Source organism: Microbacterium sp. NPDC058389, from assembly GCF_042722305.1.
In the GTDB taxonomy this organism is placed as follows: Bacteria; Actinomycetota; Actinomycetes; order Actinomycetales; family Microbacteriaceae; genus Microbacterium.
Genome location: NZ_JBHXJQ010000004.1, coordinates 1 through 113,394, shown reverse-complemented (window position 1 = coordinate 113,394; position 113,394 = coordinate 1). Strand labels below are relative to the sequence as shown.

The 113,394-nt window shown below is 69.7% G+C and carries 108 protein-coding genes, 2 tRNA genes and 1 pseudogene (1 of these 111 only partly in view); 63 read left to right on the top strand and 48 right to left on the bottom strand.

Annotated features, from left to right (window positions below):
• The 17 genes from ACFWJ8_RS07375 to ACFWJ8_RS07295 form a co-directional block, all read left to right on the top strand.
• Positions 1-573, top strand: partial view of a protoporphyrinogen/coproporphyrinogen oxidase gene (locus ACFWJ8_RS07375; protein ID WP_378810256.1) — the 3' end only. Its footprint begins 645 nt before the window's first position; only the last 573 of its 1,218 coding nucleotides appear in the window; the start codon falls outside the window, past its left edge; its stop codon occupies positions 571-573.
• 86 nt (positions 574-659) lie between these two features.
• Positions 660-1,343, top strand: a complete 684-nt coding sequence (hemQ, locus tag ACFWJ8_RS07370; RefSeq protein WP_378810255.1) for a hydrogen peroxide-dependent heme synthase — start codon at positions 660-662, stop codon at positions 1,341-1,343.
• Entirely contained in the window at positions 1,340-2,251 is a 912-nt protein-coding gene (hemC, locus tag ACFWJ8_RS07365; RefSeq protein ID WP_378810253.1) for a hydroxymethylbilane synthase, read from the top strand. The genes hemQ and hemC overlap by 4 nt, the downstream gene beginning before the upstream one ends.
• A 35-nt stretch (positions 2,252-2,286) precedes the next feature.
• Entirely contained in the window at positions 2,287-3,213 is a 927-nt protein-coding gene (hemB, locus tag ACFWJ8_RS07360) for a porphobilinogen synthase (RefSeq protein ID WP_378810251.1), read from the top strand.
• Positions 3,210-4,523, top strand: coding sequence for a glutamate-1-semialdehyde 2,1-aminomutase (gene hemL, locus ACFWJ8_RS07355; RefSeq protein WP_378810249.1), 1,314 nt, complete (start codon positions 3,210-3,212; stop codon positions 4,521-4,523). Before hemB ends, hemL begins: the two co-directional genes overlap by 4 nt.
• Positions 4,524-4,692: 169 nt before the next feature.
• The gene (locus tag ACFWJ8_RS07350; protein WP_378810247.1) at positions 4,693-5,391 is read left to right on the top strand and encodes an ABC transporter ATP-binding protein; all 699 of its coding nucleotides are present in this window, start codon (positions 4,693-4,695) and stop codon (positions 5,389-5,391) included.
• A complete protein-coding gene (locus ACFWJ8_RS07345; protein WP_378810245.1) occupies positions 5,388-6,713 on the top strand; it encodes an FtsX-like permease family protein in 1,326 nt (441 codons plus the stop codon). Before ACFWJ8_RS07350 ends, ACFWJ8_RS07345 begins: the two co-directional genes overlap by 4 nt.
• Positions 6,714-6,863: 150 nt before the next feature.
• Entirely contained in the window at positions 6,864-7,595 is a 732-nt protein-coding gene (locus tag ACFWJ8_RS07340; RefSeq protein WP_378810244.1) for an ABC transporter substrate-binding protein, read from the top strand.
• Positions 7,489-8,550 carry an ABC transporter substrate-binding protein gene (locus tag ACFWJ8_RS07335; protein ID WP_378810242.1) on the top strand — a complete coding sequence of 354 codons (1,062 nt, stop codon included), beginning with the start codon at positions 7,489-7,491 and terminating at the stop codon, positions 8,548-8,550. Before ACFWJ8_RS07340 ends, ACFWJ8_RS07335 begins: the two co-directional genes overlap by 107 nt.
• Positions 8,551-8,563: 13 nt before the next feature.
• The gene (locus ACFWJ8_RS07330) at positions 8,564-9,541 is read left to right on the top strand and encodes an ABC transporter permease (RefSeq protein WP_378810240.1); all 978 of its coding nucleotides are present in this window, start codon (positions 8,564-8,566) and stop codon (positions 9,539-9,541) included.
• A complete protein-coding gene (locus ACFWJ8_RS07325; RefSeq protein WP_378810238.1) occupies positions 9,538-10,479 on the top strand; it encodes an ABC transporter permease in 942 nt (313 codons plus the stop codon). The genes ACFWJ8_RS07330 and ACFWJ8_RS07325 overlap by 4 nt, the downstream gene beginning before the upstream one ends.
• The gene (locus ACFWJ8_RS07320; RefSeq protein WP_378810237.1) at positions 10,466-11,305 is read left to right on the top strand and encodes an ABC transporter ATP-binding protein; all 840 of its coding nucleotides are present in this window, start codon (positions 10,466-10,468) and stop codon (positions 11,303-11,305) included. The genes ACFWJ8_RS07325 and ACFWJ8_RS07320 overlap by 14 nt, the downstream gene beginning before the upstream one ends.
• Positions 11,302-12,333, top strand: coding sequence for an ABC transporter ATP-binding protein (locus ACFWJ8_RS07315; protein WP_378810235.1), 1,032 nt, complete (start codon positions 11,302-11,304; stop codon positions 12,331-12,333). Before ACFWJ8_RS07320 ends, ACFWJ8_RS07315 begins: the two co-directional genes overlap by 4 nt.
• Positions 12,330-13,394 (top strand): sugar phosphate isomerase/epimerase family protein, encoded by a 1,065-nt coding sequence (locus tag ACFWJ8_RS07310; RefSeq protein ID WP_378810233.1) that lies wholly within the window; start codon positions 12,330-12,332, stop codon positions 13,392-13,394. Before ACFWJ8_RS07315 ends, ACFWJ8_RS07310 begins: the two co-directional genes overlap by 4 nt.
• The gene (locus tag ACFWJ8_RS07305; RefSeq protein ID WP_378810232.1) at positions 13,391-14,557 is read left to right on the top strand and encodes an ROK family protein; all 1,167 of its coding nucleotides are present in this window, start codon (positions 13,391-13,393) and stop codon (positions 14,555-14,557) included. Before ACFWJ8_RS07310 ends, ACFWJ8_RS07305 begins: the two co-directional genes overlap by 4 nt.
• Before the next feature lie 65 nt (positions 14,558-14,622).
• A complete protein-coding gene (locus tag ACFWJ8_RS07300; RefSeq protein ID WP_378810230.1) occupies positions 14,623-15,450 on the top strand; it encodes a PIG-L deacetylase family protein in 828 nt (275 codons plus the stop codon).
• Positions 15,451-15,559: 109 nt separating this feature from the next.
• The gene (locus ACFWJ8_RS07295) at positions 15,560-16,519 is read left to right on the top strand and encodes a magnesium transporter CorA family protein (protein WP_378810228.1); all 960 of its coding nucleotides are present in this window, start codon (positions 15,560-15,562) and stop codon (positions 16,517-16,519) included.
• A gap of 31 nt (positions 16,520-16,550) precedes the next feature.
• Here the strand turns inward: ACFWJ8_RS07295 and ACFWJ8_RS07290 are convergent, their stop codons facing one another.
• The gene (locus tag ACFWJ8_RS07290; protein ID WP_378810226.1) at positions 16,551-17,774 is read right to left on the bottom strand and encodes an MFS transporter; all 1,224 of its coding nucleotides are present in this window, start codon (positions 17,772-17,774) and stop codon (positions 16,551-16,553) included.
• 72 nt (positions 17,775-17,846) lie between these two features.
• On the opposite strand from ACFWJ8_RS07290, the gene ACFWJ8_RS07285 reads away from it, so the two are divergent.
• On the top strand, positions 17,847-18,548 hold the full coding sequence (locus ACFWJ8_RS07285) for a GntR family transcriptional regulator (RefSeq protein ID WP_378810224.1): 702 nt from the start codon (positions 17,847-17,849) through the stop codon (positions 18,546-18,548).
• 43 nt (positions 18,549-18,591) lie between these two features.
• Here ACFWJ8_RS07285 and ACFWJ8_RS07280 read toward each other — a convergent pair.
• The 4 genes from ACFWJ8_RS07280 to galU form a co-directional block, all read right to left on the bottom strand.
• A tRNA-Ala gene (locus ACFWJ8_RS07280) sits at positions 18,592-18,667 on the bottom strand.
• Positions 18,668-18,734: 67 nt separating this feature from the next.
• The gene (locus tag ACFWJ8_RS07275; protein WP_378810222.1) at positions 18,735-19,706 is read right to left on the bottom strand and encodes a large exoprotein; all 972 of its coding nucleotides are present in this window, start codon (positions 19,704-19,706) and stop codon (positions 18,735-18,737) included.
• Positions 19,707-19,791: 85 nt separating this feature from the next.
• Positions 19,792-20,421 (bottom strand): GNAT family N-acetyltransferase, encoded by a 630-nt coding sequence (locus tag ACFWJ8_RS07270; protein ID WP_378810221.1) that lies wholly within the window; start codon positions 20,419-20,421, stop codon positions 19,792-19,794.
• A 23-nt stretch (positions 20,422-20,444) separates the two neighbouring features.
• Positions 20,445-21,332 carry a UTP--glucose-1-phosphate uridylyltransferase GalU gene (gene galU / locus ACFWJ8_RS07265; RefSeq protein ID WP_378810219.1) on the bottom strand — a complete coding sequence of 296 codons (888 nt, stop codon included), beginning with the start codon at positions 21,330-21,332 and terminating at the stop codon, positions 20,445-20,447.
• Between the two features lie 82 nt (positions 21,333-21,414).
• Between galU and ACFWJ8_RS07260 the strand changes: the two genes are divergently transcribed.
• Genes ACFWJ8_RS07260 through mscL form a run of 3 tightly spaced genes read left to right on the top strand, consistent with a single transcriptional unit; the run spans position 21,415 to position 22,767 of the window.
• On the top strand, positions 21,415-22,011 hold the full coding sequence (locus tag ACFWJ8_RS07260; RefSeq protein WP_378810217.1) for a 5-formyltetrahydrofolate cyclo-ligase: 597 nt from the start codon (positions 21,415-21,417) through the stop codon (positions 22,009-22,011).
• A 23-nt stretch (positions 22,012-22,034) separates the two neighbouring features.
• The gene (locus tag ACFWJ8_RS07255) at positions 22,035-22,316 is read left to right on the top strand and encodes an FmdB family zinc ribbon protein (protein WP_378810216.1); all 282 of its coding nucleotides are present in this window, start codon (positions 22,035-22,037) and stop codon (positions 22,314-22,316) included.
• Positions 22,317-22,359: 43 nt separating this feature from the next.
• On the top strand, positions 22,360-22,767 hold the full coding sequence (mscL, locus tag ACFWJ8_RS07250) for a large conductance mechanosensitive channel protein MscL (protein WP_378810214.1): 408 nt from the start codon (positions 22,360-22,362) through the stop codon (positions 22,765-22,767).
• Here the strand turns inward: mscL and ACFWJ8_RS07245 are convergent.
• Both ACFWJ8_RS07245 and ACFWJ8_RS07240 read right to left on the bottom strand, forming a co-directional pair.
• Positions 22,764-22,961, bottom strand: a complete 198-nt coding sequence (locus ACFWJ8_RS07245; RefSeq protein ID WP_378810212.1) for a hypothetical protein — start codon at positions 22,959-22,961, stop codon at positions 22,764-22,766. The genes mscL and ACFWJ8_RS07245 overlap by 4 nt on opposite strands.
• Positions 22,948-26,670: an AAA family ATPase gene (locus ACFWJ8_RS07240; protein WP_378810587.1), complete on the bottom strand. Its 3,723-nt coding sequence runs from the start codon at positions 26,668-26,670 to the stop codon at positions 22,948-22,950. Before ACFWJ8_RS07240 ends, ACFWJ8_RS07245 begins: the two co-directional genes overlap by 14 nt.
• Positions 26,671-26,880: 210 nt before the next feature.
• Between ACFWJ8_RS07240 and ACFWJ8_RS07235 the strand changes: the two genes are divergently transcribed.
• The 3 genes from ACFWJ8_RS07235 to ACFWJ8_RS07225 all read left to right on the top strand — a co-directional run bounded on the left by ACFWJ8_RS07235 (position 26,881) and on the right by ACFWJ8_RS07225 (position 28,981).
• The gene (locus tag ACFWJ8_RS07235) at positions 26,881-27,492 is read left to right on the top strand and encodes a methylated-DNA--[protein]-cysteine S-methyltransferase (RefSeq protein ID WP_378810210.1); all 612 of its coding nucleotides are present in this window, start codon (positions 26,881-26,883) and stop codon (positions 27,490-27,492) included.
• A gap of 136 nt (positions 27,493-27,628) precedes the next feature.
• The gene (locus ACFWJ8_RS07230) at positions 27,629-28,549 is read left to right on the top strand and encodes a response regulator transcription factor (RefSeq protein ID WP_378810209.1); all 921 of its coding nucleotides are present in this window, start codon (positions 27,629-27,631) and stop codon (positions 28,547-28,549) included.
• 78 nt (positions 28,550-28,627) lie between these two features.
• On the top strand, positions 28,628-28,981 hold the full coding sequence (locus tag ACFWJ8_RS07225) for an Lsr2 family protein (protein WP_378810207.1): 354 nt from the start codon (positions 28,628-28,630) through the stop codon (positions 28,979-28,981).
• Positions 28,982-29,045: 64 nt separating this feature from the next.
• Here ACFWJ8_RS07225 and pntB read toward each other — a convergent pair whose 3' ends face one another.
• A complete protein-coding gene (gene pntB / locus ACFWJ8_RS07220; protein WP_378810206.1) occupies positions 29,046-30,467 on the bottom strand; it encodes a Re/Si-specific NAD(P)(+) transhydrogenase subunit beta in 1,422 nt (473 codons plus the stop codon).
• Positions 30,464-32,014, bottom strand: coding sequence for a Re/Si-specific NAD(P)(+) transhydrogenase subunit alpha (locus tag ACFWJ8_RS07215; protein WP_378810205.1), 1,551 nt, complete (start codon positions 32,012-32,014; stop codon positions 30,464-30,466). The genes pntB and ACFWJ8_RS07215 overlap by 4 nt, the downstream gene beginning before the upstream one ends.
• A 159-nt stretch (positions 32,015-32,173) precedes the next feature.
• Here ACFWJ8_RS07215 and ACFWJ8_RS07210 point away from each other — a divergent pair, with 159 nt between their 5' ends.
• The 6 genes from ACFWJ8_RS07210 to ACFWJ8_RS07185 all read left to right on the top strand — a co-directional run bounded on the left by ACFWJ8_RS07210 (position 32,174) and on the right by ACFWJ8_RS07185 (position 37,881).
• On the top strand, positions 32,174-33,202 hold the full coding sequence (locus ACFWJ8_RS07210; protein ID WP_378810204.1) for a phosphodiester glycosidase family protein: 1,029 nt from the start codon (positions 32,174-32,176) through the stop codon (positions 33,200-33,202).
• A gap of 4 nt (positions 33,203-33,206) precedes the next feature.
• Entirely contained in the window at positions 33,207-34,355 is a 1,149-nt protein-coding gene (locus tag ACFWJ8_RS07205) for a GtrA family protein (RefSeq protein WP_378810203.1), read from the top strand.
• Positions 34,352-34,945, top strand: a complete 594-nt coding sequence (locus ACFWJ8_RS07200; protein ID WP_378810202.1) for a DUF4956 domain-containing protein — start codon at positions 34,352-34,354, stop codon at positions 34,943-34,945. The genes ACFWJ8_RS07205 and ACFWJ8_RS07200 overlap by 4 nt, the downstream gene beginning before the upstream one ends.
• Complete coding sequence (locus tag ACFWJ8_RS07195) at positions 34,942-35,775, top strand: polyphosphate polymerase domain-containing protein (RefSeq protein WP_378810201.1); 834 nt, start codon at positions 34,942-34,944, stop codon at positions 35,773-35,775. The genes ACFWJ8_RS07200 and ACFWJ8_RS07195 overlap by 4 nt, the downstream gene beginning before the upstream one ends.
• Positions 35,745-37,466, top strand: coding sequence for a carbohydrate-binding domain-containing protein (locus ACFWJ8_RS07190; RefSeq protein ID WP_378810200.1), 1,722 nt, complete (start codon positions 35,745-35,747; stop codon positions 37,464-37,466). Before ACFWJ8_RS07195 ends, ACFWJ8_RS07190 begins: the two co-directional genes overlap by 31 nt.
• A gap of 133 nt (positions 37,467-37,599) precedes the next feature.
• A complete protein-coding gene (locus ACFWJ8_RS07185; RefSeq protein ID WP_378810198.1) occupies positions 37,600-37,881 on the top strand; it encodes a Fe-S cluster assembly protein HesB in 282 nt (93 codons plus the stop codon).
• Between the two features lie 64 nt (positions 37,882-37,945).
• On the opposite strand, the gene ACFWJ8_RS07180 is transcribed toward ACFWJ8_RS07185, so the two are convergent.
• A complete protein-coding gene (locus tag ACFWJ8_RS07180; RefSeq protein WP_378810197.1) occupies positions 37,946-38,788 on the bottom strand; it encodes an endo alpha-1,4 polygalactosaminidase in 843 nt (280 codons plus the stop codon).
• 52 nt (positions 38,789-38,840) lie between these two features.
• Between ACFWJ8_RS07180 and ACFWJ8_RS07175 the strand changes: the two genes are divergently transcribed.
• A tRNA-Arg gene (locus ACFWJ8_RS07175) sits at positions 38,841-38,912 on the top strand.
• Positions 38,913-39,121: 209 nt separating this feature from the next.
• On the opposite strand, the gene ACFWJ8_RS07170 is transcribed toward ACFWJ8_RS07175, so the two are convergent.
• The 3 genes from ACFWJ8_RS07170 to ACFWJ8_RS07160 form a co-directional block, all read right to left on the bottom strand.
• On the bottom strand, positions 39,122-40,252 hold the full coding sequence (locus ACFWJ8_RS07170; RefSeq protein ID WP_378810196.1) for a tyrosine-type recombinase/integrase: 1,131 nt from the start codon (positions 40,250-40,252) through the stop codon (positions 39,122-39,124).
• Positions 40,253-40,681: 429 nt separating this feature from the next.
• A complete protein-coding gene (locus ACFWJ8_RS07165) occupies positions 40,682-41,920 on the bottom strand; it encodes a hypothetical protein (protein ID WP_378810194.1) in 1,239 nt (412 codons plus the stop codon).
• Positions 41,917-43,446, bottom strand: coding sequence for an McrB family protein (locus ACFWJ8_RS07160; RefSeq protein ID WP_378810193.1), 1,530 nt, complete (start codon positions 43,444-43,446; stop codon positions 41,917-41,919). Before ACFWJ8_RS07160 ends, ACFWJ8_RS07165 begins: the two co-directional genes overlap by 4 nt.
• A gap of 370 nt (positions 43,447-43,816) precedes the next feature.
• Here ACFWJ8_RS07160 and ACFWJ8_RS07155 point away from each other — a divergent pair, with 370 nt between their 5' ends.
• Positions 43,817-45,442, top strand: a complete 1,626-nt coding sequence (locus ACFWJ8_RS07155) for an exonuclease domain-containing protein (RefSeq protein ID WP_378810191.1) — start codon at positions 43,817-43,819, stop codon at positions 45,440-45,442.
• A 356-nt stretch (positions 45,443-45,798) separates the two neighbouring features.
• On the opposite strand, the gene ACFWJ8_RS07150 is transcribed toward ACFWJ8_RS07155, so the two are convergent.
• The 4 genes from ACFWJ8_RS07150 to ACFWJ8_RS07135 form a co-directional block, all read right to left on the bottom strand.
• On the bottom strand, positions 45,799-46,158 hold the full coding sequence (locus ACFWJ8_RS07150; protein WP_378810189.1) for a hypothetical protein: 360 nt from the start codon (positions 46,156-46,158) through the stop codon (positions 45,799-45,801).
• Positions 46,159-46,161: 3 nt separating this feature from the next.
• Complete coding sequence (locus ACFWJ8_RS07145) at positions 46,162-46,695, bottom strand: hypothetical protein (protein WP_378810188.1); 534 nt, start codon at positions 46,693-46,695, stop codon at positions 46,162-46,164.
• Positions 46,696-46,875: 180 nt separating this feature from the next.
• Positions 46,876-47,031 carry a TIGR02391 family protein gene (locus ACFWJ8_RS07140; protein WP_378810186.1) on the bottom strand — a complete coding sequence of 52 codons (156 nt, stop codon included), beginning with the start codon at positions 47,029-47,031 and terminating at the stop codon, positions 46,876-46,878.
• Positions 47,032-47,036: 5 nt separating this feature from the next.
• Positions 47,037-47,615: a TIGR02391 family protein gene (locus ACFWJ8_RS07135; protein ID WP_378810184.1), complete on the bottom strand. Its 579-nt coding sequence runs from the start codon at positions 47,613-47,615 to the stop codon at positions 47,037-47,039.
• Positions 47,616-48,096: 481 nt separating this feature from the next.
• On the opposite strand from ACFWJ8_RS07135, the gene ACFWJ8_RS07130 reads away from it, so the two are divergent.
• From ACFWJ8_RS07130 to ACFWJ8_RS07115, 4 genes are all read left to right on the top strand, one after another.
• On the top strand, positions 48,097-49,464 hold the full coding sequence (locus tag ACFWJ8_RS07130) for a hypothetical protein (protein ID WP_378810182.1): 1,368 nt from the start codon (positions 48,097-48,099) through the stop codon (positions 49,462-49,464).
• Positions 49,465-49,573: 109 nt separating this feature from the next.
• Positions 49,574-50,221: a hypothetical protein gene (locus ACFWJ8_RS07125; RefSeq protein WP_378810181.1), complete on the top strand. Its 648-nt coding sequence runs from the start codon at positions 49,574-49,576 to the stop codon at positions 50,219-50,221.
• Between the two features lie 307 nt (positions 50,222-50,528).
• The gene (locus ACFWJ8_RS07120) at positions 50,529-53,264 is read left to right on the top strand and encodes an AAA family ATPase (RefSeq protein WP_378810179.1); all 2,736 of its coding nucleotides are present in this window, start codon (positions 50,529-50,531) and stop codon (positions 53,262-53,264) included.
• Positions 53,155-54,042, top strand: a complete 888-nt coding sequence (locus tag ACFWJ8_RS07115; protein WP_378810178.1) for a sce7726 family protein — start codon at positions 53,155-53,157, stop codon at positions 54,040-54,042. Before ACFWJ8_RS07120 ends, ACFWJ8_RS07115 begins: the two co-directional genes overlap by 110 nt.
• On the opposite strand, the gene ACFWJ8_RS07110 is transcribed toward ACFWJ8_RS07115, so the two are convergent.
• Positions 53,996-55,072: a hypothetical protein gene (locus ACFWJ8_RS07110; RefSeq protein ID WP_378810177.1), complete on the bottom strand. Its 1,077-nt coding sequence runs from the start codon at positions 55,070-55,072 to the stop codon at positions 53,996-53,998. The two genes, ACFWJ8_RS07115 and ACFWJ8_RS07110, sit on opposite strands and share 47 nt — an antisense overlap.
• 692 nt (positions 55,073-55,764) lie before the next feature.
• Here ACFWJ8_RS07110 and ACFWJ8_RS07105 point away from each other — a divergent pair.
• From ACFWJ8_RS07105 to ACFWJ8_RS07090, 4 genes are all read left to right on the top strand, one after another.
• Positions 55,765-57,348 (top strand): hypothetical protein, encoded by a 1,584-nt coding sequence (locus ACFWJ8_RS07105; RefSeq protein ID WP_378810176.1) that lies wholly within the window; start codon positions 55,765-55,767, stop codon positions 57,346-57,348.
• Between the two features lie 121 nt (positions 57,349-57,469).
• On the top strand, positions 57,470-58,105 hold the full coding sequence (locus ACFWJ8_RS07100; RefSeq protein ID WP_378810174.1) for a Fic family protein: 636 nt from the start codon (positions 57,470-57,472) through the stop codon (positions 58,103-58,105).
• Entirely contained in the window at positions 58,069-59,013 is a 945-nt protein-coding gene (locus tag ACFWJ8_RS07095) for a hypothetical protein (protein WP_378810172.1), read from the top strand. The genes ACFWJ8_RS07100 and ACFWJ8_RS07095 overlap by 37 nt, the downstream gene beginning before the upstream one ends.
• 57 nt (positions 59,014-59,070) lie before the next feature.
• Complete coding sequence (locus ACFWJ8_RS07090) at positions 59,071-59,631, top strand: hypothetical protein (protein ID WP_378810170.1); 561 nt, start codon at positions 59,071-59,073, stop codon at positions 59,629-59,631.
• Positions 59,632-59,697: 66 nt separating this feature from the next.
• On the opposite strand, the gene ACFWJ8_RS07085 is transcribed toward ACFWJ8_RS07090, so the two are convergent.
• Positions 59,698-59,877, bottom strand: coding sequence for a helix-turn-helix domain-containing protein (locus ACFWJ8_RS07085; RefSeq protein WP_378810169.1), 180 nt, complete (start codon positions 59,875-59,877; stop codon positions 59,698-59,700).
• A gap of 203 nt (positions 59,878-60,080) precedes the next feature.
• Here ACFWJ8_RS07085 and ACFWJ8_RS07080 point away from each other — a divergent pair, with 203 nt between their 5' ends.
• Positions 60,081-60,608, top strand: a complete 528-nt coding sequence (locus ACFWJ8_RS07080) for a hypothetical protein (RefSeq protein WP_378810168.1) — start codon at positions 60,081-60,083, stop codon at positions 60,606-60,608.
• Positions 60,609-61,044: 436 nt separating this feature from the next.
• Here the strand turns inward: ACFWJ8_RS07080 and ACFWJ8_RS07075 are convergent, their stop codons facing one another.
• The 3 genes from ACFWJ8_RS07075 to ACFWJ8_RS07065 form a co-directional block, all read right to left on the bottom strand.
• On the bottom strand, positions 61,045-62,832 hold the full coding sequence (locus ACFWJ8_RS07075; RefSeq protein ID WP_378810167.1) for a threonine/serine exporter ThrE family protein: 1,788 nt from the start codon (positions 62,830-62,832) through the stop codon (positions 61,045-61,047).
• A 263-nt stretch (positions 62,833-63,095) separates the two neighbouring features.
• Positions 63,096-64,394, bottom strand: a complete 1,299-nt coding sequence (locus ACFWJ8_RS07070) for an alpha/beta hydrolase (RefSeq protein WP_378810166.1) — start codon at positions 64,392-64,394, stop codon at positions 63,096-63,098.
• A gap of 167 nt (positions 64,395-64,561) precedes the next feature.
• Positions 64,562-65,524: a helix-turn-helix transcriptional regulator gene (locus ACFWJ8_RS07065; RefSeq protein ID WP_378810165.1), complete on the bottom strand. Its 963-nt coding sequence runs from the start codon at positions 65,522-65,524 to the stop codon at positions 64,562-64,564.
• 62 nt (positions 65,525-65,586) lie between these two features.
• On the opposite strand from ACFWJ8_RS07065, the gene ACFWJ8_RS07060 reads away from it, so the two are divergent.
• Entirely contained in the window at positions 65,587-66,762 is a 1,176-nt protein-coding gene (locus ACFWJ8_RS07060; protein WP_378810164.1) for an epoxide hydrolase family protein, read from the top strand.
• Positions 66,763-66,789: 27 nt separating this feature from the next.
• On the opposite strand, the gene ACFWJ8_RS07055 is transcribed toward ACFWJ8_RS07060, so the two are convergent.
• The 5 genes from ACFWJ8_RS07055 to ACFWJ8_RS07035 form a co-directional block, all read right to left on the bottom strand.
• Positions 66,790-67,110, bottom strand: a complete 321-nt coding sequence (locus ACFWJ8_RS07055; RefSeq protein WP_378810162.1) for a hypothetical protein — start codon at positions 67,108-67,110, stop codon at positions 66,790-66,792.
• A 75-nt stretch (positions 67,111-67,185) separates the two neighbouring features.
• Positions 67,186-67,401 carry a three-helix bundle dimerization domain-containing protein gene (locus ACFWJ8_RS07050; RefSeq protein WP_378810161.1) on the bottom strand — a complete coding sequence of 72 codons (216 nt, stop codon included), beginning with the start codon at positions 67,399-67,401 and terminating at the stop codon, positions 67,186-67,188.
• Between the two features lie 102 nt (positions 67,402-67,503).
• A complete protein-coding gene (locus ACFWJ8_RS07045; protein WP_378810160.1) occupies positions 67,504-67,722 on the bottom strand; it encodes a three-helix bundle dimerization domain-containing protein in 219 nt (72 codons plus the stop codon).
• Positions 67,723-67,830: 108 nt separating this feature from the next.
• On the bottom strand, positions 67,831-68,196 hold the full coding sequence (locus ACFWJ8_RS07040) for a cupin domain-containing protein (protein ID WP_378810159.1): 366 nt from the start codon (positions 68,194-68,196) through the stop codon (positions 67,831-67,833).
• Between the two features lie 35 nt (positions 68,197-68,231).
• A complete protein-coding gene (locus ACFWJ8_RS07035) occupies positions 68,232-68,696 on the bottom strand; it encodes a hypothetical protein (RefSeq protein WP_378810158.1) in 465 nt (154 codons plus the stop codon).
• 183 nt (positions 68,697-68,879) lie between these two features.
• Here ACFWJ8_RS07035 and ACFWJ8_RS07030 point away from each other — a divergent pair, with 183 nt between their 5' ends.
• Positions 68,880-69,875: an epimerase gene (locus ACFWJ8_RS07030; protein WP_378810156.1), complete on the top strand. Its 996-nt coding sequence runs from the start codon at positions 68,880-68,882 to the stop codon at positions 69,873-69,875.
• Between the two features lie 11 nt (positions 69,876-69,886).
• On the opposite strand, the gene ACFWJ8_RS07025 is transcribed toward ACFWJ8_RS07030, so the two are convergent.
• Positions 69,887-70,384, bottom strand: coding sequence for a GNAT family N-acetyltransferase (locus ACFWJ8_RS07025; protein WP_378810155.1), 498 nt, complete (start codon positions 70,382-70,384; stop codon positions 69,887-69,889).
• A gap of 17 nt (positions 70,385-70,401) precedes the next feature.
• Here ACFWJ8_RS07025 and ACFWJ8_RS07020 point away from each other — a divergent pair, with 17 nt between their 5' ends.
• Positions 70,402-70,968 carry a helix-turn-helix domain-containing protein gene (locus ACFWJ8_RS07020; protein ID WP_378810154.1) on the top strand — a complete coding sequence of 189 codons (567 nt, stop codon included), beginning with the start codon at positions 70,402-70,404 and terminating at the stop codon, positions 70,966-70,968.
• Between the two features lie 66 nt (positions 70,969-71,034).
• On the opposite strand, the gene ACFWJ8_RS07015 is transcribed toward ACFWJ8_RS07020, so the two are convergent.
• Genes ACFWJ8_RS07015 through ACFWJ8_RS07005 form a run of 3 tightly spaced genes read right to left on the bottom strand, consistent with a single transcriptional unit; the run spans position 71,035 to position 77,143 of the window.
• A complete protein-coding gene (locus tag ACFWJ8_RS07015) occupies positions 71,035-74,538 on the bottom strand; it encodes an error-prone DNA polymerase (protein WP_378810153.1) in 3,504 nt (1,167 codons plus the stop codon).
• A 54-nt stretch (positions 74,539-74,592) separates the two neighbouring features.
• Entirely contained in the window at positions 74,593-76,326 is a 1,734-nt protein-coding gene (locus tag ACFWJ8_RS07010) for a DNA polymerase Y family protein (protein ID WP_378810152.1), read from the bottom strand.
• 1 nt (position 76,327) lies between these two features.
• Entirely contained in the window at positions 76,328-77,143 is an 816-nt protein-coding gene (locus ACFWJ8_RS07005; RefSeq protein ID WP_378810150.1) for a hypothetical protein, read from the bottom strand.
• 127 nt (positions 77,144-77,270) lie between these two features.
• Here ACFWJ8_RS07005 and ppk2 point away from each other — a divergent pair, with 127 nt between their 5' ends.
• A complete protein-coding gene (gene ppk2 / locus ACFWJ8_RS07000; protein ID WP_378810149.1) occupies positions 77,271-78,083 on the top strand; it encodes a polyphosphate kinase 2 in 813 nt (270 codons plus the stop codon).
• Positions 78,084-78,107: 24 nt separating this feature from the next.
• Here ppk2 and ACFWJ8_RS06995 read toward each other — a convergent pair whose 3' ends face one another.
• The 3 genes from ACFWJ8_RS06995 to ACFWJ8_RS06985 form a co-directional block, all read right to left on the bottom strand.
• Positions 78,108-78,605, bottom strand: a complete 498-nt coding sequence (locus ACFWJ8_RS06995) for an HNH endonuclease (protein ID WP_378810148.1) — start codon at positions 78,603-78,605, stop codon at positions 78,108-78,110.
• Positions 78,606-79,001: 396 nt separating this feature from the next.
• A complete protein-coding gene (locus tag ACFWJ8_RS06990) occupies positions 79,002-79,907 on the bottom strand; it encodes a M23 family metallopeptidase (RefSeq protein ID WP_378810147.1) in 906 nt (301 codons plus the stop codon).
• 246 nt (positions 79,908-80,153) lie between these two features.
• On the bottom strand, positions 80,154-80,855 hold the full coding sequence (locus ACFWJ8_RS06985) for a metal-dependent transcriptional regulator (protein WP_378810145.1): 702 nt from the start codon (positions 80,853-80,855) through the stop codon (positions 80,154-80,156).
• A 142-nt stretch (positions 80,856-80,997) separates the two neighbouring features.
• Here ACFWJ8_RS06985 and serC point away from each other — a divergent pair, with 142 nt between their 5' ends.
• A complete protein-coding gene (gene serC, locus ACFWJ8_RS06980; RefSeq protein WP_378810144.1) occupies positions 80,998-82,113 on the top strand; it encodes a phosphoserine transaminase in 1,116 nt (371 codons plus the stop codon).
• Between the two features lie 79 nt (positions 82,114-82,192).
• On the opposite strand, the pseudogene ACFWJ8_RS06975 reads toward serC, so the two are convergent.
• Positions 82,193-82,816: pseudogene (locus tag ACFWJ8_RS06975) on the bottom strand (TetR/AcrR family transcriptional regulator); the annotation flags it as partial.
• 224 nt (positions 82,817-83,040) lie between these two features.
• On the opposite strand from ACFWJ8_RS06975, the gene ACFWJ8_RS06970 reads away from it, so the two are divergent.
• The 6 genes from ACFWJ8_RS06970 to ACFWJ8_RS06945 all read left to right on the top strand — a co-directional run bounded on the left by ACFWJ8_RS06970 (position 83,041) and on the right by ACFWJ8_RS06945 (position 91,063).
• On the top strand, positions 83,041-84,702 hold the full coding sequence (locus tag ACFWJ8_RS06970) for an ABC transporter substrate-binding protein (RefSeq protein ID WP_378810142.1): 1,662 nt from the start codon (positions 83,041-83,043) through the stop codon (positions 84,700-84,702).
• 111 nt (positions 84,703-84,813) lie between these two features.
• On the top strand, positions 84,814-85,728 hold the full coding sequence (locus ACFWJ8_RS06965; RefSeq protein WP_378810140.1) for an ABC transporter ATP-binding protein: 915 nt from the start codon (positions 84,814-84,816) through the stop codon (positions 85,726-85,728).
• On the top strand, positions 85,725-86,543 hold the full coding sequence (locus ACFWJ8_RS06960; RefSeq protein WP_378810138.1) for an ABC transporter ATP-binding protein: 819 nt from the start codon (positions 85,725-85,727) through the stop codon (positions 86,541-86,543). Before ACFWJ8_RS06965 ends, ACFWJ8_RS06960 begins: the two co-directional genes overlap by 4 nt.
• A complete protein-coding gene (locus tag ACFWJ8_RS06955) occupies positions 86,540-87,523 on the top strand; it encodes an ABC transporter permease (RefSeq protein ID WP_378810136.1) in 984 nt (327 codons plus the stop codon). The genes ACFWJ8_RS06960 and ACFWJ8_RS06955 overlap by 4 nt, the downstream gene beginning before the upstream one ends.
• 1 nt (position 87,524) lies before the next feature.
• On the top strand, positions 87,525-88,592 hold the full coding sequence (locus ACFWJ8_RS06950; protein WP_378810134.1) for an ABC transporter permease: 1,068 nt from the start codon (positions 87,525-87,527) through the stop codon (positions 88,590-88,592).
• Between the two features lie 146 nt (positions 88,593-88,738).
• Positions 88,739-91,063: a glycoside hydrolase family 3 N-terminal domain-containing protein gene (locus ACFWJ8_RS06945; RefSeq protein WP_378810133.1), complete on the top strand. Its 2,325-nt coding sequence runs from the start codon at positions 88,739-88,741 to the stop codon at positions 91,061-91,063.
• Between the two features lie 384 nt (positions 91,064-91,447).
• Here the strand turns inward: ACFWJ8_RS06945 and ACFWJ8_RS06940 are convergent, their stop codons facing one another.
• Both ACFWJ8_RS06940 and ACFWJ8_RS06935 read right to left on the bottom strand, forming a co-directional pair.
• Positions 91,448-92,269: a DUF3027 domain-containing protein gene (locus tag ACFWJ8_RS06940; protein ID WP_378810131.1), complete on the bottom strand. Its 822-nt coding sequence runs from the start codon at positions 92,267-92,269 to the stop codon at positions 91,448-91,450.
• Positions 92,253-92,636, bottom strand: a complete 384-nt coding sequence (locus tag ACFWJ8_RS06935) for a cold-shock protein (protein ID WP_378810129.1) — start codon at positions 92,634-92,636, stop codon at positions 92,253-92,255. Before ACFWJ8_RS06935 ends, ACFWJ8_RS06940 begins: the two co-directional genes overlap by 17 nt.
• Before the next feature lie 189 nt (positions 92,637-92,825).
• Here ACFWJ8_RS06935 and ACFWJ8_RS06930 point away from each other — a divergent pair, with 189 nt between their 5' ends.
• From ACFWJ8_RS06930 to ACFWJ8_RS06915, 4 genes are all read left to right on the top strand, one after another.
• Positions 92,826-93,089, top strand: coding sequence for a multidrug ABC transporter ATPase (locus tag ACFWJ8_RS06930; RefSeq protein WP_378810127.1), 264 nt, complete (start codon positions 92,826-92,828; stop codon positions 93,087-93,089).
• Positions 93,090-93,093: 4 nt separating this feature from the next.
• On the top strand, positions 93,094-94,818 hold the full coding sequence (locus ACFWJ8_RS06925) for a helicase-associated domain-containing protein (protein ID WP_378810125.1): 1,725 nt from the start codon (positions 93,094-93,096) through the stop codon (positions 94,816-94,818).
• A gap of 75 nt (positions 94,819-94,893) precedes the next feature.
• On the top strand, positions 94,894-96,552 hold the full coding sequence (locus ACFWJ8_RS06920) for a DNA repair helicase XPB (protein WP_378810124.1): 1,659 nt from the start codon (positions 94,894-94,896) through the stop codon (positions 96,550-96,552).
• Between the two features lie 60 nt (positions 96,553-96,612).
• Positions 96,613-96,981 (top strand): VOC family protein, encoded by a 369-nt coding sequence (locus ACFWJ8_RS06915; RefSeq protein WP_378810122.1) that lies wholly within the window; start codon positions 96,613-96,615, stop codon positions 96,979-96,981.
• Positions 96,982-97,029: 48 nt separating this feature from the next.
• On the opposite strand, the gene ACFWJ8_RS06910 is transcribed toward ACFWJ8_RS06915, so the two are convergent.
• Positions 97,030-97,446 carry a hypothetical protein gene (locus tag ACFWJ8_RS06910; protein WP_378810120.1) on the bottom strand — a complete coding sequence of 139 codons (417 nt, stop codon included), beginning with the start codon at positions 97,444-97,446 and terminating at the stop codon, positions 97,030-97,032.
• Between the two features lie 62 nt (positions 97,447-97,508).
• Between ACFWJ8_RS06910 and ACFWJ8_RS06905 the strand changes: the two genes are divergently transcribed.
• The gene (locus ACFWJ8_RS06905; protein ID WP_378810118.1) at positions 97,509-98,057 is read left to right on the top strand and encodes a TetR/AcrR family transcriptional regulator; all 549 of its coding nucleotides are present in this window, start codon (positions 97,509-97,511) and stop codon (positions 98,055-98,057) included.
• A 30-nt stretch (positions 98,058-98,087) separates the two neighbouring features.
• Here the strand turns inward: ACFWJ8_RS06905 and ACFWJ8_RS06900 are convergent, their stop codons facing one another.
• The 4 genes from ACFWJ8_RS06900 to folE are packed head-to-tail and all read right to left on the bottom strand — an operon-like array spanning position 98,088 to position 101,559.
• Entirely contained in the window at positions 98,088-98,795 is a 708-nt protein-coding gene (locus tag ACFWJ8_RS06900) for a pyrimidine reductase family protein (RefSeq protein WP_378810117.1), read from the bottom strand.
• A 1-nt stretch (position 98,796) separates the two neighbouring features.
• Positions 98,797-99,699, bottom strand: a complete 903-nt coding sequence (folP, locus tag ACFWJ8_RS06895; RefSeq protein ID WP_378810115.1) for a dihydropteroate synthase — start codon at positions 99,697-99,699, stop codon at positions 98,797-98,799.
• Positions 99,696-100,934, bottom strand: coding sequence for an NAD(P)/FAD-dependent oxidoreductase (locus ACFWJ8_RS06890; RefSeq protein WP_378810113.1), 1,239 nt, complete (start codon positions 100,932-100,934; stop codon positions 99,696-99,698). Before ACFWJ8_RS06890 ends, folP begins: the two co-directional genes overlap by 4 nt.
• A gap of 34 nt (positions 100,935-100,968) precedes the next feature.
• Positions 100,969-101,559 (bottom strand): GTP cyclohydrolase I, encoded by a 591-nt coding sequence (gene folE, locus ACFWJ8_RS06885; RefSeq protein WP_378810111.1) that lies wholly within the window; start codon positions 101,557-101,559, stop codon positions 100,969-100,971.
• A gap of 100 nt (positions 101,560-101,659) precedes the next feature.
• Here folE and ACFWJ8_RS06880 point away from each other — a divergent pair, with 100 nt between their 5' ends.
• The 4 genes from ACFWJ8_RS06880 (at position 101,660) to ACFWJ8_RS06865 (ending at position 105,335) form a co-directional block, all read left to right on the top strand.
• Complete coding sequence (locus ACFWJ8_RS06880) at positions 101,660-102,346, top strand: helix-turn-helix transcriptional regulator (protein ID WP_378810110.1); 687 nt, start codon at positions 101,660-101,662, stop codon at positions 102,344-102,346.
• Positions 102,347-102,410: 64 nt separating this feature from the next.
• Positions 102,411-103,103, top strand: coding sequence for a response regulator transcription factor (locus ACFWJ8_RS06875; protein ID WP_018172550.1), 693 nt, complete (start codon positions 102,411-102,413; stop codon positions 103,101-103,103).
• 150 nt (positions 103,104-103,253) lie between these two features.
• On the top strand, positions 103,254-104,891 hold the full coding sequence (locus tag ACFWJ8_RS06870) for a sensor histidine kinase (RefSeq protein WP_378810109.1): 1,638 nt from the start codon (positions 103,254-103,256) through the stop codon (positions 104,889-104,891).
• Between the two features lie 156 nt (positions 104,892-105,047).
• The gene (locus ACFWJ8_RS06865; RefSeq protein ID WP_378810107.1) at positions 105,048-105,335 is read left to right on the top strand and encodes a WXG100 family type VII secretion target; all 288 of its coding nucleotides are present in this window, start codon (positions 105,048-105,050) and stop codon (positions 105,333-105,335) included.
• An 84-nt stretch (positions 105,336-105,419) separates the two neighbouring features.
• Here the strand turns inward: ACFWJ8_RS06865 and groL are convergent, their stop codons facing one another.
• The 5 genes from groL to ACFWJ8_RS06840 all read right to left on the bottom strand — a co-directional run bounded on the left by groL (position 105,420) and on the right by ACFWJ8_RS06840 (position 109,472).
• A complete protein-coding gene (groL, locus tag ACFWJ8_RS06860) occupies positions 105,420-107,039 on the bottom strand; it encodes a chaperonin GroEL (RefSeq protein ID WP_378810106.1) in 1,620 nt (539 codons plus the stop codon).
• 185 nt (positions 107,040-107,224) lie between these two features.
• A complete protein-coding gene (locus ACFWJ8_RS06855; protein WP_045298154.1) occupies positions 107,225-107,425 on the bottom strand; it encodes a cold-shock protein in 201 nt (66 codons plus the stop codon).
• Positions 107,426-107,554: 129 nt separating this feature from the next.
• Entirely contained in the window at positions 107,555-108,124 is a 570-nt protein-coding gene (locus tag ACFWJ8_RS06850; protein ID WP_378810105.1) for a LytR C-terminal domain-containing protein, read from the bottom strand.
• 76 nt (positions 108,125-108,200) lie between these two features.
• Positions 108,201-108,443 (bottom strand): DUF3263 domain-containing protein, encoded by a 243-nt coding sequence (locus ACFWJ8_RS06845; protein WP_378810104.1) that lies wholly within the window; start codon positions 108,441-108,443, stop codon positions 108,201-108,203.
• Positions 108,444-108,452: 9 nt separating this feature from the next.
• Complete coding sequence (locus tag ACFWJ8_RS06840; protein WP_378810102.1) at positions 108,453-109,472, bottom strand: DUF2332 domain-containing protein; 1,020 nt, start codon at positions 109,470-109,472, stop codon at positions 108,453-108,455.
• Positions 109,473-109,681: 209 nt separating this feature from the next.
• Between ACFWJ8_RS06840 and msrB the strand changes: the two genes are divergently transcribed.
• The gene (msrB, locus tag ACFWJ8_RS06835; protein ID WP_378810100.1) at positions 109,682-110,086 is read left to right on the top strand and encodes a peptide-methionine (R)-S-oxide reductase MsrB; all 405 of its coding nucleotides are present in this window, start codon (positions 109,682-109,684) and stop codon (positions 110,084-110,086) included.
• The gene (locus tag ACFWJ8_RS06830) at positions 110,086-110,622 is read left to right on the top strand and encodes a nitroreductase family protein (RefSeq protein ID WP_378810098.1); all 537 of its coding nucleotides are present in this window, start codon (positions 110,086-110,088) and stop codon (positions 110,620-110,622) included. The genes msrB and ACFWJ8_RS06830 overlap by 1 nt, the downstream gene beginning before the upstream one ends.
• 18 nt (positions 110,623-110,640) lie before the next feature.
• Here the strand turns inward: ACFWJ8_RS06830 and aceE are convergent, their stop codons facing one another.
• Entirely contained in the window at positions 110,641-113,376 is a 2,736-nt protein-coding gene (aceE, locus tag ACFWJ8_RS06825; protein ID WP_378810097.1) for a pyruvate dehydrogenase (acetyl-transferring), homodimeric type, read from the bottom strand.
• Positions 113,377-113,394: the final 18 nt, after the last annotated feature.

The following is a 113,394-nucleotide window of genomic DNA, read 5'->3' as shown; positions in this document are numbered from 1 at the left end:
ATCCGCGGCGGCGTCCACCGCGTCGTCCCCGCGCTCGCGGACGACCTGGGCCGCCTCGGCGGCGAGGTGCGCCTCACCGCGCGCGTCGACGACCCGTCCCGCCTGGAGGGCACGGTGATCATCGCTGCGCCCGGCATCGCGGCGCCCGCCGCCCCCGGGCGTCGCATCGACCTCGTCACCCTCGTGGTGGAGCAGGACGAGCTGGATGCCGCCCCCCGCGGCACCGGGCTGCTCGTGGCCGCAGGGGCGCCGGTGGGCGCCCGGGCGCTCACGCACGCGACGGCGAAATGGGCCTGGCTGCGCGAGGCCGCCGCCGGGCGCCACGTGGTCCGGCTGTCGTACGACCAGACCCCGGGCGACCCGGTCGCCGCAGCGGTCGCCGACGCGGAGACGCTCCTCGGGGTGCGGCTGCCGGTCGTGGTCGGCGCGGCGCACGTGTGGTGGATGCGGCCGGCCGCGGCATCCACTCCCTCCGGTGACGTCGTGGTCGTCGGCGAGACGGTCGCCGGCTCGGGGCTCGCGGGCATCGTCGCGCACGCCGAGCGCACCGCGGCCGACCTGCTCGCCCGCTGACCCGCCCGCTCCGGCCGCCCGACGCCGACCGTGCTCGGCAGACCGTGCGGGGAGGACCCCTGCGGCAGGAGTGGGAGAATGGAGGCATGACGGATGCCCCGGCCCAGACCTCCCCTGACACTCTCGGCTACACCCTGTGGGCCGTGTTCCGGCGGGACCCCGCACGCCCGGCGACGGCGGGCGATCTGACCGCTGCGGTCGCCGAGGTCGAGGCATCCGGAGTCGTCGTCCGCGGGTTCTACGACGTGTCGGGACTGCGCGCCGATGCCGACCTCATGATCTGGCTCACCGGCGTCGGGGTCGCCCCCGAGGTGCTGCAGTCCGCGCTGCGCACGCTGCGCCGCGCCGAGCCGCTCGCGAGCCTGCTGCCGGTCTGGAACGCGATGGGCGTGCACCGCGACGCCGAGTTCACCGCCAGCCACCTGCCGGCGTTCATGCGCGACAAGGACCCGGAGGCCTGGCTCACGGTCTACCCGTTCGTGCGGTCGTACGACTGGTACATCCTCCCCGACGACGAGCGTCGTCAGATGCTCGCCGACCACGGTCGCAAGGGCGCCGCGCACCGCTCGGTGCTGAGCAACACCGTCGCTTCGTTCGCCCTCGGCGACTACGAGTGGATCCTGGCGCTGGAGGCCCCCGAGCTCGTCGAGCTCGTCGACCTCATGCGCGACCTCCGCCAGACCGAGGCCCGCCGCCACGTGCGCGAGGAGGTGCCGTTCTTCACCGGGCGCCGGGTCGGCCTCGACGAGATCGCCGAGGTGCTCGCGTGAGCAGCCTGCGGATCGGCACGCGCGGCAGCACGCTCGCGCTCGCCCAGACCGGGATGTTCGCCGACGACCTCGCCGACGCGACCGGAGCGACCACCGAGATCGTCACGATCACGACCGATGGCGACCGCTCGAACGAGCCCCTGTCGCGCGCGGGCGGCACCGGCCTGTTCACCGGCGCGCTGCGCGACGCCCTCGAGGCCGACGAGTGCGACATCATCGTGCACTCGCTGAAGGACCTGCCCACCGCACCGCACGAGCGCCTCGTGATCGCCGCGATCCCCGCCCGTGAGGACCCGCGCGACGCCCTCGTCGCCCGCGACGGGCTCACGCTCGAGCAGCTCCCCGCCGGCGCGCACGTCGGCACCGGGTCGCCGCGCCGCATGGCTCAGCTGCGGGCACGGCGCCCCGACCTCGAGGTCGTCGACATCCGCGGCAACGTCGACACGCGGCTCGGCAAAGTGACGAGCGGGGAGCTGGATGCCGTCATCCTCGCCGCCGCCGGCCTGCGGCGCATCGGCCGCGCCGACGTCGTGACGGAGTTCCTCGACGCCGACGCGTGGCCCACGGCGCCCGGTCAGGGGGCCTTGGCCGTCGAGGTGCGGCGCGGCGACGAGGACCTCGTCCGCGCCCTGGACCACGCCGAGACCCGCGCGGCCGTCGAAGCCGAGCGCGAGGTGCTCGCACTGCTGGAGGCGGGCTGCTCCGCACCGGTCGGCGCACGCGCCGTCGTCGACGCGGGCCTCCTGCTGCTGTCGGCGAGCGTCTACAGCCTCGACGGCACCACCATCCTCACCTCGTCGCACGCCGCGGTCTGGCCCGATCAAGAGGCCTCGCGCGACGTCGCGGCCGCCGTCGCACGCGAGCTGCTCGCGGCCGGTGCCGCCGACCTGACCGGAGAACGCCCGTGATCGATCGTCCCCGTCGCCTTCGCGCGACGCCCGCCATGCGACGTCTCGTCGCCGAGACCCGTCTGCACCCCGCCGAGCTGATCCTCCCCGTCTTCGTGCGAGAGGGCGCCGGTGCGCCGGTGCCGATCTCGTCCATGCCCGGCGTCGTCCAGCACACGACCGACTCGCTCAAGGGCGTCGTCGCGGATGCCGCGGCCGCCGGCATCGGCGGCATCATGCTGTTCGGCGTGCCCGAGCGCAAGGACGCCGTGGGATCCGGTGCGACCGACCCGGACGGCATCCTCAACGTCGCCACACGCGTCGCGGTCGCCGAGGCCGGCGATGCGCTCGTCGTGCAGACCGACCTGTGCCTCGACGAGTTCACCGACCACGGCCACTGCGGCGTGCTCGACGCGAACGGGTACGTCGACAACGACGCCACGCTCGAGCGCTACCGCGAGATGGGTGTCGCGCAGGCCGAGGCGGGCTCCCAGCTGCTCGGGCTGTCGGGCATGATGGACGGCCAGGTCGCCGCCGTGCGCGACGCGCTCGACGAGGCGGGCCACGCGAACACGCCGATCCTCGCCTACGCCGCGAAGTACGCGTCCGCGTTCTACGGCCCGTTCCGCGAGGCCGTGCAGTCCTCGCTCGAGGGCGACCGCCGCACCTATCAGCAGGACCCCGCGAACCGCCGCGAGGGCGCCCGCGAGCTCGACCTCGACATCGCCGAGGGCGCCGACATCGTCATGGTCAAGCCGGCGATGAGCTACCTCGACGTGCTGGCGGATGCCGCGGCATCCAGCCCCGTCCCGGTGTGGGCCTACCAGGTCTCGGGCGAGTACGCCATGATCGAGGCGGCCGCCGCCCACGGCTGGATCGACCGCCGCCGCGCGATCGAGGAGTCGGTGGTCGGTATCCGCCGCGCCGGCGCCGACGCGGTGCTGACCTACTGGGCCCTCGAGCTCGCGGAGTGGATCCGATGACGACGAACGCACAGGAGTTCGACCGCGCCCGCGGCGCCATGCCGGGCGGCGTGAACTCGCCCGTGCGCGCCTTCGGCTCGGTCGCCGAGACGCCCCGGTTCTTCGTGTCGGCGTCGGGACCGTACGTCACCGACGTCGAAGGACGCGAGTACGTGGACCTCGTGGGCTCGTGGGGGCCGGCGATCCTCGGGCACGCGCACCCCGCCGTCGTGAAGGCCGTCCAGGACGCCGCCGCCCACGGACTGGGCTTCGGCGCGTCGACCCCGGGCGAGACCGAGCTCGCCGAGCTCATCGCGGCCCGCGTCACGCGTGACGGCGCGCACCCGGTCGAGCGCGTGCGACTCGTGTCGACCGGCACCGAGGCCACGATGACCGCCATCCGCCTCGCGCGCGGCGCGACCGGGCGCGACCTCGTCGTGAAGTTCGCCGGCCACTACCACGGGCACTCCGACGGCCTGCTGGCCGAGGCCGGATCCGGCGTCGCGACGCTCGCGATGCCCGGGTCGGCGGGCGTGCCGGCGGCCATCGCGGCGCAGACCCTCGTCATTCCCTACAACGACCTCGACGCGGTGCGCGAGGTGTTCACGGCCCGCGGCGACGAGATCGCCACGGTGATCGTCGAGGCCGCGCCCGCCAACATGGGCATCGTGCCGCCCGCGCACGGCTTCAACGCCGCGCTCGCCGACATCGTCCACGCCCACGGCGCGCTGCTGATCCTCGACGAGGTGCTCACCGGCTTCCGCGTCGGTCCCGCCGGCTGGTACGGCATCGACCCGGTGCCCTTCACCCCCGACCTGATCACGTTCGGCAAGGTCGTCGGCGGCGGCCTGCCGCTCGCCGCGATCGGCGGCCCGGCGGCGCTCATGGAGCTGCTGGCGCCCCTCGGGCCCGTCTATCAGGCGGGCACGCTGAGCGGCAATCCGCTCGCCGTGGCCGCCGGGCGTGCGACGCTCGACCACCTCGACGAGGCCGCCTACGCCCGCATCGACGCCGCCGCGACCACGATCGCCGAGGCAGCGGCATCCGCCCTCACGGACGCCGGCGTCACGCACGTGCTGCAGCGCTCGGGCAACCTCTTCTCGATCCAGTTCGCCCCCCAGGCGCCGACCGACTACGACACCGTGAAGGCCCAGGAGGCGTTCCGCTACCCGCCGTTCTTCCGCACCATGCTCGCGCAGGGGGTGTCGCTGCCGCCGTCGGTGTTCGAGGCGTGGTTCGTGTCGGCATCCCACGACGACGCCGCCGTCGCGCGCATCCTCGCGGCACTCCCGGCGGCCGCCCGCGCGGCCGCCGAGGCGACGCCCGCCTGATCACCCGCCACGACGAAGGCCCGATCCCCCGGATCGGGCCTTCGTCGTCTGGCCGCGCGCGCCCGGGACCATGGGCCTCCTGCGGATCATCCGCGAGGATGACGGCGGGCGCGGCAGATCACTCTCCGGCCCGACGCGCCGTGCCCGCGACGCGCGGCACCGTGTAGGCATGAGTTCTTTCGTGATCGAGGCCACCGGCCTCGAGAAGTCCTTCGCCACGACCCGGGCACTGGCGGGGGTGACGCTCGGGGTGCGCGCCGGCGAGTCGCTCGCCATCATGGGCGCCTCCGGCTCGGGCAAGACGACGCTGCTGCACTGTCTGGCCGGCATCACCCTCCCCGACGCCGGGGCAGTCGCGTTCCACGGCCGCACAGGACGCGTGGGCGTGAACACGCTGAACGAGCGCGGCCGCTCGCAGCTGCGCCGCGAGGAGTTCGGGTTCGTGTTCCAGCAGGGTCTGCTGATCCCCGAGCTCACCGCCATCGAGAACGTCGCCCTCGCACTCATGCTGAACGGCATGCCGCGCCGCGAGGCGACGTCGCACGCCGCGGGCTGGCTCGCCGCCCTGGGCCTCGCCGGCATGGAGGATCGCCGCATCGGACAGCTCTCCGGCGGTCAGGCGCAGCGCGTGGCCATCGCCCGCGCGCAGGTCACCGGGGCGGCCGTCGTGTTCGCCGACGAGCCGACCGGCGCACTGGACTCGACGACCTCGGCCGACGTCATCGGCGCACTGCTGCACTCGACGACGGGACAGGGCCGCACCCTCGTCATGGTCACGCACGACGCCGACGTCGCCGCCCGCTGCTCGCGCATCGTCGAGGTGCGCGACGGCCGCATCGTCGGCGAGCGCGTCGGAGCCGCGGCATGATCGCGCGCGTCGCGTGGCTGCTCGCCCGGCCGGGCGCCGCGGGCACGGCGACGCTCGTGCTCCCCGTCACCGCGTTCGCGATCGTGACGACGCTGCTGCTCACGGTGCTCGGCGGCGCACAGTCGTTCTGGACCTGGACCGACGACATCGCGTTCAGCTATCAGCTGCTCGCCGTCATCGCGCTCGTGCTGCTGGTCGTGCCGCTGGCATCGCTCGGCGGAGCCGCGGCTCGGCTGTCGGCGCGGCGTCGCGACGACCGCCTCGCGACCCTGCGCCTGCTCGGCGCCACACCGGCCACCGTCTCGGCGCTGGCCGTGCTCGAGTCGACCGTGCTCGCGCTGGCCGGGGCGGTCGCCGGCGTCGCGGGCTACTTCGCGATCGTCCCCGCGCTCGCCCTCGTGCCGTTCCGCGGCGATCCGCTCGGCATCGGCGGCGTCGTGCTCGGCCTGCCCGTGATCGCGGGGACCGTGCTCGGGATCGCCGTGCTCGCGGCCGTCAGCGCAGTGCTCGGCCTGCGGCAGGTCGTCATCTCGCCGCTCGGCGTGCGCACCCGGCAGGATGCGCCGAAGCTGTCGTGGGTGCGCGCGGGCATCGCCGCGGCCGTGGTCGTCGTGTCGTTCGGGCTGATGAGCGTGCTGCAGGTCGCCGGCAGCGCGATGGTGATCATCGCGTTCCTCGCGGCCGCGTTCGGCGGAACCCTCGCGGTCCTCAACCTGGTCGGGCCGTGGGTCATCCGCCTCGTCGCGCAGCGCCAGGCACGACGGGCGAGCCGCCCCGCCAGGCTGCTGGCCGCGCGCACCGTCCTGGAGTCCCCGAAGGCCGCGTGGCGTCAGGTGTCGGGAGTCGCCATGACGAGCTTCATGGCGGTGTTCGCCGGCGTCGGCGTCGCGCTCGTCGACCTCACGGCCGGAGACGCGGGCATGGACGCCGCGTCGGCGCAGCTGTTCGCCGACATCCGCACCGGCATCCTCCTCACCGTGATCGGCTCGTTCCTGATGGTCGCCTGTTCGGTGGGCGTCAACCAGGCGGCCGGCATCCTCGACCGTCGCGACCTGTACCGCTCGCTCGACATGCTCGGGATGCCCGAGCGGACGATGGATGCCGCGCGCCGCCGCGCGGTCATGTCACCGCTGCGGCTGACCGCGGCCGGATCCGCCGTGGTCGCCGCCGTGGTGATGCTCCCCCTGACCGGAGTCACGCTGCTCGTCCAGCCCCTCGCGCTGATCGTCATCGCCGCGGTGCTGGCGGCGGGGATCGGCGTGGTGGCGCTGGGTCTCGTCGCGACCAGGCCGCTGCTGCGCCGTGCGGCGACGGAAGGCTGATCCGCGACGCCGCACACGCCGTGAAGTGGGCTCGTCCTGAGGGGCGGGCCCACTTTCTCGACCCCACCTCTGGTGCCGGACGACGCATTCGACTACTGTCTCAAACGTTCCGAGACAGTAATCCACAGCTCCAAGGAAGAAGGCGTCCCCATGACCAAGACACAGCGGTCCGGCCTGGCTCGTCGCAGCCTCGCCGGAGTCCTCGCCCTCAGCGCGGCGGTCGCGATGACCACAGCATGCGCACCGGCCGGCGGCAGCGAAGGCAAGTCGGCCACCACAGCGCTCTCGCTCGTCGCCGAGCCGCCCGGCGGGATGACGCGCACGTTCAACCCCTTCTCGCCCACCGCGCGGTGGGCGGCGAAGAGCGCGATGTACGAGCCGCTGATGATCGCCAACCCCGCCACCGGCAAGGACGAGCCCTGGCTCGCCACCGACGCGACATGGGATGCCGCCGGCACCGCGCTCACCGTCACGCTGCGCGACGACGTCACATGGTCCGACGGCGAGCCGTTCACCGCGGCGGACGTCGCGTTCACCTTCCAGCTGATGATCGACAACGAGGGCCTCGTCGGACCGGCCGACGAAGTGCTCGGACGACTCTCCGGCGTCGAGGCGACCGACGACAGCACCGTCGTACTCACCTTCGGCGAGCCGTTCGCGCCGGCACGCGATGCCGTCCTCGCCCAGTTCATCGTGCCCGAGCACACGTGGTCCGACGTCGCCGACCCGACGACGTTCCCCGACGAGAACCCCGTCGCGACCGGCCCCTACACGGGTGATCGAGAACTTCAGCGCCCAGATGTACACGCTGGGGCGCAACCCGAACTACTGGCAGAAGCTCGAGGTCCCCGAGCTGTCGCTGCGGTCCTACTCCGGCAATGACCAGATCAGCGCCGAGGTCGCGGCCGGCAACATCGACTGGGGCGGGCTCGTTCCCGACCCCGACAAGACCTTCGTCCCGCGCGACCCCGAGCACAACCACTACTGGTGGCCGCAGACCCGCTCCGTGAGCCTGCAGGTCAACACCACGAAGGGCGCGCTCGGCGACGCCGGCGTGCGCCGCGCGCTCTCGATGGCGGTCGACCGCGAGCGCATCATCGACCAGGCGGTGTGGGGCAAGTCCGACCCCGCCAACGCCACCGCGCTGCCCGAGGGCGGCTTCTCGACCTGGCTGGACGCAGACGTCGTCGACGAGTACGCCGACGCCGTCACGCTCGATGTCGATGCCGCCGCCGCGCTGCTCGACGACCTCGGGTACGCAGCGGATTCCGATGGCGTCCGCCACGCCCCCGACGGGACCGCGCTGGAGTACTCCATCGTGATCCCCACGGGCTGGAGCGACTGGATCACGGCCGCCCAGGTGGTGGCGCAGGATCTCACCGCGGTCGGCGTGAAGGTGGAGCTCCAGACGATCGCGTACGACTCGTGGGCCGACGAGGTCTACAACGGCGAGTTCGACATGACCCTGTACGGCATGCCGTCCTCCCCCAACCCGTACTCGTTCTACCTCGGCGCGATGTCGCAGGAGACGCTGGCGCCGATCGGCACGCAGTCCGTCGTCAACGCCCACCGGTTCGCCGACCCCGAGGCGACGCAGCTGCTGCAGGACTACACGGCGATCACCGACCCCGATGCGCAGGTCGCGGCGATGGCCGGCATCGAGGCGCGGTTCGCCGAGCTGCTGCCGCTCATCCCGCTGTACAACGCCCCCGACTTCGGGCTCTACACGACGACCCGCTTCGACGGGTTCCCGAACGAGGACGACCCGTACGCGCCGCTGTCGCTGCAGCTGCCGCAGAAGTCGCTGCTGGTGTTCCCGCACCTGCGGACGGTCTGACCGGCGGCATCCCTTGCTCCTCCTTCTCCGCCGACTGGGGTTCTACGCGATCGCCCTCCTCATCGCGATCGCCGTGAACTTCTTCGTGCCTCGGCTGGCACCCGGAGACCCTGCGTCCGCTCTCGTCGCCAAGCTCGGCACGGGAGCGGACCAGGCCTCCCTCGAATCCCTGCGCACGGCCTACGGCCTGACCGACGACCCGCTCGGCGTGCAGTTCCTGCAGTACCTGGGCAACCTGGCGACCGGTGACTTCGGCCTCTCGATCTCGCGGTTCCCGAGCCCGGTCACCGAGGTCATCAGCGGCAGCCTGGGGTGGACGGTGCTCCTCGGCAGCGTCTCGCTGATCATCGCCTACCTGCTGGGATCGACACTCGGCATCATCGCGGCCTGGTACCGCGGATCGTGGTTCGACCGCACCGTGCCGCCCGTGCTGATCTTCATCGGGTCCTTCCCGTACTTCTTTCTGGCGCTCCTGCTCGTGTACGTGTTCGCCGTCGGCCTCGGGTGGTTCCCGATCGGCCAGGCGTACTCGACTCCTCCGGAGTGGAGCTGGGAGTTCGTGGGCGACGTGCTGTGGCACATGGCCCTCCCCGTGACCACCGTGGTGCTCGTCACCGCCGGAACCTGGACGCTCAACATGCGCAACGCGATGATGTCGGTGACCAGCGAGGACTACCTCGCGCTCGCCGAGGCGAAAGGCCTCTCGGTCCGTGCGGTGGTGTTCCGCCACGGCGCCCGCAACGCCCTGCTGCCGTCCGTCACGCTCCTCGGCGGCATGATCGGGGCGGTCGTGGGCGGTCAGGTGATGGTCGAGATCGTGTTCTCCTACCCGGGCGTCGGCATGATCCTCATGAACGCGGTGAGCGCGCACGACTACCCCCTCATCCAGACGCTGTTCCTCATCATCACGGTGACCGTGCTGGCGGCGAACTTCATCGTCGACATCGTGTACGTCCTGCTCGACCCGCGCACCCGGGAGGTGACCGCATGACCGCCACGCTCGTCACGGTCCGCCGCGCGGGGACTCGCCGGCGGCGCATCCCGGTGATCGCGATCGTGGGCCTGGCCGTCCTCGCCGCGGCCTGCCTCGCTGCGCTGCTCGCACCCTGGCTCGCCCCGTATCCGCCGGACGTGCCGGCCGGTGCCGGCAGCCAGCCGCCGAGCCTGGAGCACCCGCTCGGAACCACCACGCAGGGCTTCGACGTCCTGTCCCAGCTCCTCTACGGCGCCCGGACCTCGCTCGGCGTCGGACTCGCGGTGGCCGGGATCACCACCGTCATGGGGCTCGTCATCGGCGTGATCGCCGCCTACCGCGGCGGCTGGACCGACTCGGTGCTGTCGCTGCTGACGAACGTGTTCCTCGTGCTGCCGGGGCTGCCCCTCATCGTGGTGCTCGCCGCGTTCCTGCCGCCAGGACCCAGCACGATCATCCTCGTGCTGTCGATCACCGGCTGGGCCTTCGGCGCACGCCTGTTCCGCTCTCAAGCCCTCAGCCTGCGCACGCGGGAGTTCGTGGCGGCCGCCGAGACGGCCGGCATGGGCCGGCTGCGGGTGATGGGCACGCAGATCGTGCCGAACATGGCCTCGATCATCGCCGCGTTCGTGGTGAACCAGGTGGTGTTCGCCATCACCGCCGAGGCATCCCTCGAGTTCCTCGGTCTCGGCGATCCGACCACCATCTCGTGGGGCACCATGCTGTTCTGGGCGCAGACCGGGTCGGCGCTGCTCCTCGGCAACTGGTGGGAGTTCGTCTTCCCCGGACTCGCCATCGCCCTCACCGCATCGATGCTGACGTTCGTCAACTACGCCGTCGACGAGACCAGCAGCCCGCGCCTTCAGGCCCGCGAGCTGGTGCACCGGTTCCTCGGGACGGGCACGCGCAGCTCTTCGCTCATCACCCCCGTGAGGAGGACGGATGCCTCGTCCTGACGTGTCCCCCGCGACACCGGCCGCAGCGGCCGACGTGCTCCGCATCGACGCACTCGAAGTCGGCTACGTCGTCGCCGACGGCGTCGCGCCGGCGGTGCGCGGCGTCGACCTGACCGTCCGCTCCGGAGAGCTGGTGGCCCTCGCCGGCGAGTCCGGCTGCGGCAAGTCGACCATCGCCCAGTCCGTCCTGCGGATCCTGCGACCGCCGGGGGTGATCACCGGCGGCCGGATCCTGCTGGAGGGCGAGGACGTCCTCGCGATGTCGCCCGCGCGACTGCGGCGCGTCCGCTGGGCACGGGCTGCGATCGTGATGCAGAACTCGCTGACGGCGCTCGACCCCGTCCACCGCGTCGGCGATCAGATCGACGAGGTGGTGCGCGCGCATCGCCGCGACCGCGGCGGCGGGCGCCACCGGACGACCGGCGAACTGCTGGAGATGGTCGGCATCGACGCACGCCGCGGCAGGGACTACCCGCACGAGCTGTCCGGCGGCATGCGGCAGCGCGCCGCGATCGCGATGGCCCTCGCCCTCTCGCCGTCGCTGATCGTGATGGACGAGCCCACGACGGCGCTCGACGTCGTCGTCCAGCGCGAGATCCTCGCGATGGTGACGGCGCTGCAGCACGAGCTCGGCTTCGGCGTGCTGCTGATCAGCCACGATCTACCGCTGCTCACCCGCTATGCCGACCGCATCGCGGTGATGAAGGACGGCCTCGTCGTCGAAGAGACCACACCTGCCGAGCTCGCGGTCACCGGGGGCCTCGACAGCTACACCCGCCGGCTGGTCGCCTCCGTGCCGCGACCGGGAACCTGGGAGGCCGCATGAACACCGTCGACATCTCATCGCCACCCGCGGCGGGGCCCGTCGTCGCACTCACCGACGTGACCAAGCGCTACCGCCGCCACGCGATCCCCGCCGTGTCGGACGTGGACCTCACGGTCGGCGCACGGCGCATCGTCGCGCTGGTCGGCGAGTCGGGCAGCGGCAAGTCCACTCTCGGACGCATGGTCGTGGGCCTGCTCGACCCGACATCCGGCGACGTGCGCGTCGACGCGGAGCCGGTCGTACCGGTCAAACGGCGGCGCCGCGCCCGGCCTCGCCGCGCGCAGATGGTGTTCCAGGACGTCTACGGCTCCCTCAACCCGTCGCAGGACATCGGGCGCCAGATCGAGGAGGCCTTCCTCTCGTCGCATCCCGGCTCGAGCCGCGGCGCGGCACGTGCACGCACGGCTGTCCTGCTGGCGCGCGTGGGGTTGAACCCCGACCTGTACGCCGCTCGACGCCCCGACGACCTGTCGGGCGGCCAGCGGCAGCGCGTCGGCATCGCACGGGCGCTCGCCGGAGACCCGTCGGTGGTGATCGCCGACGAGCCGATCAGCATGCTCGACGTCTCGATCCGCCGCGATGTGCTCGACCTCCTCGTCGGCCTGCGCGACGACGAAGGGGTCAGCGTGCTGTACATCACCCACGACCTGCTCAGCGCGGGGTACGTGGCCGACGACATCGTGGTGCTCTTCCGCGGCATGGTCGTCGAGCAGGGACCCGCACGGGAGGTGCTCGCCCGTCCGCGGCATCCGTACTCCCGACTGCTCGCCGGCTCGTCGCCAGGCCTCGGTCAGGAGGAGCGCGCCCGGGTGTTCCTCGAGGCCCCCCGGCCGCGGACGCCGTGGAACGGCGAGGGCTGCCCGTTCGCGCCGCGCTGCCCGTTCGCGCAGGAGCTGTGCCGCACCACCCTGCCCCCGCTCACCGTGACGGGTCGCGCGGGCGACGCCGCGACCACGGCCGCACGCTGCCACCGCCTGGAAGAACTGGACGCCCTCGTGGCGGCCCGAGAGGAAGAAGCCGACCGATGACGATCGACACCACCGTCCGCGTGGGACTGTGCGGACGCAAGTTCCCGGATGCCGCCGAGCTGGGTCCGCTGCGCCTGCTGCGCCGAGGCGCCGAGGCCGGACTCGCGGGGGTCTTCTTCCGCACCGTGCTCGATGTCACGCCGACCCTGGACCCCGGCGTTCTGCGCGACGTGCGAGCGCTCGCCGACGAACTCGGGATGTACCTGGAGATGGGGCTCGGCAAGATCAACCCGTACAACACCGCGGAGGATCCGTCGGTGCGCGCCGTCGGTGACGGCGACTACCTGCTCGGGATGACCCGCATGATCGAGGCGACGACCGAGATCGGCTGCGTCGATCTGTGGGCCGACACCGCGAACTACCAGCGCCACGAGTGGGGCGTGTTCGCGATCGACCGGTTCCGCACCGACACGACCTGGCCGGAGCAGCTGCGGGCCACCACGGCGTTCGCGCAGCGCCTCGTGCCCGTGCTGGAGGAACGGGACGCGCATCTGGCCGTCGAGACGCACGAGGAGCTCACCACCGATGAGCTGGTGCGCATGGGCGACGAGGTCGGCGAGCGGTTCGGGGTGACCCTGGATCTCGCGAACGTCGTCGTCCGCGGCGAGGACCCGGTCGCGGCGACACGTCGCGTCGCACCGCTCGTGCGCCAGACGCACATGCGCGACGTCGCGCTGTTCGCGACCCCGCAGGGCATCCGTCGCCAGATCCGCGCGTGCGGCGACGGCGTCATCGACTGGGTGGCGGTGCTCGGCGCGCTGCAGGCCGCGGGCAGGAACGTGAACCTCACCGTCGAGAACGCCACCGGGCGCGACCACAACGACATCCCCTTCTTCCTCCCGCAGTGGCAGGAGCAGCACCCGGATCTGCGGGTCGGCGAGGTCCTCGAGCTCGTGCGCCTGGCGCAGCGGTTCGAAGAGCTCGTGCGGGCCGGCGAGCGTCCGGGGAGCGACGACTACTACACCGATCCGTATCCTGCCGAGGCGCAGCTCGGTTTCGTGCAACGCTGTCGGGAAACGCTGACCGCGGACTGGCGGACGGCGGCCGAGGAGGCATCGTGAAGTACGGACCCCCGAGTGCTCTGCGCACCCTGAACGAAGGCGCGGTCCTGCACGCACTGTTCGAGCGCGGCGCCCTCACCCGCCCCGAGATCGAGGAGATCACCGGCCTGAGCAAGCCCGCCGCCGCACGGCTGCTGCTGCGGGTCGAAGAGGCGGGCATCGTGCGCCGGGCCGGCGAGAAGGCGAGCAAGCACGGCCCGGCCGCGGTGCTGTGGGACATCGTCGCCGACGCGAGCCTGGTCGCCGGCATCTCGGTGCGCGCCGAGCAGCTCTGGACCGACATCGCCGACCTGCGCGGCACGGTCGTCGCGAGCGCCGCCGTGCCGAACGAGGTCCGAGGCCCCGACGAGGTGGGACCGCAGGTGCGCCACGCCGTCGAGGCAGCGCTGTCGGGCACCGGCATCGCACACGATCGCGTGGCCGACATCACCCTCGGGCTCCCCGGCGTCGTCGAGCCCGTCGGCGGCCGGCTGACGCACGGCGCCCAGCTGCCGGCCTGGGTCGACGTCGACATCATCGGTGCCGTGCGGGCCGAGATGCCGCACGTCGACGTCTTCACGTCGAACGACGTGGCGCTGGTCGCGGTCGCGGCGCACGAGGTGGGCGAGTCCGCCGGGGCCGAGGACTTCGCTCTCCTGTGGCTCGACCGCGGCATCCGCGCCGTGTACGTGCGGCGCGGTGAGGTCCTGCTCGGCGCACACGGCTCCAGCGGCGAGATCGGCGCGCTGCCTGTCCCCGCAGGCATCCCCGGCGCCGCCGACCTGCCTCTCGCCGCCGTCCCGGGCACGCGGCTCGAAGAGCTGCTCTCTCCGGCGGCGGTCGCGGGGCTCGGCGACGACGTCGATGCGATCGCCGCACGTGTCGCCCTGGCGGGCGCGGTCGTCCTGGCCGCGTACGACCCCGACCTGATCCTGCTGGCGGGTTCGGTCGCGGACCGGTACGAGGGTCTGGCCACGGCGGTCCGCTCGGAGCTCACGTTCATGCCCAACGCCATCCCGCCCGTCGCCCACGCCCCGGGGGGAGCCCGTGCGGTGGCCACGGGCGCGATCCGGCTGAGCCTGCGCAACGCCCGCGCCCGCGCCCTCGGACAGGGCAGCTCGGCCGCCGCAGACGATGCGCCGCTGCAGCGCACCTACGGCCAGGCGCTGGCGGGACGCCGATGAGCACGGCAGCCGTCCTCGCCCGCAGGGCGACAGAAGTCCGACAAGAGAAAGCAGAGGAAGACATCGTGCAACGCCGCTCCCGCATCCTGGTGGTCGTCGCCCATCCCGACGAGGCCGAAGAGTACGCGTCGGGAACGATCGCGGGGCTGGCCGACCGCGGCCACCACGTGAAGGTGCTGTGCGCCACCAACGGCGACGCCGGTCACGCCACGATGCGCCGCAAGCCGCTCGCGAAGCGGCGCCTGCGCGAGGCGTACGCCGCCGCCGACATCCTCGGGATCGCCGAGTACGAGGTGTGGGATGTGCACGACGGCGATCTCGTCGCGTCGGTCGAGCTGCGCAAGCGGATGATCCGCGCGATCCGCAGCTGGCGGGCCGACGTGGTGATCACGTTCGCGGACGAAGGCGGCGGCCACCCCGACAACCGCGCCGCGGCCCAACTCGCGCGCGCGGCGGCGGGGCTGGTGACCCTGCCCAACCAGGTGCCCGACGTCCCGCCGCTGGAGGTGGCGCCGGTGGTGGTGCGGATGATCGACTTCGGCTCGATCGACCAGCACCGCGTCGACGTCGTCGTCGACACGACACCGCACATCGAGCGCAAGCTGGCCGCGTGCGCCGCGCATGCCTCGCAGTTCCTGGAGTTCGCCCCGCACGAGCGCGGGCTCACCGACCTGGTGCCGACCGACGCGTCCGACGTCGACGCGTTCATCCTGGAGCACTGGTCCGAGTTCCTCTACACGCAGCCGCCGGCACGCGAGCGCCTGCACGCGACGGGTCACCCCGACCCCGACGCGGTCGTCTACGCCGAGACGTTCGAGCTCGCCCCGTACGGCCGCGCCGCATCGGCCGACGCCGTCCAGGCCCTGTTCGACGGTCGCGCCCTGACCGTCTGACGACTGCCGCGCACGCCTCGACGGGAGTGGATGCCGGCGCCCGGCATCCGCTCCCGTCGTCGTGTGCGGCGGTCGCGGGTGGCGTGCGCGCACGTCCTAGGGTGAAGCCATGCGCATCCTCGATTCCATCGACGACGAGCTCATCGGGCAGCTGCGTCGCGACCACGAGTTCTTCTGGCTGGATGCCACGGACCTGCCCGTCGACGAGATCAAGCGTCTCGGCACCCTGCTCGACCTGCATCCCCTCGCCGTCGAGGACAGCATCACGTTCGGCCAGCGACCCAAGCTCGACACGTACGGCGACACGGCGCTGCTCGTGCTCCGCGGAGCGGTGCGGTCGCAGCCCGAGGACCGCAACGAGCATCCGCTCGAAGAGATCCACTGCCATCTGAGCGGCGACTTCATCGTGACGCTGCACCGGCGCCCGTATCCCGATCTGCAGCGCGTCACACCGCTGTTCTCGCACGCCAAGACGGCCAAGAGCGAGCAGTACCACGTGTACAAGATCATCGACGTGATCGTCGACAGCTACTTCCCGATGCTCGCCGACCTCGACGAGCAGATCAACGACCTCGAGGACGCGATCGCCTCGCACGGCGGACGGAGCGAACTCGAAGAGACGTTCCGGCTGAAACGCCTGCTGCTGCGGCTGCGCAAGGCCGTCGTGCCGATGCGCGACGTCTTCGCCCGCGAGGTCGAGGTGATCGTCGACCTCGCGGGACTCGAAGCCGACAGCCACGACTACTTCCGGGACATCTACGACCACCTCATCCGCATCACCGACGAGCTCGATTCGTACCACGAGCTGGTCAGCGGCTGCACCGACCTCTACCTGTCGACCGTCGCGAACCGCCAGGGAGAGACATCGAAGCAGCTCGCGATCATCGCGTCGATCTTCCTCCCGCTGAGCTTCCTCACCGGGTTCTTCGGCATGAACTTCGGATGGGCCGTCACCCACGTGTTCGATGGGCCGTGGGCGTTCGCCGTGGGATGCGCGCTGATGGCCGCCGCGGCGGGCGCCATGTGGCTGTTCTTCCGCCGCAGGGGCTGGACCGGCTCCGACGGCTGATCGGGCCGACGGAGCGGCATCCCGCCCGCGCCTAACCCGTGGCCTGGTCGTCCGCGTGCCGATCCCGGGCCGGAAGGAGCCCGAGCGAGATCAGCGGCGTGAGCGCCACCAGACCGAAGGCGAGCGGATAGCCGACCACGGTGATGAGCGCGCCGACGACCGGCCCGACGGCGGAGGCGCTGAGGAACTGCCCGGTGTTCTGGATGCCCAGCGCGCGTCCCGACCACCGGGATCCGGCGGCCTCGGCCACCGACGTGTACGCGAGCCCGTTGTCGGCGACGCTGATGGTGGCGGCGATCACGAACACCACCGCGGCGACGACGTCCCAGTGCGCCCAGCCGGTCGCGCCGAGCACGACCATCGCGATCACGCCCGCGATCGCCACGTGGCGCAGCACGCCGACGCGGGTGCCGACGCGGTCGCTGACGTGTCCGATCACGATCCTGCCGAGGGCGCCGACGAACTGCGAGGCGGCCACCAGGATGCCGGCGGCCGTGGGCTCCCATCCCATTCCCGAGGTGAGCCACACCAGGCCGAACGTCGACAGGGTGAACTGCGGGAAGACCAGGAGGGCCGAGACGAGGTGGATGCGCAGCAGGAAGCGGTCGCGGGCGTACGGATTCGCCGTGGCACCGGCGGTCGCGCCCGCAGGAGCACCGGGGCGGGGAGGATTGCGGATCCCCCACGCGCACAGCGCCGCGAGGACGAGGGCGGCCGCGCCCGAGAGAAGGAACGGCGCTGTGACGCCGAACTCGGACGCCAGCCCGGGAACCGTCAGCGCCGCGACGGCCACCCCCAGTGGCTGCGACATCTGGCGGATGCCCATCGCGAGGCCCCTGCGCTCGCGGGGGAACCAGCCGACGACGACGCGGCCGCTCGCGGCATTGGTGCTGGCGGCTGCGGCGCCGCCGAGCATGAGCACGAGCGCGAGCCCGATGTATCCGTCGACCGGCACGGCCGCGAACGCGAAGACCGCGGTCAGCGCGAGGCCGCCGGCGATGATCCAGCGCTCCCCGAACCGGTCGGCCAGCGCGCCCCAGACGACGAGGGTGAGGACCATGCCGAACGTGGGGGCGGCGGCCAGAAGGCCCGCCTGCGCGAGCGGCATCCCCTGCTCGGTGTGCAGCATCGGGATGAGGTAGGCGGGCGTCGAGACGAGCATCGTTCCCGCGGCCTGGGCGGCCACTCCGAGGGCCAGCATCACCCACGCCTTCGTCGGCGTCCGCACCGCCTGCGTCACCACCCGGTTCGACATGTGCCCCTTCTTCCGTCCACGACCATCGAGTACCATAACGGTATACCAATTCGGTGAACCAGAAGGGACGCCATGAACGCTGCCAGCGACGGCGGTCTGTACGAGAGGCTTCGCACGGCGATCCTCTCCCTCGAGCTCACGCCCGGAGAGGGCTTGAGCGAGCGCGGCCTGGAGTCCCTGCTCGGGGCGTCGCGCACCCCGATCCGCGCCGCACTGATGCGGCTGGAGAACGAGGGGCTCACGCAGCGCGAGGGGCGCGGCTGGCAGGTGGCGCCGATCGACCTGAGCGAGATCCGAGCGGTCATGGAGTATCGGGAGGCCGTCGAGGCCGCCGTCGTCGAGCACGTCGTCGAACGCGCCGACGACGCCGAGCTGGCCGCCCTCGCCGCACTCGCCCACGCCCACCAGCGTCACGACGACGAAGAGATCGGTCTGCGCGACGGCAGCGACTTCCACCTCGCGTTGGCCGGCCTGTCCCGCAATCCGTTCCTCGCCGAGGCGATGGCCAACGCGCTGACCCGCCTGAGCCGCACCCGCTGGCTCGAAGTGCGCACCCCCGAGTCGCGGGCGCAGGCGCGGGCCGAGCACATGCAGATCGCCGCCGCGGTGGCCGACCGCGACGCGGCCTCGGCGCGACGGCTCGTCGTCGCGCACAGCCGCGGCACGCGCGATCGGCTGCTCGCGTCGCTCGAAGAGGAACGCCGGCGACTGCGCGGACGAGGCGTCGCCATCATCGAGTCCTCGACGGCGCCGCCTCCGCTGAAAGCTGTCTGAAACGGCGAAGAGCCCGCCGGATCCGGCGGGCTCTTCGGTGTTCTGGTGGACCTGAGGGGAATCGAACCCCTGACCTCCTCGATGCGAACGAGGCGCGCTACCAACTGCGCTACAGGCCCGTGAACCTCGAAAACACTATCACGGCTCGAGGCGTGCTCCGAATCAGTGCGGGGCCCCGGGCGCGCCTCACGCGCCGGCCGCGCGACGCGTCAGCAGATCGCGAACGTGCGCCTCGATCTCGGCGTCGTCGACGTAGCCCATGCGTGCGTAGTCGGCGCCGGACGACGCGGTCCGCGCGGTGCGGGCCACCTCGATCGACGGCGGCCGCTGCTCCTCCGCACGCGCCCGCATCGCCTCTTCCAGCGCCGCCTGGCGCAGCGCGGCACGGGCCGCCTGCGCGTCCAGGACGGCGGCGGCGCGCGAGCCCGCCGACGCCGTGAGCGGCTGCGGCAGCGTGCGCGGCTCCCACGCCCGCTCCTGAGCCTCGAGCTCGACGTCCTGCACCGCCGCGACACGACGCGGTGCGGCATCCACCGCGGAGGCCACGGCACGCGCCGCGACGCGCGACAGCCGGTGGAGGATGAGAAGGGATGCCGTGGCCAGCCCCACGCCGGTCCACAGCAGCGTCTGCACACCGGCGGTGACCGTCTCGAACACGCCCCAGGCGACGAGCCCCAGTCCGACGACGCCGACGAACGTGGCCGCGAGACGGAAGCGACGCCGGGCACGGGCACGGCGCGCGGCGGGAACGGATCGTGCGGCTGCGACCTCAGCGCGCGCGGTGGCCTCGGCCGACGCACGCGCGGCCCGGCTGCGCTCCAGGTCGACGCGTGCGGCCGCCTCGGCGGCGACCCGCTCGGTGCGGGCGATCTCGAGGTCGGCCTTCGCGCCTTCGAGCGCCGCCTGCTCGCGCTCGGCGAGTGCGCGCTTGGCGAGCTTCTGCTGGGCCGCGGCCGTGCGTGCGTTGAGCTCCAGCCGCACCTCTTCGGGCGTCTCGCTGGTCTCGGCGAGCACCCGCAGCGCCTGGTTGAGGCGCACCGCATTGCGCTCGGCGGCGTCGTACTGACGCCTGCTGTGCCACGTCGGAAGCAGATAGACCAGCCACAATGCCGCAGCGACGAGGACGATGACTCCCCCGCCCAGTACCTGCCCGCCCATGCAGACCACGGTAACGCGACCGGATGGCCCGGACACTCGCATCCGCTCGCGTGTCGCGCGATGCGCGGACGCCGGTGTCCGGCCCCTACGCGTGCAGGCGGTCTGCGGGAGGGACCGTCGCGGCGTCCTGCGGGGCCCGACCGGACACCCACCGCTGCAGCACGCCCTCTGGCACGTCTTCGCGCACGAGCGCGAACGCGTAGTGGTCGCGCCAGTCGCCGTCGATGTGGATGAAACGCCGGCGCAGCCCCTCGTAGCGGAAGCCGAGCTTCTCGACCACGCGCAGGCTGGCCCGGTTCTCGGGCCGGATGCAGATCTCCATGCGGTGCAGCCGCATCTCGGAGAAGCAGATGTCGGTCGCGAGCGCCACTGCCGTCGGCGTGATGCCCCGTCCGGCGAACCGCTCGCTCACCCAGTAGCCGATCGTCGCCGACGCGAGCGACCCGCGCGCGACGCCCCACACGTTGAGCTGACCCGCGATCTCGCCGTCGTGCTCCATGACGAACGGCACGCCGACACCGTCACGGTACTGCTGCAGCAGCCGCCGCACCCCCACCCGCATGTCGAACGACACGGGGCCGTCGGGGCTCGTCGCCTCCCACGGCCGCAGCCAACCGCGGTTGGCGAGCAGCTCGTTCTGGAGCACACGCGCGTCGCGCTGCTTCACGAGCCGGATCGCCACCGGTCCATGGCTGCGGGGAGCCGTCAGATCCACGAGACTCCCTCGAACGAGCGGCGTCAGAGGTTCGCCGCGAACTCCTTGAACCAGGGACGCAGATCGGGACCGAGGTCTTCGCGATCGACCGCGAGCTGCACGATGGCCTTGATGTAGTCCACCCTATCGCCGGTGTCGTAGCGACGGCCACGGAAGACGACGCCGTACACGCCGGGCCCGTCGGGGTCCGCGGCGAGCTCCTGCAGCGCGTCGGTGAGCTGGATCTCGCCGCCCTTGCCGGGCTCGGTGCGCTCGAGGATGTCGAACACCGCGGGGCTGAGCACGTAGCGGCCGATGACCGCGAGGTTCGAGGGGGCGTCCTCGGCGCTGGGCTTCTCGACGAGCCCGTTGACCTTGACGATGCCGTCGTCGTCGGTACGCTCCGCAGAGGCGACGCCGTAGAGGTGGATGTGCGACGGATCGACCTCCATCAGCGCGATGACGGCGGCGCCGGTGCGCTGGTGCTCCGCGATCATCGTCGTCAGCAGCTCGTCACGCTCGTCGATGAGGTCGTCGCCCAGCATGACCGCGAACGACGAGTCGCCCACGTGCGCCTTGGCGCGCAGGACCGCGTGGCCGAGGCCTTTGGGCTCGCCCTGACGCACGAAGTGGATGTCTGCGAGGTCACTCGACTCGAGCACGCGGTGCAGACGATCGATGTCGCCCTTGTCCTTCAGCTTCTCCTCGAGCTCAGGCACCGAGTCGAAGTGGTTGGAGATCGCGTTCTTGTTGCGCCCGATGATCACGAGGATGTCGTCGATGCCGGCCTGCGCGGCCTCCTCGACGACGTACTGGATCGCCGGCTTGTCGACGACGGGCAGCATCTCCTTCGGCATCGCCTTCGTCGCCGGGAGGAAGCGGGTACCGAGACCGGCGGCCGGGATCACGGCCTTGATCGGGTGATGAGGCATTGTCCGAGTCTATGCCGCGTCAGCGGCGTGCCCCTACACCGGATCGGACGCCGTGTGAGAACCGCACCGTAGAATCGACGGCATGTCCGACGCGATCGCCGATGCCAAGCGCGCCCTGCGCGCGGAGCTGCGCGAGCGCCGTCAGCTGCTCTCGGCGGCCGCGCGCGAGAACGCCGAGGCCGGCATCCACGCCCAGCTCGACGCCCTCGTGGCCGAGCACGGCGCCCGTTCGATCTCCTGCTTCCTGTCGACCATGACCGAACCGGGCACGCGTTCCTTCGTGACGGATGCCGCGGCCCGCGGCGTCCGCGTCCTGCTTCCGGTCACCCGCACCGACGGCCTGCTGGACTGGGCCGTCGCCACGCCCGACGGCGACATCGCCGAGGGGCTGTTCGGACTCCCCGAGCCCGTCGGCGAACTGCTCGGCCCGATCGCGCTCAACGACGTCGACCTGCTCGTCGTCCCGGCGGCGGCGGTCGACCGCACCGGGATGCGACTCGGCTGGGGGCGCGGCTTCTACGACAAGACGCTCGGATCGATGGAGCGCTGTCCGCCCGTGTACGCGGTCGTGTACGACTCGGAGTTCGTCGAAGAGGTGCCGAGCGACATCCACGACCAGCGCGTGACCGGGGTCGTCACCCCCACGCAGACCATCACCCTCGCGCCCACGCGGCGCTGACATCCGAACCCGCGAGAGAATCCATGCCCACCTACGCCTACGCCTGCAAGCAGTGCGGCCACCGCTTCGACGCGGTCCAGTCCTTCGCCGACCCCACCCTCACGGAGTGCCCTGAGTGCGGCGGACCGTTGCGCAAGGAGTACGGCTCGATCGGCGTGACGTTCAACGGATCGGGCTTCTACCGCACCGACTCGCGCGCGGGCGCGAAGAGCTCGGGATCGGATGCCTCGGGTGGCGCCTCCTCGCCGACTTCGACATCATCGAAGTCCGAGGCGAAGGCCTCGCCCGCGTCCTCCGGAGCCTGAACCGGAGCCCCATCGGCGCGGGACGACACCAGGGGGGTTACCCGTGATCAAGGGCTTCAAGGAATTCATCGTCCGCGGCAACGTCATCGATCTGGCGGTCGCGGTCGTCATCGGCACCGCGTTCACGGCGATCGTCACCGCGATCGTCAACGGCCTCATCAATCCGCTGATCGCATTGGTGTTCCAGGCCGACACGCTGTCCGACATCGTGGTGGCGATCCCCAACGTCCGGGGCGGGACCACAGACTTCGGCATCGGTCTCATCCTCGCCGCGGTCATCAACTTCCTGGCCGTTGCCGTCGTGGTGTACTTCGTCTTCGTGCACCCGATGAACGTGCTCAAGGAGCGCGCCGCCGCCAAGCAGGGCGTGACCGAGGAGCCCGAGGCGCTGCCGAGCGAGGCCGAGCTGCTGGTGCAGATCCGCGACCTGCTGGGGAAGCAGAAGTCCTAGTAGTGCGGGGGCACGTCGCGGCGCATGCGCTCGTCGTTCGGCCCCGGATCGGCGGATGCCGCGGCCTGCTCGGTCGCGGCATCCGCCGTCTCGTCGGCAGGGATCGGCTCGGCCGTCGTGCCGGGGGCGGGCGTCAGCTTCGCCCGGCGTGACCCCGTGACCCGCTCGATGCGCTGACGGTCACTCGACGACATCGATGGGCTGCGTCTCGTTGTCCACCCGGGGGGCGTCAGGCGGCACGCCGAGCATCGCGGCGATCCGCTGCGCCACATCGGCCGGGTCGCGGTACAGATCGAACGAGTGCACGCGGACGTAGTGCCAGCCGAGCCGGCGCAGCACCTGAGGCCGCAGCCGCAGCGACTCGCGCAGCGACTCGCCGACCGTCTCGGGGTCGCTCTCGACGATGACCGCCTTGCCGTCGTACTGGGCGACCAGGGGCAGCAGGCCCCGGTAGTCCACGTCGACCGACAGCCCGGCGCGCCGGAGCTCGCGGGCGAGCGCGCGCGTCAGCGGATCGGCGAGGTCTTCGAGCCGCGCCTCGCGCGAGCGGGCGGCGATGCCGCCGAGGATCGACATCAAGGTGGCGGCCCCGTACTCCAGGCGCCCGTCGTCGAACGCCGACGGGCGGATGGACGACACGATCACCATCGACCGGCGGGCGCGCGTCATGCCGACCGTGAGCAGCCGCTCGCCGTCGGGCGTCGACAGGTCGCCGAAGTCGCTCAGCACGCGGCCGTGCTTCGTCAGTCCGAACCCCAGCGAGAAGACCACCCGGTCGCGGCTCTCGGCTACCGACTCCTCGAGCGTGAGCACGGCGAACGGCTCCGCCGTGTCGCGCGAGACGAAGTCGGCCACGTCGGAGCGCCCCACGAACGCGGCCTCCACCGCCGCGCGGATGCGCTCGGCGTGCCGCGTGCTGGCGGTGACGACCATGAGCGATTCCGTGCCGCGGTTCACGGCGTGCTCCACGACGAGGGTCACGACACGGGCCACCTCGGAGTCTGGGCTCTCGACGGCACCCGTCACCGGGTCGGGCGCGCCGTGGCCGCCCTCGACGTAGTCCACCGCGAGGCTGCCGCGACCGAGGTACGACCCCGCCCACGGCAGCGACACGAGCTCGCCCCCGTAGAACGCGTCGTTGACGAGCGCCGCCAGGTCCTCGCCTCCCGCGCGATAGCTGCGGGTCAGGGTCTCGACGGGGAACAGCTCGGCGAGCCGCTCGAACACGCTGGTGTCGTCGAACGGAGGCTCGTCGTCCTGCGCGTCCTCGCCCGTCGGCGCAGCCGGCGGGGCGGGGGTTCCGGCGGCCACGACGAACGGCGTCGGCTTCTGCGTCACAGGGTCGCCGAACGCGACGACCTGGGTGGCCCGGCGCAATGCGGGGGCGGCCTCCGCGAGGCACAGCGCCGCGGCATCCGCGAGCACGACGACGTCGAAGGCGGCCTTCTCGGGGATCCGCGGGACCTCGTACGGCGAGGCGAGCCACACCGGCGCGAGCGTGCGCGACAGGGTCGGCGCCACGGCGACGAGCTCGGCGGGCGTCACCGCACCGCGCTTGAGCGCCTGCTTGAGCGCGCCCGCCTCGTCGGCGTGGTCGACGATGCCGATGCGCCACTGCGTGGCCAGCTGCGCCGCCAGCAGTGGGCCGGATGCCGCCGCGTGCGCCTCGTCGACGAGGCGGAAATCCCGCTCCAGACGATCGACGACGGCCGTGTTGGCCCCGAGCACGGCACGGTCGGTGCGCAGCACCAGCTCGAGCGCCGACTGCCACCAGGCGAACTCGAGTTCGGCCGCGACCCGCTCCTCGGGCACATGACGCACCGAGAGCTCGAGCAGCAGCGGTTCGAGGCCGAGGGTCGCCAGCTCGGTGCGCAGCGTCGCGCGCTCCTTGAGGTTGTCGAAGACGTCGGAGTCCGCGGCGAGGCCGGCGAGCGTGCGCACGAGGTGCTTCACGGGCAGCGAGCCGAGGCGATCGGCCCCTGTGCGGCCGAGGACGGCGTCGAGCTCGCCGAGTTCGGATTCGACACGGTGCCAGGCGACCTGCACGTCGCCGAGTCCCAGCGGCACCTCGGGCGTCACGCCTGCCTCGACGTGGCGCTGCCACTCCGTCCGCTGCTGCTGGATGCGCACGAGCGCCTCGTACATGTCGGGCACGTGGACGCCGGGGCGCAGGTACTCCCGCGAGAGCCGCCGCAGCCGGCGACGGTTGGCGCCGGTCATGTCGGGAGAGTCGCGGCGGGCGGCGTGCGCCTGGATGAGCTCGCCGAGCGGCCGCTCGAACACCGTCATGCTGAACTTGTCGAGCGAGTCCCGGATGCCCTGCATGAGGCGCAGGTACACGCCAAGCTCGTCGACGGTCTGGAACGGGCGCATGCGCGTCTGGCCGACGAGCTCGTAGCCGCGCTCCAGGAGGGTCGGGAGGTCGCTGCGCTGCAGCTTGCCCGCCAGGGCGTGCGCGGCGCGTGCCTGCTCGACGGTCGAGAACGTGACGCCGTACCACGGCGAGTCGTCGGGGCCGAACCGGAACTCCCCCAGCCGTGCGGCCGCCGCGAGCTTCGCGGCCGCCTCCGCGCGAGTGGTCGCCAGGCTCTCCAGGGCGTCCTCGTCGAAGCGCGCCTCGGTTGCCGGCGCATCGCCCGAGTCGGCGAGCGTCGCGAGAGCGCGCAGGATGTCGAGCACCGAGACCCCGAGGGAGGGATGCCGGTCGGTCACGGCCGCGCGGTAGTCGCCGAGCACCCCGCGCAGGCGCACGAGCGCGTCGTCGATGTCGGCGACCTTGGGTGTGTCCGCCTTCTCGTTGCGTCCGATCGCGCGGATGAGGTCACGCTGCAGGCGATCCGGCGACACCGCGAGCCCCGGGAGGCCGATGCCGGCGAGACGGTGCCGCACGCCGTCGAGGGTCGAGCGCCGCGCGCTCACCACGAGCACGTTCTTGCCCGCCCGGACGAGCTGGCCGATCGTGTTGATGACGGTCTGCGTGCCGCCCGTGCCGGGGAGCGTGTGCACCACGATCGACTGGCCGTCGGCGATGCGCGCGAGCACCCGCTCCTGCTCGGAGTCCGCGTCCAGCAGCAGCGTGTCCGACGCCGGCGGACGGTGGTCGGGGCTCGTCGGCACGGGTCCGTCGCGGCGGATCGTGAGCGCTTCGCGATCCGAGACGTGTCCCGCGAGCGCGTTGAGCACCGGGTGGTCCAGGTCCGAGGCATCCGCCGCCATGCGTCCGCCCACGTCGGCGAAGCTGGACACGAGCAGGCGCGGCTTGACGACGTAGCTGTCGATCGACGCGGTGAGCGCACGCAGGTGGTCGATGACCGGCTGCGGCTTGAACAGGCCGCCCTCGTACGCGAGAGCCGCGAGCCCGCCCGCGTCGATCGCGATGCCGAAGTGCTGCCGCATCGCGCGCACCAGCTCGGGGTTGACCGAGAAGGTGCCGTGCAGCTTGAGCTCGAAGTCGCCGTGGTGGCGGCGGATCGCCAGCGGGCGCAGCAGCACCGGGGCGCTGCACACGAGCCCGCCGAGGCGCCAGTTCGCGAGGCCCACGGCCAGCCGGACCGTGTCTAGGCCGCGCGTCGTGCGCAGCTCGAGGTCCTTCGAGGTGATGCGCTGGGCGGCCAGGCGCGCACCACGGAGGGCGACCTCGTCACGGAAGAGGTTCGACAGCAGCGTGGACCGGCCGGTGATGAACTGGGGCAGGCTGCCCGGGTGCGCCTTGGTGATCTCGATCGCGGCGTCCTGGCCGTCGATGAAGTGCTGCAGCGTGGAGCGTCCGCCCAAAGCCGCGGACTGCAGTCGCAGACGGTCCCGCTCCGGTTCGGCGACGTGCACGACGGTCACGTCGGGTTCGGCGAGCCCGAGGTCGCCGGGGGTCACGACCGCCCCGCGTTCGGCGTCCTCTGCGCCCAACACGGCGCTCCGATCTGCTCGCCACACACGAGCCACCCTAAGCGGAGCGCGCACGGGGTACTTGCAATGGACCTGAGTTTCGCGGTATTGGACGGCCGGCCGAGCGGGCCACTCCTCCCCAGCGCACGGATCCCGGCCGCGGACGGGTGACTCCCCACAGCTCGGGGGTCCACCGTCCGCCTCGGCGCCGGCCCGCGCCAGGATGGTCGCATGACCCCGACGGATCCGCCCCGCTACCGCGTCCACCCGTCGCCGATCGGCGACATCCTCATCGTCATCGCCGAGAACGGCATCGTGACCCTCCATCCCTTCGACGGCCCGCTCGACGCCGAGATCGAACGGGTGTCGCTGCTGCTGCGCGCGGCTCCCGTCCCCGACGACGAAGCAGGTGCCCGACCCGACCTGTTCGAGGCGGCGGCCTCGCAGCTCGACGAATACTTCGACGGCGCGCGCACCGGCTTCGACCTGCCGCTGGACTGGAGTCTCGTGCGGGGCTTCACCCTCGCCGCGCTGCAGGCCGTGTGCGACATCCCCTACGGCGAGACGGCGGGCTACGGAGAGGTGGCGATCGCGGCCGGCGCACCGCGTGCGGCGCGGGCGGTGGGCACGGCGTGCGCGACCACGCCGTTCTCGATCGTCGTGCCGGTGCACCGCGTCGTGCGCGCCGACGGCTCGCTGGGCGAGTACGGCGGCCGCCCCGACATCAAGCGCTACCTCATCGACCTCGAACAGGGTCCGGGCACCCCCGCCGAGAGTGAGAGCGGACGGAGCATCCCGCCGGCGCCTCCCGGTGCCCGGGACTCGTGGGCCACGGGCGAGTAGGCCGCCCGCACGCAGCGGGGCCCGGGCACACCCGGGCCCCGCCTGGACGATGGCGCCCGGGTTCCCGAATCGGCCCGATGGTAATGTCGACGCTACGAAAGGCGGCGAGGACGCCGTCACCCGGAAGCAGGTAGTCGTGGGCGCGTCCCTCCCACACAGCGCACCGGTCCCCGGTACACGATCAGGGGGCCGTGGCGCCTTCGGCGCACCCGACGACGGCCTGAGCGACGCGCAGGCCCTCGATCACGCCGTCGCCGAGCTGGTGCGTCGCACCCGCTTCCCCGTCGCATTCGGCGGCCTCGTCCTCGACGGCGCGATCCACGTCACGTCCATCCACGGCGCCCGCACGCACAGCCTCGACGGCCTCGTCGTGGAGGCCGCGCGCGGCCTCGGCGGCCGCGCGCTCATCGAGAAGCGCCCACGGCTGGCGATCGACTACCGTTCGGCCCGCAGCATCACGCACGACTACGACCGGGCCGTGCTCGGCGAGGGCATCGCGACGCTGTTCGCCGTGCCGATCCTCGTCGAGGGCCGCGCCCGCGGGGTCATCTACTGCGGCTCATGGGCCGAGGCGCCCGTCGGCGACGTCGTCGCACGCCCCGCCTTCGCGGTGGCCGACGAACTGTCGAGCGAACTGCGCATCCGCGACGAGGTCCAGCGCCGGCTGACGCTGACGCGGAGTTCCACGCCCCCTTCGGCCCTTCCCGCGGCGACCCGTGAGGGGCTGCGTGAGAGCTACGCAGAGCTGCGCAGCATCGCCGCGATCGTCGGCGATCCCGTGGTGCGCGCCCGGCTCGATCGCCTCGAGCAGCGCCTCGCCGCACTGTCGCACGACGCCGTCGACCAGCCGATCGAGCTCGACGTCCGGCTGTCGCCCCGCGAGGTCGACGTGCTGGCGTGCGCCGCGCTGGGCTCGACCAACGCCGAGATCGCCGCCACGCTGGACCTCAAAGAGGGCACGGTCAAGTCGTACCTCCAATCCGCGATGGCGAAACTGGATGCCTCCACCCGTCATGCCGCCGTCGTCATGGCCCGACGGGCCGGAATTCTCCCCTGACATTCGTGCACGCCTTTTCTCGGCGCGTCGCCCGGAATTGATTGCCTACGCGGAATTGCCCTGCGTAATGTGAATTCCATGGCCCGTAAAATCATCCACCAGCTCGTCGACGACATCGACGGGACCGTTCTCGAAGTCGGCGACGGCGAGACGATCCTTTTCTCGCTCGACGGTGTCGCCTATGAGATCGACCTTTCCGCCGAGAATGCGGCCGCCCTGCGCGACGCCCTGTCGGCCTACACGTCCGCCGGCCGCCGAGTGAGCTCGGGCCGCTCGGCCGCCCCGGCACCCGCAGCCGCCGGTGGCCGTCGCCGCGCCGGTCAGCGCGACCTCGGCGTCGTCCGCGAATGGGCGAAGGCGAACGGCTTCAAGGTCTCCGAGCGGGGCCGGGTTCCGGCATCCATTCTCGAGGCATACGACGCCGCGCACTGACTTTCGTCACGAAAAGGCCCTCACTGCGATCACCATCGCGGCGAGGGCCCTTTTGTATCAGAATTCAGACGGTGATTCGTGAGAGCTGCATGAGAATCTCGTCGACTTTGTCTTTCGCGTCTCCGAAGAGCATCTGCGTGTTCTCCCGATAGAAGAGCGGATTGGCGACACCGGCGTATCCGGATGCCATCGAGCGCTTGAAGACGATCACATTCGCCGCCTCCCACACGCGCAGGACCGGCATTCCGGCGATCGGGCTCGACGGGTCCTCGGCCGCAGCGGGGTTGACCGTGTCGTTCGCGCCGATCACCAGCACGACGTCGGTGCGCGCGAAGTCGTCGTTGATCTCGTCCATCTCGAGCACGATGTCGTACGGCACCTTCGCCTCGGCGAGCAGCACGTTCATGTGGCCCGGAAGACGGCCGGCGACGGGATGGATGCCGAACCGCACCTCGACGCCGCGCTCGCGCAGCTTCTGCACGAGGTCGGCGACGCCGTGCTGCGCCTGGGCGACCGCCATTCCGTAGCCCGGAGTGATGACGACGGTGCCCGCGCCCGCGAGCAGCTCGGCGGCGCCCGCGGCGTCGATCTCGCGGTGCTCGCCGTGCTCCTCCTCGCCTGCCTTCGGCGCCTCGATGCCGAAGCCGCCCGCGATGACCGACAGGAAGGAACGATTCATCGCCTTGCACATGATGTAGCTCAGATACGCGCCCGACGAACCCACGAGGGCGCCGGTGACGATCAGCAGGTCGTTGTTCAGCAGGAACCCGGCCGCAGCCGCCGCCCAGCCCGAGTAGCTGTTGAGCATCGAGACCACCACCGGCATGTCGCCGCCGCCGATGGACGCGACGAGGTGCCAGCCGAGCGCCAGCGCCAGCAGCGTCACGAGCACGAGCAGCCAGAGCTCCGGGGTGAGGACGTACCAGACCGTGAGAGCGACGAAGGCGACGAGCGCGCCGACGTTGAGCACGTTCTTACCCGGCAGCATGAGCGGCCTCGACGAGATGCGCGCGGACAGCTTGAGGAAGGCCACGATCGACCCGGTGAAGGTCACGCCGCCGATGAAGACGCCGATGAAGACCTCCGCGTGATGGATGTCCGCAAGTGCGCCGTCGAGCCCCACGTCGTAGAGCGCGCCGTTCCAGCCCACCAGCACTGCGGCGAGGCCGACGAACGAGTGCAGCAGGGCGATGAGCTCCGGCATCCCCGTCATCTCCACGACCCGCGCGCGCCACAGCCCGATCGCGCCGCCCACGACGACGGCGATCACCAGGAGAACGAGACCGGTCGTGCCCTGCGGGGTCCCCCATGCGCCGGCGGCGGTGAGCCACACGGTCGCGACGAGCGCGACGATCATGCCGACGATGCCGAAGGTGACACCCCGGCGGCTGGTCTCGTGCTTGCTGAGCCCGGCGAGACTCAGGATGAACAGGAGGGCGGCGACGACGTAGGCCGCGCCCGCGACGGCACCTGCGACGGCGATCATCGGGCGTCACCCTTCTGGAACATCGCGAGCATGCGGCGCGTCACGGCGAAGCCGCCGAAGATGTTGATGCTGGCCAGCAGCACCGCGACCGCCGCGAGGATCTGGACCGTCAGGTCGGGCAGCGTGATCTGCACCATGGCGCCGACGACGATGATGCCCGAGATCGCGTTGGTGACGCTCATCAGCGGCGTGTGCAGGGCGTGGGCGACGTGCCCGATCACATAGAACCCGACGACGACCGCGAGCGTCAGCACGAGGAAATGCTGCGGCAGCGGTGGCGGCGCGAACGCGCACACCGCGAAGAGCGCGACGATCCCCGCCACGATGAGGGCCATGCGGGCGCCTGTCGACATCGGAGTGCGGACGGGCGCGGTCGCGGACGTCGCGGCCGGAGTCGGCGTCGGCGCGACCGCCGACACCTGGACGGGCGGCGGCGGCCACGTCACCGCTCCGTCGCGCACGACGGTGACGGTGCGCTGCACGACATCGTCGAAATCGAGGGCGAGCACACCGTCCTTGTCCGGGGTGAGCAGCTTCAGCAGATTGACGAGGTTGGTCGCGAACAGCTGCGACGCCTGCTGCGGCAGACGGCCGGCGAGGTCGGTGTAGCCGAGGATGACGACACCGTTCGCCGTCACGGCCCGCTCCCCCGCGACGGAGCCCTCGACGTTGCCGCCCTGCCCGGCCGCCATGTCGACGATGACGCTGCCGGGCTTCATGCTCGCCACGTCCGCGGCGGTGATGAGCCGCGGAGCCTGGCGCCCGGGGATGAGCGCCGTTGTGATGATGATGTCCACGTCGGCGGCCTGCTCCGAGTAGATCTCGGCCGCACGGCGGTCGTACGCGTCGCTGGTCGCCCGTGCGTAGCCGTCGGCCGACACCTGCTTCTGCTCGTCTGGCACGACGACCTCGAGGTACTGCCCGCCGATCGACGCGACCTGATCGGCCACCTCGGGGCGCGGGTCGGTCGCGCGCACGATGGCGCCGAGGCTCGACGCGGCGCCGATGGCGGCGAGGCCCGCGACCCCCGCCCCGGCGACCAGCACCTTGGCCGGCGGCACCTTGCCCGCCGCCGTGACCTGTCCCGTGAAGAAGCGCCCGAACTCATGGGCGGCCTCCACGACCGCCCGGTAGCCGGCGATGTTCGCCATCGAGCTCAGCACGTCCATCGACTGGGCGCGCGATATGCGCGGCACCGCATCGAGGGCGAGCGCGGTGATCCCCCGCGTCGCGAGCGCCTCGACGAGGTCCGGCCGCAGCGCCGGGCTCAGCATCGCGACGAGGGTCGCGTCGTCAGCCAACCGGTCGATCTCGCCAGGGGTCGGCGCGTTCACCTTCAGCACCACCGGCGAGGCCCACGCCGTGGCCCCGTCGACCACGGTCGCGCCGGATGCCGCGTACGCGGCATCCGGGAACGACGACGCTGCCCCCGCCCCGGCCTCGACGACGACGTCGTAGCCCAGGGCGACGAGCTTGGGAACGGTGGTGGGGGTCGCGGCCACCCGGTTCTCTCCGGGCGCTTCGGCGACGATGCCAATGCGGGTCATGCGTGCCACGATGTCAGACCGTCACGGCGATACGCCACGTAAGTCGCCCGACACGGCCCAAGAAACCACCGAACTTTCTGATCCGATAAGGATTGTTCGCCGGGCGGCCTCATAGGCGACGGCAAGACTCGTCGTAAGTGGGCCTCGTACCCATGAAGCATGGACACGACACGCACACCCCGGAACCCGCCCGAAGGCGACGGCAGGCGACCGCGGTGGAGCCGCCGCACGCGCAACATCGTGATCGCGTCGGGCCTGGTGGTCGCCCTGAGTGCGGGCGGTGGAGCGGTGTGGGCGGCCGACCGCTTCCTCGTCGAGCACGTAGAGATCGCCGACGTCTCGGAGTACGAGGCGCAGAACTCGACGGCGAGCGCGGACGCGACGACCGACGATGCGACGGCCGGCACCGCGACGGACGCCGGCACGACCGTCACCGGATCGTCGTACTCCGACGGCTCCACGTCCATCACGATCTCGACGGTGACCGAAGGGTCGGGGGCCGACACCGTCACCTACTACGTCGCCGACGTGACGCTGTCTGACGCGACCGCCGTCCGCAGCGCCTTCGCCAAGGACCAGTTCGGCGAGAACATCACCGAGCTCACCAGTGCGATCGCCGCCGACAACGACGCGATCTTCGCGATCAACGGCGACTACTACGGCTTCCGCGACACCGGGATCGTGATCCGCAACGGCGTCGTCTTCCGCGACGAACCGGCGCGCGAGGGGCTCGTATTCTACACCGACGGCCGCGTCGAGGTCTACGACGAGACCACGACGACCGCGGCAGAGCTCCTCGCCGACGGCGCCTGGAACACACTGAGCTTCGGGCCCGCGATCGTCGAGGACGGTTCCGTCGTGGACGGCATCGAGGATGTCGAGATCGACACCAACTTCGGCAACCACTCGATCCAGGGCGACCAGCCGCGCACCGCCGTCGGCGTGATCGACGAGAACCACCTCGTGTTCGTGGTGGTCGACGGCCGGCAGTCGGGCTACAGCGCGGGTGTCACGCTCACGGAGCTCGCCGACATCATGGTCGACCTCGGCGCCACGACCGCGTACAACCTCGACGGCGGCGGCTCGTCGACGATGTACTTCAACGGCGAGGTGATCAACCAGCCGTCCAACGGCGGCGAGCGCGGCACGAGCGACATCCTGTACATCGCCGATCAGTCGGCGGGGTGACGCGGTGATCGTCCTCATCCCCGCGTACGAGCCCGGGCCACGGCTCGCGGGCGTGGTCGCCGGGCTGCTCGGCGCCGACCCGGATGTCGAGGTGGTCGTGGTCGACGACGGCAGCGGGCCGGGCGACGCCGCGGTCTTCGCGATGGCCGAAGGCCTCGGAGCGACCGTGCTGCATCACGGCGTGAACGGCGGCAAGGCCGCGGCCCTGCGCACCGGCTTCGACCACGCGCTGCTCGAGCACCCGGGCGACGACGTCGTGACCGCCGACGCCGACGGCCAGCACACGGTCACCGACATCCTCCGCGTCGCCGACGAGCTCCGCGCGGACGCCGCGGCCGGCACGCCGACCCTGGTGCTGGGCTGCCGGGCGTTCGCGGGCCGCGTGCCGTGGCGCTCGCGCGCGGGAAACGCCGTCGCGCGCGGCGTCTTCCGGCTCGCGGCCGGGTGGCCGCTGAGCGACACCCAGACCGGGCTGCGCGGCATCCCCGCCGAACTCGTCGAGTGGGTCCGCGACCAGCCGGGCGAACGTTTCGCGTACGAGCAGAACGTGCTGCTGCGCTGCCGGCGCGCGGGCGTCGCCACGCGCGAGGTGCCGATCGAGACCGTATACCTCGACGGGAATGCGTCGAGTCATTTCCGCCCCGTCGTGGACTCGCTGCGCGTCATGCTGCCGCTCATGCTGTTCGCCGGATCGTCACTCATCGCCTTCGCGGTCGACACCGTCATGCTGCTCGCGCTCACCGCCCTGACAGGAGCCCTGGTGCCGTCGATCGTCGCGGCCCGAGTCGTGAGCGCGTCCGTCAACTTCGCCGTCAACCGTCGCGTGGTCTTCCGTGCGCGCGGGAGCGGAGGGATGCCTCGTCAGCTCGTCCGCTACGCGGTGCTTGCCATCGCCCTCCTGGCATCCAACATCGTGTGGCTCGACGCTCTCACCCGGTACGGCGTGCCGCTCGTGGCGGCGAAGGTGCTGACCGAGGCCGTGCTGTTCGTGACGAGCTACGGGGTGCAGCGCAGCTTCGTCTTCGGCACCGCCCGCGAGGCACAGGAAGGTCGTACGGAACTCGGATCCCGACCTTCTGCGCGTCATAGCAACCCCATAGCGGCCACGGCTCGAATGGATGCCAACGAACACCCCATCGGGAGGAACCCATGACCATCAGCGCATTGATCCTGATCGGCATCGATCTGGCCGCCGCCCTCGTCCTGAGCCTCGGGCTCTACTACCGCCGGCACCACCGCCGCGACCTCGTCGTCGCGTTCCTCGGGGTCAATGTCGGGGTCATGGCCGTCGCTGCGGTGCTCGGCACCGCCGAGGTCGCCATGGGCCTGGGACTCGGCCTCTTCGGCGTGCTGTCGATCATCCGCCTGCGCTCGTCCGAGATCACGCAGCGCGAGGTGGCGTACTACTTCGCCGCCCTCGCGATCGGCCTCGTCACGGGGCTGCCGCAGACCGACCCGTGGCCGGTGGCCGCGATGGTCGCGCTGATCCTCGTCGTGCTGTGGGCCGCCGACCACCCGGCCTTCCTCGCCCGCACACGACACCAGGTGGTGCGCCTGGACCGCGCCGTGTCGGACGACGACGAGCTGCGCAGCGAACTGGAGTCACGGCTCGGCGGCACCGTCAGCTCGACGACGATCCAGGAGCTCGACCTCGTGAACGACACGACCCTCGTCGATGTGCGGTACCGGATGCCGCGCTCCGGCGCGCGGGCCGCGTCCGCGCTGCAGGGAGCCGGGCGATGACGGCGCTGGGCCGCTTCGATCCCGTGACGCTCGACGGGCTCGTGGCCGAGGCATCCCTCCTCACGCGCGTCGACCGCAAGTACGTCGTCCCCCGCGACGGCCTCGATGAGGTCATCGCCGCGCTCGACCCCCGCACGCGGGTGCTGGAGATCGACGGGGCGCGCGAGTTCGCGTATGAATCCGTCTACTTCGACACCCCCGACCTGCTGAGCTTCCGCATGGCCGCGCAGCCGCGACGACGGCGGTTCAAGCTGCGCACGCGCAGCTACCTCGACACCGGCACGTCGTACCTCGAGATCAAGACGCGGGGTGCCCGCGGCACCACCGTGAAGGACCGCGGCGAGTACGACCTGCAGCACCGGGACCGCCTCACCGACGACGCCCGCGACGATGTCGCCGACGCGTTCGCGACCATCGGCGTCGCCGCCGAGCGTGCCGGTGACCTCGACGCCACGCTTCTGACCCGGTACCGCCGCGCGACGCTGCTCGCTCCGGACGGCTCCGGACGAGCGACGGTCGACACCGCGTTGGAGTGGATCGAGCCCGACGGTCGCGGCTTCGCGCTGCCCGAGCTCGCGATCGTCGAAACGAAGTCCGGCGCCAGCCCGTCGGACGTCGACCGCGCGCTGTGGCGCACCGGCCACCGCCCCGCCACCGTCAGCAAGTACGCCACAGGCCTGGCGGCGCTGCATCCCGATCTGCCCCGCAACCGCTGGTCGCGCCTGCTGCGCGGCCCGTTCGCCGACGCGCATCGCGCCGCACCCCAGACCCCGACCCCCACGAACGAGGAGGACTCGTCATGCCCCGTCCCCACCAGCGCCGCCGCCTGATCCTGGCCGCCGCGCCCCTGACCCTCGCCGGACTCGTGCTCGCCGGCTGTGCGACGACCCAGGCCGTCGCCGCGGGTTCGAGCACGCCGTCGACCGACAGCTCGAACACCGAGACCGCCGCCGTCGTCGACTCCGACCTCAGCGCGGCCGCCGTGCTCGCCGCAAACGCCGACGTCACGACGGTGAACGACGACGAATGGAGCACATCGGATGCCGCCGACATCACGCTCACCGGCTCCACCGCCTCCTCCGACTCCGACGCCGTGACCGTCGACGGCTCGACCGTGACGATCACCGCCGCGGGCGTCTTCCGCCTGTCGGGATCCCTCGACGGGCAGATCGTGGTGGCCGCCCCCGACGACGCGCAGGTCGTGCTGATCCTGGACGACGCCGACGTGACGGCATCCGACTCCCCCGCGATCACGGTCACGAGCGCCGACGACGTCGGCCTGTACCTTGCCGACGGCAGCTCGAACTCGGTGTCGGACGCCTCTTCGTACGCCGATGACGCCGACGCGAATGCGGCGATCTCCTCGAAGGCCGACCTGACCATCTCGGGCACGGGAGCACTCGACGTGTCGGGCAACGGCAACGACGGCATCGCCTCGACCGACGATCTCGTGATCCTCTCGGGCGACATCACCGTCGACGCCGTCGACGACGGCCTGCGCGGCAAGGACTCGCTCACGGTCGAGGGCGGAACGCTCGACATCACCGCGGGCGGCGACGCCCTCAAGAGCGACCAGGACGCCGACGCCAGCCAGGGCTTCGTGGTGATCGCCGGCGGCACCGTCGACCTCACGAGCGGCGACGACGGCATCGCTGTCGCCACGGATGCCGTGATCACCGGCGGCACCGTGTCGATCACTGCGGGACCGGATGCCGCGACCGCGTCCGACAGCGCCAAGGGCATCTCGGCCGGAGTGGTCGTCGCGATCGACGGCGGCGACGTCACGGTCGACGCGGCCGACGACGCGATCCACTCGAACGGCTCGGTCGGCATCGGCGGCGGCACCGTGACTGTCGCGACCGGCGACGACGGCATCCACGCGGATCAGCGCCTCGAGATCCGCGACGGCGAGGTCACCGTCACCGGCGCGTACGAGGGTCTCGAGGGCACCGACATCGCGGTGTCGGGCGGCACTGTCGACGTCACCGCGAGCGACGACGGCGTCAATGCCGCCGGTGCGAGCGCGGGCGGCGAGCAGGACACAGGCGAGACCCTGACGATCTCGGGCGGCTCGGTCCGGGTGGTGTCGGGCGGCGACAGCCTCGACTCCAACGGCTCGATCTCGGTCAGCGGCGGCACCACGGTGCTCAGCGGTCCGAGCGACTCGGGCGGCCAGGGCGCCCTCGACGCCAACGGCACGATCACGATCGACGGCGGTGAGGTGCTGGTGGCCGGCACCGCGCTGGTCGACCCGACCGGGTCGCAGCAGTGGCTCGCGGCGAGCGCGAGCGGTTCGGCGGGAGCCACCGTGACGGTGATGGATGCCTCCGGCACCGTGATCGCCACGTTCGAGGCCGGTCGCGACTTCAGCGCCGTGTTCTACAGCGGCCCCGCGCTCGCCGACGGCGGCTCGTACACCGTGGCCGTCGACGGCGCGACGGCCGCGACCGTGACGGAGGGCTCCAACGTCGCCGGCGGAATGGGCGGCCCCGGCGGCGGGGGCGGCGGTCGCCGGCCGTGACCGACCGAGCCGAGGCGCGGACCGAAAACGTGGGAGCTTCCTCCGAATCGGCACAGGTCGGCGCGTACGGGTTGCGGACCGGCGCGGTTCTCGGAATCGTGGCCGGTCCACAGCCCCAACGGAAAGGAAAAGCATGCTCACGCTGACCCAGACCGCCGCCGAGGCCGTCAAGGAGATCGTCTCGCGGGTGCCCGCCGTCCAGGACGGAGGAGTCCGCATCCGCGACACGGGAGGCGCCGGTGGATTCGAACTGAGCGTCGCCCCCGACCCCCAGCCCGCCGACACGGTCGTCGTCACCGACGGCGCCCGCGTGTTCCTCGACGAGACTGCTGCGATCGCACTCGAGGATCGCGTGCTCGACGCCGAACTCGCCGAGGACGGCGCCGTGCGCTTCGCCCTCGCGACGCGGGGCTGACGCCGCACTTCGGGCCCCGGCATCCACTTCCCGCACGACTCGGGGAGGGATGCCGGGGCCTTCGCTATCCGCGCAGGTCGGCGCCGTCGCACAGCGCGAAGACGTAGGCCTCGTCGTCGGGACCGACGAGATCGCGGTCGCGCAGCACCAGCGACGCGGGCGCCGACGGATCGGCGCAGGCGGCGGCGAAGTCCACGTCGGTGTCGGAGTACTCGACGGCGATCACGTGCGCGCCGTAGGCGTCCGCGTACAGGCCGCACTCGTCGTACACGGTGCACTCCTCGGCCACCGCGAAGTCGAATCCGGCGATCTCGTGAAGCAGGTCGGCGTCCTCGGCGGCGTTCTTCTGCGCTGCGGCCAGCCCGGCGCCATGAGCGGCATCGACGAGCATCGTCGCGAGCGCGAGGTTGTCGTCGAGCGTCAGCGCCCCGTCGCTGCGCTCGTACGTGTCGAGGTTGTCGAACTCCACGGCGTCGAAGCCCGCCTCGGCGCAGCCCAGGATCCACGGTTCGACGACGCCCGCGATGAGCGCACGCTTCGCGTCGGTCGACGTGTCGAGCAGCGCCTCGTCCGGCCACTCCGGATCGAAGACCACGTCACCGTCGTGATCGGACAGCAGCGCATCTGCGGGCCACGTGTCGAGCTCACCCGGCTGAGTCTGGAAGCCGTTGACGTAGCAGATCGAGTAGAGGTCGGGCGCGGGGTCGGCCGTGCGGTCCCGCGCGACGATTCCCACCCCGTCCGGCGGCTGATACGCCACGCCGAGCTGGTAGTCGGGCGCCGCGCCCGCGGGAGGCAAGGTGATGTGCGGCGCGGGCGCGGTGCCGGCGCAGCCCGCGAGCCCCGCGGCGAGCGCGAGCGCCACGGCGGCACGGCGCGCGCGGTGAGGCTGTCGGCTGTCGAGCACGCAGTGAGGGTACACGGCGCGTGCGTGCGGCCCGGGTAGACTCGTCCGGCCAGCCTCTGTAGCTCAATGGAAGAGCAGTTCCGTCCTAAGGAAACGGTTGGGGGTTCGAGTCCCTCCAGGGGCACAGTCTCTTTTCGCCTCTGACCAGGTTTTTCCTCTGTGGTCAGACCACTCAGAATGCGGTTTTGGCCGCTTTTTGGCCGCATGTGAGAAAGCTATGAGCCGAAGGGAAGGCCCTTCGCAACGCTTCATCCGGCGTCTCGGAGCGCCGAAAACGAGCATTTCGGGCGTCTCGAGCCACCTCGGAAAGCTGAGCAATCTGCTCTCTGCGGGTTACTGCGGTCGGGCGTACCGGGTCTGCGGACCCGCCGGCAGCGCCACGAACGGCATGGCGTCGTTGAGGCGCGATGCGACGGCATCCAGATCGTCGTCGAAGAGGTCGGCGTAGGTGTCGAGCGTCATGGCCGCCGATGCATGCCCGAGCATCCGCTGCACGGCCTTCACGTTGGCGCCGGAACTGATCGCGAGCGATGCGGCGGTGTGGCGGAGATCGTGAGGCGTCAACCGCGGGATCGATGGATCGATGGCCTGCGCACGCAGGACCGCGTTCGCGAACCACCCCTGTGCGCCTGAGTTGCGCATATGGTTGACGCCGTCGCCGAAGAGCAATCCTTCCGGGCCCTTGCCCGCGCAGGCCTGTTCGATCATCGGAGCGAGGCGCTCGGGGTAGGGCACCGAGCGCTTCTCGTGCGTCTTGGGCGTGCCGACATGGATCTCGTATGCGATCATCACCGCGTTCTCCTCGATGACGAAGCGTCGTCGGAGCCGGTTCACGCTGCGGACGCGCAGCCCTGTCGCCTCACCCCAGCGGAGGCCGGTGTAGGCCAAGGTCAGGACCATCGTCGGATGCGCCGAGCACGCTGCCAACGTCGCCACCTGGTCGTGCGAGAGATAGACGCGGCGCTTGCCGGGCCCGCGCTGAGGAAGGTTGCGCACATGGCGGGCCGGGTTGCTCGCGAGGCGGCGATCGTCGATCGCGACGTCGAGGATGCCGGCGAGGACTCCTAGGGCGCGGATGACCACGGTCCGCGACTTCTGCGTCGCGAGGTCGGACACCCAATCCTGTACTTCGGAGCGCCGGATAGACCAGATCTCCCTGTCTGCCCAGACGGGAGCGACGTGGTTCTTCCACGCACGCTCAAGCGTCATGTAGTACGAAGGCTTCGACATCGGCGGTTGCTTCGACCGGAGCCAGCTGTCGGCGAACATCCGGACCGGCACCCGCGACGCCACGGGATCGATGTACTCCCCCTTCGACTTCGACACGGTGACCATGGACAGGTAGAGCTTCGCCTCGCGCATCGTCGTGAAGCCCCGCTTCTGCGTCTCGGCGCCATCCGGCTTGCGGTAGCGCACGCGGTAGCGGCGGCCCTTCGCCGTTTCGTACGGGGTGATGGTGCCCATCTCGACCTCCGCTCGTACCTGGCTCCACGGTCAGTATTGGGACAGTGTCGGACACTCATCGGATGCCGTCAATGCGGCCGGTGAGAGATGTGGGTAGATAGCGAAAGACGTCGTCAACTGGCGTTGAGGTGGACGGGCGCCTCCCTCCGACGCCGAGAGTGTAGCGCTCGCGCCCGACTCCGTTCTCGCCGCTCACTCCTTGCAGACTCCGCGCTGGCGCGCGTCGCTTAGCAGCCGTTCGACGACGAGCACTGCGCCGCGCCCGATCGCTAGAGCCGCTGACTATCGGAGGGAAGGGCGCTGTGCGTAACAGCCTACAGCGGCCACGTGTGCGATCCAGATCTACGCGGGGACGTGCGCAGGACGATCCTGAGCGTCGATGTCGATCCAACTCTGTGAAATTCAGCTGAGGTGGGACTTCCCCTCGTGTCAGGCGGTGGCCAAGAGGCTGGGGGCGGCCCGCTCTATGTGCGCGCGAGCAGACTCTGCGAAGCGGCGCTCGGAGTCCTCGGGATCAGTGCCGTCGCCAATCACCCAGCGGAGGCGCGAAACTTGGATGTCGCCGACCTTTAGCGACGGATGAAGTACGTCCATCTGAGCAAAATCCGCGATAACTGCGTGCGCACTCTTGTACGCCGCCGCGAAGAGGACGGCTTGAGCGAGGTCCTGGCGATTCCAGCTTCGATCGCCAATCTTGTACTTGACGTCTCCGGTGAATGGAGGTGGCCCGATCTCGAGGTCGGGATTCACGGACACAAATGCCGGTAGCAGGTGGCGTCCACCGGTCTTGACCACGCGCATCGGGGCGAGCGCTTCGGCGAGCACCTCACGGATCGCGTCCTCGGCAACGGCCGCCGAGTTGAAGAGGAACGTCCCCGACCTGTGGTCGCCCGATTCGAGGGCGCGACCGACCCCGGTCAGAATGTCGATCGCGTACTTCAGAGCCGGCTGGTAGTGGCGATATCGCGCGGGGAGACGGTCGAGATCAAAGTCCTCCCTAGCTTCAGTGGATGCAGGGGGCAGCTCGCGTGCAAAGTACGCCAGCCTCATTCGAAGGCGATCGTCAACCGCCGGGGAGCGAATGGACTGAGAAACAGCCGCTGCGAGGAAGTGGTTGAACGGCGTGGCTTCGGTGAAGTCATCGAACTCGCAGTCAGCAAGAACACGGCCCTGCAGCCACTGGCGGGAGGTTGTCACCAAGTTGACGTGGCCGCGCACGACTGGAAGACGCTCCGCGGAATGCACGTAGTCCTTCACAAGGCCTCGCCGGAACAGGGTGTCGAGCTCTCCAACAAACCACTCGATAACTAGTCGCTGAAGACCTGATGCTGCCTCCAGCGACGTCATAGACGAGTCGACGCGCGGCATGCCGTTTGAGCGAGCGAGCAGATGCATGAAGTGCTGCATGCCGATCTTCGGTTCGACGATTATCGTCAAATCTGGGAGCCCGACAACGCCCACTACGTTGCCGACTTCGACACGCCAGCTGCCCCCGAAGAGTTTGGTCAGCCGGAAGACAGACCGGGAATCGTCGCTGTACGCGCCGTTGCTTCCCCACCACCGGCGCTCACCCGCGAGTTTCTTGCCGAGCAATGCCAGCCTCGCCGCTTGATCGTCGGTGAGAGAATGTATGGCGGTTCGAGCCTCCGCGAGGTGGAGCGTTTTCATTCGCCGAAGAGGCTCTCAACGCTCAGGCCCTCAAGACTGGCGACGTTTCCGCCGACGTAGTCCTCCAGCAACGGCTGCACCTGTCGTTCCCAAACTGCCCGCAGAGTAGCCCCACTCATTCGATCCAGCATGAAGTAGCTGTGGCCGATGCCATGGTGACGGTCGCCCATGAGAGCGAAGACTGCTTCATTCAGGGCGTCGAAACCGGAATAGAGGGACGGTCCCAGCTCATTCACATGGCCGTCCTCGGAGTAGTGCGCCTTCAGAATCTCCGATGACGGCTTGACATCGAAGAAGTCGAAACGCCTACGCAGCGCAAAGTCCACGCTCCTGATGCTTCGGTCCGCGGTGTTCATGGTTCCGATGATGAACAGCTGTTCCGGCAAGGCGAATCTATTCCGGTACATGAGTCGGACCTCCTGCTCGCGGTATTCAAGCAGGTAGTACAGCTCGCCGAACACACGGGGGAGATTCGCCCGATTCATTTCGTCGATGATCAGCACGCGCGGCTGGCCGTCCTCTGCGATCGCGTCGGCCAGTTGGACGATCGTCCCGGCAACTGGGGCGAACTCGAACGCGCCAGCCGGGCCAATGGTGGGGCGGAGACCCTCGACGAACTCCTCATACCCGTACGTCGGATGAAACTGAACCACTTCGATCTGGGGATTGTTGTCGACGTATCCCGCTTGCCCAAGAAGGAAGGCAGCAAGGTGGCGAGCAACGAAGGTCTTGCCCGTACCTGGAGGTCCCGCCAACACAATCTGCGGACTCGCGTCCCGAAGACTCTCAACCGTGTTCAGAATCTCGTCCTCGGACCAGTGGATCGCGTTTGCGATCGTGCTGAGTTCCGCCTGCCCCACGTCGTGGAACGCCGCAACGTCGAGCACTCCCGGCTCCGCCGCGGGGCGATGCTGGCTGGGGAGGGCGTCAGTTGTCGGAAGAATCGTCAAGAGCTCTGACAGCCAGCGGAGGTGCCGTTTGATGTCCCCGTCACTTGGGATCCCCTCTCGGTTGTACCGGAAGGCCAGCAAGTTGCCGCGAGCGTACTGGGCGCCGAGACCCGGGTCCCGGAGGTCGACATTGCGAGTTGCTTCGTCCATCAACGGGGTTCTCGCGGCCGGTGATTCGGATACCCGGCCCCATCCATCTGAAACGTTGGCTTCGATGCCAGCCGCATCCAGCTTGGTTACGCCCTGGTTGAGCGACAGATAGGCCGCAGATCCGTCCGCGGCGAACAGCAGCACGACGTACCAGCCGAGCGTGGGGCGGGGCGATTGAGCGGGGTCGAACACCCGGACCCAGGGCACCTTTGCATTGTTGCCAGCCCCGTTGCTTCCCTTCACCTGGGATACATGATCATCTGACGCGGCGAGGAGTGCGGCGAACTCGGCCGCGATTGCGTTGATCAGTTCCCGGCGGCGCGACATCGCGGGCGAAGCCAGGGGGGTGAAGTGGACCTGGAGCTCAAGCACTCCCTGGATCAATTCGCCAAGGCCACGTGGGAGGCTTTGGAGTTCGTCTGTCATCTCGCCAACCTATTGCAGGCGAGAATTCGGTAGCACGCGCCATTCCGTGCGTCGTGGGCGAGGGATCACACTCGATCCAAACTCGCGCGTGCCGATCGTCCGAGGCTGGATCACCGCTCACGCTTCGCTGATCCGAGCGGCTGGAATCTCTGTGGCGAGTTGCGGCCGCCTTGAGCACCTCCAGCAGTAGCGAGTCGCCCGATGCCCGGCGGCCAAGCGCTCACATGGAGGTGAGTAACGGGAACTGAACTTGTTAGTCACTCGACGCCATACCCATGGGTAATCGCGAGCGTACGACCCACGTCGGCGCGCCGCGGCATGATGGGTCGAGTGCGCTCGGCAATCGGCAGCGCGGGACGTGGGGAGAAGCATGGGCTGGCTCGATTGGCTGTTCGGCGACGGTAGCGCGAAGAAGGATGCGGCGGCGCCGCGGGTGGCGTCGCCGCCTCCGGCTTCGCGGCAGCCCCACTTCGCCATCATCGACGTGGAGACGACGGGCCTGTCCCCCAAGACGGACCGTGTGCTAGAGATCGCAGTCGTGCGGGTGGATCAAGGCGGCAACGTCGTCGACGAGTGGTCAACCCGGTTCAACCCCGAGGGGCCTGTCGGCGCAACACACATCCACGGCATCACGCAGGCCGATGTCGCGAACGCGCCTCTGTTCCGCGATGTCGCCGCTTCCGTCGTGCCGTACATCGCGGGGCTGCCCATCGCCGCGCACAACGCACGCTTCGATCTTGCGTTCCTCCGCGCGGAGTTCCGCCGCGCCGGCTGGGACGTACCGTGGCTGCCCGCGTACTGCACGCTCGACGGCAGCCATCACTACATGCCTAATCTGGACCGTCGTCGCCTAGTGGACTGCTGCTGGAGCGCTCGCATCCCGCTGAACGACGCTCACTCGGCGCTCGGCGATGCCCGTGCGACAGCCGGACTGCTCCGTCACTATCTGCAGGCGCAGGGTCGAGTGCGTCCGCACCCGGCACTCATCTCGGTGCAAACGGACGCCCGAGGCGTGGTGTGGCCATTGGGACCGAGCCGTGCACCGCTCGCATTCCTGCCGGACGAGCGAGCCTCGGCGCGGCCGCGTCCCATCAGGGTGACCAGCGCGAAGCCGAAGCACCCTGCGCTCATCACACAACTGTCGAAACTCAGTCTTGTCGAAGTGCTTGACGAGGGGGCGCCTGTCGGATCACTGACGTACGTCGAAACCCTCCTGGACGCACTGGAGGATGGAGTCATCTCCGAAGACGAAGCCGCCGCTCTGCAAGACCTCGTCGAGGTTTACGAGCTGAGTGACGCCGATGTCGCTGACGCACACCAGGCCCTCGTTCTCGCTCTCGCACACAAGGCGTTGGACGATGGCCATGTCTCCCGCGACGAGCGGACCGAACTCGAATCCATCGCATCGTCGCTGCGGCTGTCGAGCGAGCTCGTTCCGAAGCTGATCGCCGCGGCAGATGCCGCACGTGCAACACGGCTGAGCGCGAAACTCGGTCCGCTTCCTGCCGACTGGGCACTCGGGGAGCCGCTACGCGTCGGCGACAAGGTCGTATTCACGGGCTTCGACGGGCGAGAGCGTGAACGAGCACGACTGGAGCGGCGAACCCAGGAACTCGGCGTCCGCGTGATCGGAGCCGTTTCCGGCCTCACCGCGATGCTCGTGAGTGACGGCTCCTTCGCAGGGGGAAAGCTCTCGCGAGCACACGAACTGGGGACCCGGATTGTTGACCCCGAGATGTACGCCATGCTCCTCAAGCACCTGCAACCCGCCAAGGTCGCGGCCCCCGAGACGAGACGTACCAAAGAACCGACCACGACCGCCGTCGCTGGGAGTACACCTGTCACGGTTCAAACGACCACTTCTCCCGGTGAGATCCGCGCATGGGGCATCGAGAACGGCTACACCGTCGGAGTTCGCGGCAGGCTCTCGGCAGAACTCGTTCGGGCCTACGAGCTTGCGCTGCTCGACGCGCAGAAGGAGCCTGCAGGTTCGTAATCGGGTCGTCCAGCGGACACACCGTCATACTCGGCTTCCGAGTGGGTGCCCGCGCCGGCAACTGCCGCGGATATATATCTTCGGAACGTGTTGCCGGCCGGCGGCGAATGGGCCGGGCGGGGGCGGTGGTGCGACGTATACGCCGTTCTCGACCACGTGCTCAATTGGCTGCGTTGTGGTCGCCTCAGATGAGTTCGCGGCTGATCTCCTGCCCGCCGAGGAGGTGCCCGAGGGAGGTCAGCGTTTCTCTCCGTTCTCCCGGAGTGCGGACCTGTGTCTGTCCCGCCGGCAAGGCGCCGTCGTCGACCCTGGTCTCGGCGAACGGGCGGCCTCGGTCACGACTACTTCTCTGGGATCTAGAAGGGGTCGTCTTCCAGATCGCGCAGAACCTCGGTAGCCAAACCATCAACAAAGCCCGATGCTGACCGGCGCGCAATCTGGTACAACTCGCTCAACGCCTTCCGCGCATCCTCCGCGCCGGAGTCGACTACCAGCTCCGGGCCGGGCTTTTGCGACTCGGGATAATAGATCTCGAAGATGTACGGAGCGGCTCCGTCGCCGTCGCGCGAGCGGACGTAGTAGCGGAAACGCCGGCTCTTTGTGAGGTACTCATCCGGCTCGTGTGCCGACACTTCCCACGACAGCCCATTCGGAGTCTGTGTCTTTCGGGCGAGACGTTCGAGAATTTGGATGATCTCGGTAGGTTCGAGGTTCATTTCCTAGCCATCCGCCCTTTTCTTCTTCTGCTTCTCAGCATCCGCGCTCCGTTGAAGAGTTGCAATCGCCTCACCCGTCTCGCGGCTCGCCGTCTGTATCTTGGTCTGGACTGGCCTGACCATCGCCTGCACATCGGGCTCCGCTTCGTCGTAGAGCGTCGATTTCAGGTCACCCGCTGCCTTCGCCGCCGCCGCCAAAGCCTTCGTCACTTTGTGGTCCTTCAGGGCGGGGTCTGACTTCAGCGCTCCAACCATGGATGCCACACGGCGACTGTATGTGACGAGGGCCACAGACACTTCATCTCGGCTCTTTGAGCGAGCAGCCTTATCGACAGCATCCTCAAGCGAATGAACGTCGGGGAGCATCACCAATAGGTCGTTGTACAAAAGACGCCGCTGCAGCGCACGATTCGAGGCCACCGTCGCGTTCGCCGTGCGGACGAGTTGCCAGATCGCCAGCCCGAATCCGAGGATCGCTACAACTACCTGAAGCAACCCGAAGACGTCTCCACGAGTCCACTCGGCGGTCCAGATCACAGCGAGAGCATATTGCAAGACGAAGCGACCGCTACCCCACACTGCCGCTGACCTGAGAGCGCGGATCGGGACATCGCGTTCCCGCGATCATTTGGCCGCTGAGAGGGGACCGCTTAACAGGCGCTCCCCGCAACGAGGGTTTCGGCTCCGCGCAGATGCGCACCTGTAGCGGCTAGACCGTCACAAGCTCGCATCGCTCGACCCACCGCGCGAGGATGCTGAGGGTCGCCAGTTGTTCGAGCGCTTCCTGCTTGGCAGCTCGTCAGTGGAGTGCGAGGCGGGGTTGCGAATCGCGGCGAAGACGCCTTGTGCCATGTTCAGGATGCCCTGACGCATCGACTTCACTGTGCGGTCATCATCATTTCCGGGCCAGCGGAGCCGTGGCTTGCCTTCCTGGGGGGGGCAGTGAGCGAAAACGCCTGAGACATGAGGTCAGCGTCTCCTAGTTCATATCGCCCTATCTGATCCTTCACAAGCCCGCTGAGCGCAGTTGCGGCTCTCTGCACGGCGTCGGAGTAGTGGGCCGACTCCCAACGCTTCGAGGCCGCGCCCCAGATGAGAGGGTGAAGCGCGTCGGCCTTCATGGTTGGAGCGTTGCTCCCGAGCTTCGCTCGAGTCTCGGCGTCGGTGCGCAGCTTCCCGATCGCATACTCTGCCTTGTCGAGCCCCGACGACACCCAGTAGGAGTTGCTCATCGACCCGCGAAGGAGTATTTCAGGCAGTTCGTCTTCCCCAAGCGCTCTTGCGAGCACTCGCCGGGTCTGATCCTCGCGCGCTCGAAGCGCAGTGAACTGAGCACTCCCTGGGTCAACGTAGTTGTTGCGTTCAGTCCGCCCAGAGCCACCGTATGAAGATCCTCGAATCTGGTTTACGGTCTCGATCCACCACTCAAGCACCCCGATTGCCCACACTTCGTCCATCTCGGCAGACTAGCGATTGACACGCGTTCGTTCTGGCTCGGAGCCCCGGCAACCCCGCACTCAGCTCGCCTCCGCACTCACCTCGGACAGTAGGGTCATGTGTTCCTCTGAGATCGACCCGTGCTCTGGATATCTGGCCGAATGCCGGTCCTCCGCCGCGCCGGGCTTCGACCGAGTGCGTGACTCGGTGGCTAGCGGAGTCGAACGGTAGCAGGTGGCCGCCGCGGTCCCGACTCGACCGCTAGCCGGAATCCACCGACGCTGCGTTCTTCGTTAGGAAGGTCCCGGTACAGGTAGCGCATGATTTCCGGGCTAGCCGCTAGCACCTTGGGCGGATCGACCTAGTTGAAGCATGCGACGAGCGGCTCACCTCCGTCGAGCACGCAACTCGGCCGCGCAACGCGCTCGGTTCGAAATGCCGAAGAGGGTGTGAGGTTGCCGATAGCGTTCGGTTGTAGGTCATGTCAACAACGGAGTCCTGATGGCAGAAGAGAACCCCTGGAACGCCGCGCGTCTGATCCCGACGTCTGGGATCAACGGTGCTGAGGAGCAGGAGCGGCGAGCGACTTCCGCTCTGCTCGCGGTTATGAGTTCGGTGAAGGAATACGGCCGGGTGGTGACCGGTCGTATGGGGGCGCCGGCGGGTGTGCTCGAGACGTTCATCGAGGTGCCGTTCCAGTTGGGTGACAAGAAAGTCTTTCCTGACGGCCTTATTCGAGTGAAGCGCGGGAGCAAGGTCTGGACCGCTCTTGTGGAGGTCAAGACAGGCAACAACGAACTGCAGCGGGAGCAGCTGGAGAACTATCTCGACGTGGCGCGGGAACATCGCTTCGATGCGTTGCTGACGATCTCCAATGAGATTCCGCCCGCGGCGGGCACGCATCCGACCGTTGTTGATAAGCGGAAGTCGAAGTACGCGACCATGCACCATCTGTCTTGGACAGAGGTGCTGACTGCCGCGATCATGCAGAAAGAGTTCCGTGGCGTCGCCGATCCCGACCAGGCGTGGATCCTGGGTGAGCTGATCCGGTACCTCGAGCATCCGAAGTCCGGCGCCGTCGAGTTCACGGACATGGGTCCGAGCTGGGTACCCGTCCGTGATTCGGTGTCGACTGGGACACTTCGCAAGAGCGATAAGGATGCTGCGCAGGTGGCGGGCCGGTTCGATGCGTTGCTGCGTTATGGCGCGCTCAAGCTCGGGCAGCGACTTGGCGCCGACGTCACGCAGGTGTTGTCGAAGACGGAGGTCGGCAACCCGGCGCTTCGGATTGCGGCCGTCACGGAAATGTTGGTAACGGAGGGCAAGATGTCGGGCGCGATCCGCATCCCGAACGCGGTGTCGCCGTTGACCGTGACTGTTGATATCCGTGCGGCGCAGGTCACCTGCTCTTTCTCCACGAGCGCTCCCGCCGAGGGCCGGCCCACCACGAGGATCAACTGGTTGCTGCGTCAGCTGAAGGACGCGCCTGACACTCTCCGGATTGAGTCGTTCGCCGTGCGCCAGCGTGGCGGGACCGCGGAGCTTTTGAAGGCCGCTCGCGAGGATCCGAGCGTCCTTGTGGCTGACCCGACGAAGGAGATCAAGTCGTTCACGGTTACGTACATCGGAAAGATGGGCGGCGCACGGCTTGCGGGCAGGTCCGGCTTCATCGATTCGGTGATGGACGCGATCCTCGAGTCCTATGAGGTCGTAGGCCAGCGACTTAAGGACTGGTCTGCCGCCCCGCCTCGCCTCCGCAAGCCGGACGAGGTCGTGGTGGACGAGCAGGTGCCGAAGGACATTCCTTCGGCGGCGCTCTCGTCCCAAGACGACGAGCTGCCGGGTTCTTCGGTGACCGACGCGCCGTAAGCTCCACTACGAGATCTCACGCATCCAGCGGTTGACGAGGTCGCGCAGACGGGCGCGTGCGCCCGATCGCCGGTCCTTCAATGTCGGACGTTCACCTTAGGTTGACGACATGAGCGAAGTCGCAACCGGGAAACGCCCACCACGCGTTGAGACGATCGCGTCCGCACTACTGGGTCCTGTTCCGGTCACGGCGACCGTGTACCTGGTGGCCGGCTTCGGGTCGTTATTCGGCCAAGCCTGGGCCATCGCACTGTTTTGGTCCGCGACTCTGCTCGTCGCTGGGCTAACGATCACGGTGCTTGCTGGCGCGCGCCCGCTTCCTCGATTGGCTGACCAGAGTCATCTCCTCAACCGCCTGTCGTGGCTCGGTCGCTTTGGGACGGCGGCGTTCCTTCTGTGCGTTTCGACGTTTCTCGGTGGTTTGGCCGGAACGGCCGTTCCCGGGGGCTCGGCTCAGCAGGTCGGCGACGCGCTGTCTTCGCTCGTTGGCGTTGCGGGTACTTACGCGATCCAGGCAGCGATAGTGATCTTTCTGATCTGGCTGGCTATTGACGTCAAGCGGCTCGGCGTCGAGGGTCGTCGAGCAGGCTTCGCCCGTTCAGTCACCTACTTGGCAGGCCCGCGCATCGCGACAGCGTGCAATCACCCTGCGGTCACACGCTGGCTGATCACACTCACGTCACCATTCCTGGTGTCGCTTGCTGCAGTGACCGGGATCGTCCCGACGTTTCTGCGGATGTTCGGGTCTGTGTCCTAACCGAACGAGGCCTCCCTCGCCGCTCCCGCTACTCGGTACGCGTTTAGCCCACCCCGTGGTCGTGCGTCCCCGGTGCTCCTAACTGACAATGCAACGAGCACTGATGCAAGCGATCGAACTAGAACCGGCGACCGCACCATCGACAATTGACCGACTACGAGGACCGAAGACCAGACCACACGAGCCACCATCGCAATGCACGCAGGCACCATGGGTGAGCACCAGCCTTTAGCTGCACTCCCCTGCCCATACCGGCACGACCGAAAAATCCCTGGATAATAGGCAAAACTCACCCTATCCTGACGGCATGCGAGGCGGCCTCGAGCGATGGAAGCGAGGTGCCGAATCCCGAGGGGTTCGACAGGCGATCGGCTACGCGTTCGACGGCACCTGCGACGCTCACCTGCAGCACTCCCCCGGCGTCGATGCGCTCGAAGCGTACAGTTCCGCATCCGATTCAACCGTCTCGCGATTCATCGTGGCGAACGGCGTCATCACCTCCGACGAGCTCACCGCCGACGGCCTTCGCGTCTGGCTCACCGGACACGACCCGGTCACCGGGGAAGAGCGCGGCCATCAGCGGCTGAGCGCCGACGCCGACCTGCTGCTTGACGGGACGATCAACCACCCGAAGTCGTACAGCATCGCCGCGCTGCTGCATCCCGAACTCACCGCCGAGTTCGAAACGCTCCAGGATCGGCTGCGTGACCGCATCCTGCTCACGTGGCAGACGGAGCTCAACGCGCGGCGCGGGCACGGCGGGCTCATCCGCGAGCAGATCAACCGCATCGAGGTCGTCGAGCTGCAGCATCGGCGCTCACGCGCACTCGACCCGCACATCCACCGGCACCTCTGGCTCAACATCAAGGTGCTCGGCGCGGACGGCAAGTGGACGAACCTCGACTCGCGCGTCGCGATGAAGCTGCACACCGTCGTCAACGCCGAGGGCGAGCTCGCCGCCCGCACCGATCCCGCCTGGATCGCCTCGCTCGCCCAGCACGGATACACCCTCGACGACACGGGCGAGATCGCCGAACTCGCCGGCGCTGTCCGACCCGTCTCGCGCCGATCGGCGCAGATCGAAGCCAACCGCGCGCGCCTGATCGCCGAGTGGTCAGCGGCGCACGGAGAATCTGCGCCGAGCGTGGAGGTGCTGCAGCAGATCGATCGCCGCGCGTGGGCGGGGTCGCGTCCGAACAAGCCGACCGATCTCGATGAGGCGGCTTGGGAAGCCCGCGTCCGGGACGAGATCACAGCAATCGATCCGAGTCTGACCACCCCGCGCGCACCCATTCCAGTCGCAGCAATCGATCCGCATGCCGTTGACCTGGATCTGCTCGCTGCAGAGGCGGTCGTCGACGCGGACGAACGGTCCACATCGAGCGGCGGGAGGTTCAGCAGCTTCGACATCCGCGCGGGCGCAATACGCGCGCTCTCACGCACGGGCGTCGTCGCGGAGCGCGAGCGGCTTGATGACGTGATCGCCGAGATCACGTCGCGGGCCATGCGTGCTGTGTACCGCTTGGTCGCGGAGTATCCGCCGGCCCACGTGAAGGCATTTATGGCAACCGAGACCGTGCGCACCAAGGTCCGTCTCGCCGGCCTCCTGGACGTGCTCGCTCGGCCGGGCCGCTCCCTGCTGCCGGGCGAGTTGCACCGGCTCGCACCGAACGAGGATCTGTCGATGATGGATGCCTCACAAGGCGTTGCGGCGTGCGCCATCGCCGGAACAAACGGGCTCGTGACAGTGACCGGCCCCGCCGGCGCGGGCAAGACGACGATGCTGCACGCTGCGTTCGCGGCGCTCACGTCGCAACGCCGGCGGATGCTTGTCGTTGCTCCTACTCGGAAGGCGGCATCGGTGGCGTCCCGCGAGGTCGGGGCCGCGGCATCCAGCATCCATTCCTTGCTTTTGGACCATGGCTACCGGTGGGGCACCGACGAGGCGGGCGCGCAGGTGTGGACCAGGCTTCGAGTGGGAGAAGTCGATCCCAGCACGGGCGCCGTGTACGGCGGAGCAACCCAGTACGTGTTGCGCGCTCGCGATCGGATCGTCGTCGACGAAGCCGGCATGGTCGACCTGCAGACGGCGAACGTCCTCGTCGAGCTCGCGATCGAGCAGGGTGTCGGGGTGGCGTTCGTGGGTGACACGCATCAGGCGTTGCCAGTCGGGCATGCGGGCGCGATGGGGTCTGCAATCCAGCACGCAAACGCTGCGGTCGAGCTCAACACGGTGCACCGGTTCCGCGATCCCGACTATGCGGCGCTCACACTGCGGCTCCGGGATGCGGGTGATCGCGAGCGCGCGCTGGTGGTCGCGGGCGAGCTTGCCGAACACGGTCACGTCGAACGGGTCGAAGATCACGACGCGGCACGTGAACGGATGATCGACGCGTACTTTGACTGGCACGCGCGCGGCAAGAGGGTGACGCTGGTGTCTGGCACGAATGCTGAGGCGGATGCGATCAACGACGCCATCCAGCAGCGGCGAGTCGATCAAGGCGAGCTCGACGCGCGCGTCGCCGCGTGGGGAATGGGCGAGCAGCGGATCCTCGTCGGCGACACCGTCCAGACACGTCGCAACGACCGGCTCACGGGAGTCGAGAATCGCGCACAGTGGATAGTGCGCGACGTCCGCGAGTCGTTCGTCGATCTCGTCTCCGTGAACGACAGCGGCGAGGTGAGGCGGGTGTCCGCCGAGTACGCGCGCGAGCACCTGCAGCTTGCCTATGCGTCCACCGTGCACGGAGTGCAGGGCGACACCGCCGACGCATCGGTGGTCGGGCCCGATGTGGATGCCCCGGGACTCTACGTGGGCCTCACGCGCGGGCGGGTGCACAACGTCGCGATCGTCGTCGCGCGGACGGATACCGCTGCTCGAGAGCGCCTCGCCGAGTCGATGCAGCGCGGCATTCCGGAGTTGTCGATGCAGGATGCTGTGCGCGCGGCACAGGCGGAGGTGCGTCGCGCGGCGAGGCACCGGGAGGTCGCGACGGGGCCGGTGGCGGGAGCACCGAGTGTGGGGCGCAGGATTCGGATGTGATGCCCGTTCATGGAGACGCGGATCGGGCGAAGTTTCGAGAGGGGCTGACGCCGACATGAATGCTGTGGCTCGCTCGTCGACCATGCTGCGTTCCAACACGGCGACGCAGAAGGGAACCCAAATGAGTAGAGTTGCTGACCATGTGTGCGAGCATCATCCCCATGGCGACCGAGGGAGTCGGCTGATGCGCGATGTGGATGTGCGGGTAGCACTTCACGAGTGGTTGCGTGAGCAACACCACAACGAACTCAGCCAGATGCGTATCGTCGACGAGCTGGCGATCGCTGGCCAAGTTCGGGTCGACACTGCTGTGCTGAACGGCTCGTTCGCAGGATTCGAGATCAAGAGTGCCAGCGACACCCTCCGTCGACTTCCGCGACAGGTCGAGGTGTACTCGGCTGTTCTTGACTACGCGACACTCGTCGTTGCTCGTAATCATGCCGCGAAGGCAAGACAACTCCTCCCACGCTGGTGGGGCGTCATGGAGGCAGTTTCCAGGACGAGTGGAGACCCCGTCGTCCTCCGAACGACCCGCGAGCCAAAGCCCAACCCCCACTTTGAGCCCCGAGTCCTGAGCACCCTGCTTTGGCGGAGTGAGGCACTCGACGAACTGGAGTTGCGAGGCATCGCGGACGGCGTGCGCAGCAAGCCGAACCAGGTGCTTTGGAATCGACTGTGCGACTCACTGGATCCCCAGGAAGTTCGCCAGATCGTGCGCGAGCGCCTGAAAGCTAGGTCAGGGTGGAGAGCTGAAACGCCACCACTTCAATGTGCCTAACGGTGGCCCACTCTCGCCATTTCCCGGGGTTCCCCGGTGTAGCGCCGCCGCCCACGACGGCTTCGATCCAGTCGTCGGCCTGACTGCGCACGGGCGTCGCGTACTCCGCATGGCGGGTGAGTTCATCCAGGGGTGCAATTAGCGCCGCCCCGCCTTTCCCAGACCCACCCTGCCCCTTGAAGAGTTCTCCCTTCGCGAGGAGGTAGTCATTAGCCACCGTGTAGCGGAACGCGGCGCTAATGCTAATGAATCGGGGGTCGACGCCAAGTTCGATCGTGTCGGGCTTTAGGACGAGGTTGTCGAAGAAGTCGGGGATTGGCTCCCCCGTCGACGCGATTTTCTCGCGAACGGCACTGTAGATGCGCCACTCCTTGCGTGGATACTCGGTCGTCCCACGGGGCACCCCGTTCACGTCTGGGAAGCCCGCGCCGCCAACTGTTATCGATCGAAATTGCCCGAGCGTGCGAAGTGACGCCATTTCAGCGTTGACGGCAACCTCGATCACGGCCCCTTCTGCACCCTCGAAGTCGACGAATACGTCGACGGCTTCCGGGGCGACACTCAACTGTATGAGCAGCGTCGTGAGCCGGGCGGGATCAACCGTGGTCCAGTCGACCTGCGGGAGCCGGATCCCGACGCCAGTTTTGTATGTACCGTGCAGGCTTGCCGCAGCCGCCTTCGCAGCTGCCGAGGACGACGCTTCTACGAGCGGTGTCAGCGGAACGCCGGCGTCGCTCGTCTTCGTCGCTAGCCACTCAAGCGGGTGCTGGCCGTCGACAATCGGTTCCGAGTCGAGCATGGACACATCGGCGTAGCCCGCCCCGCCGCCCCACACCGCGGCGAGCTTGTCCGGGAGGGGTGCCAGGTGCGCCGGCACCGTCTTGCTGTATCGGTCGTTCTCGTAGTCCCATGCGCGTGGAGCAACCTGGAACACCGGCCGCACAGCGCTCCTCGTCGCTGGGTTGATCCTCGCCAGCGCAGCAAGTTCCCCCGCGCGCGCCAGCGTGAACGGTCGGTATGTCTTTCCCACTGCGGCCCCCAGCCTCAAGCAATCTATTGGCGACCCTACCGAGGATCGCCAAGCAAAGAATGGCAGGTGCAGACGGCGTGTCGTGCTTACTGTGGGGATGGTCCCGTTCTCGAGTTGACGATGCAGGATCCTGCGCGCGCGGCCGAGGCGGAGGTGCGTCGTGCTGCGAGGAACCGGGAGGCGGCGATGGCCGCGGAGCCGGTGGTCGGGGCGCGGCATCGGGATATAGAGCCCACCATGTGCGATGGAAAGCTATCGATCGTTCAGCTGCATGCTGCTTCCGGCACTGAGCACTGTCCTCGGGTTCGTCGCGGCTTTCTGATCCGGATGGGGTACGTCGTCCTGCGGCACGCCGCGTGCCGCAGGACAGTCGCACCGGGAGGGCGGCAAAGCCTGAAATAGAGCTTCTGCCCGGAATCGACAAAAAAACCACGCGGGGCGTTGGATGCGGCGCCGCTCATGACGAACTGAGAGACTTTCGGCATGCGTTGCAGATACCCCGGGGGACGGTTTCGATGACTGCTATCCCTTGGACAGTTGTCGATCCTGACACGATCGAGCGGATGATCGCCGTGGGGCTGTGCCGCCGGCATCAGCGAGCCCGGCGGATTAAGCCATCCCAAGGCGATGGGGGGCTCGATGTCCTCGTCCCGGACCCTCGTGGGGTGCCTTTCCCGGTCGAGAATTACCAGGTGAAAAAGTTCGCCGACGGACTCAACGATTCACGGAAGCGCCAGATCAAGAAGTCTTTGCAGTCGGCGATAGCGACACACGCGGACGTGAAGTCTGAGTACAAGATCTCTAGGTGGTACCTGACGCTGCCCATGGACCTAACACGGGAGCAGGAAGCGTGGTTGTCAGAGCTCGCGACCGAGCTTGCGGCTCCCTTCCCTGTGGAATCTTTCGGGCTAACGCAGATTGAGGATCTGCTACTCGAATCGCCCAACGTTCGTGAGTATTACCTCGGCGACGGAATGGAGAAGGTCCGCGAGATCCTGAGCCAGATGAACAGTCTCGCGGGGTTGCAAGGCCTTACGCAGGACCAGACAAAGGTGCAGCCGTCCGACGCGACAGAGTCCCTTGAGAACCTTCACCGTCAGATCAACGCTGCCGACCCTCATTTCAACTACGACTACCAAGTCACGACCGACCTACCATCGATCACACCGTGGCCGAGTCTAGTCGCGAGCGTGATCGCACGGACCACCGCCAACGCGCCCCACGTCACCTGGCACGTCTCCACAAAGTACGAAGCAGCCTTGGAAGACCGGCCGATCCCAGGAAGCTATACGGTCTATCCCGAACGAATGAGCCCCGACCAGCGCGAGGCCTGGGAACGGTGGCTTGACTACGGCACGCCGGTCGTACTCGGCGGCGACGCTGTCGAGAACCTCTCTTTGGACCTGCCGGGGGGCCTTGGTGGCGTGCTGCCGAACGGGGACAACGTCGTAAGTCTTGGGCCCGCGGTCGGCGAGTTCGACGACGAGCCAACTGGACGCTCGCTCTGGGTGATTGAGGATGCAACGGGCGCGCACCTCGCGGAACGCCTATTTTCTCTACGTCGAGCGGGGCGCGGCATTGCGGGTGGTCAGCACCTCCGCGGCACCGACGCCGAGGGGTACATCACGACTGACCTCTTTTTTATGCCCGGCCCGCCTGGCGGCTCGATGAAGGTGAAGCTTGACCTTCTCGGCGAGCGATGGGTCGGCGAACCGGTACAACGTGTCCTGCCCATGCTGCGCTTCTGCGCGGCGTGGGGGGATGGCAACCTGCTACGTCCTCAGGACGAGTTCGGCCTCCAAGTCTCCCAACAGGTACTCACCCTCTCGGGTGACGCTCCGATACCGTCTGTCCTCGTGACGGCTGTGGAGGATTTGGTGAGGATCAGTGCTGCGACGAAACGACCCATTGCGCTGCCCGCGACCATGGCCGGTCTGGCGAAGCAGAACGGCGTCGGCCTGAGGATCATCGCGAACACCGTTTCGGGGCTCGAACCGGAGGTTGGTATCGGCGAGCTCGTCATCTGGCACGAAGACGATCCCGCCGCGCTCGATGACCTGTTGGCTCGCGCCGACTCTGGAAGACTGGTGCTTCCATGGGCAATCCCGTTCCCGCTTCTTGGCGACGATTTCGAGTTCGCATTTAGCCTCGAGATCACCGGGGAGATAACTCTAGTGCCGGACGAACCGAGTGGAGATCACGCGGCAAAGAAGGCTGTACGTCTCGTGCCAACCACCGCGACGCACGGACGTCTCCGCTGGGACAGGCAAGCCTAGACGGCTAGCTGTGATGTCCAGGGACGTTGTTCCGTGCTGACGGGCGAAGGCCCCTCGTGGCGAGAGTGGATCTGTCTAGGAACCGCTTCACCCAGGAATCGACCCCGAGCTCAACGTCGGCGTGAAAGCGCTCCTCACCCGAGTGCAGCGGCAACGGGTCGCGACAGGGCTCGACGGCCGTGCCGGGCTGGTGGCCGAACTGGCCCGCGACATCCTCAGCGACATCGTGGCCGGCAGCACACGGATCGACGAACTCGAGAAGCGAGTGGCCGCGGTCGACGCCGCAATGCCGCACTTGGACTTCGTTCTCATCCATCCGTTCAAGGATGGCAACGGTCGGATGGCCCGGGTGCTCCAGTCCCTTGTTCTCGCCGCAGACGGTGACATCTCGCCAGTGTTCTTCTATACGGAGGAGTATCTCGGTCGCCACACCCAGGCCAATTACGATGTGGTCGCCGCCGTCGGTCAGGGCCACTGGGACCCGGATTCGGCGACCGTCGAGCAGGTGCGCCCATGGATTCGGTTCATCCTGACGGCCCATCTCAATCAGGGGATGGAGCGCGCAGCCCGCATCGTCGCTGCCGGGCGAGCCTCCACTGCACGCGGCGAGCTACTCGAAGCCAGAGGCGTTGACGATCGAGCAATGGATGCCTTGCGCCGCCATGCCGGGCATGCGTGGGTCAATGCATCGTCATGGACTTACGGTCCACTACTCTTCGAGTGCGTCTGCTTGAGGGGGAACAGTTGGCAAAGGTAAATCGTCGTGTGCTCTTCTTCGACACTGTCGTCGAGACGACCGACAAGAGCGGCAAGGTTGCGACGAGTCGCGTCGACCAGGATTTCTGGCTAAGGACCTTGGCGAAGCTCGAGGCGATCACGGATCACAAGAAGCGAATTCACCGTCACTCGGGACGCCGGTTCTACGGCGTGGTCGCTCGCCCGAAGTCGCCTCCAATCCATCACATCCAGATTGGCCGCTTGCGTGACCTGTCGGATCATCTAGAACAGACCGACCTGTCGTCAGGGACGGTGGCACCTCTCACACTCGGACCGAATCTCCGCGTTTCCGAGCCGACGTTCGTGGTGCCTTTCGGACTGAAGGGTCGGGTGGCGATCATGAGCCCGGGGGGCTCCACCCGACAGGAAACCATCGCGAGCTGGCTGACGGGCGTGCTAAACCTCGCAACCAGCGGCAAGTCCGTTCGCTTCAGGCCCGTCGTTGACGAGGCGGCACTGACGCGTCTGGTCAACTCTCAGGGCGCCGTCGGTGTGGAGTTCAACTTGGACGCCGAAGAACCGATCCCCTCGGACACAGAAGTACCGATCCTTGACGCCGTAGAGCAGGTCCGAAAGAAAGGGCCCTCAGTCGGCACCATCACGATCGGCTGGACGCTCGGTCGGGACGGAGGCACGATTTCCGATCGAGGCCTCATCAAGAAGCTGGCGCAGAAGATCGCAGAGGGCGGAATCGCAAAACGCGGCAAGGTGAACCTTGTCCTGGACGATGGCCAGGGCGGCGTCAAGCGCGAAGTGCACAGCCTCTTTGAAGATCAGGTTGTCACCAAAGTCAGCTACGAGGTCGAGGCAGACGTGAGGACGTCTTCAGAGATCGTACTCAGCGCAATTAACGACGCCATCTCCACGTTCAATCAGTCCCACTCCTAGCCCTAAGGTGCGTGTCCGACCCAGCAACTACAGTGGCGTGATGGGGGTGATCGGACAGTGAAGTGGGCCCGTCGGTTCTTCTCGTACCTGCTCGACCACCCGAGCGCCGTGACTTGCTCACTGATCGGTCTGGTTGTCCTGCAATGGCTGCTTTCATGGCTTTGGCTTCCTTCGCTCTCACCCTTGCAATGGACGCTCGACGTGCCGGAGGCCGATCGTCCTGATGCATTCGCGAGCCTGGCTACAGGTGTGGCTGGCGTCGCCGCAATGGTCGGCGGCTTCGCAGGCGTGGTGGTTGTTTTTGGACTGAGCAGCAATGATGAGAGGTTTCGGCAGGTACGCATTAAGGCCTCGACCAGTCTCCGCCGAAACTGGACGTCCATAGTCACGACGCCGCTATTCGCTGCGTTCGGAGCGATGGGGGCTGCAGCTCTAGCCACAAGTCGACATGAAACGATGTCGCTCTGGGTTCTCGAGGGATGCGTCCTGCTGGCCGCACACGGCGCCGTTCGGCTAGTCGTTTTGCTATCTGCGCTGGTGAAGGTTGTCCACGCGTCAGACGAACAGATCGAGTCCCCGCCCGAGGGTGTCATCCGCACGGACGAGTTCTATGACTGATCCCTGTAACCGGGATGATCGAGGCCCAGCCTGGGCAAGTTGCCCGACCGCGTCCAGACAACCGGGTCAGACGTCGACGCCGAAGGCCCGCAGCAGCGGGACGCGCGGGATCATCCGGCGCGGGCCGAGCTGGACCGTCGGGATCGTCCCGCTCTCGATACCGAGCTTGATCGTGCGGTAGTCGACCCCGACGAGCTTGGCGGCATCCTTCATCGTCAGTGCGAGTGAGTTCGCGGACTTTTTCATTGCCTTCTCCTTCCCGTGAGCAATGCGTGACATCGCTTGCGCACACGGTACCCTCTCCGTGAGCAAAGCGCGACATCAATTGCTCACCACGTGCGAATCGTGGGACACTCGCTCCTGTGAGCGAGCTCTTCCTCGAAGCGATCGACCCCGAACGGATCCACGTCGGCGACGGCGTCCACATACCGTCGACATGGGATTCTGTCGTGACCGGCGAGCCCGACAGTCTTGGCGCGATCCGCGTGCGCGTCCTCTATGACCAGCAGCTGCGACGGTCGGTCGCCGCATCCGTTCGAGTGGATCGGACGGGAGAGGGCGAGGAAGTCACCGCCGCCTCGCTGCGGGACGTGAGTGTCCTCCAGATCGTCCAGCGGTCTGCGGTGCGGGTGGTCACGGTACAGCGCGGCGAGGGGCCGTCGATGACGTTGAGCGAGTACCTCGCCGACGTGCAAGCTCATGCATCTGATCGCAAGTACGCCGAGACCGTCCTTGAGGCGGTGAGGCTGTACCGGATCGCGACCACGGTGAACATCGCGCCGCTCAAGCTCGTTGCGGATCAGCTCGGCGTGAGTGTCAGCACGGCCACGCGGATGATGGCGCGGGCTCGCGAAGCCGGGCTCGCGGAGGACCTCATCACCCGCGAGACGTACAACAGGATGCGCGCCGACGAAGAGCAGCGGACGCGCCCGCACCAGTTCCCGGACTCTCCGTCAGGCCCCTCGCTCGGGCGCTGATGCCACTGAAAACCATCAACAAGCATTCATGCACATTGCTAAGCAATGTGCCTCAGGCTATGCAGAACGCTCAAACTCGGTCTCGCCACGTCAGGATCAATACAATCTTGGCCGCTTCCGCTTCTGGCATGTGCGAGATGTCGCTCCATAGCAGGGATTCGTGCCCGCATTTTGGCCGCATCCTAATCGCAGCTGGCTGTTTTCGGACGTGTTTTGATGTAGTCCTGACCTCGAACACCCGCGTAATTCCGCGAAAGTTGTCGTTCCATGTCGCTATGCAAAATGCTCAAAACGTGTTCGAGTCCCTCCAGGGGCATCTTGACACTTCAGCCTCGAGGTCATCGTCACTCGTAGTCGCGGCGGGGACGCTGGCAGGCAGCATCCTGGCGCGGCCACGACTGAGCGATTCGCTCTGAGCCACGTCACCTGGACGAAGTCAGTCGCGCCGCCCAGAATTCGGGCCGGCATCGTCCCGGTGTGCCTCGGCCGCCGAGGAACGCGCATCCGGTTCCTCATCCATCCAGCCCTCGGGTGCTGCGTTCCTGAGCCCCCGCACCGATCCGGTCGCGGCGAGTCCCAGCAGCACGCCGAGGGCGATCGAGACCATCGTCGCGATCGTCGTGACGACAGTGCCCACCCCTGACGAGTCGCCCTCGAGGACGCCGGCAACGCCGATGAGTCCCAGCGCTCCCGGCACCAGGAGCCAGAATGCCGGAAGGAAGCTCACCAACGCCGGCGGCCCGGTCCGCTGACGCGCCACCATCACGGCGACGGGGGTCATCGCCGCAGCGCCCACCAGGGCGGAGAGCACTCCGTCGAAGAAGACGTCGCCGATGACCTGCGCGCCGTAGGCGACGTAGAGCACGACGAGGATCCAGCCGATGGACGAGGGTCTCGCACATTGGTAGATGCCGATGCCTATCCCGAAGACCGCGACGGCGACCCAGGGCACGATCGGGCCGAGCGGCCACGACGTCGCGGTCGTCGCAGGTACCCCGATCAGCGCGGCCGCGGCGACGACACCGGTCGACAAGAGGAGAAGCCGCATCGCTCCGGAGGCGACTCGAGCCGCACCCGACATGATGTCGCCCGTCGCGAGCTCGATCACCGCGACAGTGAGCAGCCCTCCGGGCAGCAGCATGACGAGCGGAGCGACGAGCGCGGGAAGGACTCCGGGGTCGTAGACGCGGGCGAACAGCAGCACCGACATCGCCACTCCGAGCGACACCGCCACGACGACGAGCGCCCGAAAGACCGCATCCACGCGTTCGGTGCTGAGAAGCACCGCACCCACCCCGATCCCGAGCAGCCCCGCAAGCCCGACGCCAGGCCACGAGGATCCGAGGAGAACGCTCAGCGCCGCGGACAGCAGGGCATACGCCCCGATCCGCTGCAGCGGGCTGAAAGGCGGCCGCATGGTGTGCACGCGGTCCAGCTGACCGCGGACCCGTGCTGCACCGCCCGACTTCGTGCGAGCCACCCCGGCGATGCGATCGACGGCGTCGACCTGGAACAGCAGCGCCGAACTGTCCCCGGCCGTGACGACCCGGGTCTGCAGCGAGGCACCGTCACCGGAAGACACCAGAATCGAGGTGGGGAAGACCACGACCTGGGCGTCGATGCCGTTGGCACGCCCCATGTCCTCCAGCGTGCTCCGCACCAGGCCGACCGGGTACCCGCTGTCGATCATCGACGCACCCAAGGAAGCCATCGCGTCCAGTACCACCGGCGCCGGCTCCGGCGGACTGCTTCTGGCCGCGGTTGCTCGCGGCGCCTCCGGGGGCCTGCGACGCACGAGCACCCACACCAGAACCGCCCCGGCGACCAGGACCGCGATCGCGATCAGCAGAGTGGGCAGGCTGATCGTCGACGTCGTGATCGCCGGTGGGATGGCCGGCGCCACGGTCCGCGTCGGGGTCGGTGTCGGCGTGGGCGTCGGCGTCGCTGTCGCCGTCGGTTCCGGCGACGGAGACACCGAGTCGGTGGGGTCGGGCGCGACCGTCGAGGTCGGACTCGGCGTCGGCTCGTCCGTCGGCGTGGGCGTGGGAGTCGGCCCGTCCGTGGGCGTTCCGCTCGGTGTCGGATCGGCCGCGTCGGTCGGCACGGCGTGCGGTGCTGCGGCGTACGGAGTCGAGCCCGACGCCGTGCCGTTGGCTGCGCCCGCCGTCCACGAACCCGCGAGAAGGATGCAGACGACCGCGCCGATCATCACACGTGGGCTCACAGCCCCGGCCACGCGGATCCGACTCCTCGGCATCGGTGTGCGCTTACGCCCGTCGCCTGTTCATGAGCACACTGCACCACGCCTGGGACAGGATCGTCAACGCTCTGCCCGCACTTCACCCACACGCCGAGCGCGCGCTCGGCCGGCCCCCGGCCCGCCGGCACCGTCACCCGACCGGACGCGACGTACCGCCCATAGACAGCCGAGCGACGATGTCGGCAGCGCGGTCACATCAGTCGAGGTGGAGGACACGCGCGGCCTCGCTACTGCGCGGAGAGGCCGAGCACGGGATACATCGCGCCGATCGTGATCTCGAGGCCGCTGGTGAGAGCGTCCCCCGTATGACCGGCGCCCGGGATCGTCTGGTTCGTCACGGTCATGCCGGCGGCCGACGCCGCCTGCGAGACAGTCTTCGCGGCATCCATGTAGGTCGGGTCCTCGGCACCAGCCGTGAATGCGGCGGTCATCCCCCGATACGCGCCCGGATGGGCGGCCATGATGTTCACCGGCTTCGACGCTTCGAAGGCGTTCTTGTCGCCGCCGTAGACCTGCTGAGTGACGCTGTCCGCGTCCTCGGACCCCGGGAACGGCTCGCCGGAGATGTCGATCACGTTCTTCCAGAGCTCGGGATACGTCGCAGCGTACGTGATGGCGCATCCGCCACCGTTCGAGTATCCGCCGATCACCCACCATCGCGGATCGTCGATCACCTTCAGGTTCGCCTTGATCCACGCCACGACATCCTTGGTGATGTAGGTCTGGGCGTTCCCGTACGCCCGGGAGTCGGCGCAGGCGGGGTCGTTCCCGCTGGGCCCGATCTGATCGGCGACCACCGCGATCGGAGCAAGGCCGTTGTGCTTCGCCGCGTATTCGTCCAGCGTCGCCGCGATGTAGGAGGCATCGGGGTTCCCGGGGAATCCCATCATGAAGACGATCACGGGCAGCGCGGGCGCATCCGCTCCGAGCGCCGCGGGCGGCAGGTAGACACCGGCGGGCCGGGCGTCGAACCCGGACGCGGTCGCGGGGATGGTCTGCGTTCCGACGGTTCCCTTCGCCGGCATGCCCGCGGGCGCCTTCCATGTCTCGTAGAGCGGCTTGCCGGGTGCACCGTTCGTCGCCGTCGGCGTTCCCGTCGGCAACACGATCGGATTGTCGGTCACAACTCCGAGAAGGCTGGCAATGGTGGGGTTGAGGCCATAGAACGCGTTCACCCCGACCACTCCGGTGAGCGCGAACACGACGATGCCCACGCTCGCGATGACCTTGCGCCACCAGCGCGAGTGCCAGAGGTTCACGATCGCCAGACCGATCGCTGCGAGCGTCGCCATCGTCCACCACAGCACTTCGGGCGGCAAGGGATCTCCGAAGGCGCCCGACGCGTTGGCGAGGAAGTAGAGCGCCGCGCCGATCGCCGCGCCCCCGACCAGCCCGATCGCGGCGGTGACCAGCCACCGGACGGTGGGACGGCGCAGGAGCAGGTACAGCGCGATGGCCGCGGCCAGCCCGTACAGGATCCAGGGGACGGGGCCATCGATGATCGGAAGTTCGAGGATGCTCCCCACGCAGCACGCTCCAGGTTCGCGCACCGCGGATCGGAGCGTTGACGTGATCGTATTCGTGGCCGCAACCCTCACAAAGGAGCGATCCGCGTTCCGTGTGCCCGCGGGAGCGACCGTCCCTGAGGTCCAGCGGGAGGGGCGGACGCGGATCGAGCGTTCGCGTCACCGCTTCACGAGGTCGGCATGCCGCCGGCGGCGCGGTGGAAGCGCGCCGCGAGCCTGTCGAACGCCAGGGCGAGCTCCTCTCCCTCGATCACCTCGACGTCGGCTCCGAGCTGGGTCAGCCAGAGTGCGAGCGCGTCCGGGTCGTCGGAGCCCAGTTCGACGCGACAGCTGGCGTCGTCGACCTCCTCGATGTCGACGGGAATGACGAGCTTCGCGGCGACCGTCGCCGCGGGCGCCCGCACGAGAACGAGCGCGCGATAGTGCCAGCCCGCCCGGACGATGCGCCGCACCACATGGCGGACGACGTCGTCCGCTGGGATCGTGCGCGGTCTGAATCGCGCACCCGTCGGCGCACCGGGGACCATGCGGTCGACACGGAACACGCGCCAGTCGTCTCGGTCGAGATCCCAGGCGAACAGGTACCAGAGCGGCCCCCAGCTCACCAGCCGCTGCGGCTCGGTGTGCCGCTTCTCCTCGGGGCCGCCCGGCTTGGTGTACCCGAATCGGAGCCGTTCGTGCCCGCGGATCGCCGAGGCGACGACACCCAGCGCCGAGAGATCCAGCGGTGCCTCGGTGCCCGGGACGACGCTCGTCGCCTCCCGGATCGCAGCCACGCGCCGACGCAGCTGTGCGGGCATGACCTGCTCGAGCTTCACCAGCGCCGTCAGCGAGGTCTCCGCCACCCCGAACTGCCATGTCGCGACCGCACCGAGCCCCACCGCGACGGCGACGGCCTCGTCGTCGTCCAGCAGCAGTGGCGGCATCACGGTGCCGGCGGCCAGCCAGTACCCGCCCGCGACGCCGGGACGTGCGTCCACCGGGTATCCGAGCGCCCGCAGTTTGCCGATGTCGCTGCGCACGGTTCTCGTGCTCACGCCGAGTCGGCCGGCGAGATCGGAGCTCGTCCAGTCCCGCCGGATCTGCAGCAACGACAGCAGCTCCAGGAGGCGGGCCGAGGTCTCCAACATGCGCTCCATCATCCTCGCGATCGCGGAAGCTCGTCTGCCGCAATCGTTGAGAACGTCGAACCATGAACACTCAGGACGCGCTCATCCCCTTCCACATCGACATCCCTCAGGCCGACCTCGACGACCTGCGCGACCGGCTCGCGCGCACGCGCTGGCCGTTCGCCGTGCCGGACCGCGACGACCGAGACGACTTCAGCCGCGGCATCCCGTCGGCCTATCTCCGGGAACTCGCCGCGTACTGGCGCGACGGGTTCGACTGGCGCGCACAGGAGGCGCGGCTCAACGAGCTCGAACAGTTCACGACCGTCGTCGACGGCCAGACCTTCCACATCGTCCATGTGCGCTCGGCGGATCCGCACGCGACACCTCTGATGCTCAATCACGGCTGGCCGAGTTCGTTCGTCGACTACCAAGGGCTCATCCCGCTGCTGACCGACCGGTTCCACGTGATCGTCCCGTCGCTGCCGGGTTTCGGGTTCTCCACGCCGCTGTCGAGCACCGGGTGGGAGCTGTCGCGGACGACTGACGCCTTCGCCGAGATCATGACGCGACTCGGCTACGAGAGGTTCGCCGTGCACGGCACCGACGTCGGCTCCGGCATCGCCGGCCGCCTCGCCGCCATTCACCCCGAGCGCGTGATCGGCATGCACCTCGGAGTCGACCGTGCCGTCCTCGGGCTCGTGGGCGTCAAGTTCCCCTCGCCCGAGGGGCTCTCGGACGACGAGATCGCACAGCTCGACACGATCCGCGAGGTGTACGCGGCAGAGCGCGGGTACCTGGACATGCAGGATCATCGCCCTGACACGATCGCCGCAGCGCTGACCGACTCCCCTGTCGGCCAGCTCGCGTGGATCGCCGAGAAGTTCAAGACCCGCGTGGGCGCGACGTACCGCGCCCCGGACGAGACCGTCGACCGCGACCAGCTGCTCGCGAACATCAGCCTGTACTGGTTCACCCGCAGCGGGGCGTCGAGCGCCCAGTTCTACTACGAGGCCGCGCATTCGGGTCTCGCACTGGCGATGGGCGCCGGCGTGCCGACCGGCTGGGCGGTGTTCGACGCGCATCCCCTCACGCGTCGGATCATGGACCCGTGGAACGCGATCGGCCACTGGAGCGAGTTCGCGGAAGGCGGCCACTACCCCGCGATGGAGTCGCCTCAGCTGCTCGCTGACGACATCCGCGCGTTCGTCGGCAGCATCCCGTCGCTCGTGCCGGACGGGGTCGGGGTCGGACGCTGAGCAGCACCGACGACCCCGGTCCGGAGATCAGTCCCGGGCCGGGGTCCCGCCGCCGTCCTCGTCGTTCGCATACTCCTCGATCCAGTCGACGACCTCTTCGGCGAGGTAGCGGGCGCCGGGCTCGTCGTCCTCGTCGTCCAGACCGTCGGCATCCTCGACATCGTCGGGGTCGAGCGATCCCGTCGCGGGCGCCGCGGGCGCGAAGGCCCACACCTCGTCCGCCCCGGTGGCGTCGACGAGTTCATCGATTTCGGCCGCGATGTCAGCGGGGATCGCGTCGCCGTTGTTGGCGATCAGCCAATCCTGCGTGTCGGGCGCGAGCCGCGCCCAGATCTCGTCCATCCCCATGGCGGCAGTGTCCCACTTCGGGCCGCCGCGGTCGACCACACCAGCGTGAACGAGGGCGAGGCGGCAGGTGAACGATCACGCTGCCGACGGCGAGGTGTGGAGGGTGCGACTCACCGCGCCCTCCACGAGCACCGGCACGTAGTACCGGAGGCGTGCGCCGTCGAAGCGTTCGAGCTGCTCGGCCACCAGCACCAGCATCGTCGCTTCATCGACCGCGGGGAATCGGCGCGTGAGGCGGTCGACGACGTGCACGAGGGCTTCGTACTCGCTCGCCGGCTGTGTCACGCTCACTCTCCCAGGATGCGCCCGCTCGGGGATCCACGCGACCCCCGTCGCCGTCGGCGCCGCGCATCTCGTCCGCGGCGGGTCGGCGCGCAAGGCCGCGGGCGGTCGTCACGCCGGCTTCGCGGCCTTCGCCTCCGCCTTGAGCCGGTCTTTCGCGGCACGCTCGATGAGCACCGGCACGAAGTCCCGCACCTTCGCGCCGCTCAACGCGACCCGCTGCTCGTCCACGACGATCTGGACGCGGTCTCGCCCGAGGGCAGGGTACTTCTCGGTGAGTCGAACCACGATCTCGTCGATCATGTCGTCCTCGTTGAGCTCCGTCGCCACTGCCGCTCCTCACGTTGGCCGGTCTGAGGCCGACGATAGCCGCCATCGACGCCCGGCGGCAGTGGCAGAATCCTCGGTGGCCGCGGCGCGGCGATCGCGGCTCGCCGCTCAGTCCAGCTCTTGGAGGTGCGCGGTACGGTCACCGCCGGCGTCCCCGGTGTTGACGGTGCCCTGTGGCTCGAAGAGGATCGCGTGCACCTCCTCGTCGGCCCGCGGGCAGTGCTCGACGCCCTTCGGAACCACGAACACGTCATTCGGCCCCAGCACGACGTCCCCGTCTCGCAGCTGGATCGTGAGCTCGCCGCGCACCACCATGAACAGCTCGTCGGTGTCGGGGTGGGTGTGCCACACGAACTCGCCCTGCAGCTTCACGACCTTGACGTCGTAGTCGTTGACACTCGTCAGCCGGTGAGGCTGCCAGTGCTCGGAGAACGACGAGAGAGCGGTCTCGACATTGCGCACGCCATCGGTCATGCCGACATCGTAGGAGATCGCCCGCCGAAGGGGCTTCAGATGTACCAGTCGCCCGAGTTCACGCCGGGACGATGATGCATCCGTCCGCTGTCGATGGGTGCCGTCTCATGGCCGACCAGCTCCTGCACCCACAGCGGCTGATGCTCGATCGTCACCGAGCCGGCGCCGGCGGTGAAGTACGCCGCGATCGGGCTGCTGCCGATGAACGAGGCCGCGAGCACGTCGGCGCCGCTGACACGTACGAAGGCATCGCGCGCGTACAGGTCGTGCATGAACACCGCGAACGCGGCGGGGTCGTCGGCACGCGGTCGTGTCGGCGCGATCGGCAGCAGTGAGCACAGTTCGTCCAGAAGGTTCTGCCGCTGCAGGTCGGACAGCCCGGCGAAGGCGGCCGCAAACGACTTGTCGGCGACGCTCGCCGGCACGTTCCCCAAGAGGTATGCGTAACGCGCGAGCCGCTCGTCCGTGGTGATCACGCGCTGCGCCGGTCGCCTCTTCACGGTTCCTCCCCACTGATGAGCGTCAGGCTACGCCCGCCGACGGACGCCGTCGAGAGGCGCGGAAGGTCCGGAGCCCGGGACCCGGGATGCCGCCGCCTCGACGACATCGATGGATGCCGCCCGCTCCGCCCGATCGGCAGATCGCGATTACTGAACATGTTCAGAAACGTGTACCGTCGAGTCATGGACATGGGTGAGCAGCCTGTCGCGGTGATCGCGGGAGCGAGCGGCTTCGTCGGACGCGCCGTCGCAGAGGCATTGGCGGCGGACGGGTACCGGCTTCGCATCATCGGCCGCAGCACGGGGATCCCGTGGAGCGATGCCGACGCGATCCGGACCGCCGTCGACGGCGCCGACATCGTCCTCAACTTCGCGGGGAAGTCCGTGAACTGCCGCTACAGCGATCGCAATCGACGCGAGATCCTCGACTCCCGCCTGCGCACGACGAACTCGCTGCGAGCGGCGATCGCCACGGCCCAGCGGCCACCCCGCTTATGGCTCAACGCCTCTACGGCGACGATCTACCGGCACGAGATGGAACGCCCGAACACCGAGTCCACCGGCGTGATCGGCACGGGGTTCTCGGTGGACGTCGCGACCTCGTGGGAGCGCGCATTCTTCGCCGGAGTCCTGCCCGGCACGCGGCGCGCCGCGCTGCGCATGGCGATCGTCATCGGGGACGGACCCGCGACGCGGATGCTGCTCGCCCTCGCCCGCACGGGGCTCGGCGGCACGCAGTCCGACGGCTGGTGCCCGCCCCACCGCCGTTATCGCGGCATCGGCGAACACGCGACGGGGACGGACCGAGCCCCCTGGCACCGCACGCACGGTCGCCAGAAGTTCAGCTGGATCCACCTCGACGACGTCGTGGGAGCGATCCGGTTCATCCGCGACGACGAGCGGCTGCAAGGCCCGGTCAACCTCGCGTCGCCGCATCCCTGCGACAACCGCACCCTCATGCGCACTCTGCGGCGCACGGTCGGCGCCCCGTTCGGACTCCCGGTGCGGCGATTCATGCTCGAGGCCGGGATGTGGGCGATGCGCTCGGAGGCGGAACTCCTCGTCAAGAGCCGATGGGTGGTGCCCGAGACCCTGACGACGGCGGGGTTCGCGTTCGCGCACCCCGACCTGGACGCCGCGCTGATCGACGTCCGCGAGCGGATCCGCCGTCCCGTGTGAGGCACCGGCGGTCAGTCGTCGAGCGGCAGCTGCAGGATGGCGAGGTCGAGCCGCGCGTCGAACTTCGTGCCCACGTGACGCAGTGTGCCGACGTGGGTGAATCCGAAGCGCTCGTGCAGCCGGATCGATGCGGTGTTGCCGGACTCGATGTCGGCGATCATGACGCGCATGCCCGCCGCGCGGGCGAGGGCGATCAGCTCACCCAGCAGCCGCGCGCCGATGCCCTGCCCGCGGAACTCGCCGTCGAGGTAGATCGAGTCCTCGACGGTGTAGCGGTACCCCGACTTGTGCCGCCACGGGCCGTAGCTCGCGTAGCCGGCGATCGTGCCGTCGACGTCGGCGACGATGACGGGATGCCCGGCCTCGCGGCGGCTCGCGAGCCACTCCTCGCGTTCACGCCGGTCGACGAGCGCGTCGGTCCAGATCGCACGCGAGTGGGCGATCGCGTCGTTGTGGATGGCGAGGATCGCGTCGAGGTCGGCGTCCTCGGCATGGCGGAGAAGGGTCATCGCAATATAGTAGACATATGTCGCAGATATCAGCCACCGAGGATCCTGACGTCGGCGCCGCCGTCCGGTCCGCTCGCGAGCAGCGCGGCTGGTCGGGCAGCGAACTGGCCGCGGCATCCGGAGTCTCCCGCGCCATGATCGATCGCATCGAGCGCGGCGTGAGCAGCCCGACCGCGGCACTGCTGGGGAAGCTGGCCGCCGCGCTCGGGCTCACCGTCTCGGGCCTGCTGAGCCGTCCGTCCGCGCCCGGCTCGGGGGTGCTGCGCGACCGCGCACGGGCGAGCTGGACCGACCCCGACACCGGCTACCGGCGCCGTCAGGTCGCCGCCGCTCCGGTGTTCCCCGTCGACGTCACCGAGGTGCACCTGCCGCCGGGAGCGCGGGTCACCTACCCGGCCGCGACCTATGTGTTCAGCCGGCACCTCATCTGGGTCACCGACGGCACGCTGACCTTTCACGAAGGCGACACGGTGCACCGGCTCGAGGCCGGAGACCGGCTGATCCTCGGCGACCCGGCCGAGTGCACGTACGAGAACGCCGGGGGTGACGACTGCAGCTATTTCGTGGTCGTCGCTCCGTCCTGACAGGGCGACAGACCCGGGCGCCCAGGTCGCGGCATTCCCCGCGGAGAGTGCGCAGCCGGCCGCGGCTCACCGGAAGTCCCTCGCCCGGTGCTCCACGCCCACGCGCAGGTCTTCGAACGCGTCGGCGACGAGGTTCGTCACCCCCTCGACCGAGCGCTCCAGCAGACCGCGGACGATCAGCGCCGGCGAGTCCCGCACGACACGGCGGTAGCGGTTCCAGACGCCGATCGAGCACACGATGTTGACGAGGCCGTGCTCGTCCTCGAGGTTGATGAAGGTGATCCCGGATGCCGTCGCCGGGCGCTGCCGGTGCGTCACCAGTCCTGCCACCTCGACCCGGCGGCCGGTCTCATAGCTGCGCAGCTCGCGCGAGGTCAGGACCCCGCGCGCGTCGAGTCCGGAGCGGTAGTGGGTCAGCGGGTGGTCGTCGGTCGAGATGCCAGTGGCCCACAGGTCCGCCGCGAGACGCTCGTAGCTCGTCGGATCGGGGAACAGCGGCGGCTGCACGGCGATGAGGGAATCGGGGAGGAACTCGGGGCGGTCCTGCGCCGCCGATCCCGCCAGCCAGATCGCCTCGCGCCGGCTGACTCCCAGGCACTCGAACGCCCCCGCCGTCGCCAGCGCCTCGACCTGCGCGGCCGTGATGCTCGTGCGGCGCACCAGGTCACGCAGATCCCGGAACTCTCCCCCGCCCTCGCGCGCCGCGACGATCCGCTGCGCGACCGTCGCGCCGATGCCCTTCACCCCTGCCAGTCCCAGGCGCACCGCGAACCCGCCGTCTCGACGGTGCGCGGCCGATTCGTCCGGAGCCCCGAGGTCGAACGTCCCGACCGGCGGCTGATCGCGCTGCAGGCACGAATCCATTCCGGTCGTTGAGCGAGCGAAGCGAGACGAAACGCGGTCCGGCACGAGGTCGTCCGTGCACTCACTGCGTTTCGTCTCGGTCGCTGGCGCTCCCTCGCTCAACGACCGAGGCTCGGCAGCCACCGGCTCGAGCAGCGCCTCGACACCCGACGCATGCAGGTCGGGGCGGCGCACCTCGACGCCGTGGCGCCGCGCGTCGGCGGCCAGGGTGGCCGGGGAGTAGAAGCCCATCGGCTGCGCGCGCAGCAGACCGGCGAGGAACGCGCCCGGGTAGTGCAGCTTGATCCACGAGCTCGCGTACACGAGCAGAGCGAACGACAGCGAGTGCGACTCCGCGAACCCGAAGTTCGCGAACGCCTGGATCTTGGCGTAGATCGCGTCGGCCTCCTCGCCGACGAGGCCCTCCTTCTTCATTCCTGCGTACAGCTTCTTCTTCAGCGAATCGATGCGCTCGACCCCCCGCTTGGAGCCCATCGCCCGGCGCAGCAGGTCGGCGTCCTCGCCGGTGAGACCGCCGACGGCCATGCCCATCTGCATGAGCTGCTCCTGGAACACCGGGATGCCGAGCGTACGCTCCAGCACGGGCTCGAGCTTCGGGTGCGCATAGGTGACGGGCTCCTGCCCGAGCTTGCGCTTGACGAACGGATGCACCGCGCCGCCCTGGATCGGTCCGGGGCGGATGAGCGCGATCTCGATGACGAGGTCGTAGAACCGTCGTGGCTGCAGCCGCGGCAGCAGTCCCATCTGCGCGCGCGACTCGACCTGGAAGACCCCGATCGAGTCGGCGCGGCACAGCATGTCGTAGACCGCCTTCTCCTCCTTGGGGATGGTCGACAGCTCCCAGTCCTCGCCCGTCGAGGCGCGGATCATGTCGAAGCAGTACTGCAGGGCCGCCAGCATCCCGAGTCCCAAGAGGTCGAACTTGACCAGCCCCATCCAGGCGGCGTCGTCCTTGTCCCACTGGATCACGGTGCGGTTCTCCATGCGGGCGTGCTCGATCGGCACGACCTCGCCCACCGGCCGGTCGGTGAGCACCATGCCGCCGGAATGGATGCCGAGATGCCGAGGCGCCTTCAGCAGCTCGCCGGCGAACTCGAGCACCTGGTCGGGGATGTCATGCCCGGCACCGGTCTCGAGCAGCGCGCCCCAGCCCTCGATCTGCTTCGACCACGCGTCCTGCTGACCCGGCGAGTGACCGAGCGCCTTCGCCATGTCGCGGACGGCGTTCTTGGGCCGGTACTGGATGACGTTCGCGACCTGAGCCGCGCGGTCGCGTCCGTACTCCCGGTACACCCACTGGATGACCTCTTCGCGGCGGTCGGAGTCGAAGTCGACGTCGATGTCGGGCTCCTCCTCGCGCAGACTCGACAGGAACCGCTCGAACGGCAGGTCGTACCCGATCGCGTCGACCGCGGTGATGTCGAGCAGGTAGCAGATGGCGCTGTTGGCGGCGGACCCGCGCCCCTGGCAGAGGATGCCCCGGCTCCGGGCGAACTGCACGATGCCGTGGACGATCAGGAAGTAGCCGGGGAAGTCCTTCATCTCGATGACCCCGAGCTCCTTCTCGATGCGCGCGCGGTTCGCCTCGGTCAGGTTCGGGTACTTGCGCGGCACCGCCTCCCAGACCAGGTGCCGCAGCCAGGACATCGGCGTGTGCCCCTCGGGCACCTTCTGCTTCGGCAGCGCCGGCTTCGCCTTGCGCAACGGGAACTCGAGCTCGTCGGCGAGCGTCACGGTGCGCGCGACCGCATCGGGGAACCGCACGAACCGCTCCGCCATCTCGGCCCCCGACCGCAGGTGGGCGCCGGCGTGGGCGGGCAGCCAGCCGTCGAGCTCGTCCAGCCCCCGGTTCGCGCGCACCGCCGCGACCGCTGCGGCCAGCAGCTGCCGCTTCGGCACCGCGTAGTGCACGTTGTTCGTGGCCAGCAGCGGCAGGCCCCGCTCCCGCGCAAGTCCGGCCAGCACGTCGTTGTCACGGGAGTCGAGCGGGTTGCCGTGGTCGATGAGCTCGACGTGCACGGCGTCGCGGCCGAACAGCGTCACGAGCCGGTCGAGCTCGACGGCCGCGGCATCCGCCCCCGCCGTTCCGGACGCCGACGCCAGCGCACGCCTCACCGCCCCTTTGCGGCACCCGGTGAGCACGGCCCACTGGCCGTCGGCCTGTGCCGCCAGCTCGTCGAGGTCGTAGACCGGACGCCCCTTCTCAGCCCCCTGCAGCTGGGCGTGCGTGATCGCGCCCGCCAGCCGGTGATACCCCTCCTCGCCGCGGGCGAGCACGAGCAGGTGGTCGCCGACCGGGTCGGCCTCGCCGTTCTGCGGCTTCGGCAGCTCGAGCGAGAGCTCGGCACCGAACACGGTCTTCAGCTGCAGCGTCTCGGCCGCCTCGGCGAAGCGCACGATGCCGTAGAAGCCGTCGTGGTCAGTCACCGCCAGCGCGTGCAGTCCCAGACGCTCGGCCTCTTCTGCCAGCTCCTCGGGCGAGGACGCCCCGTCGAGGAACGAGTACGACGAGTGCGCGTGCAGCTCGGCGTACGGGATCGCGTCGATCGGGCGCTCGATCGCGGGGGCGACATACGGCCCCCGCTTGTGCGACCACGCCGGGCTGTCGCCGCCGTCCGCGCCCACCGGCGGGGCGTCCGGCCGGCGGCGGCCCGACAGCACGCGCTCCATCTCGGACCACGGCACCCCGGGGTTGTTGAAGCCCATCAGCGCCCCTTCGCCCGGTTGCTGAGCCTGTCGAAGCACAGGGACCGGGAGGATTCAGTCATACGTCGCCTCCGCGGTCCAGGCGTCGCCGTCGCACACGAGCAGCCAGGCTCCCCCGTCGGCGTCGACGACCTGGAACCGATGCGCACGGCGCGAGCGCGCGGCATCCCATCCCCGCTCCACCACCGGCCACGGCCCCGCCCAGGCCTCGATCGCCCGCCGCCGCCCGCTCTCGGTCAGGAACGCGGGCACCGCCGACACGGTTCCCCGCTCATCCACGTCGACGAGCTCGCCGCCGAGCGCGCGCACGTCGACCGGCACCGGGTCCGCGAACACCGTCGTCGGCAGCGGGTCGGGCAGGCTCCCGGGCCACGGCCGGGCCCGCTGTGCCGCGAGACCCCCCGCACCCGCGGCCCCGGGGGCACGCGCACCGGCCCGCCGGTCGCGCGCGTCCTTGTCGCCCCACGGCACGAGCACCTGCCGCTCGGCCAGCCACCGCCCGCCGCCGATCACGGGAGTGAGCACGCCGCGATGCCCCAGCATCGCCTGCACGCGTGACAGCGCGTGGTGCACGCGCTGCTCGGGACCCCCGCCGAACAGCGCGGGAGCGTGGTGGGATGCCGCATCCACCGCTTCGGGAGAGATCCGCACCAGCGCCACGCCGCTGCGCAGCCCGCGCTTCTCGGGGCCCCCGGGCTCGCCGGCGTCCCCCGCACCCACGTCCTCGGCGAGCTGCCAGCGCACGCGGTCGACGATCGCCGGCGCATCGAACGATCCGGGATGCAGCCACACCCGCTCGCTGCGCTCGCCCCGGTCGCCGACGAGCTCGACGCGCAGCTCGGTGCACACGAGGTCGATCGCACCGAGCCCCGCCACGAAGTCGTCGGCGGTGACACGCATCGCGAACGCCACCTGGTCGGCGATCTCCAGCGGCGGCTCGAAAGCGACCTCCCGCTGCAGCTCGGGCGGCGGGGTGCGCGGCTCGACAGGTCGCGAATCATGCCCAGCCGCCAGAGCATGGAGCCTCACCCCCCGCTCGCCGAACCGTTCGCGCACCCGGTCGGGGTGCATCTCGGCGAACCCGCCCAGGGTCTGCACCCCCAATCGCGCCAGCAGCCCGACGAGGTCGGCCGCCCCCTCCTTGCCGGACGCCCCGCCGGCCGCCGCATCGAGCACCGAGACCGACAGCGGCGCCAGGAATCCGGCCGCTCCCCCGGCCGGCACCACGAACACCGGATCGTCGGCGCTCGTGCCGCCGCGCGCCGCCTGCTCGGCGGTGAACGGCCCGTCGGCGATCCCCGCCCGCACCCCCTCGAGCCCCTGGTCGCGCAGCGCTGCGAGCAGCATGCGCGCCGCCTCGACCTCGCCGCCGTAGTACCGCGCCGGTCCGCGTGCGCGCAGCGCGCACAGTCCCGGCCGCACCAGCTGCACGCCGGGTGCGCGCTCCTCGATCAGCGCCACCACCGGTGCGAACGCGCGCTGGTCGCGCGCCGCGTCGGCCGCCACGACGGCGAGTCCCGGGCAGCGCGCCTGGGCGTCGCGCCGGCGCTGCCCGCGCCGCACCCCCTCCGCACGGGCCGGGGCCGAGCACGCGACGACGAGGTTGCGTTCGACGACGGCGAGGGGATGCCGCGCCACGGCGGCCGCGGCCCGCTCCCCACCGCCCCACGGACGTTCCCCGGTCTGGGAGGCCTTCTGCCCGGTCGCGCCGGCCTCCCTCTCCAGTGCCGTGACCGGCCAATCCGGGAACCACAGCACGAGGCTCCGGACCGGAGCCGTCGGCGCCATGTCACCCCACCGCCCTGATCGCAGAGCCGAGGACGTCGCCCGGGTCGGACACCGCGTCCGACCGCCGCGCCCCGACCGGATGCATCCGCTCAGGCGCGACGGAGACGTGGCCGGCGGCATCCGGAAGCATCACGCGGGCACGCCGAGACCGCGGCCACCGGCGGCTGGACGACGTGAGCGTCACCGCCCTGCCGGAGAGGTACCCATGGCCGCGGCCGACGCCCTCCCAGGCCGGTTCGCCCACATCGATCACCGCCTCCGCCTGCGGCCACGGCCCCTGCACCAGCAGCACGGCGCCGCGGTCGCGAAGCCGTGCCGCCAGACGCGCGACCTCACCGTCGGGCGCCCGCCCGGATGGCCGCACCGCGACCACCGGGAGCACCTCGGCCACGGTCGCGGTCACCGCGAGCCAGCGCGCGCCGGGATCGGGGATGAGCACGAGGCGCGACAGATCGACCCCCAGCCCCTCGGCCGCCTCGGCACCGAGCCGCGGCATCCCCAGCACCGCGCACCAGGAGCCCGCGCGCGAGGGCTGGGCCAGGAGCGCCAGGAGCAGGGACGTCGACCGCGGCACGGAGTAGGCCGATCCCGGACGCAGGCCGCCGCCCGGCAGCAGCGACGCCAGGGCGGGGTGCACCGGCAGCACCGGTGCGTCCAGCCGCCGGCCCTGCACCCTCTCGAGCTGGGCGCGCAGCCGCGCGACCGCGCCGGTCTGCCCCCCGTCCATGGCCTCGAGCGCGGCAGGCTCCCCGCCCGCCCGCTCCTGCACGACGGGCTCGTGCACATGCTGTGCCGTGAGCTGCACGATCGCCCCCATTCCCACAGGATAGAACAGATGTTCTATCCTTTCAATCACAGGACACGAGAGTACCGCCGGGTTCCGACAGTTATGTTCGAGCAATCGAACTCCCCCGGCCGCGACCTGACGTGTAGCCTCGGGTTCCATGAGCGAACCGCGGATCCCGAAGAAGGCATACGAGCGGGAGCTCCGCCGACTGCAGGCCCAGCTCGTCGACATGCAGGCGTGGGTGCAGTCCACCGGCGCCCGCATCGTGGTGATCTTCGAGGGACGGGATGCCGCCGGCAAGGGCTCCACGATCAAGCGCGTGTCGGAGTACATGAACCCCCGCGTGACCCGGATCGTCGCGCTGCCCACGCCGACCGAACGCGAGCGCAGCCAGTGGTACTTCCAGCGCTACGTGCCCCACCTGCCCGCGGCGGGCGAGATCGTGCTCATGGACCGCTCCTGGTACAACCGCGCCGGCGTGGAGCACGTCATGGGGTACTGCACGAACGCGGAGTACCACCGGTTCCTGCACCAGGCGCCGATCTTCGAGCGGATGCTCGTGGAGGACGGCATCCTCCTCCTGAAGTACTGGTTCAGCGTGTCGGACGTCGAGCAGGAGAACCGGTTCCGCTCACGCGCCGAGGACCCGATGCGCCGGTGGAAGCTCAGCCCGAACGACGTGCTGTCGATCACGAAGTGGGAGGACTACTCCCGCGCGAAGGACAGCATGTTCGTGCACACCGACATCCCCGAAGCGCCGTGGTACGAAGTGCCCTCCGTCGACAAGCGCCGCAGCCGAATCAACATGATGTCGCACCTGCTGTCGCGGATCCCCTACGAGATGGTCGAACGCGAGGATGTCGTCATCCCGCCGCGCGCGCCCGCCCGCGGCTACGAACGTCCGCCGCGCAACCTCGAGAACTACGTGCCCGACATCGCCGCCGAGCTCTTCGACGCTTCCGGAGACTGAGCCGGGAACATCGGCGACGTCGCCTCACGCCGCGAGCGTCAGATACGGCTCCCACCGCGGATCGGTGCGCTCGGTGCCTCGCACCGTCCACTGCACGCCGCGCGGCGGACGCGGGGTGAACCGCAGCTCCCAGTCCATCTCCTGCGGGGTGCGGTCGCCCTTGACGTTGTTGCACCGCAGGCAGCACGCCACGAGGTTCTCCCACGAGTCCGCACCGCCGCGCGAGCGCGGCAGCACGTGGTCGATCGTCGAGGCCGACTTGCCGCAGTAGGCGCAGTGGTGGTTGTCACGCCGCAGCACGCCCCGCCGCGTCACCGGCACGTGGCGTCCGCCCGGCACGCGCACGTAGCGGGTCAGGATGATCACGGCCGGGCGTTCATACGAGCGTCTGGTCCCCCACACCGGATCCATCTCGGTGTGCTCGATCACCGTCGCCTTCTCGTTCATGACGAGCACGAGGGCCCGTTTGAACGACACGACCGCGAGCGGCTCGTAACCTGCGTTCAGCACCAGTGTGCGCATTGATCATCCTCTCGAACGGCCGGAACGGCTTTCCGGTGATTCGAATCACATGACGATCAAGGGCTCAGGGGCATGAAAAAAGGCGCTGTCTCACAGACAGCGCCCACGCGCCACGGCAGTGCCGCGGCATCCACTCATGCAATGCCGAAGGACGAGCAATCCGAGCGCATCCATGGTTCGGATGCGTGGTGTGCAGCCCATCGGCTCCCTCCGCTCTCTCAGCGTCGGGTTTCAGGGTAACGCACCCTGCAGACACGAGGGCGATGCAGACCGTGAACGCCGCGTGGCGTGTCGAAGAACGATGCCCCGCGCCAGTGGCACGGGGCATCGTTCTGCTGTGTTGCAGATTCGGGGTTCGACAGGCTCAGGCTTCGACAGGCTCAGGCTTCGACAGGCTCAGCCGGCGTTGGCCTGCAGCCACGCCCACGGGTCGACGACCGAGCCGTTGATGTGGATCTCGAAGTGCGTGTGGCAGGCGGTCGAGCTGCCGGTGCTGCCGACGAGGCCGATGAGCTGACCTGCCTCGACCGTCTGGCCCACCGCGACCTGGCGCGAGCCGTACGTCATGTGGCCGTACAGCGAGTTGACGCGCTGACCGCCGAGGACGTGGTCGATCGAGACGGCGACGCCGTAGCCGCCGTAGCTCTCCTGCGAGACCTTCACGACGCCGGCGGCCGTCGCGTAGACGGGCTGGCCGCAGGGCGCGAGCAGGTCGACGCCCTGGTGGTAGCCCGAATCCCACAGGCCGCGGCCCTTGGTGAAGCTGAGGAGCGGCCAGCGCACCTCGCCGGTGCCTGGCGACGTGAGGGCGATGTTGGTGCCGACGGATGCCGCCGACGCACGCTTCGCCGCCTCGCGGGCCCGCTCGGCCGCCGCCTCGGCGGCCTTCTTCTTGTCGATCTCTTCGGCGGTGGTGGCCGAGTAGCTGTCGCGCGACAGCTCGGTGCTCGTCGAGTCGGATGCCGCCACGAAGGTCTGCGCGTCGTCCATGGCCATCTGCTGCAGCGTCACGGACTCGTCGCCGCTCTTGGCGGCGCCGGCGGCGAATGCCGGCAGCGCGACCGTCGCGACGAGACCGCCGACCATCGTCAGGATGACGAGGCTCCGCAGCGGCTTGGCGATGCGGCCCTTCTTCGCGGCCGGGCGCGTGGACGCGGACGTCGTCGCGGGAGCGGACTTCGCGGGCGCCGCGGAACTGCGCGAGCGTCTCGCGGGAGCGGTCTGGCGCGTGCGCGCGCGACGGGTCTGATGGGTCGCGTCGTGCTCGGGTTGGTTCGCGTGCGACTCGATCTCTTCAGCCAAACTGTCCTCCGGCGCCTCTGCGCCGGGGCGCCTGGCTCGTCGGGTGTGCGTGGGCGCAGATGTCGGGACACGCTGCGCGATTTCACCGCGGGGAGGACGAGCCGGAGAGGCGATCCACGCGGGGTCCGGTCGGCGGGCTTCTCGCCTGGTGGACTGTTCGAGGCTACCCGAAGGTCACGATTCTGTCACGCTACGCGCCTGGCAAACCTCTGGATGCCGGCCACCGAGGTGGCGGCATCCCCAGGATCAGCGGGTCTCGTCGACCAGGAAGATGTGCGATGCGAGCTCGACCGGGAGCTCGAGACCCTCGTCGCTGCCCTGCATCTGCACGAGGACGTACCCCTCGTTGAAGCGGTAGTCGCCGATCGCGCCGGGCACCACGCCCGCGCCCTTCAGCTGCTGCAGCAGCTCGGGGTCGACCTGCGCCGGCTCGGCGAGGCGGCGCACGGTGCCGGTGATGGGCTCGCCGGCGTCGTTGAGGCGGCGGACGAGGCCCACGACGCCCTGCTCGAACCCGTTCGCCGGCACGTCGCCCAGCTGGTCGAGGCCCGGGATCGGGTTGCCGTAGGGCGACTCGGTGGGGTGCCCGAGCAACTCGACGAGACGGCGCTCGACCTGCTCGCTCATGACGTGCTCCCACCGGCACGCCTCTTCGTGCACGTACGCCCAGTCCAGCCCGATGACATCCGACAGCAGACGCTCGGCGAGGCGGTGCTTGCGCATGACGTCGACGGCCTTCTGGCGGCCGGCGTCGGTCAGCTCGAGGGTGCGGTCCTCCGACACGACGACGAGACCGTCGCGCTCCATGCGGCCGATCGTCTGCGACACGGTCGGGCCCGAGTGGCCCAGGCGCTCCGAGATGCGGGCGCGGAGGGGCACGATGTTCTCCTCTTCGAGCTCGAGGATCGTGCGCAGGTACATCTCGGTCGTGTCGATCAGGTCGGTCATCGCGGTGTCCTCAGTTCTCAAGGGGCAAAGGCCAGCCTATCCTCTGCACCCGACACCGAGGCCGTGCGCGTCGGGCCGCACGGCAGGCGTCACCGCCCGTCACGCGGTCGGCGCCGACGCGGCGCGTCTCTAGAATCGACCCATGGCGCACATCGAGCTTCCCCGAGAGATCCTGCCCGCCGACGGACGCTTCGGGTGCGGCCCGTCGAAGATCATCCCCGCCCACCTCGACGCCCTCGCCGGGCGCGGCGCGGCCCTCATGGGCACGTCGCACCGCCAGGCTCCCGTCAAGGATCTCGTCGGCAGCGTCCGCGCCGGTCTGCGGGAGCTGTTCCGCGCCCCCAACGGGTATGAGGTCATCCTCGGCAACGGCGGCTCGACCGCGTTCTGGGACGCCGCGTCGTTCGGCCTCATCGAGAAGCGCGCGCAGAACCTGGTGTTCGGAGAGTTCGGCGGCAAGTTCGCCAAGGCGGCCGGCGCACCGTGGCTCGAAGCCCCCGACGTGCGCGAGGTGCCCGCCGGCACCCGCACCGTCGCCGAGGCCGTCGAGGGTGTCGACGTGTACGCGTGGCCGCACAACGAGACCTCTACGGGTGTGGCGGCACCGGTGCAGCGCGTCCGCGGCGACGACGGCGCGCTCACGGTCATCGACGCGACCAGCGCCGCGGGCGGCATCGACTTCTCGGTGCACGAGGCCGACGTCTACTACTTCGCGCCGCAGAAGAACCTCGGCTCGGACGGCGGCCTGTGGTTCGCGATCGTCTCGCCCGCGGCGGTCGAGCGCATCGAGCGCATCGCCGCGTCGGGCCGCTACATCCCCGAGTTCCTGAGCCTCAAGCAGGCGGTCGACAACTCGCGCCTCAACCAGACGCTCAACACCCCCGCGCTCGCGACGCTGTTCCTCCTCGACGAGCAGCTGTCGTGGATCAACGGCAACGGCGGGCTGCAGTGGGCGGACGCGCGCACCCGCGAGTCCTCGCAGGCGCTGTACGACTGGGCCGAGGCATCCTCGTACGCGACACCGTTCGTGGCCGACGCGGCCGATCGCTCCCCCGTCGTCGTGACGATCGACTTCGACGACGCGGTCGACGCCGCCGCGGTCGCCAAGAGCCTGCGCGCCAACGGCATCGTCGACACCGAGCCGTACCGCAAGCTCGGCCGCAACCAGCTGCGCATCGCGACGTTCGTGTCGATCGAGCCCGACGACGTGCGCCAGCTGATCCGCTGCATCGACTACACGGTCGAGCGTCTGGGCTGAGAAGACCTCGGAGGAGTGGATGCCGGGCGTCCCGGATACACGCTTCTAAGTTTTGGGCGCGGGGGGGCGGGTGGGCCCCCGGGGACGGGTGGGGGGCCCCCAACCCCCACCCCATAACCTCGATGGCGAACTCGGACGCGCGCGCGAGGTCGACGGCGTCGGGAGCGAGCAGCCACTGCACCTGCAGACCGTCCATGACGGCGAGGATGCTGGCCGACGCGAGGCCGACGGTCGCGGGCTCGGTGACGCCGCGCTCGGCGCACACGACCTCGAAGGCGTGGGCGACCTCGGAGCGCAGCGTGATGTACCGCTTCTCGAAGAACTCGCGGCCCGGGTGTCCGTCGGTCACCGACTCGGCCGACAGCACGGCGTACGCCTGCACGATGCCGGCGCGGTGGGCGTTGACGAACGCGGTGCGCACGAGGTGGCGGAACAGCGGCATCCCGTCGGGGATGTGCTGCTCTTCGAGATCGGCGACGTCCGTCTCGTCGCGATGCTGCAGCACCTCGATGAGGAGCTGGTCCTTCGAGCCGAAGTGATGGAGGATCCCGGCGTGGGTCATCCCCACCTGATCGGCGATCTCCTGGAGCGTCCCGCCGGCGAAGCCCTTGCTGCCGAAGATCTCCGCAGCGGCATCGAGGATCTCACGGCGTCGCACAAGCGTCTCCGGCCGTGAGCGCGGTTGCCGTCGCTGACCTGTCATCCGTGGACACCCCCTTCACTTTGTTCACATCTGCGGTGACTTACGCTTCGTGCGAACAGGGCTCGACTGCCCGTCTGGGAGTCTACGCACCACCCTGTTCGCGTCCTTGCAGGAGCCTACTTGCAAAAGTTACTTACTTGATTGTAAGTTGATCCGGCAATCACCTCTCGACGCCGTGGTCCGACCTTCGGTCACGCCGCCGAGCACACACCGAAGGAGTAGCAATGAGGCTCAGAACCTCCCTCGTCGCTGTCGGCCTCGCCGCGGCGATCACGTTGACCGGCTGCGCAGCCGGCAACAGCGGCGGCAACGACAAGCCCGAGGCCGGCGCGTCGCTGACGATCGCAAAGCCGGACGGCCCGATCACCACCGAGGGCAACAACCCCTGGGTGGGCGACTCGTCCGCGCTGAAGCTCGGCTACGCGAACGCGATCTACGAGCCGCTCGGGATCGTGAACCTCGCCGACCCCAGCTCCGACGTCGTGCCGTGGCTCGCGTCGGACATCACGTGGGCCGCCGACTACACCTCGGTTCAGCTGACGGCGCGCGAGGGCGTGAAGTGGAACGACGGCGAGGACTTCACCGCCGACGACATCGCGTTCACCTTCAACCTGATCAAGGACAACGCGGCGCTCGACACCAAGGCGCTGGGGATCACGGATGTCACCACGGACGGCGACGTCGTCACCCTGACGTTCACGAACCCGATGTTCGTCAAGCAGGACAAGGTCCTGCACACCCTGATCGTTCCCGAGCACATCTGGAAGGACGTCGACGACCCGACGACCTTCAGCGACGACGACGCCGTCGGAACCGGCCCGTACACGCTGACGAGCTTCTCGTCGCAGTCGGTCGAGCTGTCCGCGCGCGACGACTACTGGGGCGGCGAGCTGGCCGTGCCGACGCTGTACTACGTGTCGTACGCCGACAACACCGCGCTCACCACGGCGATGGCCAACGGCGACGCGGACTGGGCGCAGGCCTGGATCTCGAACGTCGACTCCGCGTTCCTCGACAAGGACAAGGAGCACAACGTCTACTGGCCGGCCGCCGGTCTCGCGGTGGACACGATGTTCGTCAACACCACGACCAAGCCGTTCAACGACGTCGCGTTCCGCAAGGCCGTGAACATGGTCATCGACCGCGCGAAGCACCAGGAGATCGCCCGCGAGGGCGGCGTCCCGGAGCTCACGTCGGTCACGGGTCTGGCACCCGGTGCCGGTGACGCGTTCGTCGCGCCGGAGTTCGAGGGCCAGGAGTACGAGGTCGACGTCGACGGCGCCAAGCAGGTGCTCACCGACGCCGGCTACACGTGGGACGGCGACAAGCTCGTCGACCCGTCGGGCGAGCCGGTCACCTTCACCCTCTCGGTGCCGCAGGGCTGGAACGACTACGTGACGGGCATCAGCCTGATCGCGGACTCGGTCAAGGAGCTCGGTGTGGAGGCAGCCGTCGACACGCCCGACGCCGACACTTGGTGGGCGGCCAAGGGCGAGGGCGACTTCCAGGCCATCCTGCACTGGACCGATGACGCGGCCACGCCGTACGACCTGTACAGCGACCAGATGGACGGCCGCTTCCTGAAGCCGATCGGCGAGGCCGCCGACTTCAACTTCGGCCGCTTCGACAACGCTGACGCCACCGCGGCGCTGGCGGAGTACGCCTCGACGACCGACGAGGCCGCCCGCACCGCGGCCCTCGACAAGATCGAGAAGATCTTCGTCGACCAGGTCCCGGCGATGCCGATCGGCACGCGCCCGTCGATCGCCGAGTTCAACACCCGCAACTACGTCGGCTGGCCGAGCGAGGACGACCCGTACGTCCCGGCCGACCCGACGAAGCCGTGGTCTGTGCTCATCCTGACGAAGCTCCAGCCCGCGAGCTGAGTTCGAGTCGAAATTGCAGGGGCTGGGCCCTCACGGCTCAGCCCCTGCTTTTCTCTGGTCGCCTTTCGGCAGACCGCCCCACCCTGCACCCGAATCCCGAACAATCGAGACATGACCGAAGACGTTCTGCTGACGATCTCCGACTTCAGCGTCACCTACGACGTCGACCCGCCCGTCGAGGCGGTGCGCGACGTCTCGCTGCAACTGAAGCGCGGTGAGATCCTGGGCCTGGCCGGCGAATCCGGTTCCGGCAAGACCACGCTGGCCTACGGCATCCAGCGACTCCTCAAGCCCCCGGCCGTCATCACCGGCGGCTCCGCACTCTTCCGCGACGCCTCGGGCGAGCTCATCGACATCGGCGCGCTGAGCGACGACGAGATGCGCCGCTTCCGCTGGGACAAGGCCTCGATGGTCTTCCAGGGCGCGATGAACGCGCTCAACCCCGTCATCAACATCGGCCGCCAGCTCGGTGACGTGTTCGTCGCGCACCGACCCGAGATGTCGCGCGCGGAGCGCACCCAGCGCTGCGGCGACCTGCTCGACATGGTCGGCGTCGGCCGGGACCGGCTGAAGTCGTTCCCCCACGAGCTGTCGGGCGGCATGCGCCAGCGCGTCATGATCGCGATGGCCCTCGCCCTGCACCCGCAGCTCATGATCATGGACGAGCCCACCACGGCACTCGACGTGCTGGTGCAGCGCGACATCCTCCGTCAGATCTCTGACCTGCGTCGCGAGTTCGGATTCTCGGTCGTCTTCATCACCCACGACCTCCCCCTGCTGCTGGAGATCTCGGACCGCATCGCCGTCATGCGCCACGGCAAGATCGTCGAGCTCGACACGGCCGAGAACATCTACCGCGACCCGCAGCACGAGTACACCCGCCGACTGCTCTCGTCGTTCCCCAGCCTCACCGGCGAACGCGGCGACTTCGTGCGGGGCACGCAGGGCGAGGGGGATGCCGCGAGCCCGGCACCCGCGTCCGCCGAAGCCGTGCCCGCCGGCGCCGAGACGGAGGTCTCCGCATGACGAACCTCGAGTTCCGCAACGTGTCCATGCGCTACCGCGTGCGAGGGGCCGGCAAGATGCTGGCGCTCGACGACGTGAGCTTCACGCTCCACAGCGGTCAGACGATCGCCCTGGTCGGCCAGTCCGGCAGCGGCAAGTCGACGATCGCGAAGATCATCACGCAGCTGGAGCGCCAGACCGAGGGCGACGTGCTGCTCGACGGCGTGCCGATCCCGCGCCGGGGTCGTGCGCTGCGCCGCTACCGGCAGCAGGTTCGCATGGTCTTCCAGGACCCGTTCGCCTCGCTGAACCCGTACCACACCATCCGTCATCACATCGAGCGCCCGCTGCGCCTCGACAAGATCGTGCCCGCGGCCGACATCGAGGCCGAGGTGCGCCGCCTGCTCGAGCGCGTGCGGCTGGATCCCGACGCCACGATCGACCGTCGCCCGCATGAGCTGTCGGGCGGCCAGCGTCAGCGCGTCGCCATCGCGCGCGCGCTGGCCTCCCGCCCGAGCCTGCTGATCGCCGACGAGCCGGTCTCGATGCTGGACGTCTCGATCCGCCTCGGCGTGCTGAACCTGCTCGCCGACCTGCAGCGCGAGTCGAACCTCGGCGTGCTCTACATCACGCACGACCTCGCCACGGCCCGCCATTTCAGCGACGAGATCATGGTGCTCAACCGCGGCAAGGTCGTCGAGCGCGGCCCGGCCGACGACGTGATCCTGAACCCTCAGGACGACTACACGCGACGGCTGCGCAACGCCTCCCCCGATCCCGACCGCCACTTCGGCGGCCACGACAAGGCCGCCGCCACCGAAGGAGTCTCAGCATGAGGTTCTGGCTGCGACGCACCGTCTTCTACCTGTTCACGGCCTGGGCCGCGATCACCATCAACTTCCTCCTGCCCCGCATGATGAAGGGCGACCCGGTCTCGGCGTACATCGCCAAGAACCAGGGCAAGATCAGCCCCGAGGCCGCCGATGCCCTGCGCACCCTGTTCGGGCTCGACGAGAACACGACGATCTGGCAGCAGTACATCGACTACTGGAAGCTGCTGCTCAGCGGCGACCTCGGCCGGTCGTTCTCGCACGGCCTGAGCCCGGTGACCGATGTCATCGCCAGCGCGCTCCCCTGGACGATCGGCCTCGTGGGCCTGGCGACGATCATCTCGTTCGTTCTCGGCACCGCGGTCGGCGCCTGGATCGGCTGGCGCCGAGGCCGCGCGACCGACGGCATCATCCCCGTCGCGACGTTCTTCTCGACGGTCCCGTACTTCTGGATGGGACTCATCGCGATCGCGGTCTTCTCGTCGACGCTGAAGTGGTTCCCCGCATCCCACGCTTACGGCAAGGGCACGCACCCCGGCTTCACGCCCGAGTTCATCGGCGAGGTCGTGTACTACGGCGCGCTGCCGGCGATCACCATCGTGATCGCGTCCCTCGGCGGCTGGATCCTCGGCATGCGCAACATGATGATCACCGTCCTCGACGAGGACTACGTCACGGTCGCGCAGGCGAAGGGCCTGTCGAACCGCACCGTCGTCACGACCTACGCGGCGCGCAACGCCATGCTGCCCCAGCTGTCGAGCTTCGCCCTCGCCCTCGGGTTCATCGTCGGCGGCACGCTCGTCATGGAGCTCGTGTTCTCGTACCCGGGCATCGGCAAGCTGCTGCTGGACGCCACCAATGCGAAGGACTACCCGCTCATGCAGGGCGTCTTCCTCGTGATCACCCTCGCGGTGCTGGTCGCGAACATCATCGCCGACATCGCGTACATCATCCTGGACCCGCGCGCCCGTCAGATGGAGGCCTGACATGACCGTCCCCACCACCACCGAGCTGACGACGGCGCCCGAGCAGCACGCGCCCAGCACCGAGACGATGGCGACCGCGGCACGCGCGCCGAAGGGGCCCTCGGGCCCGTCGGCGCTGGCGCGGATCGGATCGTCGTTCGCGATGTTCCGCAACCGCAAGTCGCTCACCGGCCTCGTGATCCTCGGCGTCTTCATCCTGGTCGCGATCTTCGCCGATGTCATCGCGCCCTACGGCCCGCTCGACAAGGACTACACGGCGCTGAAGCAGCCGCCGTCGTGGCAGCACCTGTTCGGCACCAGCCACATGGGCGAGGACATCTTCAGTCAGATCGTCTACGGCACGCGGGGCGTCCTCATCGTCGGCTTCCTGTCGGCGATCCTCGCGACCGTCATCGCGGTCGCGGTCGGCGTCACCGCCGGCATCGTGACCGGCTGGAAGAGCGAGGCGCTGTCTGCCCTGACCAACGTGTTCCTGGTGCTGCCCGGTCTGCCGCTGATGATCATCATCGCGACGCAGTTCGACAACCCGAGCCTGCTGCTGATCGCGGCGGTGCTCGCACTCACCGGCTGGGCCTGGGGCGCACGTGTGCTGCGAGCCCAGACGATGTCGCTGCGCAACCGCGACTTCGTGCAGGCGGCCCGCGCGAACGGCGAACCGCTCGGCCGCATCATCACGGTCGAGATGCTCCCGAACCTCATGGCGATCATCGCGTCGAGCTTCGTCGGCACCGTGACCGCCGCGATCCTGGGCCTCACGACGCTGGCCTTCATCGGCGTCATCCCGATCACCAACCTGAACTGGGGCACCATCCTGTTCTGGGCCCAGCAGAACGGCGCGTTCCCCGACTACTGGTGGTGGTACGTCCCCGCCGGCCTGTGCATCGCCCTCCTCGGCATGTCGCTGTCGCTGATCAACTTCGGCATCGACGAGTACGTCAACCCGCGCCTGCGGTCCGCCGGCGAGCGCGCCCGCGCCATGCGCAAGAAGGGCATCAAGGTGTCGAGCGCCGTCACCGCCGTGCGTCCCGTCACCGCCGCGAAGAAACCCGCCGGCGCGAAGGACGCCTGACACCGGCATCCATCCCGTTCCTGATCCGCGGTGCGGCGGCCGAAGCCGCCGCACCCGGGTCGACATCCGCCCGTCGCCGATCGCGACCCCCACCCATCCATCGCCGTACGCACCATCACCGCCCGGCGATCGCTAGGAGAGACCCCGTGACCCTCACCGCCGCAGAGACCCTGCCCTACCAGGACGCGAGCCTTCCCATCCCGACGCGCGTCGCCGACCTCCTCGCGCGCATGACGGCGGAGGAGAAGGTCGGCCAGATGCTGCAGCTCGATGCCCGCGAGGACATCGTCGACATCGTCCACGCCAAGCACGCGGGCTCGATCCTGCACACCTCACCCGCGCGGCTCGAAGAGGCGCACCGCCTGACGGAGCAGACCCGGCTGCGCATCCCCCTGCTCGTCGGCGAGGACTGCATCCACGGGCACTCGTTCTGGGAGGGCGCGACGATCTTCCCGACGCAGCTCGGCATGGCCGCGTCGTGGGACGCCGAGCTCGTCGAGCGCGCCGCGCGCGCCACGGCCGTCGAGGTCGCCGCGACCGGCATCCACTGGACCTTCTCGCCGGTGCTGTGCATCAGTCGCGACCTGCGCTGGGGCCGCGTCGACGAGACGTTCGGCGAGGACCCGCACCTGATCGGCGAGCTCGCCTCGGCGATGGTGCGCGGCTACCAGGGCGAGGGACTCGACGACAAGCGGGCGATCCTCGCGACCGCCAAGCACTTCGCCGGCTACTCCGAGACGCAGGGCGGCCGCGACGCCAGCGAGGCCGACATCTCGCACCGCAAGCTCCGCTCCTGGTTCCTCCCGCCGTTCGAGCGCGTCGCGAAGGAGGGATGCCGCACGTTCATGCTCGGCTACCAGAGCACCGACGGCGTGCCGATCACGCTGAACGAGTGGCTGCTCACCGATGTGCTGCGCGGCGAGTGGGGCTACACCGGCACCCTCATCACCGACTGGGACAACGTCGGGCGCATGGTGTGGGAGCAGCGGGTCCAGCCCGACTACACCCACGCGGCGGCTGCCGCGGTCAAGGCCGGCAACGACATGATCATGACGACGCCGCGCTTCTACGAGGGCGCCCTCGACGCGATCGAGCGCGGCATGCTCCGCGAGGACGAGCTCGACGCCGCCGTCGCCCGCATCCTGACGCTCAAGTTCGAGCTGGGCCTGTTCGAGGACCCGCGCCACCCCGACACCGTGCGCATCGCCGCCGAGATCGCGACCGCCGAGCATCGCGCTCTCAACCTCGACCTCACGCGTCGCTCGCTCGTGCTGCTGCGCAACGACGGCCTGCTGCCGCTCGACGGCGGATACACGGCGGATGCCGGCGGCCGCGCGCTCCCCGGGACCGCCGGGGCCCGTCGCGTCGCGGTGATCGGCCCGCTCGCCGACGACGCCCAGACCCAGCTCGGCGACTGGGCCGGCGGCTCCGGGCAGGCCGGCTGGCTCGACGGCCAGCCGCGCGACATGATCACGACGGTGCTCGACGGGTTCCGCTCGTTCGCCCCTGCGGACTGGACGGTCACCCACGCGCGCGGCGCCGACGTGCTGACGCTCGAAGAGGACCCGGCCGGCGCGTTCTTCCCGGACGGTCAGCCGCGTCCGCAGATCGTCGTGCCCACCTCGCCCGACGAGGCGCTGATCGCCGAGGCGGTCGCCGCCGCGCAGGCGTCCGACGTGGCCGTGGTCGTCGTGGGCGACGTGATCGAGCTCGTGGGCGAGGGCCGCTCCACGGCGACCCTCGACCTCATCGGCGGGCAGATCGCCCTCATCGACGCACTCGCGGAGGCCGGCACGCCGTTCGTGATCGTGCTCATGGCCTCCAAGCCCCTGGTGCTGCCGCCGTCGGCGCAGCGCGCGGCCGCGGTGATCTGGGCCGCGTCGCCCGGCATGGAGGGCGGCCGCGCGATCGCGGAGCTCGCCCTCGGTCTCATCGAGCCGACCGGACGCCTGCCGATCTCGTTCGCACGCCACGTCGGTCAGCTGCCGATCTTCTACAACCAGATCCGCGGCCAGCACGGGGATCGCTATGCGGACCTCACGCAGTCGCCCGCATGGGCGTTCGGCGAGGGCCTGTCGTACACGACGGTGGAGTACGACCGGCTGCGAATCGTCGACACCGAGCTCCGCCAGGGCGACACCGTGCGCGCGACCGTCGAGCTGCGCAACACCGGCACCCGCCCGGCGCGCGAGGTCGTCCAGGTGTACGTGCGCGACACCGTCACGTCGGTCAGCTGGGCAGACAAGGAGCTGAAGGCGTTCCGCCACGTCGACCTGGAGCCCGGCCAGATCGTGACGGTCGAGCTGTCGGTTCCGGTCGCGGAGTGCACGATCGTGGATGCCGCCGGCCGGCGCATCGTGGAATCCGGCGAGTTCGAACTGCTCGTCGGTCCCTCGTCACGCGAAGAGGCGCTGCTGAACGCCGGGTTCCGCGTGGCCTCCCCCGACCCGACGGCGGCCCCCCGCGCCTGACGGACGACGAAAGGGCGGTCCTCCGCGCGCTGCGGGCGCGGAGGACCGCCCTTTCGGCATGTGCGGGCAAGGCCCGGCGCACAGACCGCCGACGATCAGGTTCGACCGGCCGTTGAGCGAGCGAGGAACGAGCGAGACGAAACGCCCCGACCGCACGAACACGGACGATCAGGTTCTACCCGTCGTTGAGCGAGCGAGGAACGAGCGAGACGAAACGCCCCGACCGCACGAGCACCGACGATCAGGTTCTACCGGCCGTTGAGCGAGCGAGGAACGAGCGAGACGAAACGCCCCGACCGCACGAGCACCGACGATCAGGTTCTACCGGCCGTTGAGCGAGCGAGGCACGAGCGAGACGAAACGCCCCGACCGCACGAGCAACCGTCAGCGCTCGTCGTCCTCGTCGGAGTCGTCCTCGTCGGAGTCGTCCTCGTCCGAGTCGTCGTCCTCATCATCGGAGTCGTCCTCATCGGACTCCTCGTCGGCGGACGCGTCGAGCACGTCGATGTCGACGCCGTCGAGGTCGCCGGCGTGGAGGATCGGCGAACCGTCGTCGTCGAAGTCGGCGGCATCCAGATCGTCGACGTCGTCGAGCTCGTCGGCAGACTCGTCGTCCTCTTCCTCGTCGTCGGCGTGCGCGGCCTCGGCGAGCGCCGCCTGCGCGGCGTGGTACTCCGCGAGGCGCTCGGCCCACGGCACCCAGTCGGGCGCGAGCAGCGCGCCGTCACCCGGGAGCAGCTCGACCTCCAGCACCGTCGGCTCGGAACCCTCGACGCGAGCGAGGCTCACCGTCCAGAACCAGCCGGGGTACCCGGGCAGCCGGTTGGCGAACCGCAGCGATACGACGCCGTCAGGCTCCACCCGGTAGTCGGCGGGCTCGCCGATCGACGCCTCGGAGGTGATCTCGCGCAACGCGGCCAGCGCCAGGTCGTGCGCCTCGAACAGCGACGGATCGGGTTCGACCACGGCGACATCGACCTCGACCACCTCGACGTCAGCGTCGGCCTCGACAGCCTCGTCCACGAGATCGACCAGCAGAGCGTCGAGCACGCCGACCTCGACCTCAACGACCTCGACGGTCACAGCCGACTCGTCGATCTCGGGCGTCTCGTCGGTCGCGGCGACGGCATCCACCGGCTCTTCGGGCGCGACGAAGCCGCCGTCGTCGGGACGCGCGTCGGCCGTCGGGTCAGGCGTCGAGCTCATCGGCGACCTTGCGCAGAACCGCCGCGACCTTGTTCGCGTGCGCGCCACTGGGGTAGCGGCCGCGACGCAGGTCGCCGCCGATGCCGTCGAGGAGCTTCACGAGGTCCTCGATGATGATCGCCATGTCGTCGGCAGGCTTGCGCGAGCGCTTGGCGAGGCTCACCGGAGCGTCGAGCACGCGCACCGACAGCGCCTGCGGGCCGCGCTTGCCGTCTGCGACGCCGAACTCCAGCCGCGTACCCGTCTTGGGCGCGGGCGTGCCGGCGGGCAGGGCGGTGGCGTGCAGGAAGACGTCCTGGCCGTCGTCCGAGGAGATGAAGCCGAACCCCTTCTCCTCGTCGTAGAACCTGACCTTGCCGGTGGGCATCGAGAACCTCGCTGAATCGGGCGCCGCGCGGAAAACCGCGGGCGAAACAGAGCATGACGAACGTGAGGGTCGTGCAACCCCCACGCCTGACAGCCTAGTCGCACCGGTGTGCGCGGCGCCGCGGCGAACCGCGATCAGAACGCGTTCACACGACCGGAACCCCTGATCATGACGGGTAGGCTGGAGCGGATGAGCACGAAACCGCCCGGCGACGTCCCCGTACGTCGCATCGACCGCATCCTGGCCTTCATGTCGCTGGGCCTGCTGGCGCTGTCGATCCTGTGCTTCTTCGCGATCATGATCGCCTCGTCCGCGGGCGCGAAGATGGACACCGGCATCTGGCCGGTCGTCGGCGTCCTGGTCTACTTCGCCCCCATCGTCGCCTTCGCGATGCTGCTCGCCGTGCTCATCATGAGCTTCGTGCGGAGGGCTCGGGCGAACCGAGGAGGCTGACCGGGTGGGCTCCGACGCGCGCGCACTCGCGACGCGGCTCGCCGAACTGGACGACGCCGCGCTCGCCAGGACGCTCGCGGCCCGGGGCATCTCGCCGCACATCGGGTGGCACGACTTCTTCGACGCCGCCGACGGCCTGCTCGATCCTGCGCAGCTCGACCGTGCGCTGACGCGGCTGGATCGCTCGGAGCTCATCGCGCTGGCCGCCGGTTCCGCACGTGCGGGCGGCGACGCCGACCTGCTCGCCCTGACCGACGCCGACCACGCACCGTACGAGCCCGTCGCCGGCCGGATCGCCGCGGCCGCGGCATCCCACCCCGGCGCTTTCGCACCGGCCCCGGCGCCCGCCGCACCGACCCCTGCCGCTCCGCGGTCGACGGCCGCGGCCGCGGAGCGGGCCTTCACGACAGCGGGCTCGCTCGCCGACGTCCTGCTCGCGTGCCTGCACACGCCGCTCGCCCGCACGGGCGCGGGCCCCGTGAGCGCCGTCGACCGACGCCGGCTGACCGACGCCGGCGCGATCGCGTCCCCCGACGACCTCGAAGACCTGCTGACCTCGGCGGCCGAGGCGGGACTCGCTGCGGCCCGCGACCGCGAATGGGTGGTGACCGACGCCGGCGAGGCGTGGCTGCAGACCCCCACCCCCCGACGCTGGGAGGTGATCGCCGAAGGCTTCCGGGCAGGGCTGCCTCGCGGCATCCGCACCCCCGACGGCGGGTTCCCGATCCCCGCGTCCTGGCCCGACGCCTACCCGCTCGACGACGACTGGCCGGCCCACGCCGAGCGCCGCCGCCGCATCGGCACCCGCTGGGGCCTGTTCGACCCCGACGAGTCGTCGACGGCGGAGTACCCGTGGACGACGGTGCTGCGGGAGGGCGGGCGAGCGGATGCCGCCACCATGGCCCCGTACCTTCCCGCCGAGATCGACCGGGTCTATCTGCAGGCCGACCTCACCGCGATCGCCCCGGGACCCCTCGCACCGGCGCTCGACCTGCGACTGCGCTCGCTCGCCCTGCGCGAGTCCCGCGCCCAGGCGTCGACGTACCGCTTCACGGCGGAGTCCCTCGGCGCGGGCATGGGCGAGGGCGAGACGGCCGCATCGATGCGGGAGTTCCTCGCCGGACTGTCGTTGACGGGCATCCCGCAGCCGCTCGACTACCTCATCGAGAGCACGGCGTCGCGCCACGGACTCGTCCGCGTGAGCGCCGACGACCTGTCGGGGCGCACGCGGGTCGACAGCGCCGACGCCGGTGTGCTCGACACGATCGCGGTCGACCAGGCCCTGCGCCCGCTCGGACTCGTGGGCGACGGCGACGGCCTGTCGTCGCGGGTCGCCCGCGACGCGGTGTACTGGACCCTCGCCGACGCGCGGTACCCGGTGATCGCGATCGACGCCGCGGGCCGCCCCGAACCCATCCACCGGCGTGCCGCCGCGACGCCGTCGGAGCCCGCCCCCACCCCGGCGCAGACGTACGAGCGGGTGCTCGCGACACTGCGGCACAGCCACACCGCCGGCGGGGAGGCGGGATGGCTCGAACGCGAGCTCGAGCAGGCCGTGCGCACCCGGGCCGAGATCGTCGTCGTCGTGCGCATGCCCGACGGCACCGAGCGCGCACTGACGCTGGAGGCGTCGGGGCTCGGTGGCGGACGACTGCGCGGTCGCGACCGAGCCGCCGACATCGAGCGCACCCTTCCGGTGTCGAGCATCGTGAGCGTCCGCGCGGCGTGAGGTCACGGCCGGGACCGCACGCCGGCGCGCGCCGGGCGGGTCCGCTCATCGCCGACCCCGGTAGACTGGCTCGTTATGGCTGACGGACCCCTCATCGTCCAGAGCGACCGCACGGTGCTGCTCGAAGTCGCGCATCCCGATGCCGAGAGCGCGCGCCACGAGCTCGCGATCTTCGCGGAGCTGGAACGCGCCCCCGAGCACATCCACACGTACCGCATCACACGCCTCGGGCTGTGGAACGCGCGCGCGGCGGGTCACGACGCCGAGGGCATGCTCGCCACCCTCGACAAGTGGTCGCGCTTCCCCGTGCCCCCGTCTGTGTCGATCGACATCGCCGAGACCGTCGGCCGGTACGGCCGCCTCGTCATCGAGCGCGCCCCGATCGCCGAGGACGGCTCGGGCGGCGAGCTCATCCTGCGGTCCACGGATGCCGCCGTCCTCGCCGAGGTGTCCAAGAACAAGCGCATCCAGCCGCTGCTGATCGGCCATCCGTCCCCCGACGCGTTCGTGATCGACGCCTGGGCGCGCGGCCAGATCAAGCAGGAGCTGCTCAAGATCGGCTGGCCCGCAGAGGATCTCGCCGGCTACACGCCCGGCACCCCGCATCCCATCGATCTCGAAGAGGACGGCTGGACGCTCCGGCCGTATCAGCGGCACGCGGTCGACATCTTCACCGACGGCGGCTCAGGCGTCGTGGTGCTGCCCTGCGGCGCAGGCAAGACGCTCGTCGGCGCGGCCGCGATGGCCGAGACCAAGACGACGACGCTCATCCTGGTGACCAACACCGTGAGCGCCCGGCAGTGGCGCGACGAGCTGCTCAAGCGCACGACGCTCACGCCCGAGGAGATCGGCGAGTACTCGGGTCAGACCAAGGAGATCAAGCCGGTCACGATCGCGACGTACCAGATCCTGACGGCGAAGCGGAAAGGCCAGTACGCCCATCTGGCGCTGCTCGACGCGCTCGACTGGGGCCTCATCGTCTACGACGAGGTGCACCTGCTTCCGGCGCCCGTGTTCAAGCTGACCGCCGATCTGCAGGCACGACGCCGGCTCGGCCTCACCGCGACGCTGGTGCGCGAGGACGGCCGCGAAGGCGACGTCTTCAGCCTCATCGGCCCCAAGCGGTTCGACGCGCCATGGAAGGAGATCGAGGCCCAGGGCTTCATCTCCCCCGCCGTCTGCTACGAGGTGCGCGTCGACCTGCCCGCGTACGACCGCCTCGAGTATGCGGCCGCCGCCGACGACGAGCGCTACCGCCTCGCCGCCACGGCTCCCGCCAAGATCGGCGTGGTCAAGCAGCTCGTCGACCGCCACGAGGGCGAGCGCATCCTCATCATCGGCCAGTACCTCGACCAGATCGACGTGCTGTCGGAGGCGCTGAACGCTCCGAAGATCACCGGCCAGACCCCGGTCGACGAGCGCGAGCAGCTGTACCAGGCGTTCCGCGTCGGGGAGATCTCGGTGCTCGTCGTGTCGAAGGTCGCGAACTTCTCCATCGATCTGCCCGAGGCATCCGTCGCCATCCAGGTGTCGGGCTCGTTCGGGTCCCGTCAGGAGGAGGCCCAGCGCCTCGGTCGCCTGCTGCGCCCGAAGCAGTCGAACCACACCGCGAGCTTCTACACCCTGATCGCCCGCGACACGGTCGACCAGGACTTCGCGCAGAACCGCCAGCGGTTCCTCGCCGAGCAGGGGTACGCCTACACGATCCTCGACGCCCACTCCCTCGCGGCGTAACGCCGACGGAGGCGGAGGCCGGCACGGGTCGATGTCGGAGGCAGCCGGTAGACCTGACCCATGCCCCAGAACAATCGCATCGACCTCGTCGAGCTGCCCGCCGCCGATGCGGCCGCACTGTCGGCGGCCCGCACGTTCTACGAGTCGGCCTTCGGGTGGACGTTCACCGCGTACGGCGACGCCTACGCCGACACGGCCGACAGCGGCGTCACGTTGGGCCTCAACGGCTCGGCCGACGCGATGCAGCAGCGAGCGGCGCTCACGGTCCTCTTCGTCGACGACCTCGAAGCCACGAAGGAGCGCGTGGTGGCCGCCGGTGGCAGCATCCGGCACGACATCTACCCCTTCCCCGGCGGCCGGCGGTTCCACTTCGTCGACCCCGCGGGCAACGAGATCGCGGCCTGGTCGCACGATCCCGCACAGCCGTGACGCGTGGATGCCGCGGCCCCGCCCACGGCGGAAGGCCGCGGCATCCCCTCACGCGGCGACGGTCGCGATGATGCACACCGCGAGCGAACCGAAGAACACCACGGGTGCGAACAGCGCGTGGAAGGTCACGCGCCACCCCAGCCGTCCTTTCAGCGCGACACGCACCGCGCGCCAGTAGTCGCGCGCACCGGGTTCGGACACACCGGTGACCGCTCTCGCCCGGCGGACCATCGTGGCGTCTCCGAAGCCGATGAAGACGAGGAGGATCGCAAAACCCGCCCAGGCCCACGCCACGACACCGGTCGCCACGAAGGCGGTCCACGGCACGAGGAACCCGATCATCATGGTCACGTGCGTCAGCACGAGGCCGGCATCGCGCCCCCGAGCGTGCCGCGCCCACGACACCAGGAGCGTCGCGCCCACTGCCGCCTGGATCAGCCAGGCCAGGATCACCGCGTATCCCATGCCGCACACGATACTACGTTCATAGTGCAATGTCACTACGAACGTAGTGCTAGGGTCGGGTCATGGCAGTCACCCGTGACCGAGCGCTCGCGGCAGCCGTCACGCTCGTCGGCGAGCAGGGCGTCCGCGCACTCACCCATGCCCGCGTCGATGCGCAGGCCGGGCTTCCGAAGGGCTCCACCTCGAACTGGTTCCGCACCCGCGACGCGCTCGTCGCGGGAGTGCTGGTCTGGATCGCCGAGCAGGAGCGCACCGAGCTCGTCGCCGCCATTGGGCCCGCGCAGACCTCCGACGACGTCGTCGAGGCGCTGACGGGACTGCTTGCCGACGCCACCGGACCCCACGCCGTGCGCACGCGGGCACGCTACGCCCTCTTCCTCGAGACGGCCGCCGCACCCGGCGTCGGGCCGTCGGTGCACGCCCAGCGATCACTGTTCGAGGAGTGGACCCGCGATCAGCTCGTCAGGCTCGGAGCATCCGATCCGGACGACGGCGCCCGCGCGCTCCTGGCGATGAGCGCCGGCATCATCGTCAACCGCCTCACGGTCGCGCCCGATGCGCCGATCCGCCCCACCGTCGCGCTCGCCGTGCGGGCCGCGGTGGGTCCCTGATCGCGCACCGGCGGTCGGCTGACCAAGTGCTCACCCCGCGGTGTACCGGAGGAACGCGAAGCCCTCGTCGTCGGTGACGACGCCGGCGAGCGCGAACCGGCGGTCACCCTCGGCCGCCCCCTGCACGATGCGCCCCGCGTCTCCCCCGACGAACCGCGGCGCGACGGTGACGCACACCTCGTCCACGAGGCCGTCGGCGAGCAGAGCGCCGAACAGGTGCGGACCGCCCTCGCACAGCACCTGCGTCCAGCCGCGGCGGGCGAACGCCTCGAGCACCATGCCGAGATCGACGACCTCGAGACCGCAGGCGAGGACCGTGGCTACCGGCTCGAAGAGCGCCCCGCGGGCATTCGCCGCTGCATCCGTCGTCACGACCACAGGGCGTCGCACGGCCTCGGCGAACACCGGATCGCCCGGGTCCAGGTGCAGTCCGCCACTCACCACGGCGAGAGCGGGCTGGTCCTCCAGCCCGTGGGCCCGACGCCACTCGACATCCTCGGCGCGCACGCGCAGATCGCCGTAGCCCTCCGCGCGCACCGTGCCGGCCCCGACGAGCACCACATCGGCCATCGCGCGCAGCACCTGCATCAGCGCGCGGTCGGTGACGCCGCCCAGCGCGCCGCTGCGCCCGCCGAGGGTGACGGCACCGTCGGCCGACGACACGAAGTTCATCCGCACGCGGGTGCTGTCGCGGCCCTGCAGCGCGTACGCGTCGAACAGCTCGGACCGGGCGGGCATGTCAGTCGTTCCCCTCGGGGCGCGTGTTGTGCAGCTCGTACGCGGGTTCGCGCCAGCCCAGGATCGCCTCGACCATGCGCATCGCATCGACCGTCTCGCGCACGTTGTGGGCGCGGATGATCCTCGCGCCATGCAGCGCGCAGTACACCGCCGCAGCGAGGGAGCCCGGCAGCCGGTCGCCGCGCTCGCGATCGAGCGTCTCACCCACGAAGTCCTTGTTCGACAGCGCCACGAGCAGCGGCGAGCCGAGCGAGGCCAGCTCGTCGAGCCCCCGCGTGAGCTCCAGCGTCTGCCGCGTGCTCTTGTTGAGGTCGTGCCCGGGATCGAGCACGATGCGCTCCGCCGGCACGCCGCGCTCCAGCGCCAGGTCGCGGCGCGCCGACAGGAACGCCGCGACGTCGCCGATGACATCGTCATAGTGCGGGAGTGGATGCTGCGTCCGCGGCGCCGCGAGGCTGTGGGCGATCACGACGCCGGCCCCGCCGGCCCCGACCACATCGGCCATCGCAGGATCGTGGAGCCCGGTCGTGTCGTTGACGATCGCAGCGCCCGCCTCGATGGCGGCAGCGGCGACCTCGGGATGGAAGGTGTCGACGCTGACGCGGGTGAGCGGTGCCAGCTCGCGCACCACCGGCACGACGCGGGCGATCTCCTCCTCGACGGGCACCGGCGGCCCGGGCGCGAACTTCACGCCGCCCACGTCGACGATCTCGGCACCCGCCTCGACCGCTGCGACGCCTGCGGCCACGGCCGCGTCGAGCGCGTACGTCGCGCCGCGGTCGTAGAACGAGTCCGGCGTGCGGTTCACGATCGCCATCACCGCGATGTGCCGTGCCAGGTCGAGCGCTCCGCCCGGCACGTCGAGGACGCAGCCCGCGAGCACGCCGCTGCCGAGCGCCGTCACGACAGCAGCTCCGCGAGCGGCACCGCAGGATCCCGCAGCCGGTCCGGGTCGATCCGCACGCCCGATCGGATCAGCGCCTGCACGTCTTCGTTGACGTCCCACACGTTGACGTTCATGCCCGCCACCACCCGGCCCCTCTCGTCTGCGGACGAGCCGTCGGTCCAGAACGCGATGAACTCGCGCGCCTCGACGTCGCCTCGCACGAGGATCTCCGCATCCGACATGAGCGGAGCGTAGCCCGACAGCTCCATGCCGAGGTCGTACTGGTCGGTGTAGAAGTACGGGATGTCGTCGAAGGATGCCGGCAGCCCGAGCATCGACCGCGCGGCGACCTTGCCCGCGTTCAGGGCGTTGGCCCAGTGCTCGCTGCGCAGATGTCGCTGCAGCACGGGGTGGAACGCGTTCGCGACATCCCCCGCGGCGAAGACGTCCGGCGCACTCGTGCGCAGCGCAGCGTCGGTGAGCACGCCGTTCTGCAGGTCGAGGCCGGCCGCCTCGGCGAGCGCGGTGTTCGGCACGGCTCCGACGCCGACGAGCACGAGGTCCGCGGCGAGCGTCTCGCCGTCGACGACGACGCCTCCGGCCCTACCGTGGCCGACGATGCGGTCGACGCCGACCGACGTGCGCAGGTCGACGCCGTGGTCGAGGTGCAGGCGGCCGAAGACCTCGCCCATGTCGGGGCCGAGCGCGGCCTCCAGCGGCACGGCGCCCTGTTCCAGGATCGCGACGTCGTTGCCGAGACCTCGCGCGGTGGCCGCGACCTCCATGCCGATCCAGCCCGCGCCGATCACGACGAGGCGACGACCGCCGTCGCGCAGCTGTGCGGCGAGGGCATCCGAGTCGTCCAGCCGGCGCAGCGTCATGACGCCGGGGAGGTCGTGACCGGCGAGCGGGAGCATGCGAGGTGTCGCTCCGGTCGCCAGCAGGACCGCGTCATAGGGCAGTCGCTCGCCGTCGTCGAGATGCACCGCGTGCGCGTCCGGCTCGAGCACCGTCGCCGCCACGCCGGTCACGAGGCGGATGCCGTGGTCGGCGTACCACTGCGCAGGGTGGAGGATGACGGCATCCGCGCCCTCCGTCCCGCCGAGGTACCCCTTCGACAGCGGCGGCCGCTGATACGGCGGGTGGGCCTCGCCCGCCACGACCGTGATGTCGCCGTCGAAGCCTTCGTCACGCAGCGCCTCGGCGGCGGTGCCGCCGGCGAGCCCTCCGCCGATGATCAGCATGTGGGGCATACCGACTCCTCTCGTGGGTGTGCGCCGAGGCCGCTCAGGCCCCGCCGAAACGGGACTGCAGCGCCACGTCGCGGGCGAACTCGCCGCGGAACGACGTGGTCGTGGTCGTCGCGGAGTCCGCCCGCACGCCTCGCACCGACATGCACAGGTGCTCGGCCTCGATCACGACGCCGACCCCGCGGGGGACGAGCGCGTCGTCGAGCGTGCGTGCGATCTGCATCGTCAGGGATTCCTGGACCTGAAGGGCGCGGGCATGGTGGGCGACGACGCGAGCGAGCTTCGAGAGCCCGACGAGGCGATCGCCGGGCAGATAGCCCACGGTGGCGGTGCCGCGGAACGGCAGCAGGTGGTGACGGCACAGCGACACGAACGGGATGCCGCGGACCACGACCGGCTCGTCGTAGCCCTCTTCGTTCGGGAACGTCGTCATCTCGAACGGCTCGGGCGTGAGCAGCTCGATGAACGCGTCGGCGACCCGTCGCGGTGTGTCCGCGAGATCGCCGGCGTCGGGGTCCTGACCGAGCGCGCTCAGCAGGTCGGCCACGGCCGCCATCGCGCGCTCGCGGTCGGGCGCGTCCGCGTCGGGGAGCGCGTGCAGCGCGGTCGCTTGAGCCGTCGTCGACATGTCGTGCTCCTTCGCGTGCGCCGGAACTGCGTCTGAGCCCGACGCTAGAGCCGACGATTTCTTTTGTCAAGGTTTATGTTTTTAGAGGTAGACTCACCCCGTGGCCACATCCTCGCCGCTGCCTCCGACACCGAACCGTGCCGACGCCATCGCCGCGCTGGTCGATCCGCAGCGGCGCGCCCTGTACCGCCTGGCCGCCGAACGCGAGGTCAGCCGCGACGAGGCGGCCACCACCCTGGGCATCCCGCGCAGCACCGCGGCGCTCAACCTCGACAGACTCGTGGATGCCGGCCTCCTGACCGTCTCGTATGTCCGGCGCACCGGGCGCACCGGTCCCGGCGCCGGGCGCCCCGCGAAGCTCTACCGCGCCACGGCCGCCGAACTCGCCGCCTCCATCCCCGAGCGCCACTACGAGCTCGTCGGTGACCTCCTGGCCTCTGCCGCCGAGCGCGCCGACGCCACCGGCATCCCTCTCCGCGACGCCCTCGCGACCGAGGCGTTCGCCGCGGGGGCGGCGATCGGTGCCGGGGCGGACCGGCTCGAGGATGCCCTCTCCGTGTGCGGATACGACCCGCGCGCCCCGGAGCCCGCGGGCGAGGCATCCCGCGATCTCGTGCTCGAGAACTGCCCCTTCCACGTGCTCGCGAGCCGTCACACCGCCCTCATCTGCGGCGCGAACCTGGAGCTCGTCCGCGGCCTCGCGGCCGCCACCGACGACCCGAGAACCCCCGTCCTGGCCCCCGCCGAAGGGCGCTGCTGCGTCGAGATCCGCGCGTCGGCACCCTGATCGAATTCGCGGGCATGTCGCCGATATCCAGGCGCGGCAAGGATTCCGCCGACATAATGGGCCCATGACCGCACCGCGCATCCTCGTCGTGGACGACGAACCGAACATCCGCGACCTGCTGATCACGAGCCTGCGATTCGCCGGGTTCCAGGTCCGGGCCGTGTCCAACGGCGCCCAGACGATCTCGGCGGTGCTCGAGGAGGAGCCGGACCTCATCATCCTCGACGTGATGCTCCCCGACATGAACGGGTTCAGCGTCACCAAGCGTCTCCGCGGCGCCGGATACACCGCCCCGATCCTCTTCCTCACCGCGAAGGACGAGACCGAGGACAAGATCACCGGCCTCAACGCCGGCGGCGACGACTACGTGACGAAGCCCTTCAGTCTCGACGAGATCGTGGCCCGCATCCAGGCCATCCTGCGCCGCACGATGCAGGCCGACGAGGAGTCGGTCATCCGCGCGGGCGAGCTCACGATGGATCAGGACACCCACGACGTGCAGGTCGGCGACGTCAGCATCGACCTCAGCCCCACCGAGTTCAAGCTCCTGCGCTACCTCATGCTCAACCCCAACCGCGTGCTGTCGAAGGCGCAGATCCTCGACCACGTGTGGGAGTACGACTTCAACGGCGACGCCGGCATCGTCGAGAGCTACATCTCGTACCTGCGCCGCAAGATCGACCCGCACTCGACCGAGCCGCTGATCCAGACGAAGCGCGGCTTCGGCTACATGCTGAAGGCCGGCAAGACCGCCTAGTCACGGCGGTCCAGCAAGGGGGGCGACCTGGCGCAGAAGCCTGACGCGATCACCCGGTGGTGGCGCGGAACCAGTCTGCGCGCGAAGGTCACCGGGGTCACTGTCGCGCTCCTGGCGGTCGGGCTCATCGCGGCGGGCGTCGGCACTGCGGTGTTCCTGCGCAACTCGCTGATCGACGGCGTCGACACACAGCTGCAGTCGCTGGCGGGGACGGAAGCCGCGGCACCGCTGCTGGACTTCTCGTCGGTCGACGGGCACCTGGTGGTGACCTCGAAAGAGAACACGGTCAGTGTCGACTACTTCGTCGCGGTGTACGACCCCAACCAGGGCGACAAGATGCTCGCCCTCGTCGGCGGGCGCGGCGGTCCGCAGCCCGTAGTGCCCGAGACGCTGTCGCTGACCGAGGCGCAGTCGCAGCAGGGTCAGATCCGGGAGCTCACCTCGGCGGACGGCGAGGCGACGTTCCGCGCCACGGTCTCGGTGCAGCAGTACGGCGGCGGACTGCTCTACCCGCAGCTCGTCGCGTCGTCGCTCGCGCCCGTGAACCGCACGATCGCGCAGTACCTCGGCATCTACTCGATCCTGGCGCTCGTGATCCTCATCGCCGGCGCCTTCGCGACGCGGTTCCTGGTGACCCTCACGTTCCGCAGCCTCGGCCAGGTCGAGGCCACCGCCGATCTCATCGCCGCCGGCGACCTCACCCAGCGCATGACCGACATCGAGCCGAAGACCACGGAGGTCGGGCGCCTCAAGACCGCGATCAACGCGATGCTCGACCGCGTCGACGGCGCGCTCTCGCAGCGCGACGCCACGGTGCGCCAGATGCGACGGTTCATCGGCGATGCGAGCCACGAGCTGCGCACGCCCCTCGTGACGGTGCGCGGCTACGCGGAGCTGTACCGCATGGGCGCCGTGCGCGGCGACGAACAGGTCGCGCAGTCGATGGACCGCATCGAGAAGGAGGCGATCCGCATGGGCGTGCTGGTCGAGGACCTGCTCGCGCTCGCACGCCTGGACGAGCGCCGTGACGTCGTGATCGTCCCGGTCGACCTTCGCCCGGTGGCGAGGGATGCCGCACTGGACGTCCGTGCGGCCGCCCCGATGCGCCCCGTCACCGTGCTCGACACGACGCTCGTGGACCTCGAGCGCGAGCCCGAGACCGGGACCGGTGCCGTCGCGACACCCGAGTCCAAGCGCCGCGGCACCCCGCCGTCAGCGATCTCCCGCGCCGGTGCGACGCTCTCGATGCTGCGCCGACGCCCCAAGCCGCTCCCCGCGTCGCAGGCGAACGGCGGTGCGGCCGAGCTGCCGCCGCTCGTGCCCGAGCCCGAGCCGACCGCGCCGGCCGACGCGCTCGTGCCGATCGTGCTGGGCGACGAGAATCGCATCCGCCAGGTCGTGACGAACCTCCTGGGCAACGCCCGGCGCTACTCCGCCGAGGACTCCCCCATCGATCTGCGGGTCGGCGTCGACCCGACGAGCCGCCTGGGCTGGATCGAGGTCGTCGACCACGGCGAGGGCGTGCCCGACCAGATCAAGGAGAAGATCTTCCAGCGCTTCTGGCGCGCCGACACGTCGCGCACGCGCGAGACCGGCGGGTCGGGCCTCGGCCTGTCGATCGTCGCGTCGATCGTCGAGGCGCTGCACGGCACCGTCGGGGTCGTCGACACGCCGGGCGGCGGCGCGACGTTCCGGGTGTCGTTCCCCCTGGCCGACGCGCGCGAGGCCGCGGAGCACGCCTCGATCCCCACCCAGCCGCTGCAGCGCCTCACCGATCTCTCCGGCTGACCCGGCGCGCCTCCTCCCCAGCACGTCATCGCGCCCGGGTTCTCCCAAGCGATCCCCGGATCGGAGGGATGCCGCTCCCCTGCGCCGCACCGGCCCCTAGCGTGGCGGGCACAGCGGGTTCGGCATCCGGCCGCCGCGTGCACACTAGGAGTCCCCATGGCCGTCTTCACCGTCGACAGCGATTCGATCCTCACGTCCACCGCGTCGGTGCGCGGCACGATCGACCGGCTGCAGGCCGAGTCGGGCGCGATGCTCGCGCAGCTGACCCAGCTGCAGTCGTCGTGGACGGGGTCGGCGTCGGTCGCGTTCGCGGGGGTGGTCGAGCAGTGGCGGGGAACGCAGCGTCAGGTCGAGGAGTCGCTCGCGAGCATCAATGCCGCCCTCGCCGCTGCGGGTCGCCAGTACGCCGACACCGAGCTGGCGGCGACGAGCCTGTTCCGCTGACCCGTGACCGTCCCCCGGAAACGGCGGATGCCCCGACCCAGAAGGGCCGGGGCATCCGCGGATCGCGTCAGCGAAGGGGCTGGATCAGAAGTCCATGCCACCGGTCGGGTCGCCGGCCGGAGCCGAGACCTTCTCCGGCTTGTCGGCGACGACGGCCTCAGTCGTGAGGAAAAGGCCGGCGATCGACGCGGCGTTCTGCAGCGCCGAGCGGGTCACCTTGGCGGGGTCGATGATGCCCTGGGCGAACATGTCGCCGTACTCGCCGGTGGCGGCGTTGAGGCCGCTGCCGCTCGGGAGCTCCGACACCTTGTTCGCGACGACGCCCGGCTCGAGACCGGCGTTGAGGGCGATCTGCTTGAGCGGGGCCTCGATCGCGACGCGCACGATGTTGGCGCCGGTCGCCTCGTCACCCGACAGCTCGAGGGCGTCGAGCGCCTTCTTGCCGGACTGGATGAGCGCGACGCCACCACCGGGGACGATGCCCTCCTCGACGGCCGCCTTCGCGTTGCGGACGGCGTCCTCGATGCGGTGCTTGCGCTCCTTGAGCTCGACCTCGGTGGCCGCGCCCGCCTTGATGACGGCCACGCCGCCGGCGAGCTTGGCGAGGCGCTCCTGGAGCTTCTCGCGGTCGTAGTCGCTGTCGGTGTTGTCGATCTCGCGGCGGATCTGGGTCACGCGACCCTCGATCTGCGCGGCGTCGCCGGCACCCTCGACGATCGTGGTCTCGTCCTTGGTGACGATGACCTTGCGCGCACGGCCGAGCAGGTCGAGGGTCGCGTTCTCGAGCTTGAGACCGACCTCCTCGGTGATGACCTGGCCACCCGTGAGGATCGCGATGTCCTGCAGCTGCGCCTTGCGGCGGTCGCCGAAGCCGGGGGCCTTGACGGCGACCGACTTGAAGATGCCGCGGATCTTGTTGAGCACGAGCGTCGCGAGAGCCTCGCCCTCGACGTCCTCGGCGATGATGACGAGCTCCTTGCCGTCCTGGATCACCTTGTCGACGACGGGCAGAAGGTCCTTGATGTTCGAGATCTTCTGGTTCGCGATGAGGATGTACGGGTCCTCGAACACAGCCTCCTGGCGGTCCGGGTCCGTGACGAAGTAGGGGTTGATGTAGCCCTTGTCGAAGCGCATGCCCTCGGTGAGCTCGAGCTCGGTGCCGAACGTCTGCGACTCCTCGACGGTGACGACGCCTTCCTTGCCCACCTTGTCGATGGCCTCGGCGATCAGCTGGCCGATCTCGGGGTCGGCTGCCGAGATCGACGCGGTGGCGGCGATCTCCTCCTTGGACTCGACCTCCTTGGCGGACTCGAGCAGCTCGGCCGTGATGGCGGCGACGGCCTTCTCGATGCCCTTCTTGAGCGAGATGGGGTCGGCGCCGGCCGCGACGTTGCGCAGGCCCTCGCGCACGAGCGCCTGGGCGAGGACGGTCGCGGTGGTGGTGCCGTCACCGGCGACGTCGTCGGTCTTCTTGGCGACCTCCTTGACGAGCTCCGCACCGATCTTCTCGTACGGGTCGTCCAGCTCGATCTCCTTGGCGATGGAGACACCGTCGTTCGTGATCGTGGGGGCGCCCCACTTCTTCTCGAGCACGACGTTGCGACCGCGCGGGCCGAGCGTCACCTTGACGGCGTCGGCCAGGGTGTTGAGGCCGCGCTCGAGGCCACGACGGGCCTCCTCGTCGAAAGCGATGATCTTTGCCATGTGTGTGTCGTCCCTCCGGAACGTTGGCTTTGGGTGTTAGCACTCAAGTTACGCGAGTGCTAAATCATTCTGGCACTCGACCCTACCGAGTGCAAGCCACGGGGAGGGATGCCGAAACGCACGGAAACGGGATGCCGCGGCATCCCGTTTCCGGATCGTTCAGCGCGTCGCGCGCTCGGAGGGCGTCAGACGACGCGCACCGACTCGGCCTGCGGGCCCTTCTGCCCGGAGCCGACCGTGAACTCCACGGTCTGTCCTTCTTCGAGCACGCGGAAGCCCGACATGTCGATGTTCGAGTAGTGGACGAAGACGTCCTGGCCGTCGGCGACGGTGATGAAGCCGAATCCCTTCTCGGCGTTGAACCATTTCACGGTGCCCTGGGTCATGCGTGTCTCCTGTTGCCGGCGGTGCAGGGCTTCATCGTATGCAGGCACGCAGACGCACCCGCTGCGTTTTCGTCACTTGTTGACACGCAGGCACACAAGTGTTTACCGGCGTGAAACACGCGGAGCGGATCAGGGCGCGGGCGTGGGCGACTGGCCCGCGGCGGTGCGGTCGAGACCCACCACGATCGTGAGCTGCTTGACGTCGGGCGACGACGCGGGATAGGCGTCGCTCTGCTCGGTGGCGGCGCCGCCGATCGCCTCGGCGAGACCCTTGGCGGCCGCCTCGTCGGCGGCATCGCTGTAGAAGACGGTGGTGGTCGGGAAGTCCTGCGAGCCCGCCTCCCCGGCGGTCACGGCATCTTCGGCCCAGCCGGCGCCGACGACGACGTCCTTCAGCTGGGTGGCGAGGCCCTGCTCGGGCGTGGCGTTGAGGATCATGACCTCGTAGGTGGTGTCCTTGACGGGCGTCACCTCGGGCGCGGCCGAGACCGTGGGAGTCGGCGTGGGCGCCAGCTCGATGCGCCCCGACGCGATCAGCGTGCCGAAGATGCCGACGGCGATGAGCACGACGGTCGCGAGCGCCGCCCACAGCAGCACGACCCAGCCGCGCATGCGGGGGTTCTCGGCCCGGTGTGCACCGACGCGATCCGTGTCCTGCAGGTCGTCGAAGCGATCCTGGGGGTAACGGGAGGTCGGCACCCGTCGATGTTACCGGGCGGAGCCTGTGCGTCCGATACGACAGACCGGTCGGCGCGATCTGCCCGTCCGGACCGCGTCAGCGGGCGGCGCGGGCGCTGCGCTCGCGGACGTGTGCGTCGCGCAGGCGACGCAGGCGCTTGACGAGCATCGGGTCGTGCTCCTGCGCGTCGGTCGTGTCGATGAGCCGGCCGAGCAGCTGGTAGTACCGTGCCGGCGACAGGCCGAGCTCGGCGCGGATGGCCTCCTCCTTGGCGCCCGCGTGACGTCGCCATTCGGCCTCGAAGTCGAGGAGGGCGCGATCGCGGTCGGTCAGAGGCACCCTGCAACGCTAGCCCGCGGCATCCACCGATCCGTCGTCCGACGCGCGCCACTGCACGAATCCGCCGAGCGGATCGACCGCCGCCAGCGCCTCGCCGTCGCGTGCGAGCACGAAGCCGCCCCACGCGTCCGTGCCGGCGTGCGGATGCCGCCACTCGTGCAGGCCGGGAGGGTCGATCGTGATCCACACCGCGTCGAGCTCCCGGATCGTCGCGACGAGCCGCGCACGTCCTTCGCGTGCGATGTGCGGGAGCACCCCGGGGGTCGTGACGACGAGCGTCGCGCCCCGCGGCGCACGGGCGGCGAGCGCGCGCAGCACGGCCGGATCGGTGGCGTCGCCGGCCACGAGCAGCGGTGGGTCGTCCGCCACGACGTCGAGCGCCGCGCGGATGCGGTCGGCGCGCCCCGTCTCGCCCGGCCACACGAGGCTCGTGAGGAATCGCCGGTCGCCGGGGTCGGCCGCGTCGAGCGGATGCAGGTCGATGCCGGCGCGCCAGACCACATGCGGCAGTCGCAGCGGCGGATCGCCCTGCGCGTCGCAGTCCAGCACGACGCGCGACGGGCCGTCCTGCGGGTCGAGCGCCGCACCCCCGTCGCTCCACCGGTACCGGTACGAGTACCGATCGGGGTACAGGCACAGTCCGGCGCTCGCCCCGATCTCCAGCAGCGCGACCGGGCCGTCGATGCCGGCGAGGGCGGGCAGCAGCGCCGCGCACCGCTGCGGTTCGTTGGTCTGGAGCCGCCTCGTGGATGCCTCGGCCACCAGTTCGTCCGCGTGCCCGCGCACCCACGCGGCCCACGCCGGGTACGCGGCCTCCGGCGCGCCGAGCATGCGCGTCACGGCGAACACGAGCGGGGGCTGGCGTCGTGTCGCAGGGATGCGCGCGAGGAGGCCGGCGATCACGTCGTCGCCGGCGACGCCCGTCGCCCACTCGCTGTAGAGCGCCGAGCGTCCGGGCGCCTCGTCCCGCGCGAACCGCGCGTACCGCTCGACGACGGCCGCGGTCTCGTCGCCGGGTGCAGCATCCACCCGGCAATCTTGCCGCCCTCCGGCCTCGCCCGCTCACCGGGAACAGGTGTTTCGGCGAACACGGGCCGTCCGCGCGCCCCAACGGCCTGTGTCAGCCGGATCGCCTGTTCCGGGCAGCGGCCCCGGGACGCGCTCGACGGCCCGACATCACCCGCGCTGAGGTTGAATGGAAGCTGCGCACGGGCCCGACGCCGTGCCGAGGAGGACCCATGACGTACGCCGTTGACAAGAGCGACGAGGAGTGGCGCGCCGAGCTCACGCCCGACCAGTACGCGGTGCTGCGCCAGGCCGGCACCGAACGCGCATGGACCGGCGAGCTGCTCGACGAGAGCCGTGCCGGCCTGTACACGTGTGCGGCGTGCGGGGCGGAGCTGTTCCAGAGCGGCACCAAGTTCGACTCCCACTGCGGGTGGCCGAGCTTCTACGAGTCGGTGCGCCCCGAGGCGGTGCAGCTGATCGAGGACAACAGCCACGGCATGGTGCGCACCGAGGTGCGCTGCGCGAACTGCGGCTCGCACCTTGGCCACGTGTTCCCCGACGGCTTCGGCACGCCGACCGGCGACCGGTACTGCATGAACTCGCTGTCGCTGCAGTTCACCCCCGACGAGGCGTGATGTCGGGCGCGATGGAGGCGGCCCTCGCCCGCCGCTCGTGGTCCAAGGTCACCGAGGACGCGCCCACGCACGATGAGCTGCTGCGCTTCGTCGCGGCCGCAGGTCGTGTGGCCGACCACTCTTCGCTGCATCCGTGGCGGCTGATCGAGCTGCGCGGTGACGACCGCGAGCGGCTCGGACGCGCCATCAACAAGGCCAACGGCGACAAGGGCTCGTCGTCCAAGCCGCTGCGCGCTCCCCTGCTGATCGCGGTCGTCGCGAGCTACCGCAAGAGCCACAAGGTGCCGCGCTGGGAGCAGGAGGCGGTCGCGTCGGGCGTCGCGCACCTGCTGAGCCTGCTGCTCGATGAGGCGGGATGGGGCGTCATCTGGCGCACCGGCCACTACACCCGTGCCAAGGCGGTCGCGAAGGCGCACGGGCTCAAGAAGAACGAGGAGCTCCTCGGCTGGCTGTACGTCGGCGGCAAGCCGAAGAACTCCCGTCCGGAGCGACGCAAGGCCGTCGACGCACGGGAGTTCCTCGGCCAGATGCCCTGACCAGGCCTCGGGTCCGGCCTACGAATCGCCGCCGGCGGTGCCGGTGGTGCCGGCCGTGACATCCAGCAGCCGGTACCGGGCGATCGCCTGGGTGGCGGCATCCCGAGCCACCTCGCCGCGGCGTCCGAGCAGTTCGAGCGTGCGCACCACGATGGAGTGCACGTCGTTCTTGAAGAACCGGCGGGCTGCGGCGCGCGTGTCGGAGAAGCCGAAGCCGTCCGCGCCGAGCGACGCGAAGTCGTTCGGCAGGAACTGGCGGATCTGGTCGGGCAGCGCCTTGGTGTAGTCGCTGACCGCGACGATCGGACCGGTCGACTCCGCGAGCTTCGCGGTGACGTACGGCGTGCGCTCGGGTGTCTCGGGGTGCAGGAACCCCTCCTCCTCGGCGGCGACGGCGTCACGGCGCAGCTCGATCCACGACGTCACCGACCACACGTCGGCGTCGACGCCCCACTCGTCGGCGAGGATGCGCTGCGCCTCGATCGCCCACGGCACCGACACCCCCGACGCGAGGATGTGCGACGGGATGCCGGAGCCCGAGCGCGGCGAGACGCGGTGGATGCCGCGCACGATGCCGTCGACGTCCGCGTCCTCGGGCTCGGCGGGCTGCACGATCGGCTCGTTGTAGAGCGTGATGTAGTACATGACGTTCGGGTCGGGGTGCGCGCCGCCGTACATGCGCTCCAGCCCGGAGCGGACGATATGGCCGATCTCGTATCCGTACGCGGGGTCGTACGTGACGACGGCGGGGTTCGTCGACGCGAGGATCGGCGAGTGCCCGTCGGCGTGCTGCAGGCCCTCGCCCGTGAGCGTCGTGCGGCCCGCCGTCGCGCCGATGATGAAGCCGCGCGTCATCTGGTCGGCGGCGGCCCAGAACGAGTCGCCGGTGCGCTGGAACCCGAACATCGAATAGAACACGTACACCGGGATGAGCGGCTCGCCGTGCGTCGCGTAGGCCGTGCCGGTCGAGGTGAACGCCGCGACGGAGCCCGCCTCGTTGATGCCGGCGTGCAGGATCTGCCCTGCCGGGCTCTCCTTGTAGGCCAGCAGCAGCTCGCGGTCGACCGACGTGTAGTGCTGCCCGTTGGGGTTGTAGATCTTCGCCGACGGGAAGAACGAGTCCATGCCGAAGGTGCGCGCCTCGTCGGGGATGATCGGCACGATGCGCGCGCCGATGCCCTTGTCTCGCAGGAGGTCGCGCAGCAGCCTCACGAACGACATCGTGGTGGCCGCGTGCTGTGTGCCCGACCCGCGACGGGCGACCTGATAGGCCGCCTCGCCCGGGAGCTCCAGCGCGGTGTGCGCCTTGCGTCGCTCCGGCACGGACCCGCCGAGAGCGCGGCGGCGGCTCTGCAGGTACTGGATCTCGGGTGCGTCCGCACCCGGGTGGTAGTACGGCGGACGGTACGGGTCGGCCTCGAGCTGCTCGTCGGTGACGGGGATGCGGAGCAGGTCGCGGAACGACTTCAGGTCGGCGAGCGTGAGCTTCTTCATCTGGTGCGTCGCGTTGCGGCCCTCGAAGTTGGCGCCCAGGCCGTAGCCCTTGACCGTCTTCACGAGGATCACCGTCGGCTGCCCCTTGTGCTCGGTGGCCGCCTGGTACGCGGCGTACACCTTGCGGTAGTCGTGGCCGCCGCGCTTGAGGTTCCAGATCTGCTCGTCGCTGTAGTCCTGCACGAGGTGGGCGGTGCGCTCGTCGCGCCCGAAGAAGTGCTCGCGGATGTAGGCGCCGTTCTCAGCCTTGTAGGTCTGGTAGTCGCCGTCGGGCGTCACGTTCATGAGGTCGACGAGGGCCCCGTCGCGATCGCGCGTGAGCAGGTCGTCCCACTCGCGGCCCCAGATGACCTTGATCACGTTCCATCCGGCGCCGCGGAAGAAGGCCTCGAGCTCCTGCACGATCTTGCCGTTGCCACGGACGGGGCCGTCCAGGCGCTGCAGGTTGCAGTTGACGACGAACGTGAGGTTGTCGAGCCTGTCGTTCGCCGCGAGCTGCAGCAGACCGCGGCTCTCGGGCTCGTCCATCTCGCCGTCGCCGAGGAACGCCCACACGTGCTGGTCGGACGTGTCGGCGATGCCGCGGTTGTGCAGGTACCGGTTGGTCTGCGCCTGGTAGATCGCGTTCATCGGGCCGATGCCCATCGACACCGTCGGGAACTCCCAGAAGTCCGGCATGAGGCGCGGATGCGGGTAGGACGAGAGCGCGTGGCCCTCCTTCGACTTCTCCTGGCGGAAGCCGTCGAGGTCCTCTTCGCTCAGGCGCCCCTCCAGGAACGCGCGGGCGTACATGCCGGGCGACGCGTGACCCTGGAAGAAGACCTGATCGCCGCCGCCGGGGTGGTCCTTGCCGCGGAAGAAGTGGTTGAAGCCGACCTCGTAGAGCGTGGCGGCGCCGGCGAAGGTCGAGATGTGCCCGCCCACTCCGATGTCGGAGCGCTGGGCGCGGTGCACCATCACCGCGGCGTTCCAGCGCATGAACGCCCGGTAGCGGCGCTCCATCTGCTCGTCGCCGGGGAACTCCGGCTCCTGGTCGGCGGGGATCGTGTTGACGTAGTCGGTCGTGGTGACCGGCGGGAGGCCTGCGCTGCGCGCGCCCGCGCGCTGCACGATGCTGCGGACGATCTGCTGCCCGCGGGCGGTGCCGCGGGTGTCGATCAGCGCGTCGAGCGACTCGACCCACTCCGCGGTCTCTTCGGGGTCGATGTCGACCGAGCGGTCGACCGCGGGGTCCGCGGTTCCGGTGGTGGCGGCGCTCATGGCGCTCCTTTCCTGCAG

Coding starts and splice junctions, on each gene's coding strand:
- hemQ (WP_378810255.1), top strand. CDS start 660: ATGACGGATGCCCCGGCCCAGACCTCCCCTGACACTCTCGGCTACACC.
- hemB (WP_378810251.1), top strand. CDS start 2,287: ATGCGACGTCTCGTCGCCGAGACCCGTCTGCACCCCGCCGAGCTGATC.
- hemL (WP_378810249.1), top strand. CDS start 3,210: ATGACGACGAACGCACAGGAGTTCGACCGCGCCCGCGGCGCCATGCCG.
- ACFWJ8_RS07350 (WP_378810247.1), top strand. CDS start 4,693: ATGAGTTCTTTCGTGATCGAGGCCACCGGCCTCGAGAAGTCCTTCGCC.
- ACFWJ8_RS07345 (WP_378810245.1), top strand. CDS start 5,388: ATGATCGCGCGCGTCGCGTGGCTGCTCGCCCGGCCGGGCGCCGCGGGC.
- ACFWJ8_RS07340 (WP_378810244.1), top strand. CDS start 6,864: ATGACCAAGACACAGCGGTCCGGCCTGGCTCGTCGCAGCCTCGCCGGA.
- ACFWJ8_RS07325 (WP_378810238.1), top strand. CDS start 9,538: ATGACCGCCACGCTCGTCACGGTCCGCCGCGCGGGGACTCGCCGGCGG.
- ACFWJ8_RS07320 (WP_378810237.1), top strand. CDS start 10,466: ATGCCTCGTCCTGACGTGTCCCCCGCGACACCGGCCGCAGCGGCCGAC.
- ACFWJ8_RS07315 (WP_378810235.1), top strand. CDS start 11,302: ATGAACACCGTCGACATCTCATCGCCACCCGCGGCGGGGCCCGTCGTC.
- ACFWJ8_RS07310 (WP_378810233.1), top strand. CDS start 12,330: ATGACGATCGACACCACCGTCCGCGTGGGACTGTGCGGACGCAAGTTC.
- ACFWJ8_RS07295 (WP_378810228.1), top strand. CDS start 15,560: ATGCGCATCCTCGATTCCATCGACGACGAGCTCATCGGGCAGCTGCGT.
- ACFWJ8_RS07290 (WP_378810226.1), bottom strand. CDS start 17,774: ATGTCGAACCGGGTGGTGACGCAGGCGGTGCGGACGCCGACGAAGGCG.
- ACFWJ8_RS07285 (WP_378810224.1), top strand. CDS start 17,847: ATGAACGCTGCCAGCGACGGCGGTCTGTACGAGAGGCTTCGCACGGCG.
- ACFWJ8_RS07275 (WP_378810222.1), bottom strand. CDS start 19,706: ATGGGCGGGCAGGTACTGGGCGGGGGAGTCATCGTCCTCGTCGCTGCG.
- galU (WP_378810219.1), bottom strand. CDS start 21,332: ATGCCTCATCACCCGATCAAGGCCGTGATCCCGGCCGCCGGTCTCGGT.
- ACFWJ8_RS07260 (WP_378810217.1), top strand. CDS start 21,415: ATGTCCGACGCGATCGCCGATGCCAAGCGCGCCCTGCGCGCGGAGCTG.
- ACFWJ8_RS07255 (WP_378810216.1), top strand. CDS start 22,035: ATGCCCACCTACGCCTACGCCTGCAAGCAGTGCGGCCACCGCTTCGAC.
- ACFWJ8_RS07245 (WP_378810212.1), bottom strand. CDS start 22,961: ATGTCGTCGAGTGACCGTCAGCGCATCGAGCGGGTCACGGGGTCACGC.
- ACFWJ8_RS07235 (WP_378810210.1), top strand. CDS start 26,881: ATGACCCCGACGGATCCGCCCCGCTACCGCGTCCACCCGTCGCCGATC.
- ACFWJ8_RS07225 (WP_378810207.1), top strand. CDS start 28,628: ATGGCCCGTAAAATCATCCACCAGCTCGTCGACGACATCGACGGGACC.
- pntB (WP_378810206.1), bottom strand. CDS start 30,467: ATGATCGCCGTCGCAGGTGCCGTCGCGGGCGCGGCCTACGTCGTCGCC.
- ACFWJ8_RS07215 (WP_378810205.1), bottom strand. CDS start 32,014: ATGACCCGCATTGGCATCGTCGCCGAAGCGCCCGGAGAGAACCGGGTG.
- ACFWJ8_RS07210 (WP_378810204.1), top strand. CDS start 32,174: ATGGACACGACACGCACACCCCGGAACCCGCCCGAAGGCGACGGCAGG.
- ACFWJ8_RS07200 (WP_378810202.1), top strand. CDS start 34,352: ATGACCATCAGCGCATTGATCCTGATCGGCATCGATCTGGCCGCCGCC.
- ACFWJ8_RS07195 (WP_378810201.1), top strand. CDS start 34,942: ATGACGGCGCTGGGCCGCTTCGATCCCGTGACGCTCGACGGGCTCGTG.
- ACFWJ8_RS07190 (WP_378810200.1), top strand. CDS start 35,745: ATGCCCCGTCCCCACCAGCGCCGCCGCCTGATCCTGGCCGCCGCGCCC.
- ACFWJ8_RS07185 (WP_378810198.1), top strand. CDS start 37,600: ATGCTCACGCTGACCCAGACCGCCGCCGAGGCCGTCAAGGAGATCGTC.
- ACFWJ8_RS07170 (WP_378810196.1), bottom strand. CDS start 40,252: ATGGGCACCATCACCCCGTACGAAACGGCGAAGGGCCGCCGCTACCGC.
- ACFWJ8_RS07165 (WP_378810194.1), bottom strand. CDS start 41,920: ATGAAAACGCTCCACCTCGCGGAGGCTCGAACCGCCATACATTCTCTC.
- ACFWJ8_RS07160 (WP_378810193.1), bottom strand. CDS start 43,446: ATGACAGACGAACTCCAAAGCCTCCCACGTGGCCTTGGCGAATTGATC.
- ACFWJ8_RS07155 (WP_378810191.1), top strand. CDS start 43,817: ATGGGCTGGCTCGATTGGCTGTTCGGCGACGGTAGCGCGAAGAAGGAT.
- ACFWJ8_RS07150 (WP_378810189.1), bottom strand. CDS start 46,158: ATGAACCTCGAACCTACCGAGATCATCCAAATTCTCGAACGTCTCGCC.
- ACFWJ8_RS07140 (WP_378810186.1), bottom strand. CDS start 47,031: ATGCGTCAGGGCATCCTGAACATGGCACAAGGCGTCTTCGCCGCGATT.
- ACFWJ8_RS07135 (WP_378810184.1), bottom strand. CDS start 47,615: ATGGACGAAGTGTGGGCAATCGGGGTGCTTGAGTGGTGGATCGAGACC.
- ACFWJ8_RS07130 (WP_378810182.1), top strand. CDS start 48,097: ATGGCAGAAGAGAACCCCTGGAACGCCGCGCGTCTGATCCCGACGTCT.
- ACFWJ8_RS07125 (WP_378810181.1), top strand. CDS start 49,574: ATGAGCGAAGTCGCAACCGGGAAACGCCCACCACGCGTTGAGACGATC.
- ACFWJ8_RS07120 (WP_378810179.1), top strand. CDS start 50,529: ATGCGAGGCGGCCTCGAGCGATGGAAGCGAGGTGCCGAATCCCGAGGG.
- ACFWJ8_RS07115 (WP_378810178.1), top strand. CDS start 53,155: ATGCTGTGCGCGCGGCACAGGCGGAGGTGCGTCGCGCGGCGAGGCACC.
- ACFWJ8_RS07085 (WP_378810169.1), bottom strand. CDS start 59,877: ATGAAAAAGTCCGCGAACTCACTCGCACTGACGATGAAGGATGCCGCC.
- ACFWJ8_RS07065 (WP_378810165.1), bottom strand. CDS start 65,524: ATGTTGGAGACCTCGGCCCGCCTCCTGGAGCTGCTGTCGTTGCTGCAG.
- ACFWJ8_RS07060 (WP_378810164.1), top strand. CDS start 65,587: ATGAACACTCAGGACGCGCTCATCCCCTTCCACATCGACATCCCTCAG.
- ACFWJ8_RS07055 (WP_378810162.1), bottom strand. CDS start 67,110: ATGGGGATGGACGAGATCTGGGCGCGGCTCGCGCCCGACACGCAGGAT.
- ACFWJ8_RS07040 (WP_378810159.1), bottom strand. CDS start 68,196: ATGACCGATGGCGTGCGCAATGTCGAGACCGCTCTCTCGTCGTTCTCC.
- ACFWJ8_RS07030 (WP_378810156.1), top strand. CDS start 68,880: ATGGACATGGGTGAGCAGCCTGTCGCGGTGATCGCGGGAGCGAGCGGC.
- ACFWJ8_RS07025 (WP_378810155.1), bottom strand. CDS start 70,384: ATGACCCTTCTCCGCCATGCCGAGGACGCCGACCTCGACGCGATCCTC.
- ACFWJ8_RS07020 (WP_378810154.1), top strand. CDS start 70,402: ATGTCGCAGATATCAGCCACCGAGGATCCTGACGTCGGCGCCGCCGTC.
- ACFWJ8_RS07015 (WP_378810153.1), bottom strand. CDS start 74,538: ATGGGCTTCAACAACCCCGGGGTGCCGTGGTCCGAGATGGAGCGCGTG.
- ACFWJ8_RS07010 (WP_378810152.1), bottom strand. CDS start 76,326: ATGGCGCCGACGGCTCCGGTCCGGAGCCTCGTGCTGTGGTTCCCGGAT.
- ACFWJ8_RS07005 (WP_378810150.1), bottom strand. CDS start 77,143: ATGGGGGCGATCGTGCAGCTCACGGCACAGCATGTGCACGAGCCCGTC.
- ppk2 (WP_378810149.1), top strand. CDS start 77,271: ATGAGCGAACCGCGGATCCCGAAGAAGGCATACGAGCGGGAGCTCCGC.
- ACFWJ8_RS06995 (WP_378810148.1), bottom strand. CDS start 78,605: ATGCGCACACTGGTGCTGAACGCAGGTTACGAGCCGCTCGCGGTCGTG.
- ACFWJ8_RS06985 (WP_378810145.1), bottom strand. CDS start 80,855: ATGACCGACCTGATCGACACGACCGAGATGTACCTGCGCACGATCCTC.
- serC (WP_378810144.1), top strand. CDS start 80,998: ATGGCGCACATCGAGCTTCCCCGAGAGATCCTGCCCGCCGACGGACGC.
- ACFWJ8_RS06970 (WP_378810142.1), top strand. CDS start 83,041: ATGAGGCTCAGAACCTCCCTCGTCGCTGTCGGCCTCGCCGCGGCGATC.
- ACFWJ8_RS06965 (WP_378810140.1), top strand. CDS start 84,814: ATGACCGAAGACGTTCTGCTGACGATCTCCGACTTCAGCGTCACCTAC.
- ACFWJ8_RS06960 (WP_378810138.1), top strand. CDS start 85,725: ATGACGAACCTCGAGTTCCGCAACGTGTCCATGCGCTACCGCGTGCGA.
- ACFWJ8_RS06955 (WP_378810136.1), top strand. CDS start 86,540: ATGAGGTTCTGGCTGCGACGCACCGTCTTCTACCTGTTCACGGCCTGG.
- ACFWJ8_RS06950 (WP_378810134.1), top strand. CDS start 87,525: ATGACCGTCCCCACCACCACCGAGCTGACGACGGCGCCCGAGCAGCAC.
- ACFWJ8_RS06940 (WP_378810131.1), bottom strand. CDS start 92,269: ATGAGCTCGACGCCTGACCCGACGGCCGACGCGCGTCCCGACGACGGC.
- ACFWJ8_RS06935 (WP_378810129.1), bottom strand. CDS start 92,636: ATGCCCACCGGCAAGGTCAGGTTCTACGACGAGGAGAAGGGGTTCGGC.
- ACFWJ8_RS06930 (WP_378810127.1), top strand. CDS start 92,826: ATGAGCACGAAACCGCCCGGCGACGTCCCCGTACGTCGCATCGACCGC.
- ACFWJ8_RS06920 (WP_378810124.1), top strand. CDS start 94,894: ATGGCTGACGGACCCCTCATCGTCCAGAGCGACCGCACGGTGCTGCTC.
- ACFWJ8_RS06915 (WP_378810122.1), top strand. CDS start 96,613: ATGCCCCAGAACAATCGCATCGACCTCGTCGAGCTGCCCGCCGCCGAT.
- ACFWJ8_RS06910 (WP_378810120.1), bottom strand. CDS start 97,446: ATGGGATACGCGGTGATCCTGGCCTGGCTGATCCAGGCGGCAGTGGGC.
- ACFWJ8_RS06905 (WP_378810118.1), top strand. CDS start 97,509: ATGGCAGTCACCCGTGACCGAGCGCTCGCGGCAGCCGTCACGCTCGTC.
- ACFWJ8_RS06900 (WP_378810117.1), bottom strand. CDS start 98,795: ATGCCCGCCCGGTCCGAGCTGTTCGACGCGTACGCGCTGCAGGGCCGC.
- ACFWJ8_RS06890 (WP_378810113.1), bottom strand. CDS start 100,934: ATGCCCCACATGCTGATCATCGGCGGAGGGCTCGCCGGCGGCACCGCC.
- folE (WP_378810111.1), bottom strand. CDS start 101,559: ATGTCGACGACGGCTCAAGCGACCGCGCTGCACGCGCTCCCCGACGCG.
- ACFWJ8_RS06875 (WP_018172550.1), top strand. CDS start 102,411: ATGACCGCACCGCGCATCCTCGTCGTGGACGACGAACCGAACATCCGC.
- ACFWJ8_RS06865 (WP_378810107.1), top strand. CDS start 105,048: ATGGCCGTCTTCACCGTCGACAGCGATTCGATCCTCACGTCCACCGCG.
- groL (WP_378810106.1), bottom strand. CDS start 107,039: ATGGCAAAGATCATCGCTTTCGACGAGGAGGCCCGTCGTGGCCTCGAG.
- ACFWJ8_RS06855 (WP_045298154.1), bottom strand. CDS start 107,425: ATGACCCAGGGCACCGTGAAATGGTTCAACGCCGAGAAGGGATTCGGC.
- msrB (WP_378810100.1), top strand. CDS start 109,682: ATGACGTACGCCGTTGACAAGAGCGACGAGGAGTGGCGCGCCGAGCTC.
- ACFWJ8_RS06830 (WP_378810098.1), top strand. CDS start 110,086: ATGTCGGGCGCGATGGAGGCGGCCCTCGCCCGCCGCTCGTGGTCCAAG.
- aceE (WP_378810097.1), bottom strand. CDS start 113,376: ATGAGCGCCGCCACCACCGGAACCGCGGACCCCGCGGTCGACCGCTCG.